This is a genomic window from Gordonibacter massiliensis (ex Traore et al. 2017) (genome assembly GCF_019731765.1).
Classification (GTDB): domain Bacteria; phylum Actinomycetota; class Coriobacteriia; order Coriobacteriales; family Eggerthellaceae; genus Gordonibacter; species Gordonibacter massiliensis.
Genome location: NZ_JAASIO010000015.1, coordinates 1 through 81,942, shown reverse-complemented (window position 1 = coordinate 81,942; position 81,942 = coordinate 1). Strand labels below are relative to the sequence as shown.

Below are 81,942 nucleotides of genomic sequence, written 5' to 3'. Positions count from 1 at the left end.
CTGAAGACGGCCTACGTGCCCGCCGGCTCCTACGCCGCCTACGCCGCCGCCCTCCAGTCCTCGCTGCCGGCGGGGGCGGAGATCAAGACCGACTTGATGGAAATGGCGGTTCCCAATCTGAAGGTTGCAAAGCGCTACAGCAAATCCGTTGTGCTTTCTTGGTCCGCCCATCCGGGCAGCGATATCGTGGGATACGAGATCAGCCGCGATGGCGTCCTGCTCGGAACCACCGAAGACACCGCTTTCACCGAGAGGGGCTTGGCTGTCGATTCGAAGTACGAGTACTCGGTGTGCGGATACACCTCTGATGGGAGGAGGACGACTGCGTCCACGGTGGCCGTCATCCTTGCGGCTCCCCGGATAATAAGCGTTACAACTCAGAACGATTTCGATAAAGTCGGCTTGGAGTCCAACAAGCTTTGCGCGCGCGTCATCGACGACGGCAATTTGGAGCCTTTGGGGGGCGATGAGGTAGTGGGCTCGTTCTACTACCTTGATGGGGGCGAGCGCATCCTGATCGGCCGAGCGAAACGGGGCCCTTCTGTCGCGGGGGAGGCGATCTACACTGCTTCGTGGGACGTGAATGCTGTACCCGACGGCAATTACGACGTTGTGTTTTGCCTGACCGACGTGGACGGCTCGACGGCGGAGCGCACCAAGATGGTAACGGTGGACAGTACGCGTCCTGCGCAGATCATCAACGTGACGGCGCTTGGCGATTCGAAGGCGATTTATGTTTCGTGGTCCATCTCCCAAGAAGTCGACACCACGGTGTATCGCGTATATCGAAAAACCGAAGGGCAAGCCACATATGCGCGCATTGCGCAGCTGAACGATCGTAATACCCTGTCGTACATCGACACGGACGTGCAAGAGGGCGTTCGGTATTCCTATTACGTGGTGGGCGTCGATGTGCTGGATCAGGAGAGCGTTCCTTCCGTGGAGGCCCATGCCTTCCTGCTGGGAGACGTTGTTGCCCCGGTTGTGACAAAGCTCACCCCCGAGGACGCAAGCTATTTGAGCGGTCAGGTGCTTTTTGGGGTCGAGGCTCAAGATGACGTGGGGGTATCGAGCATCCAGCTTTTCTACTCTCTCGACGATGGTGTGTCTTGGACGCTAATGGCCCAAGGCGATTCGGGCAAATTGCACGTCCCCTTCAATTCCTTCATCGTTCCTGACGGTGTGCTCAAGCTCAAGGGAATAGCTTACGACGCGGCGGGAAATCAAAGCGATCCTTTGATCTACAGCTACAAGGTGGACAATACGGGCCCGTCGCAAGTGCGGGGGCTGACGTATTTCGCAACCTCGGTGAGCGTTACGCTTGCGTGGGAGGACGTGGAAGACAACGACATCTCCTTTTATCGCGTGGAGCAGCTTGCTTCGGACGGAACGTACACGACTGTCGTGGATGCAAGCACCACGCTCGGTGCGAATATCTACGGCTTGATCCCACAAAGGCAATACACCTATCGCGTCGTAGGCTACGACCGTTTGGGAAATAGGGGAATTGCCTCCGAGGACATCAATGTAACGACTGCGAGCGACACAACGGCCCCTGTCGTTACGAGGCTGCGACCAACTTCGGGCTACTATTCGAACAGCATTAGCCTGTCTGCCACGGGGACCGACGAATACTGCGTTGAGAAAATGATCATGCAGACGTCCCAAGATGGAAAAACGTGGAAGGATGTGTACGAAGAGACTTTCGGAGGGGTCGACGCGCAGAGAACTGTGCAGTACGATTTGTCGCTTGCGGAGTATGCCGAAGGACCCCTGTACGTGCGAGCTCTTGCTTTTGACGCGGCGGGCAACCAAAGCGATTCGAGTAAAAGCGCCCCCTTCGTGCAGTATTTTGTCGATCGGACGGCTCCTGCTGCGCCAAGCGGCGTGTCGGCATCTGGTCGTAACGGGTACATCGAGATAGCGTGGTCGCAAGGCGGTGAAACGGACCTTGGCACTTACGAGGTTTATCGATCCTCGTCGGAAAATGGCCTTTACGAGCGCATAGCGCAAGATCTTGCCTCCCTCAATTACTACGATCGTGCAGTGGAGGAAGGTGGGACGTACTTCTATAAAGTTGCCGTGAGCGATGCGGCGGGTAATCTGAGTGATTATTCGTCCGCTGTTTCGGCTTCTGTCTTGGCGGATACTGAAAAACCGAAGATCGTGAGCGCGTATCCAGCTGACGGGCAAAGTGTTGGTGTTGGGCGCGGGAACGTGAGCGTTTTGGCGGCGGACAACCAGGCGCTTGACAAAGTGACGCTGGAATACAGCGTAGATGGCGAAACCTTCGCCTTGCTTTGCGAGGAGACGCGAATTGATGCCTCGAGCAAAGTCGTCTCCGCAGCTATTCCTTTGGAGCAGCTCGATCATGGCGCATCGATATTCATTCGCGCGACCGCTGTTGATAAAGCGGGGAATGTGAGCGACAGCGCAACAATTTGCTACCTCGTTGATTCGGTTGCGCCACAGGTGGCGGAGGCATCTGCCGTTTTTGATGGGACCGGCGTGTGCTTGGAGTGGACCGGTTGCCAGGAAAGCGATTTGATAGGGTATCGCATTTATCGCAAGACGAGCGATTCTGAAAGCGAGTACTCGTTGATAGCCCAACGGCAGGTCGTCCCCGATCAGTCCGTTTACTCATGTTTTGATTCCGATATACCCGTTGTGGCTGCTTCGTATCGCTACAAGGTGGAGGCCGTTGATGTTTGCGGCAATGTGTCATCGGTCGAGACGCCTGTTGTGACTATTCCCGATAGAAGCTCTCCAGTGGCTGTGCTCGATTGCGGCTCTGTTTTGGAAGTGGGTGTCGAATACGTTTTCGACGCCTCTCGCAGCAACGACAACTCCCTTATTGCCTCGTATTCGATCGATTTTGGAGATGGGACTTCGAGCTCAAGCAGAAAGTCCGTGCATAGCTATGCCCAAACGGGAGAGTACACCGTTTCTCTTACGGTCGTCGATGATATGGGCAACGCCACCAGTTGCTCCAAGCAGATTATCGTTAAGGATAGAACCCTTATTGGAACGGTAACTGTATGCGTCGTTGACGAAAATGGAGCACCGGTGCCCAACGCTCCTGTTTATTTCAATTTGGGCGAAGAGGACCAAGAGATCAAATCTACGGACAGCGGCGGATCCGTTGTGTTTACCGGCGAGGTCGGAAGGCACACGGTCGGCTGCGTCATTGCGGATAACAAATGGCTTCCTGTAAAAAAGGATATCATCGTTACGGCTGGCGAGCAGACGAAGGCGTCATTAACTTTGATTCGCCGCGTGATGATCGAGGGGCAGTTTGAGATAACGCGCATGACGTTCGAGGAGATCGTTGCAGCGGGCATCGATGTTTCAAAGCCGGAGAACCAGTATTTCGTGCAAGTGAACATGCATCTGGTTTACGGCGACCGGTATGTCGAAACATCGTTCATTTATAACGAGCTAACCGGTGTAGGCTTTGGCGAGCCAACGATCGTTTCCACGGGAGGCAACGGGCACGAAGAGAAGCGGCAAATCATTCCGGTCATACTGGACTCTACTCCGGGCGACTACGAATTTTCGAAAGAATCGCCTATAGCCATCTTGGATATCCCGGTGGGGGTTTCCTGCCTCAAGGAATTCTTCGACGTCAACCTCCACATCATCAATAATGCATCGAACGATTTCAGTATGATCGACAACGTCGTTTCCCTTGATGTGCCCGAAGGCCTGACTCTTGTGGAATCGTACGAATCCGAAAGTAATGCCACGGTTGCAATTCCGGAAATACCCGGGCAAACAACGAAGACGATCTCGTGGATACTGCGTGGCGATCAAGTGGGAGAATATTACCTTAACGCTGATTATTCCGGTGTTCTCTCCGAGTTCGGCGCGCCCATTCATGCAGCGTTCGAGGCTTCCGAGCCGATCAAGGTGTACGGCTTGTCCGATTTGAAACTGAAAGTGGAAATCCCCGAAGAACTCGACCATGGAACGTTTTATTACAATACGTCGCTGATAAACGAGGGCAAGCTCGATATGTATCGCCCGGGCATAGAGACGGGTGATGTGCTCATCGAGACCCAGCTGTTTAACGAGTTCGGCGCGAACCTCGCGGACAAGTTTGACCTGACGGCCGAAGAGATCGATTCTATCGAGCTTGCTACGAGCATCACGGGAAAGCTAGATATTCTGCCACCGGGATACATGCTGACCAAGCATTACATGAGCGTGGACCAAACGCTGTACACGGAAATGGAGCAGAAGCTTTCTGATTTTACACACACCATGCAAAACACCTATGGCCTGCAGGTTGAATTCGTCAAGAAACCCGTGAGTTATTTCAAGTCGGCGTTGAATTCTACGGTGAACGCTACGGAGAAAGCCGATCTGACCCTTGTTGGGAAGGGGAATGCGGGTGCGTACGACTATCTCATGTCCAATGAGCAATACATCTATTGGAACCTGTACGCATCGACCGGGCGGGTTTCTAGCAAGCTGCCCTCGAATGCAGGACAGGCTTTTTGGAATTTCTGCAAGATTCTGGGCGATAACGGAGATTTCTCCACCCTGTTCGGCGAGGGCGATGACGAACGCGTGAGAACCATTATCTTGGACGCAATGGAGCTGAGCGCCGATTCGACCGATTACGAGGCTTTCCAAAAAGCTAAAACTTGGCTAGAGGGAGTGAACAAGTTCCTTGCCGTTCCGGGCGTGAAAGAGGCTTTTTCGAAAGGCTGGGGTTTTCTCGGCGAGGTGCTTCCGTCCACGTTCGAGCTTATCTACGAGTCGTACCAATGGGAATTCTATCAAGCGGTGTTCAAGGGCAATCTCTACGATATGGAGGGCTTCATTATCGGGAAGTGGAAGTACGTGTTCCAAGAAGAGCGCTTTGAGTCCACGCAGGTTTTCGAAGAAACCAAGGCATCCAGGGCGTTGCATAGCTTTTTCTCGACCGACGGATTCGAGGAAGTGTGGAAGGGGATAGGGGTTTCGCGCGATATAGCTTCAAGATTCACGGAAGCGGCAATATATGCGGGATCCGATGTGAGCCTATTCCTGGCCGCGCAAGACAGTTTGGACACATGCAACCTGTTCGTCGATTCTATTATTAACCACACGCCCGCCACGACGGAAGATGCCAGAAAGGTTATCGATTGCGCCAAGTCGATAAAAAAGGTGATCAATGAGGCAAATCCGCTTGAGAGCTTCGTTTCGAAAATCGCGACAGACGCATTCTGGGATAGCCTGAACACTCTCGGAGGAGCCGCGGTTGACAAGGCGACGGCCCTTGCCCGTTCAGGTGCGAACGTGAGCGGCGTTGTGACCATAGTCAAGGGCGCGTTAAAGATAATCACCGTTGTCGGCGATTCGATTTTCAATGTTACCGAACGGTATGGGATTGCAGACAATATTCGCTTCGTTTCTGTTTTATCCGCGGGGATGGGGTCGGCAATTGAGGCTGCTCGATCAAAATATACCTCCGACAAAAGCGAAGCGCACGCGAGAGACTACATGCAGCTTATCAGCTACATGCTAAATCTCCGTGCGATAGGTGAATCGCAGACTGCTTCGCTTGGCATGACTTACGAGGTGATCCCCGGGGTCTTCGATAGCCGAGACTTCTTCATTTCCGTGAGGGATCTAACAGGAGCTGCGGAAACGAAGTCGTGGATTCAATGGAGAGACTTCGTGGAGGATAAGATCTCCCTTACGCGCGTTCAATTGCTGAAAAATCCTCTTTCCGTCGATGCGTCAAGTTTTACGGCACCCATCGTAAGCTTCGACTATTTGAAAGAGGAGACCATTCAAAGCTTCAGCAGTGATTACGAGTATTCGCTCGACAATGGAAAGACGTGGACCGTGTGCAGCGGTTCGCCTATAGGGGTAACCCTCCAATTCTATCCTGTTACCTTGCAGGTGAGACGGGTTGACTTCTCGAACACAACGGAGCGCATGGTGGGCTCGGTAATTGTCTGGCCTCCTTTTTCGCTTGGCGATTCCGGCATCAGGGTCCGGCAAACGGCGCATGGGTACAGATTGGAGGGCTTGAACGCGGAAAAGCAATACGAACTGGCGCTCACGGCGGAGCCGTCGGCATACGAGTACGGCGAGGTCTTGCCGATAGCCGTTCCCAAGGGCGTGACTTCGTATGAGTATGCGACTTCTTCGACATTTGGTTTCGCATACCTCAGATCGGTTACCGATACCCAAGGCCGGGCTTCGTATACAGAGGCCGTCCCTCTGCACAAGATGGTAAACGTGGCGGTTGATTCCGATAACGGGGGGACCATTGTCGGCGCCGGCGCTTACGAGTACGGCTCCGAGGTTGTGCTGTCTGCCGTAAGAGCCGAAGGGTACGCATTCGAGGGCTGGTACGAAGAAGGCCGGTTGGTGAGCGCGGATGAGACGATTTCGTTTTTGGCCGACAAGGACCGTAAGCTGCATGCCGTGTTCAAGCTTGATGAAAGCTGGTCGCTCGATCCTGTTAAAGGTTTCGTCACCGGCATTGCCGAGAACACTTCGGTTGATCAGGTGATCGCGCACTACGAAAAACTCGGACAGACAGTTGAAGTGCTTGGGAGCGATGGCGGGAGGCCTGTTGGGGCCCTTGGCACGGGGTGCGTGCTCTTGGTCGACGGCACGAGCTACCAAGTGGTCATTTCCGGTGATGTTGATGGAGATGGGGCGGTCAGCATCTTCGACATGTTCCTCTTGATGGGGCATGTGAATTCAGACAAAGCGCTATCAGGTGTTTTCTTTGAAGCCGGTCGAATGTGCGGTGGCGAGGATATCACGATTTTTGACGTGTACCAATCACGGGATCGCGTCAATTCGGATAGCTTGGAGGGGTAAAGGTGTCGATTATTGCGCGATGCGCCCATATGATTGCGAAATGCCTGCTTGCTTGTGGGATGGTGGTTTCTTTTCCGGCAATGGCGCTTGCAGCGCAGGCTGCAGGTTACGAGGTTTCGGTTTCCCCTGAAGTCGCAACTTTCGGAGAGCGAGTTGTCGTGACGGTTTCATTGAAGGGGTACGATTCGATTGAGTCGGTCGAATCCATACGGGGCTTGCAGGTTGATATCACCAATATCGATGAGAATATCCTGACGGTCGATTCCTACAAAACCCTTATCGATGATACGGCGGTTTTCTCCAACAAAGCCTCATATAACAAAGAGCAGAAGCGGGTTCGCTTGGCTTATGTGAATTTTGACGGCACCCTTCCCAGATCATACGGAGCCGTTCTCGAGATGGTCTGCACCGTCAACGCCTCTTTGAAAGATGGCGGCAGCATAACGCTCCCTGTAAAAGTTCTAATGCAGACAGAAACCGATCAGCAAGTTGTGCAAAATTCGGAATGCGTTATTACTTATGGATCGGCTCCCCCTGTTGAGAGCTTTGATGTTGAATGGGGTGGATTCGAGTATGTTTATTCGCATGGTGAATGGAATCCGCAAACTCATAGCTACGATCGCGCTGGATGGTCTGACTCGGGCACCGGTTATGCGAAGGTGACGAACAATACCGGCGAATCGGCTTCGGTCGAGTTTTCATTCTTGTCGACCCGGGATGAAATCAGTGGAAGGTTCACCGATGGTCTTGCTCCGATGGAGGGGCCGAAAATGCTGCGGAGTTCCGAAAGCGTAACCGCGTATCTCGAACTGCAAGGAAAGCCGTTGGCAGCCATGAATGCGGCGAGCATTGGCGGCGTGACGGTTTCGATAGTAAAGGGGTAATTGTGGGCGGATTCGATGGCAAGGCGAAGTGGCCGTTTGCTGTCATGGCCTTCGTGATGCTAATTGCGATTTGCGTGACGGTATGGGCGGTTTTCTTTAGGAGTGCAGGGGCGGAGCTTGCTCCCGATTATGCACCGCAACAGGAAGAGGGGCGTGCCGAGCCGATCGCTGGTGATACTGGAGGAAAACTTGAAGAGCCCGAGGGCGGAGGTGCGGTGAGTCTTGCCTATTCGAAGGAAGTCACTGTAAGGCTTTCCGCCGAAGAGGCTACGCTGCTCTTCGCAAACCCTTCGAAATCGAATCGGGATATGATCTTGCAGATTGTGGTTAAGGACGAGGTTATAGTTCAATCGGGTCTTATAAAGCCAGGGAATCAGGTCACGTCCCTTTCGTTGCTGGAGGGTGCTGGGCAGGCGCTTCAGCTCGGTGGTTACGATGGGAAATTTAAAGTGCTTTACTACAGTCAGTCTACGAGCGAAAAGGAGTTCGTGAGTACGGAGATACCGGTTTCTATAACCGTGGAAGAATAGATGTCGAGCAATGGAGTAAGAAAAAGGGGTTGATGGGCATGAAGAAAATTGCAGCGGTGTCGACGGCTTTTATGTTGGCTCTCTGTATGAGCTCGGTCGCTTTTGCGGACGGCGGCAGTATTTCTGGGAGCGGGGAAAGTCAAAGCATCGACGTGACGGCCAAATACGATGACACCACGACGACGCCGACAGTGTACAGCGTCGACGTTTCGTGGGAGAGCATGCAATTCGTGTATAGCGAAAGCGGCTCTAAAATATGGAACCCTCTGACTCATGCTTATGAGGACAACGTGGTGTCTAGATGGCTTAAGGACAAAGCGGCAATTACGGTTACCAATCATTCGAACGTGGATGTTGAGACCGCTTTTTCCTATGTTCCGGAACGTGGCGTTGGGGTATCCGGATCGTTTGACGTGACGGGTGAGAGGCTTGCCGCCGGTGTCGTGGGCGAGTACGGCTCCGCGCCGTCCGTTGTTTCAACGTTGACGATTTCCGGGAAGCCGTCTGACGTGGTGACGGCAAACGGAACAAAAGTGGGAGCAGTTACGGTATCCATACTTTAGCAATCGGTTCTCGAAGGGGAATGCAATGAAGAAAATTGTTGTAGCGGGATTGTCCATAGCCCTCGTTTTGTTCACGGCGACAACGGCTTTTGCTGATGCGATTGGCCAAGAAGGAGGCTCTGCGACGAAGGAGGTGACGGCGACCTATACGGGAGAAGCCGAAAAAGTTGTTTACAGCGTCGATATTACATGGGCGAACATGGATTTCACCTACACTGCGGCTTCGAAGGGAATATGGCAGCCGGAGAGCCATAGCTATGTTGGCGGCAACGATGCGTCATGGACGAGCGGGAAGATCAGCCTTACTAACCATTCGAACACCGCTATCGAAGCTGTCCCCTCCTATACGCCCGTGAGCGGATACGAAGGCATCTCCATGGTCTTCGGTGGCAGCGGCTTTGCGAACGGAGCACTTCACGTGGATAGTGCAGATAATGGTGTAGCTGGAAATGCCGGGTCGGCGCAACTTGGCGAAATAAACGTCACTCCTCAAGGAGACTTGGCTGAAGGTGCTAAGAACGTGAAGATTGGCTCCCTTGTCGTAACGATCAACTAGGAATCGAGGGGCTGCATCGCCATAGAGGCTCTGGACGTGCATGAAGTTTCAATGAGAGGCTGCGAAGAAGGCGTGCGAGCTGTGATTGATACCAGCAATGATACAAAGCGAAAAAGGCTTCTCGCGGTTACAGCGTTGTTATGCGTGCTGTCTATAGGCGTAATGGCGATTGCCTTGGTTCAACCCGTCGATTCGGTTGACGGGGGCTTCGTTGCGCCTCCCTTTGATAGTGGGGCGATCGAGGGTGTGCCTGTGGTTGGAGACGGCTTGGGCTGGTCGGAGATCGAAACTCCGGAATACAAATTATCCGTCTGCGGGGTATTGGTTTTGCCGGAAACCACAAAGGGCAACGGAGTGAAGGCTGACGTGTGGTTTACCAATCCGGACGCGAATGAAGTATGGCTCAAGCTCCGCGTCTTGGATTCCGATGGCGGTGTTTTAGGGGAGACAGGGTTGTTGAAACCGGGCGAGTTTGTACAGTCGATCGAACTCTGGAGCTTGCCTGCAGAAGGGGATGCGGTGGTTTTTAAAGTGATGGCATATCAACCCGAGACTTACTACTCCGAGGGCAGTGTGGGTTTGAAGGCGGCGGTATTGAAGGAGCGAGGGCAATGAAAAAGACGCTCATATTGTTGCTCACTGCAATCTTGGCCTTGCTTCCCGGCGTTGCCTGTGCAGCCGAGGGTCCGATTACGATCGACGTCATAGCCCAGTGCCAACGGCCGGGAGACGGCGTGCTCACCTCGGCATTGGAGGCGGGCCGTGCGGCTGTTGTCGATTCCGAGGGCAGGATGATCGTTGCGAGCGGCGCTCCTGAAGAGGCGGTCGAATTGGTGGTGATTCCTGCGTGCTCCGATGCTAGATCGTGGCTTGAAGGAGTTTTGGGAGGGTTCGGCACCAGTTTGATTCCGTACAGCATTTATTTCCTTACGCCAACGGGAGAGAAAATAGCGGTCGACGGTGTTCGAATAACCGTGTTCTGTCAAGATACCCTATCCAACCCCTTCGTATGCTCGGTTTCGCCAAGTGGCGAAGTGTCGTTTTTGGATATGCTGGATGCAGGGCGCGCGCTGGCTCGCTCGAAGACCTCAAGCATAACCTTTACCGCAGATGGGAGAGAGGTATTTGTCATTGGGGAGCGCATGAATCCTCCGGTTGGAGGGGGGAGCGACGAAAATGCGACTGCGGGAGGCGAAGGATTGGACCTCCCGCCAACCTCGATACCCGACACGGCTGATCCGGAGCGCTTTCTAAGTCGGACAGGGGAGTCTTGGTTTGCCTCTGCGGCCGGCGTCTGCCTTGTTGTTGGGATTGTTGCTGGGTGCGTGCTGGGCTCGATGTGTTTCCTGAAAAAAAGAAGGCTGCGCGAATAGATCGCGAGGTCGTGGTTTCGCCCGCTTCGCCTTTTCGCAGGGTAATGGCCGGCTTGGATCACGCGGCATTCAAGCTGATGGCAACAGGTCGGATCCTTCGCGTTGATTGATGCTACTATGGTTGCATGAACCTTTTTCGTGCCGAGCATATCTCCCTTTCCTACCCGCGCGACGGTCGGACCGTGCCGCTTCTGCGCGACGTTTCGTTCGAGCTCGAAGCCGGGGCCGTCTACGATCTCGTGGGGCCGTCGGGAGCGGGCAAGTCCACGCTTCTGCGCGCGTGCGCGCTCATGCTGGCCCGCGACGCGGGCGAGCTGCACCTGGACGGTGCGCCCGCTTCGTCGTTCAGGCCCTCGGAGTGGAGGCGCCGCGTGTGCCTCGTGCCGCAGCAGGCCTCGCTCGTGGCGGGAACGGTGCGCGACAACCTGCGCCTGCCGTGGACGCTCAAGGTGAACGCGGGCGGTCGACCGCCCGCCGACGAGGTGCTCGCCCGCCTGCTCGAGCTCGCCGAGCTGTCCGACGTGGGCTTGGACCGCGACGTGTCGCAGCTCTCCGGCGGGCAGGCGGCCCGCGTCGCGCTTCTGCGCTCCTTCGCCACGCGGCCCGCGGTCATGCTGCTCGACGAGGTGGACGCCGCGCTCGACGACGAGTCGGCCTGCGCCATCGGCCGCCTGACGAGGGCGCTCGTCGACGAGCGCACCACGTGCCTGCGCATCCGCCATCGCGCCGCCGACGGCTTCGCGTCCGGCTCCTTCGCGCTGCGCGACGGGCGGCTTTCCTACGCCGACAACCCGGGCGTTTCGGGCGACGCGGGCTGCGCGCGGGGCTTCGACCCGGCGGACTACGCCGCTTTGAGGGATCTCGAGGCCGAGAGGCCGCGGGCGGTGGGAGAGGGGGCGCGGCCGTGAGCGACGGCGTCGTGGGCATCGGCTACGTGGAGCTGTTCGCGGCCAGCGCGCTCATGCTGGTGGCGGGCCTCGTGTCGTGGAAGCTGGAACTGGGGCAGACGCGGCGCATCGCCGTGTCGTCGGTGCGCTGCTTCGTGCAGCTTCTGGCCGCGGGCTTTCTGCTCACGTACCTGTTCGAGTACCAAACATGGTGGCTTGTGGGGCTCGTGCTGGCGGCCATGGTGGTGGCCGCCACCCAGATCGCCACGTCGCGCGTCAAGAACCGCATCCCGGGGCTCGCCCTCTCCGTGTTCTTGTCGCTGCTGGTGTCGTCCACGGCCATCGGCTTCATCGTGGTGGAGGGCGTCATCCACGCCGATCCGTGGTACAACGCTCGGCAGGTGATCCCCATCGTGGGCATGATCATGGGCAACGCCATGTCGTCGGTGGCCGTGGCCGTCGACCGCCTCTTCTCCGATCTGGACGCGCGCGCCGACGAGATGTTCTCGCTCGTGGCGCTGGGCGCGACGCCGGGGGAGGCCGCCGCGCCGTCGCTCAAGGCCGCCATCGGGGCGGGCATGACGCCGGTGCTGGCGAACATGTCGGCCGCGGGCATCGTGACGTTCCCCGGCATGATGACCGGCCAGCTGCTGGCGGGCGCCGATCCCGTGGCCGCCGCGAAGTACCAGATCGTGGTCATGCTCATGCTGTCCGCGGCGAACACCGTGGCCATCGTCATGGCAAGCTACCTCACGTACCGCAAGCGCTTCGCCCCCGATGGATATTATTTGGACAAGGGCCTGCGCGGATAGACCGTACCTTATAATCGGCAGGACATGAAAGGACTGCACCGTGGCTGACGAGAAGGCGTTTTCCCATATCACCGTTTCGGACGATGACGAGGACGATCTCGTCATCGAAGCCGGAGTCCGAACGGCTTCGGAGCCGTCGGCTTCCGAGCCTCCGGAGGCCGTGGTCGAGGCGGAAGCGGCCGAGCAGGACGAACCGCCTGCGGAAGACCCCGCGCCCGAACCGGAACCCGAGGCCGACGCGGGCGACGACGAGGCGGAGCCCGAGGACGATTATCGCGAGCAGCGGCTCGACGACCTGGCCGACACGTCCATGCCCGTGGTGCAGAAGGTCATCCTGGCGGTTGCTCTGGCGCTCATCGTCGTGGCCGTCGTGTACTACTTCGTCTTCATGCGCTAACGCGCGCTCGTCTTTCTGGTAGGAAGGTTAACCGATGCCCAAACACGCTGCAAACGAACCATCCGGCACCCCCTCGAACCCCGCCGACCGCGCTTTCGACGCCGAAACGCCCGCGCCGGTCGACGACCGCGACGAGCGCATCGGCCTGACCGAGGCGTTCACGCCCGTGAGCGTCGACCCCGTCGCGGGCGAGCCCGAGGCTCCCGCCGACGGACGCGACAACGCCATCGGGCTCACCCAGGCGTTCGCGCCGGTGGGCGGCGCCCCCGCCGCTGCCGGAGGTCCGGCCCATGCCGGCGGCTTCAGCTACAAGGGCGACACGGACGACGAGTACCCCGACGCCTTCGACAGCCTGGAGCCGCGCGACGCGCCTCCGCTGCTGTTCGACGAGGAGCCGCCTTTGGAGCCCGAGCAGCCGAAGGGCCGCCACGGCAAGAAGGACAAGCCGGACGTTCCGCCCCATATGCGCAAGTCGCGCCGCATGCGGCGCGTGCTCATCGTGGTCATCGTGCTTTTGGTGGTGCTCATAGCCACGCTGGGCTATCTCACGTTCCGCCTGGTCAACGAGAGCCAGACGCTGGCTGCCCAGCAAACGCAACAGCAGCAGGACGCGCAGGAGGTCACCGCCATCCAGCAGGAGGAGACGAAGGACGCCACCACCGAGACGGCGAAGAAGACCGAGGCCCCCAACCTGGCCTCCGTGCTCGGCCTCACCCAGGACGAGGCCGTGGCCGCGCTCAAGCACGGCGCCGAGGTGACCAGCTCCAAGGACGTGAACGAGGAGGGCAACCCCGTCAAGAAGAACGTGACGGTGGCGCTCACCGACGAGCCGGCTGACACGCGCACGGGCACCCCCACGGTGTACCTGGGCCTGAACGAGGAGGGCAAGGTCGTGCAGGCGGGCTACTCGGCTTCCACGGCCGCGCTCGGCTACGGGTCGCTCAGCTTCGCCGACGCGGTGAAGAACGAGCACGTGGTGGAGAAGACGCTGCAGGAGGCCGGCATCCCCGTGGCCGAGGGGGCGGCGACGCTGCCCGAGGACAAGACCGTGTACTCCACCTACGACACCGACGGCACGACGCTCGTGAAGGAGAACTGCTCGTTCTCCGGCACGGTGGACCTGAACGGAGCCGCCCACGAATGGTCGGCCGTGCTGTCCTACAACTACACCACGGCCAACATGTCGGGCAACCTGGCCGACACCGTCCGCATCATCTACGTGTACATCAACGCTTAGGGTTCCGGCGGCCGGCAGGCCGCCGGAACCTGCCGACGCTGCGCCCGCCCTCGCTGACTTACTACGCCAATCGGAGCGGTTGTTTTCGCGCTGGCGCGCGAAGCGCGGGTCGCTTCGCTCCCACCCGACAACCTGGGCGGCCGTTTTCGCGCCTTCCGGCGCGAAGCGTCGACGTCCTTGCGCTCCCTACGCCTCGTGCGGGCGGAAGCCGAAGTACCGCTCGCAGGCGTCGGCGAAGGCGGCTTCGTCGGGCAGCGCGGTGCGGACCTTCTCGCCATTCTCGCGGACGGTGAGCGTGTCGTCCCAGATGCCGTAGTAGCCGGTTTTGGTGCGCAGGTTGGCGATGCGGTGCTCGTAGAACTCAATGCCCGGTTGCGAGCAGGCCAGGTTGAGCGCGGCGAAGTCCTTGTCGGTCACGGTGGCCAGGCACAACTCCAGCTCGGTCTGCGTGCGCGATGGCCCCTCGATGCCGTAGAGGTCCTTCTTCGCCCCGGTCACGCGGTCGACGGCCCACCAGTAATCGTCGATGCGGCGAGCGGTGAACGACTCGCCGTGGATGATCTGCTCCTGTCCGTCGACCAGCGAGAGCGAGGCCGAGGGCAGCGGACCGCCGAAACCCACGTCAACGAGCACCTCTTCGCCGTCGAGGTTCACGAGCACGGCGCGGTGGTTGATGGGGTCCTTCACCTTGGCGCCGCACACGGCGCGACACAGGCACGGGCGAACCTCGTAACCCAGGCTGGCGAGCAGCGCTTCGAACAGGGCGTTCAGCTCGAAGCAGTAGCCTCCGCGGTGCTGGGTGACCAGCTTGTCGAACACGTGGTCGAGCGCGAGGTCGGGCGGTTCGGTGCAACGGTACATGTCGATGGTCTCGAACGGAATGGAGCATTGGTGCGCGTAGACGAGGCCGTCAAGCGCTTCCCGCGTGGGCTGCTCGGGCCAATCGAGCTCGATGCGTTCGAGGTAGGCGCGCGCGTCTCGCGCGCCGAGGGCGAATTCGTTTCCCATAGATATCCCCTGTTCTATCCACGGCGCCCGGGCTTCCCCTGTGCCCGCAGCGTCACGCTGCCCATGATAGCGCAAACACCGCGGGAAAGAGAGCCCGTCTTCGCGCGTCTATCGCAGGAGCGCGAGGAGAGCGCGCCTCACCCGCGTCCCTCGCGGGCTTTCGTCGCATCGTTCGGCTTCGTCATTGACCAAGCCGAACGATGCGGGTAGAGTTGAACGCAGGCGATTACCGACGGGAAAGGGGTTCCCATGATCGACCGCGAAACGTTCGGGCGCATGCTCTCGGCCAGCGCCCGGCTCATGCTGGACAACGCCGACGCCTTGAGCGACATCGACTCGAAGTTCGGCGACGGCGACCACGGCATCACCATCACCAAGATCGCGAAGCTCGTGAACGAACGCGTCGACGCGTGGGAAGACGAATCCATCAAGGACTTCCTCGACGACCTCGGCATGGCCGCCATGGCCGTGCGCGGAGGGTCCGCCGGCCCGCTCTACGGCACGATGATAAGCGGCCTGGGCGCCGATCTGGGCGACGACGAGAACGAGCTTTCCGCCGATTCCGCGCGGCGCATGTTCGCGGGCTGTCTGGTCGAGATGCAGGACATTACGAACGCGCAGGTGGGCGACAAGACCATGATGGACGCGCTCATACCCGCCGTAGCCGCCGCGCAGGCCGTCGAGGCGTCGCCGGGCGGCGCCGAGGCCGTGTTCGCGGCGGCGGCCGAGGCGGCCGCGAACGGCGCGAAGGCGTCCGAAGGCTTCGCCTCGAAGTTCGGCCGCGCGCGCAGCTACGGCGACGCCACCATCGGCACGCCCGACGCGGGGGCCGTGTCCACCTCGCTGTTCTTCCGCGGGCTCGCGGAGGGCTGCTCGGCCTGATTCTCGAGGCGGGCCTTTTCCCCGCTTGCGGATGTTGCACGTTGAATGGAGGGGCGATCTTCCGATCGCCCGCTCCGGCGAAGCCGGAGAACGAGACGAAGGAGCGCACCATGCAGATGAAGAAGTTCATCAACGATCCCGAGAACCTCACCGCCGAGCTGTTGGAGGGTCTGGCCCTGGCCAACCCCGACATCATCGAGCTGGGCGAGGACAACATGGTGATCAACAAGAAGCTGGCCGAGGCGGACCGCGTGACCATCGTGACGCAGGGCGGCAGCGGCCACGAGCCGGCCATCGAGGGCTTCGTGGGCGAGGGCATGGTGGACATCGACGTGGTGGGCGACATCTTCGCCGCGCCCGGACCGCAAGCCTGCGTCGACGCCATCAAGCTGGCCGACAAGGGCAAGGGCGTGCTCTACATCGTGCTCAACCACGCCGGCGACATGCTCACGGGCAACATGACCATGAAGCAGTGCAAGAAGCAGGGCCTCAACGTGGCGCGCGTGGTCACGCAGGAGGACGTGTCGAATGCCACGCGCGAGAACGCCGACGACCGCCGCGGCCTGGTGGGCTGCATTCCCACGTACAAGATCGCCGGCGCCGCGGCCGCCGAGGGCAGGAGCCTGGAGGAGGTCGCCGGCGTCGCGCAGCGCTTCGCCGACAACATGGCCACCCTGGCCGTGGCCGTGCGCGGCGCCACGCACCCGCAGACGGGCACGCTTCTGGCCGAGCTCGGCGACGACGAGATGGAAATCGGCATGGGGCAGCACGGCGAGGAGGGCGGCGGCCGCCAGCCCATGAAGTCCGCCGACGAGACGGCCGCCATCATGGTGAATGCGCTGGTGAAGGATATCGGCATCGCTCCGGGCGAGAAGGTCATGCTCATCATCAACGGCTCGGGCGCCACCACGCTCATGGAGCAGCTCATCGTGTACCGCGCCGCGGTCAAGGAGCTGGCGAAGCAGGATATCGAGGTGGTAGCGAACTTCGTGGGCGAGATGCTGACCGTGCAGGAGCAGGCCGGCTTCCAGATGTTCATGGCGCGCATGGACGACGAGCTGCTGCGCCTGTGGAACGCGCCCTGCACCACGCCGTACCTGAAGAAGTAACCCGCCCCCCGTCGCGCGGCGCGAGCGATCGCCGCATCGCCGCCGCGCGACGGGGCGGCCTCTCTCGACCCGAAAGGAGCCTCCCTTGCTGGTTTCCCTGAGATCCGTCCTCGCCTGGGCCGAGGAGCGCGGCTGCGCGGCGGCCGCCTTCGACACGCCGAACTTGGAGCTTCTGCTGGCGGCCATCGGCGCGGCCGAGGCGCGCGACGAGCCCGTCATCATCCAGCACGCCCAGCTGCACGAGGAGGAGGCGTCCATCGACGTGATCGGCCCCATCATGGTCATGCGCGCCGAGGCGGCGCGCGTTCCCGTGTGCGTGATGCTCGATCACGGCGAGGACATGGACTACGTGCGCCGCGCACTCGACCTGGGGTTCTCGGCCGTCATGATCGACGGCTCGCAGCTGCCCTACGAGGAGAACGTGGCGCTGACGCTGGGCGCCGTGGAGCTGGCGCGCGAGTACGGCGCCGACGTGGAGGCGGAGATCGGCTTCACGACGGGCCACGAGGGGCTGGAGAATGCCGACGACGATCGGGACAACGTCTACACCGACCCCGACGAGGCGGCGCGCTTCGTGGCCGACACGGGCATCGACGCGCTCGCGGCGTCCGTGGGCACGGTGCACGGCTTCTACAAAGCCGAGCCCAAGCTCGACTTCAAGCTGATCGAGGAGCTGCGCGCGCGGTGCGGCGTGCCGCTGGCCATGCACGGCGGCAGCGGGCTCACGTGCGAGGACACGCGCGCGGCCATCCGCGCCGGCATCCGCAAGATCAACTACTTCAGCTACATGAGCAACGCGGGCGTGCGCGCCGTCGAGGCGCTCATCGCCGATGCGCACCCGAAGTACTTCCACGCCCTGGCCAACGCCGCGACCGCCGCCATGCAAGCCGACGCGGAAGCGGCCATGGACATGTTCAGTATGTCATCCTGAGCGGAGGCGGCGCGAGCCGCCGAAGTCGAAGGATCCCGTGCGGCGCCAGCAGGCCTCGCACGAGAAGTCGAGAGGAGCGCGTATGACCGCAACCTATATGCACATTGGCATCCCCATCACGGAGAAGAAGCCGAACATGACCTACAACGAGGCCATGAAGTTCTGGGTGTCGAACGTCGACGACTACGACTACAAGGTCGAGTACCTCAAGTTCGAGGAGGGAACGCCCTTCCCCGAGGAGCTGCACCGCCGCTGGCACGTGGCGTATGCCGTGAACGACCTCGACCGGTACGTCGACGACGCCGACCGTATCATCTGCGGCCCCATGGACGCAGGTCCCGGCGTGCGCCTGGCCTTCGTGGAGAAGGACGGCGCCGTGATCGAGCTGTACGAGGACAAGAACTAGCCTGACGCTTCGGCCGTCCGTTGCCGCTGCGCTCGCGGTCCCGGACGGCCATGCGTTCCCCGTGCGCATGGGAGGGCTGGTTTTGAGCAAAATCGCCCCGAGGGCACCGCTTTTCAGGTGCGTGAGCCCATTCGGGCCAGACCTTGCGTCCATCTTGCCGAACGCGGAAAGTCGCGATCAGGGAAAACGCCACTTCGATCGACGATCGCCAAGCCGAGGCGGTGCCCTCGGCCCGATTCTGCTCAGAAACGGGCCCTGCTTTTGCATTGGGCCGCCCTCGAGGCTTTCTGAGTCGAAGTGAGAGGGCGAGCCTTTCTCGCCAGCATGTCGCGTCGGCCTACGACGTTCGCGGTGGCCTCATGGGCTGCTCCGCTAATCCGCTTCTTTAGCGTCTCGGGCCGCGCGCACGTTTTCCAGCGAGATGGTGGGTATGCGCACGCACATGAGGTAGATCAGGAACAGGGCCACGCAGCCCAAGATGATCCAGACGACGGGCTTCTGGACGATGAGGGCGCTCGCCCCCATGAGCACGAACGACACGGTGAGGATGCGCACCTTCGTCGCGGCGGGGATGCCGCCCGCCTCCTTGAACGCGGCCACATAGGTGCGGTACACCTTCGTGGAGACGATCCACGCATGGCAACGCGGCGAGGATTTCGCGAACAGGAACGTGGCCAGCAGGATCAGCGGGGTGGTGGGCAGCACCGGCACGAACACGCCCACGCATCCCAGGATGCAGGCGGTCCAGGCTCCGGCAAGCATGAACATGCGGGTCAGGCGCTTCATAGGTGTCCTTCCGTCGCGAAAGGCGGGCTCCGACGCAGGGCCGAAGCGGGGGCATCTGATGCCGCGAGTATACCAAACCGCGTGGAGCCCGCGACCCGCGATGGGAGAAGCGGCGGGTTTCTCCCGCGAGCCGAAGGGCGGCGCCTTCCAGCGCGGTCGAGCCGGGCGGGATCGTGCGAAGGCTTGGAGAGGGTTGGGGGCCGAAGAACCCCGAGAACGGATTCGAAAAGGGTGTCGAAAAATGTTTCGAAAAAGGCGCGAAAACGATTGCGCCGAAAACCAGCTGTGTTAGAATAAGCAAGTTGTTTACTCAAGCGAGGGGAAACCCTCCACCTGATTCGGCGCTTCGGCTGCTGATGGGTCGCCCGAATACGGGGCCGTACGCGGCCCGGTCATCTGAACGCGGACCCGTCGCCTGCCAAGGCGGCGGGTTTTTCATTGAAGCGCGCAAGCGCGAAAGATTGGGAGGTGAGCGCGATAGCTGCTCAAGAGCCTCGGCTCAACGAAGAAATTACCGTCCGCGAATGCCGTTTGATCGGCTTCGACGGCGAGCAGATGGGCATTTACGTGACGTCGGAGGCCCAGCGGGTCGCCGACAACCAAGGCCTCGATCTCGTGGAGATCGCGCCGAACGCCGAACCGCCCGTGTGCCGCATCATGGACTACGGCAAGTTCAAGTACGACCAGGCCATCAAGGCCAAGCAGGCCCGCAAGAACCAGAGCAAGGTCGAGACGAAGGAAATGAAGTTCCGGCCGAAGATCGACGTGGGCGACTACACGACGAAGAAGAAGCACGTCATGCGCTTCCTCGACGGCGGCAACAAAGTGAAGATCACCATCATGTTCCGCGGCCGCGAAATGGCGCACCCGGAACTGGGCCTGACCATCCTCGAGCGTTTGGCCGACGACTTGAAGGACAGCGCGGTCATCGAGAACCAGCCCAAGATGGAAGGCCGCAACATGCACATGCTCATCGCCCCCCTGCCTTCGGCGGTGGCGGCGAAGAAGAAAAAGGAAAACGAGAAGAAGGAAGCTGAAGGGAAGGACGAGAGCAATGCCTAAGATGAAGACCCATCGCGGCACCGCGAAGCGTTTCCGCGTCACCGGTTCCGGCAAGATCATGCGCTCCAAGGCGTTCAAGAGCCACATCATGACGAAGAAGAGCCAGAAGCGCAAGCGCAATTTCCGCCACGAGACCGAAGTGGCCAAGGCCGACCAGAAGGTCATCGCCCGTAACCTCGGGCTTCGCTAATCGATAAGGAGTGATCAGATATGCCTCGTGTCAAGCGTGCGGTCAACGCCCATAAGAAGCGTCGCACCGTCCTCAACCGCGCCAAGGGCTACTACGGCGCGAAGTCCCGCTCCTATCGTGCCGCGAAGGAGCAGGTGCAGCATTCGCTGCAGTACATGTACCGTGACCGCCGCAACAAGAAGCGCGAGATCCGCCGCCTGTGGATCACCCGCATCAACGCGGCCGCCCGCATCAACGGCCTGAGCTACTCCGTGCTGATGAACGGCCTGAAGAAGGCCGGCGTGCAGCTGGACCGCAAGGTGCTCTCCGACATGGCCGTCAACGACCCCGCGGCGTTCAGCGCCGTGGTGGAAGTGGCGAAGAAGGCCCTGTAGGCTTACTGCGAAATCTTTACTTTGCTGAATTGGAGGCCCCGCGAATCCCGCGGGGCTTTTTTTCTACCTGCGGGGCGGGCCGAGGGGGCCGTGCGGCACTCCTCACACACTTCGCGAAAGTTCGTCGCACCGCACGGCCCCCTCGGCCCTGGGCGGAGCGGAAGTCGACACGGGGATGGGCTTCATGCAGGGAGCTGAACGAAGACCCTGCGGGGGCAGGGCCTTCGTTCGATGGGGTGAGGGGTGCGTCGTAGGGTGTTTGCCTGTGCGCGAGAAGGTCAATGTCCTAAAAGGGGCCTAGGCACCTTTTAGGACATTAAGGGTGTTCGGCGAGGGTGCTCTCGCGTTGTTCCCGTAGGGGCGCTCTCCAGAGCGCCCGCTCGCGCGGAGCGCGAGAACGCGGGTTCCGGTTGCTTTTCCGGCTCCGCCGGAACGGGCGCTCTGGAGATCGCCCCTACGATGATCAGCGATGGGGGAATCGCACCCGCATGGTTTCCCGAATGCCTTAAAAGAGGCCGCCCCCTTTTAAGGCATTCTTGTGCAGAGTTACCAACCGTAGGCGAATGTGGGGTAGTCGACGCTGGAGCGCTGGTAGCCTCGAATGCCCGAACCATCTTGAAAGAGGTTGACGAACAGGTAGCTTCCGTCGTCCAAGGAGACTTCGACATAGAACATTGTTTCATGACCCGGATCGGCATCTCCCATCATGACACGGCCAGTCGTGGCGACCGCGCCGTTGCCCAGATCCACGTCGTTTACGAGTGCGACAGCATCGGAGCCGTAGGAGGTGCTTGCCATGCTGTCGACGTACTCCATCATCTTAGCGCGCTTCATCGCATGTATCTCGGCCAATTGGTCTTCGGGGATGGGGGTGAGGACTTGTCCGTCGCCATCCGAGGGGTTTTCCTGTCTCTCGCGAACCTCGGCTTCGTATTCTAGGCGTTGCTGCTCGGCTACGTCCTCGTTCCATTCGTCAAAGTAAGTCCAGTCCACGGGTCCGATTTGCCTGTCTGCTTGGAAATCCATGCCAGTGGCGGTGTCTACGCAGACGTTGATCGAGCCGTCGCTGGTTTCTGCATTGACCATCCAGACGTAGTTCGCAAGGCCGTATGAATCGGCGAAGCACTTCTCGTTGTCGAGCAACGTGACGAAGACGCGCCCTGCCAACTGCGTGCCGAATGTGTGCTCTGCGATGTCCGAGGCGACTGCAGTGGCGTACTGAGCGGAAACGGCACCCTCCGGTACGGTAAGTCCTTGCGTGTAGGCGATGACGGTCAGACCCTCCGGGACGGTCACCTCGTCGGTGAGGGCCAGGTCGGCGGTGGGCAGGGCCTCGTCGTGGACGGTGTCGGCCTCGGCTCCTTCGGCGTGGGCCAGAAACGAGCCGAGGCCGGCGACGCAGATGGCTATGAGGGCCGCGGCTACGCCGATGACGATGAACGATTCGCCTTTCGCTATCTTCGATCTCATGGTGCGCTCCTTGTCTTTCGAGTCGAGGCGCCGTACGCGCTTCGGTGCTTCGAAGTATCGCGGGCGGCGGTCACGGCGCGGGCACCGAGTTGTCACGAACCGGTAAAAAGTACGGTGGCCGCAGTTCCCCGTCCCGGCTCCGAGGCGAAGGAGAGCTCGGCGGCATGGACGCGGGCTATCTCATAGCTTAGCGCCACGCCGAGGCCCGCTCCGCCCGCCTCGCGGCTACGCGCCTTGTCGGGACGGTAGAACGGCTCTCCCAGGCGCGCGAGCTCGTCGGGGGCGAGCCCGCGTCCGTCGTCGGTCACCCGCACGGCGACCGATGTTCCGCGCGCCTCGATCGCCACGTCCACGCGCCCGCCCGGCTCGCAGGCCCGCACGGCGTTCTCCACGAGGTTCGTGAACAGGCTCTCGAGCAGGATCGCGTCGCCCGGTACGCTGACCGGGGAAAAGGGCTCCACGCTCACCTCCACGCCTCGCTGCCCGGCAAGGGGCCGCACGGATCCGGCCACCTGGTCGACAACCCCTCCCAGCTCGACGGGTTCGAACTCCACGTCGTCGTGCTCGAGGGAGGAGAGCTGCAGGATGCGCTGCGCGATGCCCTGCAGGCGTGTGCTCTGCTCCGTCAGGTAGCGCAGGGCCGACTCGCGCTCGTCGTCCGTCGCCTCGGCGATGCGCAGGTACTCGGCGTACCCTCTGATGGCCGTGAGGGGGGTGCGTATCTCGTGCGAGAGGTTCGCCGCCATGCGGGCGTTCTGCTCGGCCACGCGGCGTATCTCGACGATGTCGCGCTCGGCGGCGTCGGCCATGGCGTTGAGGCTCGCCGCCAACATGCCCACCTCGTCGTCGCTGCGCTTCTCGGCGCGCACGGCGTAGTTGCCGGCGGCGAACTCGTCGGCGACTCCCGCCAGGCTCTCGAGCGGCTTCGCCAAGCGCCGGAGAACGAGGAAGAGGCCCGCCGCCAGCACGACGGACACGATGGTGCTGCTGACCACGAGCGTCGTGCGCATGCGCGCCCAGGTGGCGTGCAGCTGCTCCATCGAGCGGCCGCAAACGAGGGTGTAGTCGTCCAGCCCGCCCGGCAAAGCGGATGCGACCAGCAGGTAGGGCGCGTTGTCGAGCGTGCGCAGAGACCAGCTTTGCCGGCCCGCTTCGGCCGCGAGCGCCACGTCGTCCCCTTCGCCGACGGGCAGGTTGGAGAAGAGCTCCTCGCCGTTTTGCGAAACCGCCAGCAGGATGCCGTTTTGCGCGTAGTAGGTGCCGTACGAGCGGGCGAGCGACGCTTTCTGCAAGCGCGTATTGCCGCCTTCGACGGCGGCCAGGTCCTGGGCGAGCGCCTGCGCGACGAAGCTCTGCTCGCCGCGCGCCTTCTCCACCTCGCTGGCCATGGTCTGCTGCTGGTTTTGCCAGCCGATGAACGCCACGCCCCCGTAGAGCGCCGCCAGGAACAGGGCCAGGGTGAGCAGGTAGGCCTTCTGCCAGAAGCGCAGCGACCTCATGCGCGCCGCCTCGTGCTCAGGCGGTAGCCCACCTTGTACACCGTTTGGATGACGTCCTCCCAACCCAGCTTCTTGCGCAGGCGCAGCACGTGCATGTCCACGGTGCGGCTCTCGCCCTCGAAGTCGTAGCCCCACACCAGCCGCAGCAGCTGCTCGCGCGACAGGGCGAGGTTGCGGTTCACCACGAGCGTTTCCAGAAGGTCGAACTCCTTGGGTGCGAGCGCCACCTCCACGCCGTCTTTGAACGCCTGGCGCGTGGCCAGATCCACGCGCACGCCTTGGTGCTCGAACGTGCGCTGGTGCTGGTCGGTGCGTCGCAGCACCGCTTCCACGCGGGCCAGCAGCTCCAGTATCTCGAACGGTTTGACCACGTAGTCGTCGGCTCCCATGCCCAGCCCGTCCAGGCGGCTTGCCAGGTCGTCTTTCGCGGTCACGAATATCACGGGGACGTTCGCGTCCACGCGCCGTTTCACCTCGAAGCCCGTCGGCCCCGGCATCATGACGTCCAGGAGCGCGAGGTCGAAGCGCTCTTGGCGGGCGAGCCGCAGGGCCTCGTCGCCGTCGAAGCACGGCACGGCCTCGTGGCCCACGAGCGCCAGGTTGCGGCAGACGAGGTCGTTGATGGGGCGTTCGTCCTCGGCAACGAGTATGCGCGCCACGGTCGGCCCTCCTTTCCGCTGTTGTGCGTCGGGGCATATTGTCTCACGAACGTGTCACGAAGTTGTATCGAGGGAAGGGCTCGTTTCGCGGGCGCGGCAAACGAAGATCCTGCGGGGCGGGGCTTTTGTTCGGATGGGGAAGAAGCGCGCGTTGGGCGAAATCCCCCAAGGGGGCGGTCCCCCTTGGGGGGCGCGAGGGGTTTGCGGATCGCCGGCGGGCACCGGGTTCCGGACGGTTTCGTCTCCGACGGACGAAGCGGGGGCGCGTGCGAGACGCGGGCGAAAAAAAGGCCGCCAGCGGCGGCCTTGCGAGGCTCTATGCCTCGGCGAGATCGTGGTCGAGGTCGTCGTCGTGCTCCCAGTCGCCCAGATGGCACAGCTCGTCGACGCCGGTGAGCGTGCGGGTGAGGTAGGCTTGCGCCACCTCGCGCGCGCTGCCGTGCGCGCTGGCTATCACCTCGATGCCCGCGTGGCAGAACACGTTCGCCACGTCGTAGTCGATGGCGTCCACGATGATAGTGTCCACGCCCATCTCGGAGAACAACGTGACGAGCTTGGCCGTCGACATGCCGGGGTTCGGCATGTTCTGGCATTCCACGATGACGCCCCGGTCGACCGTGTAACACATGTAGCTCGAGCATTGACTGAAACGGGGCGCGACCCCCAAGCCTTCGCTCGCCACTGCGATCCTCATGAGCACCCTTTCGCTGAATCCGTCTGCCATACGATAACGTGTTCGAGCGATTTTGCATCCGCTCTTTCGCCCAACGGGGAAAAATAGTAAGCTGAACGACATGGATACCTTGAACGCACCTCTTTGCGACGTCGTCGTCATCGGCGCGGGCGTCGCCGGCGCGGCTTGCGCGCGCGAGCTTTCCCGCTATCGGCTGGACGTCGTCGTGCTCGAGGCGGGCAACGACGTGGCCTGCGGAGCAACCCGCGCCAACTCCGGCATCGTGCACGCCGGATACGACCCCGCACCCGGCATGCTTAAAGCGCGCTACAACGTGGAGGGTTCGCGCCGGTACGCGCGGTGGGCCGACGAGCTGGGGTTCGCGTACCGGCGCAACGGCTCGCTCGTGCTGGCGTTTTCCGACGAGGAGCTGGCGAGCGTGCGGGCGCTCGTGGCCCGCGGCGCCGAGAACGGCGTGGAGGGGGTGCGCGAGCTGAGCGCGGCCGAGGTGCGTGCGCTGGAGCCGCAGGTCGATGCGGGCGTGAAGGGCGCGCTGCTCGCCGAGACCGGCGCCATCTGCGACCCGTACGAGGTGGCCTTCGCCTGTATCGAGCAGGCGGTCGTCCACGGCGCGCGGCTGCGTTTCAACGAGCGCGTCAGCTCCGTGGCGCGGGTGCCGCGGGACGGCGATCGCGCAGCGTCGGGGGCGCGCTATCTGGTGACCTCCGCATCGGGCGCGCGCTGGGCCGCCCGGGCCGTGGTGAACGCGGCCGGGGTGCACGCCGACGAGATCAACAACCAGGTGAGCGAGCGGCGCTTGCGCATCGTTCCGCGCCGCGGGGAGTACTGCCTGTACGACACCGACCTTGGCCGCACGTTCTCGCACACGATGTTCCAGGCGCCGTCGCGGGCGGGCAAGGGCGTGCTGGTGACGCCCACCGTGCACGGAAACCTGCTGGTGGGGCCCAACGCCGTGGAGCAGGGGAGCAAGGACGACGTGTCCACGAGCGCCGAGGGCCTCGCGTTCGTGCTCCAAGCGGCCCGGCGTACCTGGCCCGGCGCCGGCACGCGCGGCGTGATCGCGAACTTCGCGGGCCTGCGCGCCTCCGAGGCGGACGGCGACTTCGTCATCGGCCAGCCTGACGACGCGCCCGGCTTCTTCAACGTGGCCTGCTTCGACTCGCCCGGCCTCACGTCGGCGCCCGCCGTGGCCGCGGACGTCGCCCGCGACGTGGCGGCGCTGCTGGATGCGCCCGAGCGCGCGGGCTTCGACCCCCGCCGGCGTCGCGCCGTGCCGTTCTCGGAGATGGGCGAGGAGGAGCGGGCGCGGGCCATCGCGGCCGATCCGCGCGCGGGCCGCGTGGTGTGCCGCTGCTGCGAGGTGACGGAGGCCGAGATCGTGAAGGCGCTGCACGGCCCGGTGCCCGTGCTGTCGCTCGACGCGCTGAAATGGCGCACGCGCGCCACGATGGGCCGGTGCCACGGCGGGTTCTGCTCGCCGGAGATTGCGAAGATCGTCGCGCGCGAGACGGGCACGCCGCCCGACGTTTTGGACAAGCGTCTGCCGGGGTCGTACCTGGTCGCCACCGCACGGGAGGACTACGCGGAGCTGGCGCGGCTCGAGGAGGAGCGCGCCGGGCAGGGGGCCGATTCCGGCCGCCTATCCGCCTGCGGCGGAACGGGAGCTTTGGGGAGCGCTCCCGCGGGGGCCGCGAGCGAGGGGGCTGTTGCGGGCTCGATGGATCCGGGCGTTGGGGCGGGAGCGACGCAGCGGGGCGCTGCCGCGGATTCGGTGGCTGAGGATGCCGCTTGCGCGCGGCGGGCGGCGTCACCTGCGGATTCTTCGGACGCCCTCTACGACGTGGTCGTGGTGGGAGGCGGCGCGGCGGGCATGGCCGCGGCGCGCGCGGCCGCGGACGGCGGCGCTTCCCGGGCGCTGCTGGTCGATCGCGAGGCGAAGCTCGGCGGCATTCTGAAGCAGTGCGTGCACAACGGCTTCGGCCTGCACCGCTTCGGCGAGGAGCTCACCGGGCCCGAGTACGCGGCGCGCGAGGCCGCCTCGCTCGGGGGGTGCGCGTCCGGGGCCGGCGGTGCGGGAACCGGACGCGTGGAGGTGCTGCGCGGCGCCTCGGTGCTGTCGGTGGACACCGCGCGTGCCGGCGAGGGCGAGCTTGCGGTGCACGCGGTGAGCGGCGCGGGCGCCCACGTGCTGCGGGCCCGCGCCGTCGTGCTGGCCACCGGCTCGCGCGAACGGGGCGCGGGCGCGCTCAACATGGCCGGCAGCCGGCCGTCGGGCGTGTTCTCGGCCGGCAGCGCCCAGAACTTCATGAACCTGCAGGGGTGCCTGCCGGGCCGGCGCGCCGTCATCCTGGGATCGGGCGACATCGGCCTCATCATGGCGCGCCGCCTGGCGTCGCAGGGCGCCGAGGTGGAGGGCGTCTACGAGCTCATGCCGCACCCGTCGGGCCTGCGCCGCAACATCGTGCAGTGCCTGGACGATTTCGGCATCCCGCTGCACCTGAGCCGCACGGTCACGCGTTTGGAGGGGGAGGGGCGCCTGGAGGCCGTGCACGTCTCGGACGTCGATCCCGTCACGCTCGCGCCCGTGCCGGGCACCGAGCGGCGCGTGCCGTGCGACACGCTGCTTTTGTCGGTGGGACTCATCCCCGAGAACGAGGTGGCCAAGACGGCGGGCGCGGAGCTCGATGCGACGACGGGCGGCGCGCGCGTGGACAACCGCCTGGCCACGAGCGTGCCCGGGCTGTTCGCCTGCGGAAACGCGCTGCACGTGCACGACTTGGTGGACCATGCGTCGGCGGAGGGCGAGGTTGCCGGCGCGGCGGCCGCCGCCTACGCGCGCCGCGTCGCGCACGGGGCCGGCGGCGCGGGCGAGGGGGATGCCGACGGCTTGCGGGAGGCGAGGGCCGCACAGGTTGCGCCGGAAGCGCAGGATGCCGGCTCGCGGGCTGTGGGAGAGGATCGGACGGTGCACGGCGCGGCGGATTCTGCGGGGCGCCTTTCGCCTTCTTCCGTCGCTTCCGTTCCGGTGCTTCCCGACGAGGGCGTGCGCTACGTGGTGCCCCAGCGCATCGACCGGGCGACGGGCGCGGACGAGCGCCTCACGCTGTCGCTGCGCGTCTCGCGTGCCCTGCGCGAGCCGCGCTTCTACGTGGAGGGCGTCGCCGCGGACGGCTCGACGCGCACGGTGAAGAAGGCCAAGACCATGGTGGCGGTGCCGGCCGAGATGGTGCAGATCAAGCTCTCCGGTGCCGACGTGGCGGGGCTCTCCTCGCTGCACGTGCGCGTCGAGGGCCGCGCCGAGGACGTCGTCGACGCGGCGGCGCCCGTCCGCTCGGCGGCTGAGAGCCGCACGCACGTGGCGGGAGGGGGAGCCGAATAATGCAACTGGCCACCGAGATAGCCACGTTCACCTGCATCTGCTGCCCGCTTGGCTGCCAGCTGGAAGTGGCCTTGGACGAGCAGGGCGGCGTGGCCGAGGTGACGGGCAACACGTGCAAGCGCGGGGCCGATTACGCGGCGCGCGAGGCCACGGCGCCCGAGCGCATGGTGACGGCCGTGCTGCCCGTTAAGGGCTGCTTGGAGCCGGTGAGCGTGAAGACGTCCGCTCCCGTGCCGAAGGACCGCGTGGCCGACGTGCTGGCCGCATGCGCTGCCGCGCGCCTCGCGGTGCCGGTCGCGGCGGGCGACGTCGTCGTCGCCGACGTGTGCGGAACCGGCGTGGCCGTGGTGGCCACGAAAAGCGTACCATAGCGTTCACGAATCGAGCGAAGGGCAAGGTGGCCGCCATGGCGGACGATGAACTGAAGGAACGCGAGGAGGGGCGCGGCGCGCGCGTGGCGGGAACGGCCATCGTCGCCGTGGGCGTGGTCGCGCTCATATTCGTCGCGGCCGCCTCGGCGTTCATCCTGCTGGGAGAGCTGCTGCAGGGAGCATGGCTGTTGGCCGGCAGCGCCCTGGTGGTGCTGGTGGGAGCGGTGTGGCTGGCCAACCGCCTTGTGCGCGTCGCCGCCAACCAGAACAAGGACCCTATGGGATAGGGTCGCTTTCACCGGACGGTCGATAGTGTGCGAAACCGCGACCGTTCAGGTATCCATCCGTTTGCCGGCGGCTTTTTGCCCCTGGTCGTGCCACGCGTCTACGCGCGGACGAGGGGGGCGGAGCGGCAAGGCCTTTGGCCCACGCGCTGTATGCGACAGCGGTGGGCAAGTCCGCTGCTAAACCAGCATTGACATTCCGCAAGCCGACGAGTTGTCATTCTGAGCGAGCGAAGCATTCGACAGTTCTGTCATCCTGAGCGGAGGCGGCGTGAGCCGCCGGAGTCGAAGGATCCCGTGCGGCGGCAGCCGAGGCGCCTCCCTGCGCCCGCTCCGCGTGCTCGGGAGTTCGACAGTCGACCACCTGGCCGGGTGCGTGTCGATGCTGGTTTAACAGCAGACGCGCTTCGGTTTGTACAAAAATCACCGATGCCCCCATGTTTTCCGGGTTGAAAGGCCGTAGAAAGCCCTTCGCGGTTTGCCGCTGTCTGGTTTTGCGAGGCGTTTGCCCAGATCGCAAACTTTGGGACTGTTCGCTAGGGATGCATGTATGGGGGCGTCGGTGATTTTTGTGCTTTGCGAGGTCTTCTCTACGTTAAAACGCCGTTGACATTACGCGAGCCAGCGCGTTGACATCCTGAGCGAGCGATTCGAGCCGAAGGATCCCGCGCGGCGGCTAGCGGGGCGGTTCTGACCGAAGGACCCCTCCGCGCAGGCTTCGTGCGGAGGGGTTGCGCGTGTGCTGCGTGCCGGTCGCGTTACCGCTGCTTGCCGCGGCGTTTGGCCACGTCGGCGCGGTGGGCGCGGCCGGGGCGCAGGTCTGCGCCGCCGCGCGCGGGTTTGGACGCGGACGGTGCCATCGACGCCTGCTGCTTCGGCTGCGCCGGCCGGCCCGCCGCGTTCGCGGCGCCCTTGCCGGCGGGCTTCTTCGGGCCCTTCTGCGCGGGGCGCTGGCGGGTTGGGCTCGCGCCCGCCACGCCGGCTGGCTTCTTCGCCGCGCGCTTCTTGGCGCCGCCCTTCGCACCCGCGCCGCCCTGTCCGCGCGCGCCTGCAGCCTGCGCGTCCTCGGCCGTCGCTTCGCGGGCGCGTTCCTTGCGACGCTCGCGCTTCGCCAGCTCGCGCGCCGCTTGGGCGATCTCGGGGTCGGTGCGCGCCGCCTTGCGCGTGGCGTGGGCGGCGGACTCGGCCAGCGCCGCCTCCTCGTCGAACGTGGTTATCTCCATCTCGGGGATCTCGCGCTTGATGAGCTTCTGGATGTCGCGCAGGGCGTCTTCCGTCTCGGGGCTCACGAACGAGATGGCCCAGCCCTCCTCGCCGGCGCGGCCCGTGCGGCCGATGCGGTGCACGTAGTCCTCGGGCACGGTGGGCAGGTCGTAGTTGATGACGTGGTCGACGCTCTCCACGTCGATGCCGCGCGCCAGCACGTCGGTGGCCACGAGTACGTCGGTGGCGCCGTTCATGAAGTTGTCGAGCGCGCGGCGGCGCTGGTTCTGGCTGCGGTCGGAGTGGATGGCCTCGGCCGTGTAGCCCGCCTTCTTCAGGCGGCGGCACGTGGCGTCGGCGCGGCTGCGGGTGCGCGTGAACACGATGACGCGCTCGTGGCCCTTCTCGGCGAGGACCGCTTTCAGCAGCGCCGGCTTGAGCGTCTGCGGCGCGCGCACGACGAATTGCTCCACCGTGTCGGCCGTCTCGCCCTTGTGCGCGATCTCCACCATGGCCGGATCGTGCAAAAGCTTGCCCACGCTGCCCATGATGGAGCGGTCGATGGTGGCCGAGAACAGAAGCGTCTGCCGCGAGGCGGGCGTCGCGCCGATGATCTTCTTCATGGAGGGCAGAAAGCCCATGTCCAGCATGCGGTCGGCCTCGTCCAGCACGAGCACCTCCACGTCGCCCAGGCGCGCCGCGCCCTGCTCCATGAGGTCCACGAGGCGCCCCGGCGTGGCGATGAGCACGTCGACGCCGTGCTTGAGCTTCTGGATCTGCGGCTCGTAAGAAAGCCCGCCCACCACGGTGGCTATACGGTGGTGCGTGGACACGGCCACGGCGGCGCACACCTCGCCGATCTGCTGCGCCAGCTCGCGCGTGGGCGTGACCACCAGCATGAGCGGCCCTTGCCCGCCCTTGGCGTGGCCGAGGCCGTCCAGCGCGGGCAGCGAGAACGCGGCCGTCTTGCCCGTGCCGGTCTTGGCTGCCGCAATGAGGTCGCGGCCTTCCAGCACCAACGGGATGGCCTGCTCCTGCACGGGGGTGGGGGATTCGTAGCCCAGACGGGCCACGGCTTCGAGCGTTTCCGGGGAAAGGCCCAGTTCGTTGAATTCGGTCATGGGTATCGCTTGCGTTCCTTTCGATTGGTCGGCGCGCGGCGCGGTGCCGCGCGCTAGCGCGCGTGCGCGGGCTTCCCGCCCCAGTAGAAGCCGAAAAAGTGCCTCTTGCGCAGCGGGTCGTCGGGTTTCTTGGGGTGTGCGGCCAGCTCCAGCGCGGCCCGCGCGACGTCGCGCGCGGCGGACTCGTGGCGCAGGAACCGTCCGTTGACGAGCATGGAGCGGATGCTCTCCGGGTTCTTCTCGATGTGGCGCAGGGCGTCCAGAAGCTCGCGCGACGTGGTCACGTGCATGGCGGCGCCCACGGCGGTGAGCATGAGCACGTTCACCTTCTCCTGGCCGTAGGCGCGGCCGAGCAAGATCATGGGCACCTGCGCGCACAGGCACTCGGTGACCACGAGACCGCCGGACTTGCAGATCACGAGGTCGCTCGCCGCCATGAGCGCCGCCATGCCCTCCACGTAGTCGAGCACGGTGACGTTCGCAAGGCCCAGCTCTCCGCATTCGTGCCGCAGGTGGCGCGCGTAGTCGGCGTCGCTGCCCGCCACGAGCACGAAGTGCATGTCGGAGAGCGCGTGCACGTAGGGCAGCAGCTTGTCGAGCGCCTCGCGGAAGTGCACGTAGGGGCGGGGGAGCTGCGCGCCGGCCAGTGCCAGAACCACGGTCTTGTCGAGCGGCAGGCCCAGGCGCTCGCGCGTGGCGCGCTGGTCGTAGGTGCGGCGGAAGTCCTCGCGCGTGGGGATACCCGTGATGAGGATGCGCTCGTCGCCCACCTTGCGCGGGCGCAGCGTCTCGGCCATGGACTCGTTCGCCACGCAGAACAGGTCGGCGCCCCTGTGCGGCCACAGGCCCTCGGTCTCGTAGTCGGTGGGCACGCAGACGATGGGGAACTCCACGCCCGAGAGCATGCGCGCGCCCACGGCCACGTTCGCCGCCGTGATGTGCGTGCACACCACGGCCAGCGGGCGCACCTCGCGCACGTGGTCGGTGAACGAGGGGTACATGACGCGCGACCACACGGTGCCGCCGCCCCACAGGAGGCGGCCGGTGAGCGTGAAGCGCCAGGTGAGGTCGTAGATAGGGCGCGTGGCCCCCGTGAAGAGCGACGCGGCGTGGTCGCCGTCGAACACGATGCGCCCCCATTCCAAGATGTCGACGACCTCGACCTCCAGGTCCTCGGGGACGAACGGCTCCTCGTCGGCGCCGTCGGGGGCTTCCCGCCGCCGCGCCGCCGCCTCGTCGCGCAGCAGCTCGAGGGCTTGGGCCACGGCCATAGCGGCGCTGCGGTGCCCCGAGCCCACCGAGGCGTGCATGACGATGACGCGCGGCTTGGGCGGCTCCGGCGCGGGTTCGGGCTCTGCCACGACGAGGCTGACGGGTTCTTCGCCGCACGCGTCGCCGCCTGCGGGGGCGGCTTGGAGATCCTCGCCGGTTCCGGGGCGCGCTTCGACGCCGTCCGAAGAAGCGGGCGCGGTTCTGCCGGAAGGCGCGGCGGGCGCGTCGGCGTTCTTGTATGCGGGTTGCGGCGCTGCCGCCTCGTCGATGTCCATACCCTCCATCATACCGCAACGTCCCCGCTTGCGGGCGGTTTCGCCACCAAGCGCCCCTCGGCTTCACGGAACGAGTGGAACCTGCGGGTCTCGCTGGGCGCTTGCCTGGGCGTCGGAACACGCGAGGGCGGAACCGCGAACAGCGCTGGTTCTATTCGCGTAGCTTTGGGAATGCTTCACGCAACAGGTCCCTACCGTATTGATTACGATTAGACTCAAAGTACACGTTTTGGCCTATAACCCGAATGCTTCCGCACAGTGCGGTCGATACGAAAATACCCGGCTCCCTTGCGGGTGGCCGGGTATCGAGTTTTGGTGCCCCCAACGAGAATCGAACTCGTGTCTCAGCCTTGAAAGGGCCGCGTCCTGACCTCTAGACTATGGGGACGATGCGCGTTTCCGCTTGCGGAGAACAGCCTGAACATTATTGCAAAGCAAGCGCGCCATTGCAAGAGCGAATTTTCCACGCTTCCGCTGCGCTCTGCGTCGCCCTCGCCCGTCCCTTGCTGTTGCTTTCGCACCGCTTTCGCCTCACTCGCTGTCTGCATTCGTCAAAACTCTGCGCGTTATGGGCTTGTAAGGCGAAACGTGCATCCTGGAACCCAATATCCTGGAACCCAATCCGCATCGCTTCGCTCATGGGCGCTCGTATGCCGGTCGCTTCGGACGACCGGCAAGAGCGTTGCGCCGAAAACCAGTGGACAAAATCGGGACCTGTGGTCGATTTCATGCGCGTAAGGAGTGGGGTATTGGGGCAAAAAGCCTGGTGGCGGGAAGCGGTCCGCATATTTCCCGTGGCTGAATCAACCACAGCTATGATTTTTGTCCATGACTATAATAGTTATAATTTAAAACTTGCTTGCGAAAGGCTCGCCGATCTCGCATCCGATGGCGTTGCAGAGGGCCTCGAGGGTGGTGGTCTTGCGTCTGCGGCGCGTTGCCCTTAACCGTTCTTCGCGGCATCCTTGGCGGGCAGCAGGTTCGGCAGCTGCGACACCACCACGCCTGCGAGGATGACGACGATGCCGGCCGCTTGGAACGCGTCGACCGCCTCGCCGAGGACGATCACCGATATGACGATGCCGCAGGGGAGCTCGGCCGAGGCCATGATGGTGGAGATGCCCGGCGGCAGGTGCGGCGTGCCGATGCCGAAAGCGATGACGGGGATGAACAGCGCGAACATGCCCAGTATGATGCCGTACTTCCAAATGCCGGCTTGGAGCGCGCCGCTTGCGAGGTAGTCGGGGCAGACGACGAGCCCCAGCAGGCAGGCGCCCACGCAGACGAACAGGCCGCGCTCGATGGGGGGCAGGTCGCAGCCGATGCGGCTCGACAGGTACATGAACGCCGCCGTGCTCACCGCCGACAGCGCCCCGCACGCGACGCCCAGCGGATCGAGGCCGGAGAGGTCCTCTGACAGAAGGCCGCTGGCCAGCACGGTGCCGCCCAGGATGACGGCCACGGCGGCCAGCTCGGCGGCGTGCGGGCGCCTTCGGGTGGTGGCCACCTGCACCACCACGCCGATCCAGGTGAACTGGAACAGCAGCGTGATGGCCACCGGCACGGGAAGCTTCGTGAGGGCGTAGTTGTACAGCACGCAGGTCGTGCACGTGGTCAGGCCCAGGCCCAAGAGCGCGGCGATGCGCTTGGGGGAGAGCGGGACGGGGCGCTTTCCCACGAGGGCCAGCACCAGCAGGGCGACGGCGAAGATGAGGGTTCCGAAGAGCCCTTGGCTCAATACGGTCTGCCGCCAGGTGAAGCCGTCGGCGTAGGCCAGCTTCAGGGCCGTTGCCATGACGCCGTAGCTGGCTCCGCCCACGAAAACGAAGGCCGCGTATTTCAAGGTGTTCTTTTGCATGGCCGTCATTCTAGCGCATCGCGTGCGTCGCGCACGGGTACAATAGCCGCATGCCCTATCGAATGGAAACAGCCGACAACGCCGACGCGGCCCTGCGCGCCGTTTCGAGCATCACGGCAAAGCTCGTGCGCGAAGGCGCCGTGCCCGTGGTGCTGGTGCCTGCGCCCGCTGCCGCGGCGCGCGTGCGGCGCGCCCTCGCGCGCTCTTCGGCCGCGCTCGGCGTGCGCGTGGAGACGTTCTCCGCGTGGGTGGCGGATCGCTGGGAGCTGTTCGGCGACGGGCGGCGCATCGTGGAGTCCGCCGAGCGGACGCTGCTCGTGCGGCGCGCCCTTGAAGCCGCCGGCGAAGGCGGCCTGCACGCCACGCCCGGCACGGTCGATCTGGTGGCCGCCCTCGCGCGCGACGCCCTTCCGCAGCTCGTCCGCGGGTGCGATGAGCAGGAGACCGACCTGAGCGCGGGGGAGCGCGCGACGCTCGCCGCGCTCGCCCGCTACGCCGAAGAGCTGCGTGCGCGCGGACGCTGCGAGCTGTCCGAGGCGGCCGACGCGCTGTCGCGGGCGCTTCCCGCGCCGCCGCCCTTGGTGGCGCTCGGCTTCGACGAGCTCGGCTGCGCCGAGGAGCACCTGCTCCAGGCGCTTTCCGAGCGCGCGCCCGTGGTGCGCGTCGACGACGGGTGCCTCGCTCCGGACGGCGACCCGGCGCGCGCCCCTGAGCTGCAAGCCCTCCTGAATCGGTTGTTCAAGCCCGCCGACGGCAACGCCCTCGCGCCGACGGGCGCCGTGCGCTTCCTGCTGCCGGCGGGCCGCTACGCCGCGCCCGCGCTCGTGGCGCGCGCGGCGGCCGACGCGGCCCTTGCCGAGCGGGCGGTCGCTGACGCGCAGGGACGGGATCCGCTGCCGGTGTGCGTGGCCTGCCGCGAACCGGCGTCGGCGTTCGAGGATGCGGCCGACTGCCTGGCGCAGCACGGCGTTTCCTCGGCCGTCGCGGTGCGCGCGACGTTCGCGCAGACCGGGTTCGGCCGTGCGTTCCTGGCGCTGGTCGGATTCGCCTGCGGTGGGGAGTGGCGGGTGTCCCAGGCCTCCGACTTCGCGCTCAGCCCGTTCTCGGGCGTGCCGCAGCACGCGGCCTACGCCCTCGACGCCGCCTGGCGCGGCGACCGCACGGTCGACCGCGCGCGCATCGTGGCCGACCTGCGCGCCGCGAGCGAGGTCGCCTCCGACGCGCTCGTCGCGCTCGGCGGCGGCGACGTGGGCGGGGCGCTCGACGCGCTCGAGGGCCACCTGCTCCGACGGGCGGATCTCGACGCGGCGTATCGCGCGGAGCAGCTTGCCGCGTGTGGGTGCGCCCGCCGCTTCGCGTCCGCCTGCGCGCGCACGGCCACGCCCCTCGTCGACGCGCTGCCGCTGCTCGAGCGCGCCTCGCTGACGGCGGGGGCGCAGAAGGACGCCTGCGTGCCCGGCGCCTCCGGCGCGGCCGGCCGCGAGCCCGCCGTGCTGTTCATGGGCTTGGACGACGCGGCCGAGCGGCCGCCGTGCTCGTGCGCCGTCCTGTTCGCGTGCGACCTCGTGGCCACCGCGTACCCGGTGCGCCCCGTGGAGAACGGCGGCACGCTGCTCATGGAGAAGCTGGGCCTGTGCGCGCCCGCCGACGCGCTCGCCGCCTCGCGGCGCCGGTTCTTCCGCGCGCTTTCGAGCGCGCGCGACGCGGTGGTGTGCGAGCGCCCGCTCAACACGGTGGACGCCGACGACGCCTATCCGGCCGTCGCGTTCGAGGAGCTGCTCGACTGCTATCGGGCCGATCCCACGCGCACCGACGATCTGGACCGGGCCACGGGCCTGCCCGTCGCGCTCGCGCCCTTCGCCGAGACCGCCGGCGAGGACGCCCTGCACGAGAACCTCGCGCCGGGATGCGACCCCTCCGACGCCGAGGCGTGGGACGTGCCCGCGAGCGGGGAGGTGTCGCCTGCGGCCCGCAGTCTCGTCGTGCTGCCGGGTGCGGGCGCCGCGAACGCAACGGGCGCCGCGCTGCCCGCCCTGTCGCCTTCGGCCATCGAGAGTTACCTCGAGTGCCCGTGCAAGTGGTTCTCGCTCAGGCGCCTGCGCCTGTCCGAGCCCGACGCGGGCTTCGGCCCGCTGGAGATGGGCAGTTTCTCGCACGGCGTGCTCAAGAGCTTCTACGAGCACTTCATCGAGGCCGGGCATGCGAAGGTGGCGCCGGAAAACCTGCCCGACGCGCAAGAGCTTCTGCGCGAGACGTTCGCCCGCCATCTGGCGTTCCAGCCCGAGCTCAAGCGCAACCGCAACCCGCTCGTGCCCCGCACGGCCTTCGAGCGGGCCGAGACGCACGACCTCGAGCGCAGGCTTGCGGCCTACCTCGAGCGCGAAAGCGCGCTGTTGCCCGGATTCGCGCCCGCGCGCTTCGAGCTCGACTTCGGCGGCGCGGAGCCGTTCGAGTACGCGGGTTGCGCGTTGCGCGGCAGCGTGGACCGCGTCGACGTGAACGAGCGCGGGCAAGCCGTCGTCATCGACTACAAGGGGTCGCTCTCGCCCGACTATGCGCTGTCCTCGGCGTCGCCCGCACCGTCGGCGGGCGGCGTCGTGCTGCCGCACAAGGTGCAGACGCTCGTGTACGCCCAGGCGGTCCGCCGTCTGCTGGGCCTGGAGGTCGTGGGCGCGCTCTACGTGTCCTACGGGCGCGACGGGCGCGTGGCCGGGGCCTTCGACCGCACCGTCGTGGGCGAGGGGGACGTTCCGGGCATCGACGCGGATGCCTGCGGCGTGCCGGGGCCGGCCTGCGAGGAGATCGGGGCCGCGTCGTTCGCCGAGCTGGTGGATCGTGTGGAAGAGGGCATCGCCGCCGCGGCGCGCAGCATGGGAGCGGGGCTCGTGGCCCCCGATCCGCGCGGCGGGGATCCGTGCGGATTCTGCCCGGTCCTCGCGTGCGAAAGGAGGCGCTAGCCGGTGAACCTCGAAACCTGCACGCCGGGCCAGCGCGCCAGCGTCGAGCGCGTGGACGGGCCGCTGCTCGTGTCGGCCGGCGCCGGCTCGGGCAAGACGTTCACGCTCACGCAGCGCATCGCCTACGCGCTTCTGCTCGAGAGCGGCCCGGCCGCCGGCGGCGTCGACGAGGTGCTGGCCATCACGTTCACGGAGAAGGCCGCCGCCGAGATCAAGGCGCGCGTCAAGCGCACGCTGCGCGCCGAGGGCATGGCCGAGGAGGCCCTGAAGGTGGACGCCGCCTGGATATCCACCATCCACGGCATGTGCTCGCGCATCCTGCGCACCCATGCCCTGGAGCTGGGGCTGGACCCGGCGTTCGGCATCGTGGGCGACGCGGAGCGGGCCGACCTCGTGGCCGAGAGCATCGACGAGGCCCTGGGCGCCGACAACGACATCATCGAGCGCGGCTCGTACGCGGCGCTGTTCGACGAGTTCCCCGCGCGCTCGGCGCTGCCCACGGCTCCCTCGGTGGCTTCGATGCTGCAGGCGCTGCTCGACAAGGCCGTGGGCCTGCGCGGCGGTTTGGACGCCGTCGACCTGGGGCCCGAGCCGCCGCGCCCCGCCGCGCTCGCCCGCGAGCTGCTGGTGGCCTACGAGGACGTGGCGGCCGCGCTCGAGCAGGGCGGCACGAGCGCGGCCGCCGAGCGGGCGCGCGGCCAGGCGGCCGAGGCCGTAGACGCGCTCTCGGCGTTTCTGGCGGAAGGCGCGGACGCCGGCCCGCGCGACTTGGCGGCCGTGGTGGACGCGTGCGCGTTTTTGCCGAAGACGTTCGGCGGCGCCGAGGTGAAGGAGCGGGTCGCGGCCTACCAGGACGTGCACGCCCACGTGTGCCGCAGCGTCGCCTTGGCGCTGGCCTGGCCGCGCGCTCACGAGCTGCTGGCGCTCGCGCGCGAGGTGGCGCGACGCTACGAGGGCAAGAAGCGCGCCGCATGCAAGCTCGACAACGACGATTTGCTGGTGAAGACGCTCACCGCCTTCGAGGAGCATCCGTGCGTGGCGCGCCGTTACGCCGACCGCTTCAAGCTGGTCATGGTGGACGAGTTCCAGGACACGAGCCAGCTGCAGATCGACCTTATCGCGCATCTCGCCGGGCCCGGCCTCGGCCGCCTGTGCACCGTGGGCGACGCCCAGCAGTCCATCTACCGCTTCCGCGGGGCCGACGTGAACGTGTACGAGGCGCACAAGCGCACCATGCGCTCCGAAGAGGTGGGCGCCCTCTACGTGGAGCTGACGAAGAACTTCCGCAGCCACGCCGACGTGCTGTCGTTCGTCGACCGCGTGTTCGAGCAGTCCCATGTGTTCGGCGACGACTTCATGTCGCTCGCCCCCTGCGACGGGCGGAGGTCGACGTATCGCGGCGACGGACCGCGCATCGACCTCGTGCTGGCCATGCGCCCCTCCGGGCGCGGCACCGGCGTGGGCGTCGACGACGCGAAGGCCGCTTGCGCCCGCGCCGTCGCCCGCCGCTTCGCCGCGCTGCGCGCGAGCGGCCACGCCCCGGGCGACATGGTGGTGCTGCTGGGCAAGATGTCGCGGGCCGAGACGTACGCCCAGGCACTGCGCGACGAGGGCTTCGAGTGCGCCGTGACGGGAGGGTCGCTGTTCGCCGCCGCGCCCGAGGTGCGCGTGGTGGCGCGGTTCGCGGAGGCGCTGGCGAACCCGGCCAACACGGCGGCGCTGTTCGAGGTGCTCACGAGCGACATGGTGCGCCTCTCGGCCGACGACCTGCTGGAACTGGCCACCGAACGGGACGCCGAGACGGGCGAGCTGCGCCGCCGCGACCTGGACAAGGGCTTCGCCCGCCTGGCGGAGCGGGAGGGCGGGCTTCCCCCGCGCCTGTCGCACGCCGTGGGCCTGATCGCGCGCGCCCAGCGCGACGCGCGCACGCGCCCGCTTTCCCGCGTGGTGCAAGACGCCGTCGTTCGCTCGGGTTGGATGGCGCGGCTCGAGGACGGGGGAGCGGCGGGGCTCGCGTGCGCCGCCAACGTGCTCAAGGCCGTGCGCCTCATCGAGCAGTTGGAGGGCGAGCGGCACCTGGGCCCGGCCAGCGCGGCGCGCGCATTCGCCGACGAGCTCGCGGCGGGGATGAAGGAGGCGCCCGGCGCGCTTTCGGGCAGCGGGGGCGACGTCGTGAAGATCATGACGATACACGCGTCGAAGGGCCTCGAGTTCCCCATCGTCGCCCTGGCCGATTTCGCGGGGCCCGCCGCGCCGCAGGGCAGGCTCGTGGTGGAGACGTGCGGAGCGGCCGCGCGCGCGTCGTTGCTCGCCGGGGGCTCGCTGTACGGGTTCCCGAACGTCGCGAAGCGCGCCGTAGGCGGTTTCGCGGACGAGGAGGACGCCGACCTCGCCGCCGCGCGGCGCGTGCTGGAGGAGGGCGTCCCCGTCTGCGACGGGCGGGGCGTCCCGGCGTGCACCCAGGACGCCTACCGCGCCGCGCTGCGCGACCGGGCGGCGGCCGAGGAGCTGGCCGAGGCGCGCCGCAAGCTCTACGTGGGCCTTACGCGGGCGAGCGAGGCGCTGGTGGTGTGCATGGACGCGAAGGCCCCCGCGGCGGGCAAGCCGCCCTCGTACCCCGCGCTCGTGGACGACGTGCGCGGCGCGCTCTGCGGCGCGGCCGACTTCCCGGAGGGCACGGCGGAGCTCGAGTACGGCGGCAGCGCGCCGGCGCGGTTCGAGCGCATCGTCGTGCAAGCAGCGCCCGCGACCGACGGGGCGCCCGCGCCCTCCGCCGCGCCCGCGTTCTTCGTCGTGCCCCGCATGGCCGACGCCGACCCCGTGCCGCGCCGCCCGTGGAACCCGCTGCGCGAGCACGCGTTCTCCTACACGTCCATCGCGCCCGCGCACGACGCCGCGAAGGCCGCCGGCGCCGCGACGCCTTCCGACGCCGCGGGCCTCGACGGCGGCGACGCGCCCTTCGACGACGCCGGGAGGGGCGTCCGTCCTTCCGCCGATGCGGACAAGGCCACCAGCCTGGGCAGCGCGTTCCACCGCGCCGCCCAGTTCGAGGCGGAGGCGGGCGCCGTGCCGGACGCCGCGCGCCTCGCGGCGATAGCGGACGCCCTCGCGCTCTCGCCGGCGCAGCGCGCGCGCCTCGCGGCCGCTTGCGGGCGCTGGTTCGCCAGCGCGACGTTCGCCGAGACGCTCGCCTGGGAGCTGCGGCGCGCCGAGGTTCCCTTCGCCGTGGAGGTGGGCGGCGAGCTCATGGAGGGCGAGATCGACCTCTTGTGCACGCACGGCGCCGACCCGCGCGGGAGGGCGCTCGTCGTGGACTACAAGACCGGCGGCGCGGACGACGAGGACCCCGAGCGCGTGCGCGAGAAGCACGCGCTGCAGGCCCGTTGCTACGCCTACGCGCTGCTGTCGCAGGGCTTCGACGAGGTGGAGCTGCGCTTCGTGCGCGTCGAGCACGCGCAGGAGGGCGGCAGCGAGCCCCAGGTTGCCGTCTATCGGTTTTCCGCCGCGGATGCGCCCGCTCTGTGCGAGCTCATCGCCCGGGCGCGCGCCGCCTCTCTGGCTTAAAGGGGCTGTATCAAAAGCGTCGTTTTCGCTCGTCGCGTAGGGCAAGGGCTCTGCCCTTATCGTCTACCCGGGGAACGTTGCCCGTCGGGCGGCAAGGGCAGAGCCCTTGCCCTACGGAAGGGTCATCGCCAACGAGCGTTTCGGGAACTTTTGATACAGCCCCGAACGCGCCGACCCTGCGTGCGCATGGCCCTGATCGCGCGCCGCCTTCCGGACCTCGGGCATGCGCTTGGAGCGGCCGGCTTTCCGCCGTCCGACGAGGCCTTCGCTGCCGCCCCCGGCTCGTCGCCCGCTTTCGATCGTCGAAGGCGCTTTGAAACCCTGAAACGTAACGCACGCATTACGTTCAAAACCGGCATGCGGGCCGATGGGCGGGTCGCGCCAAACTTTTTATTATGCGGGGGTTCGCGCAATTATTCACGTCTGCAAATGTTAGACCTGATCGGGTAACATGCGATCCGCAAGGAGGGGCGGCATGGTGCGAGGCGGCGCACCGGCCCACAGCGGGCTTCGGCCATCCGCCCCGGCCGTTTTTCCGGTTGTGCGCGGCACCGCGGGCGCGGCGGCGGACGGTGCGCAGTGCGGCGCGGGCGCCCTAGCGCCTCCCGTGCTCCCGGTACGCCTCGGTCACCTGCAGCTCGTACTGCTTGCGGGTGCCCTTCACCACGGTGTCCAGGATGAGCCCGCACGAGAACGATATCACGCCGACGAACACGAGCGCCACGGCCAAGAGCGCCGAGGGGAGGCGCGGCACGAGGCCCGTCGACGCGAACTCAACGATGACGGGGATGCCCGCCACGAGCCCCAGCACGCAGAACAGGAGCGCCAGCCAGGAGAACAGGGCGAGCGGCCGGTAGTCCTTGAACAGCGACAGTATCATGAGCAGCACCTTCACGCCGTCGGAGAAGGTGTCGAGCTTGCTCTCCGAGCCCTCGGGACGGTCGCGGTAGTCGATGGGCACCTCGGCGATGCGCCAGCGCTTGTCCACCGCGTGGATGGACAGCTCCGTCTCTATCTCGAAGCCCGGCGAGAGCACGGGCATGGTCTTGGCGAACACGGCGTTGTAGGCGCGGTAGCCGGTCATGACGTCGGAGAACTCGAAGCCGTAGATCCACTTGATGAGCGCGCGCACCAGGTCGTTGCCGAAGCCGTGGAAGGCGCGGTCGTTCTCCTGGCCGTAGGTGCCGTTGGACAGCCGGTCGCCCACCACCATGTCGGCCTCGTCGGCGACGAGCGGGGCCAGCAGCTCCGGCGCGGCCTCGGCGGGGTAGGTGTCGTCGCCGTCCACCATGAGGTAGTAGTCCGCGTCGATGTCGCGCATCATCTGCCGCACGACGTTGCCCTTGCCCTGGCGGCGCTCGACGCGCACGACGGCCCCGTGCTCGCGGGCGATGTCCCCCGTGCCGTCCGAGGAGTTGTTGTCGTAGACGTACACCGTGGCCCCCGGCAGCGCGCGGCGGAAGTCGTCGACGACCTTGCCGATGGTCACGGCCTCGTTGTAGCAGGGGATGAGCACGGCCACGCTGCCGGCCTGCGCGGCGCTCTCCGTGCGCGGCCCTTCGGCCTGCGCGTCCTTCTTCTCTTGCACGATTGCTCCTCGATTCTCGAATGCAACCATCCTAACCGATTGGACGGGCGCACGCCAGCCGTTGCGCCCGCGTTTCTCGTCATTCCCCGCACCGCCTCCCGCGTGCCGTCGCTTCGCTTGGAAACTTCCCGTAGACGACCCGTTGCCAAGCGGTAGGCCGACGGAGAGCGGGCGGCCGAACGGCGGTGATAGAATGCCGTGATTCCAACGAAGACGACGGGTGGTGGCTTTCGGCATGAACGTGCATTTCGGCGCGCGCGAACGCAGGCGCGCGATCGCGGCGGTTGCGGCTGTGGCCGTGGCGGTGGCGGTCCTGCTGACGTACACCGTGGTGTCCACGCGCAAGGCCACCGACGACGTCGTGGCGAACGTGAGCAGCGTGTATCTGGGCGAGCTAAGCAAACAGGTGGCGTTTCGGTTCGACGCCAGCGTGGAGGGCAAGTTCGGTCAGATGGAGGCCGTGGCGACGGGGCTGGCCGCCGTCGCGCCGCAGAGCCGCGGCGAGGCGGCGGCTTACCTGACCGCGCAGGCGCGCAGGGACAACTACGCCTTCCTCGCCCTCAAGACGGACGACGGCGGCTACATCGTGGCGGACGGGGCGACGGGCTTCTGCGGCGAAGGCGACCACGTCCCGTCCGCGTACGCGGACGGGCGCACGGTCTCGCTGTGCGACGGCCTCATCGTGCTCGAGGAGCGCATGGAGCCGGTGAGCCTGGGAGGCGGGCAAGTCGTAGCGGTCGTCTGCGGGCTCAGCGCCAAGGGCGTGGGCGATTGCCTCGACCTCACGCTGTTCGACGGCTTCTCGCGCACGGTCGTGATCGATCGGAGCGGCGTGTGCGTGGTGAGCGACCGGGACAGCGAGCTCGAGCCGGGGGACAACCTGTTCGACTGCCTTTCCGAGCGGGTGGCCTACTCGGATGGCGGCGAGGCGCACGTCCGCGAGGTGCTCGCGCGCGGCGACACCGCCCTCGTGCCGATCGCCGTGAACGGCCTCGACGAATACCTGTACTTCCGCCCGCTCGATCAGACGGACTGGTACCTGTGCTCGGTCATGCCCTGCAGCGCCGTCGAGGGCGACATCGGGGATTTGAGCGGCACCATAACCGTGAACGCCGCCATCGTGGGCGGGGCCGTGCTGCTGTTCGTGCTCGCGGCCTTCCTCGTGTACTACCGCCTGGCCAAGAAGAGCACGCGCCTTCTGGCCGAGGAGAAGGACCGCGCCGAGCGCGCCTTCGCCGAGGCGCAGCAGGCGAGCCTGGCCAAGACCGACTTCCTGTCGCGCATGTCGCACGAGATACGCACGCCCATGAACGGCATCATGGGCATGACGGCCATCGCGCTGGAGAGCATCGGCGATGACGCCAAGGTGCGGGAGTGCCTGGAGAAGGTGACGCTGTCCTCGGAGCACCTGCTGTCGCTCATCAACGACATACTGGACATGAGCAAGATCGAAAGCGGCAAGATCGAGATCAAGTACGAGGCGTTCGACCTGGCCACGTTCATCGGCTCGCTCGCGGCGGTGTTCCGCACCCAGGCCGCGGAGCGGGGCGTCGCCTTCGACACGGTGGTGGAGGGCAGCGTGCCCGAGAGCGTGGTGGGCGATCCTTTGCGGTTGAACCAGGTGGTGTACAACCTCATGGGCAACGCGTTCAAGTTCACGCCGGAGGGCGGCCGCGTGACGCTGCTCATCGAGCGGCTGGACGACGGCGAGGACGGGCGGCTGTGGCTGCGGTTCGCGGTCGAGGACACGGGGTGCGGCATCGAGCCGGAGTATTTGGACAAGATATTCGGCTCGTTCGAGCAGGGCGACGCGTCGATCGCCCGCCGCCACGGCGGCACGGGGCTGGGGCTGGCCATCACGAAGCGCTTCGTCGAGCTCATGGGCGGGCGCATCCGCGTGGCGAGCGTGGCGGGCTGCGGCTCGTCGTTCGCCGTCGACGTGCCGTTCGAGGAGGCGGGGGACGATCGGCTGGTCGCCTGCGATCCGGTCGAGCCGAAGGCCGCCGCGCCCGTGACCTGCCAGGCCGGCTCCTACGACTTCTCCGGCGCGCACGTCCTCGTGGTCGAGGACAACCCCCTGAACCAGGAGATCGTCGTCGAGCTCATGCGCATGGCGGGCGCGGACGTGGAGACGGCCTCCACGGGGCGCGAGGCGGCAGACGCGTTCGCCGCCTCGGAAGAAGGCTGGTTCGACCTCGTGCTCATGGACGTGCAGATGCCCGACATGGACGGCTACGAGGCGGCCCGCGCCATCCGGGCCATGGACCGGGCGGACGCGCGCACCGTGGTTGTCCTGGCCATGACGGCGAACGCCTTCACCGAGGACGAGGAGCGCAGCCTGGCAAGTGGAATGGACGGGCATCTGAGCAAACCCCTTGATATTCGCAGCGTTTATGCCACAATAGACGGGTTTTTGGAAAAGCGGCGCCGCGAAGGGCGCTGAGGCCCGGCCGCGGCGTGCGGCGAAGGCGGGGAAGGCGCGAACGTGAAGAAGCTCATCGCTCAGATCATGAAGTTCGGCGTGGTGGGCGTCATCGCGTTCGCCATCGACTACGGGCTGCTCGCGCTGCTCACCGAGGCGTTCGGCGTGAACTACCTGGTGAGCGCCACCATCTCGTTCACCGTGTCCGTGGTGTTCAACTACGTGGCGTCCATGCGCTACGTGTTCAAGCACAAGGAGGGCATGAGCCGTCGGCGCGAGTTCGTCATCTTCGTGGTGCTGTCGATCATCGGCCTCGTCATCAACAACGCCTGCATGTGGGCCGGCGTGGAGCTTCTGGGCGTGCACTACCTCATCGTGAAGATCGGCGCCACGTTCATCGTCATGGTGTGGAACTTCGTCACCCGCAAGATATTCCTCGACGCCGGCGACGAGCCCGGCGAGATCCTCTCCGACATCGAGTAGGGGCAGCCACAGAAAAGGCCGGGCATGCGCCCGGCCTCGGTGTTCTCGCTGGTGCCCTTGACAGGATTCGAACCTGCGGCTGGCACGTCACACGGGGGACGGGGAGAAACGGGAAACGCTGTTTTACCAGATCAACCGCATTTGTCCGGAACCGCGCGGTACTATGCGGAAGGATCGGATGTACCACTTGATGTACCAGCCGATGTACCACCCTTCACGCCTCCATCGCATCGTCTATGCGGCCTATCTCGACCTTGATCACGTTGTCCAGGCGGCGCACCGCTTCCTCGTTCGCACGGGTGTCCTCGTGGACGTAGGTGTCGGCCATTTCGAGCGACGCCCACCCGGCAAGGCTCTTGATGACGATGCCCGGCGATCCCGTCGCCCCTAGGAGCGTGAGGTAGGTGTGGCGCAGCTCGTGGAGCTTCACGTCGTCCAGGCCGAACTCGGCCCGGGTGTTGCGCCACCAGCGATCGAGGTTCTGAGGGTGCATGTACCCGCCGATGGCGGAGCAGCAAATAGGAGTCTCGTCGGTCTGCTCGAGGCCGAGCGAGCGGAGCATGGCGGCTTGGACGGGCTTCCACCGGGCGAGAACGTCCGCCGTGTACTCCGCGAGGGGCACGTCGCGCACGCCGCTCGCCGACTTCGGCTTGCCCTTCGGTCTGCCGGTGCATTCGCTCACCGCGTCTCGCACGTGGAGGTACGTGTCGTCGACGTCCCCCCACGGCGTGTACACCAGCTCGCCGCGCCTGAGCCCCTGCAGCACCGCAAGGCGGGCGGCGACGGTGTGGGAGTCGAGCGGAAGCGAATCCATGGCGCAGACGAAGCGAGCGAGCGTCTCGCGGCTAAGCGCGCGCCTCTTCTCGGTGTCCAGCTTCGGCGCCTTGACCTTATGCAGTGGATTGCGGGGTATCAGGTTGTCGTCCGCGGCGCTCTCCATGATGGCCTTCATGCGCGCGTGCGCCTGGTTCATGTACGTCCCCGAGAGCACCCTGCCGGACGGGTTGTTGCCGTTCTTGATCGCCAGCAGCCCGTCCTCGGCGCGGGGCTTGTCAATGTCGCGGAGCAGAACGTCGCCGAACTCGCGGTTAAGGAGCTTTATCTGCTGGCGCTCCTTCTCGATGGTGTCCGCCTCGTAGTCGCCGGAGAGCACCCTGCGCTTGCGCCACCTTTCCGCGTACTGCGCGAACGTGAGCTCAGATACCGGCGTCTCCAGCTCGGCGATGAACTCTTTGAGCGCCTCTTTCGCTTGCGAGTGGGTTCCGCTGAATCGCCTCGGCTTCTCCCCCTGGTCTGTCTGCACGCGCAGCCGCCATTTCCGGCACTTCGAAGGCGGCTTCTTCTCCAGCCGCGTGACCGATCCCTCGCCGATGACTTTCATGCTACAATGCACCTGCCTTCCGTTTATTCGGTTGGTACTTGTAGAAGCTCCGCGCTAGGGTTGCCGCCCTGTGATGCGCGGGGCTTTCCCTTTCTATCCCTCTTCCTTCTCTTCTGCTTCGACCAGGGCCGTCAGCAGCATGTCGAGCATGTCCTGCGACTCCTGCAGCGCCTCTACGGCGCGCTCCTCGTCCTCGGTCATGGCCTTCCTCTCCTTCGCAGGGCTGCGTTGCTTCACATTTCGAAAGTCTCGAACGTTCCCGGGGTGTCGGTCCTCTCCAGCCGGAAGATCCGCATCCCCCCTTTCTTGACGACCTTTGCCAGAAGGTTCGGTAATTGCTCGAAACTCCCCGTTCCGCACAGGTTCGACAGCCTCGCCCCGGCATCGGAAAGAAGGCCGTTCTCGAAAACGATCTCCTTTTTACCGTCGGTCTCGTTCATGATTTGGTAGGGAACGTTGTTGACTCCCACCAATGCGATTGTTTCGACGGTATACGTCCTGTGAAGCCCGGTGAAGAGCACGCCAGCCGCCTCGAGCTCGTGAATGTCTAGTAACGACAAGAGGCCCCCGTTGAACACGGATGTCGAGCCCTCGTCGTAAACAAGAAGGGGGAGCGGCTCTCTGACGATCGAGGCGATGCCGTCGGCCCTCCCGACGCATGTCGAACAAAGCTTCTTGAACAGCCCAATCATCCTTGCGTCCATCCCACGCAGGACATCCATCGTGCCTTTTGGGTACGAGCCTTTCCTTTCGAGCTCTCCTGCAATGATTCGCGCCCAAAGTTCACGCGCTTCGTCGTCGTAGGCCCCGGCCGCGCCTTTCACGCTCGCGTCCTGGAATTCTGCGCTCGTGTCGCTCGGGTCTATCCCCTCGGGGAGCTGCGCGCTCGCCTCCTCGAACACTTCGAACACGTTGTCGGCTTCTGCTGGGGTGACAGGATGTCCCGTGACGTGGAGGTAGGCTTGCTTCTCCGTCATCCACGGTTGCGTTTGCAGGCATATCCTGCACGCCTCAGCTATGGCCGTCTGGCGCGATGCCAGCGCCTCCGCTTCCGCATCCGCCCGAATGGCCAAGGCTTCAGCCTGTTCCTGAGCGTATTCGACAGGGTTCAAGGCCTTCTTCGTGCCAGAGAGAAAACGTTGGATGAACGGTTCCCTGTACGGCTTGGTTCCGCCAGCTCCCAGGTTAAGGTTCACGGTCGGGGCCACGTTCAACGTGGGGTCACCTATTTTTACTATATTCGCTTCTGCCGATGCGGACGCGTTAAAGTCGATATCCCCAGTCATTCCATCTCCTTGCTCGCCTGGAACCAAACCACGACGCCTTCGAACTCGACGGTGTGCCCGTCTCCTTCGCTCACCACTATATCGTCGTAGCCGTCCTCCCAGCTATCGGGGGAGAGCATCATCTTGTTCGCTCCCATGAAAAGCCTTCGCATAACGTAGTCCTCGCCGTCGATGCTCACGACCGCGATTGATCCGTTTTTTGGCTGCATGCGCCGGTCGACGAATATGTAACAGCCCTCGGGGTACACCTTGCTCATGCAGTTGCCTTCGACCTGTAGAAAGTAACCTTCGCGGTGCCTGTCCCACACCTCGTAGGGTAGGGCCACGTTATCCTCTATGATCTCTGGCGCTTGGGCGTCGCCGGCGTGTACCCGTCCGAGCAGTGGAGCGTATGCCTTGCGAGGAGGTGTGGGGATGATTGCGTCTTTGGGAAGGGCATCGCCCTCGGAAACTATTTCGGAAATGGTGACCCCAAATGCTTTAGAAAGTTTTTCGACTGCGCCCATTCTTGGCTGAGACCAGCCTGTTTCCCATTGCGTAACCGTTGACCTCGTGACGCCAACTTTGTCAGCAAGCTGTTCTTGCGTCCAGTCTTTTGACGTTCGAAGTCTTTTTATGTTGGCCGAAATAGCCATATGATCACTCCTTGCTCAAATTATTTGACATATTAGGAAAATTTTCTTGACATGTCTAGGTTTGTTTAGTTAACATTTGATATGCGGGAAGGAGGTATATGAATACGTTGAAAGAGTATCGCGAGAGTAAGGGCGTAAAACAGTTAGCCGTTGCTGAACATATAGGCGTCTCAAGGGCTACATACGCCAAGTACGAGGACAATCAGGAATCAATGAGTATAGGTCAAGCCAAGGCTGTTTGTGAGTTCTTGGGGTGCTCCATGAACGATATTTTTTTACTTCGTAATGTTAATTAAACAAACATTACAGACATGGATACTGGTCTAATTAACGGCCTTCTAGCGTAAAGGCAACGCACGGGACCCTTAATTATGGGCACAACGGAGGAGGAAAGGTCGATATGTGCGATCAATGTACAGTTGGGCTTCCGAAAAAGACCATCGACGAGTTCTCGACTTGCGAGTTGGTGGACGAACTTAAATGCCGCATGGACTCGGTCGAACACTCGCGCATATCGGAGAACGTTAAGGCGGTTGTTGATATTGATGGCCCTGCCGACGTGCTCGTGGTGCGCGCATGACACATCCGAGCGACATATTCGATCCGCTGGCGATCCTGCTCGTCGATGCTGCCGAAAGCGCTGACGAAGCGCTCTATCGCTGGAAGGCCGCGGGCCGTTACGGCCCGATGGATCAGAACGGTCCGGTGCTCGCCGACATTCGGTACGTGGACCTTTGGGCAAGCTTGCTCGGTATAGCGGCCAAATCATCGGACGGGAGCGAAGAATCGCTCAAGCAGCTGATGCACGACAGCCTGGCGGTTGCGTTCTTCGCGACACGGCTGTACGAACGCGTGCGCGTCGAGTTGAGCGTCGGCGAGCGCAAGGCGGGGTAGGGAGGTGGCAGACGTGAAGGGCGGCCGCAAAGGCGAAGAAGCGGAGTTTTCCGAATGGTTGGTAGAGCAGGCGAAGCTTGCAGTGCTGTCTATAAAACCGATCTTCGAGGCTAATTCGGATTTCGAGTTCTACCAGTCGGTCATGGCGGTTGAGCGTTCTGAAGCTTTCTCTGAAGCGCTCAGGAGGTTCGACGTCGAGGCGTATGCCGACTTCGCGGTTTGGCGGATGAAAAGGCATTGCGCCGAACCGGACGAAGCTTCGATGAGGGAAGCGATTATCGAGGAATTGCGCGCTCATGACGAGCGCAAGGCGGGGTAGGGAGGGAGGAACAATGATCGATCCGGCAATTTTCCTCATGCTCGAGCGCATGACGACCGACGAGCTCCAGGCGGTGGCCCTTTCGTGCGAAAGGGCCGTGAGAGAGAGGTTCGACTGCGCTTACAACGAGTTCAAGCAGGCAAACGCCGATCAGCTCAACTCCCACGGCAAGTCCGCCGAATGGTTCAGCGATGCTGTGACCAGTTGTGGTAGCGGCTCAAAACCTCTGTAACCACGTCCGTGATGAGCGCGATCTCTGCTTTCAGCTCTGGTGATGGATCCGTCGACATTGGCCTGTCGCTGCGCTTCATCCACACTGCGCTTGCTATTGATTCGGCGTTTGCGAACCGCTTGAAATCTTGGAAGTCGTCCATAGGTATCGCCTCCCTTCGCGGGGAGATTGTACCACCGGCCTCCTGGCGCAACGGATAGCGCGCCGGCCTCCTAAGCCGGGCGTCCGGGTTCGATTCCCGGGGAGGCCGCCAGCTCTTTGAAAACCGAATACCTGCATTCATGGCGGCTGGAAAGGGGTAGCCCGTGAAAATCACTATCGATATTCCCGACGATGAATTGTATAGAGCGGTTTCGCGAAATCTCAAGTCAGACCTCATCGAAGCATTGGCTTTCAGGCAATTGAAAAAAGGAGGCATTGCCGACGAGTTTCGCGAAACCGCGTTCGACGATGAATCCGCTCTCGAATGGCTTAATCGACGCGACGCATTGAAAGGTCAGTCGGAAGCTGTCCTTTAGTCATCCATTCGTGGTAGGCGCGAAGCTTGTCTTCGGTTGATTCGTCGATGTAATCCAAGAACAGCGTGAACAGCTGGAACCCGTCGTCACTGTCGTCTATTGCATCAAGCCTCCTCCTGAACTCGCGGTCAAACGGCTCGGAAGGGGAAAGCTCTCGGTACGCGCGTACGAAATCGTCAAAATCCTTATCCATGTCACTCACCTCCTTTCGCAGAGATTCTACCAAAGCCGCCATGCATGCAGGTACTCGGTCAGCGCGAACGCACCTTGAGAGCCGGATAGGCACTGAAATGGCAGCACATGGCGACGGCAATCGCCAGCCGGACGGCTTCTCCTTTCACGTCCGGAACGTGCTGCCGCCTCCGTGCCTATCCGGTGCAAGCACCTTGACAACTTAGGGCGCAGCCCAATACCCGCTCCCAAGAGGGCGAAGTGGGGAACACCTGCGCCAGCAAACGGATCGAAAAAGACTGAAAGGAGGTGGATGATTGGTGCAGTTGCTTATCGATTTGGGAATATGCGCAGCCTTTGTGCTGACGGCCGTCATCCAACGATCGATTCTAAAGCAATTGAAGGAGCTGGAGGGCTATTTGCGCGACGGTCGCGATGAAGGACAGCGAACCTAGAACGAGCGCGAATGCGTTCATCGCCGAGTTCCGGCGTTCCCTTTCGATGTCCTGCGACCTGCGTATGTCCACATGCTTTCCACGCATGGTCAGATAGTAGCAGGCGTGTGAGACGGACGGTTTCCGTCGGGTTCGATGCGGTTCGGTGCGGGGGCGCCATGCGGCGCGGATCGGCCGGCAAAGATAGTTTTTTCAGTCCCTGCGGTTCCTTGCGGTTCCGCGTTGTGAATTTTCTAAAAGGAGGACGTTGTGGAGAAGAAATGCGAGCACGGGCGCATCACGCTGGCGGATCTGCCCGAGATCATCACGCCCGCGCAGCTCGCCGCCGCCACGGGAAAGAGCGCGAAGGGGGTCCAGAGGATGTGCGCTGAAGGCGTTATCCCGGCGCGGCGCATCGGGGAGCACTGGTACATGAACCGCGACGTCGTGCTCGGCGACCTGATCCCGAAGAAAGCGGTGCTGGACGAGCGCGCGGCGCGGAAGATCGTCGACGCCATCAAGGACATGCTGGCCGAAGGGAAGTCCCTGACGCTGGAGATAAAGGAGGCCGAGGTTGCCTGAGACAAAAGAAGCGCGCCGGATGTGGAAGTCAGGGCGCGCAACCGTCTGTGAAGACAAGCGAATCATACCACAAAGCGAGTGGGAGCGGGGATGCCGGGTGGTTCCGGCGGCCTTCGGGCTGCTGCTCGCGCTGTACGCGATATGGGAGGCGGTCGCATGAGGTCGATCGGCGAGTCACGATGCCGCTCGTAGGCGCCCGCGGCGGGCTCGGGAGGGGCCTCTCCGCCATAATGCCCGAAGATCCGGCAGACCAAGTCGTGGCGGAGCTCGCGCGCCGAGTGGATGAGCTGGAACGCGAGCTCGCGCGGCACGAGCAGCGCACCGAGGCTATGACGGCCGAGCAGACCTACCTGGCGGCCGCGAGCTTCGTGCGCTGCAACCCCGACGCGTACGCGCTCGTCGTGGAGCACGCCAAGGAGGCCGTCGCCGCAGGGGAGAGGTTCTCGGTCAAGCGTGAGTTCGAGGACATGAGGGGCAAGGTGCCGGCCGTTGGGTCGCTCGCCTACAGGTACTGCAACGCCATCACGCCGGCGATCGCCCGCATGGTGGTGGTTGACGTCCCAGAGGTCGACCCGTACCTCAGGCGCGGCAAATCGAAGGTCGACAAGTACTTCGACGGCACGGTCGAGCCGCCGGAGCCGTGGAGGGGCGGGGCGGATGGCTAGGCCGCGCAAGGACAGCCTCGACTATTTCCCGCTCGACGTCGGCCTGCTGTCGAACCCCAAGATGATGATGGCCGTGAACGACGTCGGCTCTGACGCCGTCTCCGTATACGTGGCCCTGCTCGGCGCGGTCTACTCGCGCTCGTACTGGATGCCCAAGGACGACGAGCGCCTGCAGGTGCTGCCGGCGAAGCTGCACCTTCCGGTCGAGCGGTTCAACAGGGCGTACGACGCGCTTTTGCGATGGCGGCTCGTGGACGAGGTGTCCGCGAAAAGCGAAGTGGAAAAGCGGGAGTGCCCCTGCGGCGTGGCGGTGACGTCCATGGGCATGCAGGAGCAGTATTTCGCGATCAAAACCAGGGTTATCTCGGAAAAACTACCGTTTCTGTTGGTGGAACCGGCGTTAGAGGAGAGGTTTTGACGCGGAAGCGGGCGAAAACCCCCCTAAAGAAAAGAAAAGAAAAGAAAAGGAAACGAAAGAAAACAAAACCAAGCGGCGACGGGAGACTCGCTTGGTTGGAGAGGCGGACCGATGAGAGCAGAGACCATGGCCGGCGACGGCGACCTCGCCGCACGGACCGAGCGCGAGCGCGCCAGGCAGCGGAGGATCCGCGCGTCCGGCATCCCGAGGCGCTACCTCGCCGCATCGATCGACCGCTGCCCGGAGGCGGTGCAGCGCTACGCGTCGGAGTTCAACGAGCGGACGCGCGATGGGCTCGTGCTGCACGGAGGCGTCGGCACGGGCAAGACCTACGCGGCCTGCGCCGTTCTCGCAGCCGTCGCCGACAGAGCCACGGTGCGCTTCGCGACGGGCTCGCGGATGCTGCGCGACATACGCTCGTCGTACCGCTCTGGGTCGGAGGGGGAGGCCGAGGTCGTGGCGCGCTACACCGGGCCGCGCCTTCTCGTGATCGACGACCTCGGGCAGGAGCAGGCGACCGACTGGGCGCTATCGCAGCTTCTGAGCGTGATCGACGAGCGCCAGGCGGCGCTCAAACCGACGGTGTTCACGACCCAGACCGACGGCGACGGCATAGCGCGCAGACTGTCGGTCCACGGCGACTCGAGCGCGGCCGAGGCCATCGTGTCGAGGATGCGCGAGTGCCGCGCGGTGGCGTTCCGCGGGCCGGACAGGAGGGCGAGATGACGCGCGCCGCCGACGCGACGGGCGCCGTGGCCGACGAGCCGCGCGCCGTGGTCGTGGTCATCGACCAGCCGATGACCTGCCAAGCGTCGCGGGAACTCGGGAAGGTGCTCGGCGCGAGCGGGTTCACCGGACGGTTCGTCTCGGGGACGATCGCCGAGCTCGCCGCGCTCGGGGCTAAGGCCAAGGGAGGGAAGCGCGACGATGGCTAGCGTCACGCCCGACAAGCGAACCGGCAACCTCGTCGTGCGGGCCTACGCGGGCGTCAACCCGGACACGGGGAGGCCCCGCCAGGTGTCCGAGACCATCGGCGCCGGATCCACGGACGATGAGGTGGAAGCCGCGAAGGCCCGCGTCGACGCCCGCGCCGCCATCACCAAGGGCAACTCGGCCGTCATGACCGTCGGCACGGCGGTCGACTACTACCTGGACGGATGCGCGCTCGGGGAGATGTCGCCGACTACGCTCGCGGCCTACAGGTCCTACACGCGCCGCCACGTCAAGCCCCGCATCGGGGGTGTGGCGTTCGACAAGGCGACCGCCGCCGTGTTCTCGCGGTTCTTCCGCGACCTTCGGCGCCCGAAGGACGACGGAGGGGCCGGGCTGTCGTCGTCAACCGTTGCGAAGGTGCATGCGTTCCTCTCGGGATGCTTCAGCACCCTCGTTGGCGACGGGGTCATAAGCGCGAACCCCATGTCCGGGGTGAAGGTTGACAGGGCCGTTTCGCCCGAAGCTGCTCCGTTGATGCCCGCGGACTTCACGAGGCTGCGCGCCTACCTCGAAAGCGTGCTCTCGTCGCCCGTGGAGGATGAGGAGGGGTTCGAGCGGTACATGTTCGCGTGCGCTTACTGGACGGCGCTGCACAAGGGCGTGAGGCGCGGCGAGCTGTCGGGCTTCCAAGACGATAACTGGGAGTTCCGCATCAACATCGACCCGGACAGCGGAGAGCACGTGCGGGTGTACGGCCTGCGCGTGGTGACCGTGCTGGCCTACGACAAGGATGCGGGCTTCATGGGCAAAGCGGGCAACATCGCGAGGAAAGGCCCGAAAAGCGCAAAGAGCAAGCGGTTCGTGTCGTCTGACGAGGAGACGAGGGCGTGCTTGGAGGCTTACAGGATGCTGCGCGACGCGGTGCTTGCCGAGCACGGTGTGACGGTCGATGGGCAGACGCCGTTCTTCTGTCATGCGGACGGATCGCCGGTCGAGCCGTCCGAGTTCACGGGCACGTTCAAGCTGCTCGTTGGAGAGCTGGGCCTTGCCAAAACGGCGCATCTGCACACGCTTCGGCACACTCACGCAACCTACCTCATCCAGAACGGCGCGAACCTCAAGGACGTGCAGGAGCGGCTGGGCCACGCGTCGTTCAAAACGACGATGGACACTTACGGCCACCTGCTGCCGGGCCGCGACATGGCAGCTGCCAAGACGTTCGCCAGAGCGTCGAAATCAATGATGCAGCGGGCATGCAACGCGCCGCAGACCCTCTACGCGCCGAAGTGCCCGCTGTCTGGGAAAACGTGCGCGAGGTTTGTCGAACCTCGCTTGGAAAAGTAATGCAAGAAAAGAAGGAGGAGAGACGATGCCAGACGGCAACGAGATAGAGCACCCGAGCCACTACACGTCGGGGGGCGTTGAGTGCATAGACGGCATACGCGCCGCCCTCGGCGAGGAGGGGTTCGAGGCGTACTGCGCCGGGAACGTCGTCAAGTACGTGTGGCGCTACCGCCACAAGGGCGGGCTCGCCGACGTCCTCAAGGCGCGGCGCTACCTGGATTGGCTCGCCGATTCGATGGACGACGGCGCCGACGAAAAAGGCGGCGCTCCCGCGTCGAAGCTTGTGTACGGATCCGGCGGGCATGACGGCCAGGACGCGATCGCCGGCCCATGGGTGGCGATGTGACGATGGGCGGCTCTGCTATGAGGTCGGTGTCATGCCTCGTGATCGCCTTGCTGCTCGCGGCGGCCGTGCTGAGGATGTCGCGCAGATGAGGGCGTACGGGCAGGTTAAAGGACGCCGATACGACGGGAGGCAGAAGATGCCCGAGGCCGTTGCGGAGAAACCTCCATCGCGGCGAGATTCGAGATCGCAGCCCGTGCTCGTCGACGGCTCGCTGTTCCCGTCGATAGCCGCGGCGTCCGCCCATATCGGGTGCACACCCGGCGCGTTGAAGCACGCGCTGGGCAAGGGCGGCCGGTACTGCGGGCACGAGGTGGCCCGCGCCTAGCGCGCGGACGGGGCGCCCGGAAGGGCGCGTGGGCCGGCAACGGTACGCCGCCCGGCACCCGGGAGCATGGACGCATGCGCAACGCGGTCGGAGGGGGCCGCGCGTGAAAACTGAAAAGAAGGGAGACCCGACATGGGCGATATGGATACATTCTGGATCGGAGACATTGTAGGCGCTGAGCTGGACTCGCTCAAATACGCCAATCCACTGTTCGGCGATGTTAGGGCATGCCTTGCCCGTCGTCAGGCGCGCATGTGCCCGAGCGTAAAGCGCGTCATCGTGAACAAGCCCGCTGTGATCGTCTACTGGAACGACGGCACTAAGACGGTCGTGAAGAAGCAGAAGGGCGACAAGTGGGACCCCGAGAAGGGCGTCGCCATGGCGATCTGCAAGCGCCTCTACGGCAACACCGGCCGCTACAACGACGTGATAAAGCGCGCGCTGGAAGGAGGCGAAGATGGACGGTAAGGATACGAGCGGCATCGAGAAGCTGAGAGGGCTAGCGGAAGACGTTGTCGGTATAACGCTGTGGAGCGCGCTGGGAACGCGGGCTGAAAAGTGGGACGCGAAGATGGGCGGCGTAACTCTCAGAGAAGCTCTGCGCGCCATCGCCGACCAGATCGAGCGCGAGCACGCCGATGAGCTTGCGGCCAAGCGCGACCTGACCGACGAGGCGTGCGAGGTCGTGGAGCGACTGCGGGCTATCGATCCTGGAGACTGTTACAGCGGCGAGGGTTGCTGGGACGCCTTGATTGACGCGCTCGGTACTAACAGCAAGAGTCGCAGCGATACAAAAACGTCGTGGAAGACCGACATGGCCCTCACACGCGACCGCCTGTGCGACCTGATAGAGCACGGAGGCGGGCAGGACGTCGACGTGGCGGCTCTGCTGGGGCTGGCGGACGGGCTTGAACGGATCGGGGAGGGCGAGAAGTATGTCGTTGGGCAGCTGTGCGACGTTGCCGGAACGCCGTCATCCCTCTTAGGGCCGTCGATGTCAATAGCAAACTCCGCACACGCCATCGCCGAGCGCATCCGCAAGGCCGTGGACGCCGCCCCGGAGCCGGACGCCGGGCGCGAGGCGGCGGCCGACTGGGCGGAGGCCCAGGGCGGGTTGGACGTCGTGAAGGCCATTTCTGACGTGTTGCGCGAATGCGTCGAACGCCGCGACGAATTGCTTGCGAAGCTCGGCATCGAGGCCGACGACGAAGACTCGGAATCGACGCACGACGCGATCATGAAAGAGCTGGACAAACGCCTGATGCCTTACGATCTGACGTGGCCTTGCTGGGACGACGGTTCGCCGGTCACGCGCGACGACGCGCCGGAGCACGTGACGGCCGTCGCTCTGCACCTAGACGGCAGCGGCTACGGCTTGCTCGATGCGATCCTCGAAAACGCAGCAGGAGAGCGCGTCAAGCGCCCCGAGACCGAGGTGCTGGGAGCGGACGGGCTGCCAGTTGAGCCGGGGCAGACGGTGTACGGCGAGTACGACGAGCGTCTGGAAGTGCTGTCGCTCGATGGCAGCGTGGCGAAGTGCCGCTGCCTCGACCTTGATACCGTCGCGACGACGATGCGTCGAGCCGCCCAGCTCACCCACACCATGCCCGATTCGCAAGAGCGCATGGACGAGGAGATAGACGAATTCTCGCTAGACGACTGGTTCGACCGGCACCCGACGGACACGGTTGCCGACGTGATCAGGGCGTTCGCAGCCCGCCAGCGCGCACTGGACGCCAAGACGACGGGAGGGGCGGAATGAGCGGGGCCGCCGACCTCTCGTGCGTCGTCGACCGGATAGAGCGGCGCGACTCGCTCTCCGCGCTGCGGGACCTTCCCGACGAGTCCGTCGACTGCCTGCTCACCGACCCCCCGTACTCGTCGGGCGGCATGCACCGCTCCGACCGCAACGCGAGGACGTCCGTCAAGTACCAGAGGTCCGTCGCTGACGTGAAGCCCGACTTCTTCGGCGACAACCGCGACCAGCGCAGCTACACGCAGTGGTGCGCCCTTTGGCTCTCGGAGTGCCACCGCGTGCTCAAGGACGGGGCCGCCGCCATGGTGTTCACGGACTGGAGGCAGATAGCCGCGACGGTCGACGCCGTGCAGATGGGCGGCTTCGTCTATCGGGGGATAGTCCCCTGGATCAAGCCGGCGGCGCGCCCGCAGAAAGGCAAGTTCACGGCGAGCGCCGAGTACTGCGTGTGGTCGTCCAAGGGGGGCATGCGCAACGACGGGCCGTGCCTGCGAGGGTATTTCGAGAAGGCCCCCGAGCCGACGCGGGACCGCATCCACTCTACCCAGAAGCCCGTCCCGCTCATAGAGCACATGCTCGGCATCTGCCCCGAGGGAGGCACGGTGCTCGACCCGTTCATGGGCTCGGGATCGACGGCGATAGCGGCCGTGAGGACGGGACGCCATTTCGTCGGCTTCGAGGTGTCGGAGGAGTACTGCCGGCTCGCGAACGAACGGGTTGCCGCCGAGCTCTCTCAGATGACGATATTCGACAAGACGATGGGAGGCGAGTAGCCATGGGCGGAATATTCTGCTCCGAATGCGGGCGCGACATCGACGAGATATTCCAGGACAACATGAGCTATACGACGGATCCCCTTTGCGAGGACTGCTGGTGCGACCTCAAAGCGTCTGAGCCCAATGATGCGCGAGCCGGCGGGGATGATGACGGTACTATGGGGGGCGATGCGGCATGAGCGAAACGATTACGTTCGAGGTCGTATCCGGCTGCGAAGGCCCGAGCCTCTATGTTGACGATGTTCGGATCGCCGGGCCGAAGCCGTGGGGCGGAGGAACCGTCTCATACCGCTTCGACGTGCGCGTCGACAGGCTTCTGGGCGGTATCGAGGATTTCAAGCGCATGCAGCGGAGCAAGACGGGAGGCGATACGGCATGAAGTGCCCTATGACCTTCGGCGGCGACCGCCGCTCGGTGAGCACCGACGAGTGCCGTTCGGACTGCGCGTGGTTGATCTTCAACTTCGAAGCGCCGGGGACCGAGCTTGCATGCGCGGTGGCCGTTATGGCGTCATCAGAAACGGATTCGATGTCGTTGTGTCCTGCGAACTACATGAAGGGAGGCGATGAGGCATGAGCGTCGAAGCTGCTTTGACTTTGATCCTGGTCTCTCTGATGATCGCATGGGTCTCCATCATGATCGTTTCAGCCAGGCGCGACCTTGAGACGAGCCGCATCAACCTGGACAACGCTAGAAAGTACGCGGTCCTCATGCGTGTTTGGGCCGAGAAGCACGACCTTGACATAGGGGGCGATGCGGCATGATCGAGATACGCCTGTGGAAACCCTGCCTCAACTGCCCGCACGCGGACGTGACGGTCGACGTCGAGGACGTGCGCATGTGCGGACACAGCGAGACGGCGTACACGAGCTCCGTCGTCTCCTGCTCGCACGCCCCCGTGTGCGCACGCGTCGACGGCGCCAAGCCGCTGATCGGGGGTGCGGAATGAGCGTGAGCGAAAACGAAATAGCGAACATCCTCGACGCCATAGTAGGCACGACTTCCCCGCAAGCTGATACGACGCTTGACGAGATATCGCAAGGCAACGTCCCGCGATTCGAGGCCGTGTGCAAGTGGGTGTGGGACCGACTGTGCTCGGCGGACGGGCACTTCGACAGCCAGTACGCGTCGGCGAGGCGGACGGCGCGCATGGTCGAGCTCGCCGCCGGCGATCTCGCCCTGGTGTTCATCGAGGAAAGAGAGGGCGATGCGCCATGCTGATCAACGCTGCTCAGGACTACGCCCTGCGCATGTGCTGCCACCTCGCCAGGCACGGCGGCACCGCGTCCTCGAAGGAGATATCGAAGGCGACCGGTGCCCCTAGGGACTACCTGATCCAGCTCGCGCAGCATCTCCGGGAGGCCGGGATAGTCGAGGGGATGGCCGGAAAGCACGGCGGCTACCGGCTGGCGAAGGCCCCATGGGAGGTGAGCGTGCTCGCGGTTATGGAGGCCGTCTACGAGACGGGGGAGGCGCGCAAGCTGGGGGCCGAGGCCGGCTACGCCGAGCGGCAGGCGCTCGACGTGCTGGACGGGATAACGCTTTTGGAGGCGATGTAGAATGACCGATTTCGCATACACGTTCCCGCCGACGAAGTGGGCGCGCGATTGCAGCGTGAACCAGCTGCTCCAGATCGTGGCCGTCGCGCAGGAGGTGGACGAGGCGTTCTCGGCGGCTTGCGATTGCGTTTCCGGCAGGTCGCCCGTTGCTGCCGTCGCCGTCGAGGTGGTCGACGTCATCCAGGCGTGCGAGACCATGCTGCGCATCCTCGAAAGGGATCACGGCCTCGACGCGGGCGACGCCGTGCGAGCCGTGTACGAGAAGAACGACGCCAGGGGCTACTACGACGTCCAGGGCGCGAAGGATGCGGAGCGATGATCGGTGAAAAGGTGACGATGAACGATCGCTATTACGCGTCCGACAAGAACAAGGGCAGGGTGTGGATCGTCCGCTCCGAGCCTTGGGACGTATGCGGGACAGAATGCGTGCTGCTCGAAGGGTACTCGGGAGGGTGCGCGTTGGACGGCCTCACGAAAGTGGAGAAGGAGCAGGCATGAACGAATGGATGAACAACAGATCGCCCGACGGCACTTGGTACGGGGACACGTTCGCGACGCGCGAAGAAGCCGTCGAGGACGGCATGAGGCAGCACGCCGACGCGTTGCAGGGCTTGGGAACCGACCTGTTCGACGATGACTTCCCAGGGCCTCCGACGAACGTGTTCTACGTGGGGCGGGTCGTCAAATTCCGCCCGTCAGTCGACGGGTGCGACCTGATCGAGCGCGCTCAACAGGACGCGTGGGATGCGAGCGAATACGGGGAAGGCTACCTCGACGACGTGACCAAGGAGCAGGCGGACGAGCTGGACGGGCTGGTGAGCGCACCGAGGGACTTCTACGAGGCGGCCGAGAAAGCCCGCCAATACGCGCGCGACGGGATGAGGAAGAACGACGTGCTCGCGCTGATCGACCTGCTCGAAATGCACCACAAGAGCGATATGTCCGCCAGGCGAAAGAACGACACCGGTAAATAAAACAAGGCCGAAGCTGCCGCCCCGGCCCGAACCCAAGGCGAATGATACCACGGCATAGGAGGCAGCTTGGCGGAGGAAACGGAGATTGAGCGGTACAGGTACGATCAGGCGCGGGCGTATCTGGAACATGTGCGCGCATTGTCGTGCAGGACAAGCGCGCTTCGCGCCGAAGTAGACGCCCAGCGCGAGCTCGCCGACGGCCTAAAAGCCATCAGGTACGGTGAATGCGGAGCAAGGAGAGCGCAGACCGACCAGATGGTCGAGACTGTTGCAAGGCTGCAAGAGCTCGTTAAGGACTACTGCGCGGAGCTCGCTGCCTACGTCGCAGAGCAAGAGACGGCGCACGGATGCGTGAGGCTGATGGAGCGACCGGAGCACGTGCAGGCGATCACGAGCCACTACCTTCTGGGCCGGACATGGGAGCGCGTGTGCGTTGACATGGGGTACACGTGGGACGGGATGATGAAGATGCGTCGCCGAGCTATAACGGAGTTCTACGACGTGATGCCAACCGAGTGGCGCGACCCGAGGCATCCGGCAATATAATCGGGCACCCAAAGGCACCCAGATCTTTGATATCGTGTAAACAGAAGTTTTCAGGCAAAGCCGTCATCCGAGAGGAGGCCGCTTTTTCTATGCCCGGAAGGGGGCGCCATGGTCACCGTCGAGTACATGGTCCGAGCGGCCCTGCGCCGCGACACAGCCCTGAGCCGCGCCATGCTGAGGGCGTGCGGGGTGCCGGTTCCTCGCTCAAAGCCGCATATTGGGGCCATAGTAGAAGCTTCTACATACGATGACATATTCACCTGTTTCTCGAACTGCGAAAGCCCTATGGATGGGCGCTATATAACCGCATATTAGGGGTGTATATGGGCAATCCAAGGTACAGCAACGGAGCTAAGCGCAGGAGTTTGAGGAACTGGCTAAAGAGCAGGGGGGATCCGTGCGGTATATGTCGCAAGCCAATAGACTATTCGCTACCAGCCGGGCATCCTATGAGCTTCGAGGTTGATGAGATAGTGCCAGTATCATTGGGTGGATCACCTTTCTCAAGGGACAACCTGCAAGCAGCACACAGAATATGCAACCAGAGAAAAAGCAATCATATTTTGCAGAAGGGGCCATTGTGTTCTCCTTTGCCCAGGTCAAGAGACTGGTAATGCAAATCATTCACATAACCTAAAAAGAGGGTGGGGGCTATCCCCTCCCCCTATACCGAGGCGACCCCGGAGGCATAGCGCCCGTATCCCCCCGAGGTTGGTTTTTATCACGAGAGGCGGTGATCTGCCGTGAGAATCGACGACATAAGGCCGTACGAGCGCAATGCGCGCCACAACGACAAGGCCGTGCCAGTGGTGGCCGAGTCCATCAAGGAATTCGGCCTGCGCGGCCAGATCGTGCTCGAAGGCCGTGACAATCCCGTGATCGTCGCAGGGCATACGCGTTGGGAGGCTTGCAAATCGCTTGGGTGGGAAGAAATCCCAGACGACAAGATCGACTTTTGCGATGGGCTCACGCCGGAGCAGATAAAGGCGTTCCGGCTCGCCGACAACAAGACCGGCGAGGTGGCTACATGGAACGTCGCTCTGTTGAAGACGGAGGCCGCGCAGCTTGGCGACAAGATCGACATGTCGCGCTTCGCCTTCGACTTCAAGAGCGACCTCAAGCCGTACGGTGCAGAGCGGCTGCGCACCGATGACGCATACAACCTCCGGCTTGTGAACGCTTCGCACTGCGGAAAAACTGGGATGCCGATCATGAAGGGCTGCATGGCGAGGCCCAAGAAGCTGCTCGGCTTCAACTACGCAAAGACCGCCAAGGACTGCGCTTGCGCCGTCCACTTCTTCATAGACGACTACCAGTTCGAGCGCGTCTGGAACAGTCCGGAGAAGTACCTTGAGCTGCTCAAGCGGTTCGATTGCGTGCTGACCCCCGACTTCTCGTGCTACATGGACATGCCGCTTCCCATGCAGCGGTGGAACGAGTACCGACGCCGAGCGCTGGGCAATTGGTGGCAGCGAAACGGCGTCAAGGTTGTGCCGACCATCTCGTGGAGCGACCAGAGAAGCTACGCGTTCTGCTTCGACGGCCTGCCGAAGCGAGCGACGGTCGCCATTTCCACCGTAGGCGTGAAAACCGATGAGGCTGCTCTTGCTGCGTGGTGCGACGGCATGGCGGCCGCAATGTCGGCGTTGCACCCAAAGCGCGTGCTGCTCTACGGAGGGGACATCGGATTAGATTTCGGCGATGCGGAAGTCGTGGAGTATGCGGCGAACACCGCGTTCGAGGGTCGGGGAGGACATGGGCGGTAGAGGATCGTGGTCGCAGACGGCAAAAGGAGAGCGGTTATTATCGACCAGAAGCAACTTAGATCAAACGCCGTCGGAGAAACTTCTAACAGCGCGATACCAGACCATTACGGGCAACAAAGTATCCCAGGAAGCCACCTTTTCCCGTGTTGAAAAGGATATGGCAAGGCATACTTACGAAACGGGGCTGATCGTTGATGGAGACGGCTTTGTCTTGGCGGCTCGCAAGGGAGGGAAAAATTCGGTGAACTTCGGCAATGACAGCGTCCTCGTCAAGGGGAATACCGTAACCCATAACCACCCGAGCGGTGCTGCGGCGTTCTCCGTCGCCGACATCAAGGTGACGGGGGAGCTTGGCGGGGTGGCAATACGGGCGACAACGAAAACCAACGGAACCGCCGTGCTGAAGAAGTCGTCTAACAACCCGCAGTGGGGTAAAATGGCATCAGCGTACAGTAGGTTTCTCGGCAGTGGGAAAACCGTCAAGCAGGCGCAGGAATGGCTAGAGTCAAACGCATCGAAATATGGACTGAGATTCGCATTGGAGAAACAACATGGATGACATCGAAAAGCTCCCCGACGGATTCTATTGGGACGATGATGAAATGCTCCGTGATGCGGAAGGGAACCTCATGCCGGATGGAGTCTATAGCGACAAAGACGGAAACGTAATCATGTACGAGGGTAATTTCCTCAATATGCCGCTTGAGTGAGCATAGCCGGATCGACAAAACGGAACTTGCAACAGCCGCCCACGGGCGGCTTTTTCATGCCCCGGCGCGGGCTGTTCATGTTTGGAGGCTTGTATGGGCGGCAGGGGAGCGGCTAGCGCGTCGCGCAACGTCGAAATGCCGGGAAGCCGTGGCTACGGAGTCGCCTCAGCAGACGGGCGCATGAAGAAGGCCGTGGCGTACCACGGATCGTTCGCCGAATTCGACGCGTTCGATGCATCGTTTTCCAACGAGCGCCATCAGGCATGGGGAGGAGGATTCTACCTTGCCTCGTCGCCGGAAACGGCGAAGCTGTACGGCGATAACGTTTACGAGGTCGAAATCTCCTACAGCACCGACCTGAGGACGGCAAAGCGCCATGGTCGCGAGACGGATTTTCACTACAACCCCGATACGGGCTACTGGGTCATCCCCCACGCGAAGGCGGGCAACCTGAGGATTTTGAGGAAAACGAGGGCGTGACATGGGATTAGACAAGCCAGTTTCGATCTTCGCGAGTGAATTCAAGTCGCGCAAGTGGGACGAACTCACCGAAGGGCGCGATTTCGCCCAATCCGACAGCCCCACGCTAGAGCTCCTGTGCCAATGGCACGCCATCGTCGCGCGGTGCATGGACGACATGGATGCCAGCGGAGACGTGCGCGTCGCGTACATGAACGACATGGGCGACCTCAAGGCCATGCCGCAGGTCGGCATGCTCAAGCAGGCGAGCGCGGAGATACGAGCACTGAACAAACAACTCGGAATAAACGACGAGCCGGAGAAGAAGCCAAGTGGAGCGCGGAAGGAGACGGCCCTTTATGTCATCCAGGCGAACCGCGAGAAGAGGGTCGCAAGAGCCTCGCGTCCGGCTTGAGCCGAAGCGGAAGTACACGGACGGAGGCGACGCGGCCGAGTTGGCGTCGGCCTACGGGCTGTCACCAGACCCGTGGCAGGAAGCCGTCCTCGACGCATGGCTCGGACGCGATGCTGCAGACCGGTACACCGCGACCACGTGCGGACTTTCCGTTCCGCGGCAGAACGGCAAGAACGGCATTCTGGAAATGCGCGAGCTGTACGGCATGTGCGCGAACGGAGAGAAGATACTGCACACGGCCCACGAAGTAAAAACGGCCCGTAAAGCGTTTATCCGTCTCTGCTCGTTCTTCGACAACGCGCGCCAGTACCCCGAGCTTGCCGCCATGGTGGTTCAGATCAGGCGCACGAACGGGCAAGAGGCGATCGTCCTCGCCAACGGCGGCTCTATCGAGTTCTCTGCGCGCTCTCGGGGGACGGCGCGAGGGTTCACCGTGGACGTGGTGGTGTTCGACGAGGCGCAGGAGCTGACCGACGAGCAGCTGGAGGCGATGCTCCCGACGCTCTCCGCCGCACCTTCGGGGAATCGGCAGTTCATCTACACCGGCACGCCTCCCGGGCCTAACTCGCCCGGGGAGGTGTTCGGCCGCACGAGGAAAGCCGCGATTGAGGGATCCGACAAGCGCCTCGCATGGCACGAGTGGAGCGTCGAGTCGATCGGCGACGTGGCCGACCGCGACCGCTGGTACGCGACCAATCCGGCCATGGGCATCCGCATCAGCGAGGAGTTCACCGAAAGCGAGCTCACCTCGATGAGCGAGGACGGGTTCGCCCGCGAACGCCTGGGCTGGTGGTCTTCGGCAAGCGCGAACGCGGTCATCGGCGCCGCCGAATGGGGCGCTTTGGCGACCGACGCACCGCCTTCGGGCGGGAAGAGGGCGTTCGGCGTGAAGTTCTCTCCCGATGGTGCGAATATGGCGCTTTCGGTAGCTTTGAAACCCCGCGACGGGACGCCTTACGTTGAGCTGATAGAGCACCGTTCGATGCGCGACGGGGTTACCTGGATAGCCGATTGGCTCATCGAGCGCAAGGCGGACACGGCGGCGGTCGTCGTGGACGGAAGATCGCAGGCCGACACGCTCGTGACGCTCCTGCGCGAAGGCGGCATGCCGAAGAAGGCCGTCGTGGTCGCGGGTACTGGCGGGGCGATAGCCTCGTCGTCGCGTTTCCTCAACGCCGTTCGGGAGAAAAAGATATCTCATTACGGGCAACCCGCCCTCGACGAATCCGTGACGAGCGCCACGAAGCGCCCGATAGGCCGCGAGGGCGGGTGGGGTTGGGGCGGGGACGACTCGACCCCCGTCGAATCGGCCACGCTCGCCTATTGGGGCGTGATGACGACCAAGCGCAATCCGGGAAGGAAGGTGAGGCTGCTGTGAGCCTCTGCGATATTCCGCACGCAATGGCGGTAACGGGCCTGACGGACGGAGAGCTGGCCGACCTCAACGCGTTGCTGTCGGTGTGGTGGCGCAAGCGCGAGCGGAATGTCGTCCGCGAACGCTACTACAACGCCCACAACCGTCTGAAGGACTTGGGGATTTCCATCCCGCCTCCGCTGAAGCGGATCGAGACGGTGGTCGAGTGGCCCGAGAAAGCGGTCGACTACATCGCCGACAGGGCCGTTCTCGAAGGCTTCACGTTTCGCGGGATGGAGGAAAACGACGAGCTCAACGAGGTGATGGACGAGAACGACTTTCTGGCGACGTATTCCCAGGCGGTCACGGATGCGTTGATATCGTCATGTGCTTTTCTTACTGTCACCAAGGGTGTCAAGGGTGAGCCATCCGTCATCGTGTCCGCCCATTCGGCCAGGGATGCCGCAGCTATATGGGATGATCGAAAAAAACGCATCAAGTGCGGGCTCGCGGTCGCAGAATTCGACTTGGACAGGGACGGGCGCATAAAAGGCGCCTTGAGGATGAACATGTTCACCGATTCATGCGTCCTGAGCCTTCGCAAGGCGCGCAACGGTCGATACGTACTCGAGCGTCGTGCGGAGCACTCTCAAGGAGCGCCGCTCATGGAGGCCATCCGATGCAAGCCGAGGCTTGGAAGGCCGTTCGGCAAGTCGCGCATCTCTCGCGCCGTCATGTCGATATCGGATTCGGCGGTGCGCGAGGCGCTGCGATCCGAAGTGTCCGCCGAGTTCTTCACGGCGCCGCAGAAGTACATCCTCGGTGCCGAGGACAGCATCTTCGACGACAAGGGCAAGTGGGAGCAGTACGTTGGCAACTGGCTCGCGCTCACGAAAGACGAGGAGGGGGACGTTCCGCAGGTCGGCCAGTTCTCCCAGGGCAACATGCAGTCGCACTCGGACTACATGAGGCTCCTCGCCGCTAGGTTCTCGGGGGCGACGGGTATCCCCGTCAGCAGCCTCGGGGTGATCCACGACAACCCGTCCTCGGCGGAGGCGATCTACGCCTCGAAGGAGGACGCGGTCGTTGAGGCGGCGAACTTCAACCGCGCCAACAGGTCGTCCTTGGTGAGGGTTGCCAAGCTGATGCTGGCCGTTTCTCGCGGAAAAAGCGTCGCCGATCTGAGCGACGACGAGAAAACCGTCCGGCCGAGGTTCATGAACCCGTCCATGCCGTCAATCGTGAGCCAGTCCGACGCGATGGTGAAGCAGATCGACGCGATCCCGTGGATCGGCGAGTCGAGGGTTGCATTGGAACAGCTCGGCTACGACGAGACGCAGATCATGACGCTTCTGTCTGACAAACGGAAAGCCGAATCGCGCGCGCTTTTGCAAACCCAGCAGCAGCAACCTGACAACAGCGCGACCATGTACGAGATCGCGTCGATATTGAAGAGCTTCAAATCAGGCAAGGTCACGCGAAAAAACGCCGTCGCGCTGTTTGCCAGAATCGGGATAGACGCCGACGAGGCCGAACAAATGCTCGACGATGCCGACGACGCGAGCGAGACCGTGGACGCCGTGGCAGGCGCGGTGGGGGGTGCTGGCGATGATATTGCAGGCGCAGGCGTATGAAGCATACGCGGATGCCGTGTCTCGGCAGGCCGAGGAGGCGGTGAGGGACCTCGAAGCGTTCGTGAAGGGCTTGGACTTCTCGGGAGGCTACGACGAGAAGAAGGCGGCCCGCGATGCGGTCGTCGAGCGGATTCAGATGCTCGCCGCCCGCTACGGGGACGCCGCCGCGACGCTGGCGGCGGACTTCTACAACGAGATCGCCGATGGCGCGGGCGCCTCCGTCGCCGATGCCGTGCTTGCGGACACTGCCACGGACGCGTCCGTGGCCGGGAGCGTCCGATACAGCGCGAAGCTGCTGTTCGGGCAAGAGCCGGACGCCGACGCGTTCCGCAGGGCATGCGCCGCCTCGCTCGCGCGGTTCGTCAAAAAGGCGGCGAACGACACCGTGTCGAAGAACGCCGTCCGCGACGGACGAAGGGGCGCGAAGTTCGCGCGCGTTCCGTCCGGGTCGGAGACGTGCATGTTCTGCGTCATGCTGGCCTCGCGCGGGTTCGTGTACGCGAACAGGGAAACCGCAGGGGAGTTCGACCACTTCCACGACCACTGCGACTGCAGGGTGGTCGTCGGGTTCGGAGACGACGCCGGAGTCGAAGGGTACGACCCCGACGCGCTGTACGAAAAATGGGCCGAGTCCGACCACTACGACTACATGCGGCTCCGCGCCGAGCGCGACAAGGGCAACAACTACCAGAAATACCTGGAGAAGCTGAGCAGAAGAAGCGACGCGATCAACGCGGGCCGCGGCTGACGGCTGATCGGCAAGCTAGGCCAAAACGGAATCAAGCGCCTGCGGGCGCTTTTTTCATGCCCGGAACCGGGCGCACGCGGCGACTGCGGGGAAAGTCGCTCAGACGACCGCCAAGGGCGGGGAAAGGGGCATTCGATGCCTGAGGCAGGACCCACTCCGAAACCGGAGGACCAGGACGGGACGGCTCCCAAGGAGTTCTCTCCCATCACCACGCAAGAGGAGTTCGACAAGCGCATCAAAGCGCGAATCGACCGCCTAGAGAAGCAGCACGAGCGGAAAACGCAGCAGCTTCAGAGCGAGCTCGACGCGGAGAAGGCACGCGCGGACACGGCCGAGGGCGAGTTGGCGGAGAAGAACGCCGCCGAGGAAGTGACCGCGTGGAAGAAGGAGGCAAGCGCCGCGAGCGGGGTTCCCGCCAACGTGCTTCGAGGCTCCACGAAGGAAGAGATAGAAGCCCACGCGGAATCGCTGAAAGAGCACTTCGCGAAGGACGCGGCACCCGTCGTCGATGCGGGCAGCCCCTCCACCGACGAAGGACAGGCCGGCGATCCTCTGCGCGAGGCGATCATGCAAGGACTATAGGAAGGAACCACCATGCCAGAATACAGCACCATCAACGGACGAGCCGACTTGACCGACGTGCTCCTGCCCGACCAGATCATCAACGACATCATCCAGGAGACGCCGAAGAACTCCGTCGTGCTATCCCGAGCTAAGAACGTGCGGTTGTCGGCGAAGAAGGCGAAGCAACCCGTGCTGGCGACGCTTCCGGAGGCGTACTGGGTCAACGGTGACACGGGGATGAAGCAGACCACGAAGGCCGCGTGGAAGAACATCAACATCACCGCCGAGGAGCTGGCCGTCATCGTGCCCATCCCCGACGCGCTGATCGACGACGCCAACGTCCCGCTTTGGGACACCGTCAAACCGCTTCTCAACGAGGCCATCGGCAAGAAGGTCGACGAGGCCGCGCTATTCGGCGTCGACAAGCCCGATTCATGGCCCGAGGCTATAGTTCCCGCAGCGATCACGGCGGGGAACACGGTTGCGCGCGGAACAGGGGCCGATCTCGGCGTCGACGTCGCCGAGATCGGCAAGATGCTCGCCGGGCAGGGCTTCGGCATCAACGGCTTCGCGTCGAAGCCCGGCATGCAGTGGGAGCTCGTCGGCCTTCGCAACGCCAACGGCGATCCGATCTACACGCAGTCGCTTGCGGGCGCTCCCGTGTCCGGGCTGTACGGGTACCCGCTGAACGAGGTCACCACCGGAGTGTGGGACGGCTCGAAGGCCGACCTTCTCGCCGCCGATTGGGGGAAGTTCGTCATCGGCATCCGCCAGGACATCACCTACGACCTGTTCAAGGAGGGGGTTATCTCCGATGCCGACGGCAAGGTTATCTTGAACCTCATGCAGCAGGACACGAAGGCGCTGCGCGTCGTGTTCCGCGTGGGCTTCCAGGTCGCCGTGCCGCTCACGCGCCTTGGCGGGAAGTACCCGGCAGGCGTCATCGTGCCCGCTTCGACGTCGGAGAAGGCCCTCGAAGACATGACGGTGGAAGAACTCAAGGCGTACGCCGCCGAGCACGGCATCGACCTTGGCTCCGCCACGCTCAAGGCGGACATCCTGGCCGCTATCAAGGCTGCGGAGTAGGGCGTGGAACCGTTTGCGACGACTGCCGACCTTGAGGCGCGTTGGCGCAAGCTGTCGAACGACGAGAAGGGCCGCGCCTCATCGTTGCTGGACGACGGTGCGGCCTTGCTCATGTCGATGCTCAAACGCGCCGGCGTTGAAGTCGATCCCGACGACGAGCTGCAGGCTGCGAATTTGAGGTCGATCAACTGCTCCATGGTGCAGCGTTCGATGAGCGCCGCTGGCGATATGTACGGAGTCACGCAGCAGACCATGACCGCAGGGCCGTTCTCGGGCAGCGCGACGTACGCCAACGCCACCGGGGACATGTACGTCACCAAGGCCGAGCGCATGCGGCTCGGAATAGGCCGCATGCGCATCGGTTCGATCCGCCCGGAGATAGGGGTGGCGGATGATACGTGGTGAGACGGTCGAGGTCTTGGAGGTTTCCAAAACGGGAGTCGACGGCTTCAACAAGGCGGTGCGCGAGGAGGTTCCCGTACCGGTTGACGACGTGCTGGTCGCACCGTGTCCGGCAGTATCCGCATCGGAGGCGAACCGCCCGGACGGCGCCGTGGCGGCCTGCACGCTGTACTTTCCGAAAACGTACCAGAGCGACCTGTACGGTAAAAGCGTCGTCGTGCGGGGGAAGTCCTTCAAAGTCATCGGCAATCCCCAGAGGTACGGCGATGAGAACGTCCCGGGCAGGTGGAACCTCGTTGTTGAAGTGGAGACCGTTGATGGCTAGGAACGTCAAAGTCGTGATGAGCCCTTCCGGCTCGCGCGAGCTCTTGAACTCCGTCGAGGTGCAGGTGGACTTGCTGGACAGGGCGCAGGCCATCAAAAAAAGGGCCGAATCCGTAGGCAGCGGCGAATACGACGCCGACGTACGTGCCGGCGCGAACAGAGCCCACGCGATGGTCAAGACGCCGCCGGGCAAGTCGAGGCGGGCGGCGCTGGCAAGGGCCTCGAACGCGAAGCACAACACCCTACTCAAGTCCATCGACGCCGGGAGGTGAGCACCTTGAACGTCGAGAAGCTGGTCGTTTCATGGCTCGGCGAGCATTGCGGCGTTCCCGTGTACGGGGAGGTGCCGTCGGAGGACGAAAAGCCGCATGGTGTGTTCGTCACTGTGGAGAGGACGGGCGGCGCGTTCGGGAAAGATGGTATCGACCGATCCATGATCGCCGTCCAATGCTGGGCGCGAAGCATGGTGGACGCGTCGGAACTCGCCGGGAAGGTTGCCTCGCTGGCCGGTTCGATCGAGGACGAGCCGGATGTCGCCGAATGCTCCGTGAACAGCCTGCACCGCCACCCGACGGCAAAAAAGGAACCGCGCTACCAAGTCGTGCTCGACATGGCCGTCTACGTTTAGTCGCGCACGCAACATGAGGAAATCAAACGCCCGCCTTCCGCGGGCTTTTTCGTTTCAGGAGGAGAGATGGCAAAGACCAACAACAAGGCAAACGTCAGCGTAGGCAAGCCGAAGGCGGGAGGCGCGGTTTTCGTGGCTCCTGCGGGGACGGAGCTGCCGACGGACGCGAAGACGGCGCTGCCCGACGATTTCAAGTGCCTGGGGTGCATCAGCGAGGACGGTGTGGTGCAGTCCCAGGAGATCGATTCCGAGGACATTCCCGACTGGGAGGGCAACATCGTCGATTCCCCTCAGACCTCGTTCGCCGAGACCTACCAGATGACCTACATCGAGCACATGAACGCGGACGTGCTCGGCTTCGTCTACGGAGCGGACAACGTGGTCATTCCCGCCGAAGGTGACGCCGCGATCAAGGTGATGCACTCAGGAGACGACCGCGACGAGGTGGTCATGGTCGTCGACACCGTGCTCAAGGGCAAGAAGCTCGACCGCCTGGTAATCCCGCGCGCGAAGTGCGGCGAGATCGGCGACGTGCCGCGCAAGCGCAACGAGCTGATCGCCTACGAGGCGACCGTCAAGGCGCTCTCCGACGACGCCGGCAAGACCACCTACGAGTACATCGAGGCGGTGGCCTGATGAAGAGCCTTGAGGAAATGACGATCACCCAGATCGAAGGTTACGCAAAGGCCCACGGCATCGACCTTGGCGGCGCCAAGACGAAGCAGGAGAAGATCGAGGCGGTGAAGGAGGCCGAGGCCGGCGTGGAGCGAGTTTCGGTTATGGGCATCGACGTGGACGTGGACATGCGCGTGTTCGACGACATCGACTTGCTCGACATGCTCGACGACTTCCAGAACGGCGACGCTCTCAAGTTCAAGAAGATACTCAATCGAATCTTCCGCGAACAGAGCGAAGAGGTGTTCGACAAGCTCAAAGACGCGCGCGGGCTCGTCACCGTGTCGCGCGCCTCGGAGTTTTTCGTCGCCGTCATGGAGGCGGTGGATGCAAAAAACTGATGAGGTTCGCCGGGTGGAGGAGAGCCTACCCGGCGCAGCTCCGCGCCGACTTCCAGCAGTACTACGGGCTGAACCTGGACGGGATGGGGCGGGGCTACACGGCGATGCACGCGGCCGACCTGGCCGTCATGCTCCCGTCCGACTCGCGCACCTACCTTGCGATAGACCCCGAGAACTCCTGGACGCTCGAAGCGCAGCTGTCGGCCGCCATGGTGAACGCCGCGCGCGACCTCGTGTGGCTCGAAGCGGACGCCAAGAGGAGGCGCAGCAACCGCCCCAAACCCATCGGGCCGAAGGTCAGCGCGCCTAATCCCGACGCAGAGGCGATCGACGCCGACGACTACCTGGAAACGCTCGAAAGGCTGAGAGAGGAGGCCGCCAGTGGCGACCGAGCTGGCTAGCGCCTACGTGACGCTCATCCCGTCGCTCAAGGGCGCGCAGAAGCAGATCGAATCCCAGTTGTCGGGTGTTGATGTGTCGAAATCCGGCAAGGCGATGGGATCGTCGATCTCGTCCGGCATCGGGTCGGCTCTCAAGGGCGTGGCGAAGGTCGGCGTCGGGGCTGTCGCCGCGATAGGAACGGCCGTCGGCGGATTGGCCCTCGGAGGCGGTATCTCTCGCGCCCTCAAACTCGACCAGGCAACGTTCAAGTTCAAGGCGCTCGGCATGGACGTGGAGAGCGCGATGGCATCGTGCAACGAGGCCGTCGCCGGCTCGGCGTTCGGGCTCGACGCGGCGGCCACCGTCGCGACCCAGCTCGGCGCCGCCGGCGTGGCGTCGGGCGACGCGATGACGGGAGCCCTGAAGTCGGTCGCGGGCGTGGCGGCCATGTCTGGATCGTCCATGGAGGACGTAGGGGCGATCTTCTCGAAGGTCGCCGCGAAGGGCAAGGTAGGAGGAGACGAGCTGCTGCAGCTCACGGAGCGAGGTATCAACGCTACCGCCGCCCTGGGCAAGTACCTGGGGAAGTCGGCCGACGAGGTTTCCAAGATGGTCTCGTCCGGCCAGATCGACTTCGCCACGTTCTCGGCCGCCATGGAGGCGACCTTCGGAGAGGCGGCGAGCGGTGCGAACGCCACGTTCCAGGGGGCCATGTCAAACGTCATGGCGGCGCTGTCGCGTGTCGGCGCGAAGTTTGCAAGCCCGGCTCTCGATGGGCTTCGCCGAGTGTTCGTTGCCCTCATCCCGGCCATCGACGCGGTGTCGAAAGTGCTCGACCCTGCCGTTGAGGCGTTCACGCGGTTCGTTGAGGCCGTGTCTGGTCGTGCTGTTTCTGGAATCGAGGCGTTCACGGAAGCCCTCGGAAACACCGGGAGCTTCCTTTCCGCGTTCAAGGTCGGACTTGAGGCGACGTTCGAGGGCACGGCGCTCGGCGCGCTCATAAGCAAGGTCAACGGGTTCGTAGGCGCGGTGCGCGCCGGAACCTCTCCGGTGGCGCTGCTGAAGGCGTACTGGGGCGAATTCCTCGACATGCTCGGCTCGAGAGTGGAACCTATCATTGAATCGGTCAAGGGGAAGATCGGCAGCCTTCCGCAACCGATTCAGAACCTTATCGGCTTCTTGCAGGAAGGAGGAGCCCAAGCAATCGCCTTCGGGGGGCTGTTCGCCGCCGCCTTCGCGAAGCTCCACGCCCCCATCGCAGCAGCCGCATCGACGGTCGGCGGTTTCGCCGCGAAGGTCGGAGGATTGTCGGACATCGCATCGACGGTCGGCGGCGTTGTGGCATCAATCGGGACGAAGCTCAATACGTTCGGCTCCGCCGTGACGCTTTGCGGCGGCGGCGTGAAGGGGCTCGTGACGGTGCTCGGAGGCATGCTCAACCCCGTCACGCTCGTCGTCGCGGCCGTTGCGGCCCTCGCGGCAGGGTTCGTCTACCTCATGAGCACCAACGAGGGGTTCAGGAACACGGTGATTGCCCTCGTGGAGCAGATTGGGGCCGGTCTCGCGCCGATGCTCGACGTTGTGGGGAACGCGCTGCAAGGGCTCGCCGCAACGGTTCTTCCGATGGTTACGAACATCGTATCGACCATGCTGCCGGTTATCGGTCAGGTTATCACCGTCATACTGCAGATCGTCTCGGCGCTCGCCCCGGTCATTTCCACTATCGTGTCGGTGCTGGTTCCCGTGCTGAAGACGATCATCGAGGTCGTGGTGGCGATAGTGAGCGCCATCGTGTCGCTCGTGATGCCGGTCATATCGGCCATAGTCAGCGCGATATCGACGGCCATGCCGATCATCCAGTCGGTGATCGAGTCGGCCATGGGGGCTATACAGGCTGTTTTCGACGCGGTGTGGCCTGTAGTCGAGGACGTTGTGGACGTTGCGATGACCGCGATCCAGAACGTCATAAGCATCGTCACGTCCGCGATAAACGGCGACTGGGAAGGCGTCTGGAACGGCATCAAGCAGTTCTTCTCCGACATCTGGAACGGACTCAAGAGAGCGGCGCAGGACGGCGTGGACGCCGTGTACGACGTCGTCACGGGCATCAAGGACAAGATCACGGGATTCTTCGCCGGATGCGGAAAGTGGCTCAGCGATTCGGGCAGGGCCATCGTGGAAGGGCTTGCAGACGGAATCAAAGGTGCCATCGACTTCGCAACAGGTGCGATATCCGACGTGCTGGGGGCTGTTCGCTCGTTCCTGCCGTTCTCCCCAGCGAAGACCGGCCCTTTCTCCGGCAAGGGCTGGTCGCTCTACTCCGGGCGCGCCATCACGGAGGCGCTCGCCGAGGGCATCTCGGGGCGCGCGTCGATGGCAGTTGCCGCGATGTCGGGAGTTATGTCTGGCGTGTCTGACTCCATGGCCGCGCGTTTCGAGGTCGATTCGGCTCCCTGCGCATACGATGCCGCAATATCACCGCTTTCGAACGTCGATCCCGTTTCCGATGTGCGGATAGACCCTTCAAGGTCGAACGACGGCGAGAGCGTGCTCGAAATGCTGTCGAATCTCGTTCGGTTGATCGAATCCGGGGCGATAAAGGTCGTGACGGACACCGGAGCTCTTGTTGGGGAGCTCGCACCCGCCATGGACGGTGCCATGGGAGAGCTGAGAGTAAGGAGGAGCCGATGAGGGACGACATCGAAATCGACGGGGTTTGGCTCGTGGAGTACGGCGTGGTCCTCTCGTCCGTCATGATTTCCGAACCTGAGCCGAAGACGTACATGGTCGACATCCCTGGAGGGGACGGATCGATAGACCTAACCGATTCCGTTTCCGGCGGAGCCGTCTACAAGAACCGAAAGCTCGAATTCGGCTTGGCTGTACGCGGCAACGACTGGCAAGGCACGGCACTGCGTTTGCGCAACGCCTACCACGGTCGCCGCGTCGCGTTGCGGTGCTCTTGGGACAAGGACCACACGTACTTCGGGCGTGTTGCGCTCGACACGTCCAAATCTTCCAAGCGCAGGGGATCCGTGAAGCTGACAGTAGACGCCGACCCCTACAAGCTGCGCGAGACCCGCACCTACCGCGTCAACTCCGCCGGCGGTGTGGCGGTGACGTTGGAGAGCGGCAGGAAGCCCGTGCGCCCGACCGTGGAGGTCGAGAGGCGCGCGCTCGTGTCCCAGGGCGGCAGGACGTGGGAGGTGGGGCCGGGCTCGTGGGAGCTCGACGGCCTCGTCCTGCGCCAGGGCGCGAACCGCGTCACCATCAACACCTACCCCGAGTACTCCCACGAGACGTGGGCGGCCTACCGGGGGGAGGCTTGGGCGTCGCTCGCCGGCAAGCTGCTCTCGCACGTCGCGGCCGGCGGGAAGCCCCTGCAGGACCCCGACCCGCTCTCCAACTACGCGGGCAGGCCGTGGGAGGCCATGCGCGGGCGCACGTGGCTCTCCATGAGCCACCCCGCGAGCCCCGGCGACGAGTTCGGGGCCTACGTCCAGTACAAGTGGTACGACCTTTAGGAGGCAGCATGGAAGTAACGGCGACGATGGGGCTCGCCAAGCCCAACGTCAACGACGAGGTGACCGAGACGGTCGAGGCCATCGCGGAGAGCTTCGACAAATTGGACAAGGCTGCGAGCTGGGTCGGCATGATCGTCCAGTCCAGCGTCGAGGTTGACCTCGAGGCGATCTACGGCGGCACGTGGAGCCGGATAGAGGGAGTGTTCTTGGTGGGCGCGGGCGACGCCTTCGGGGCCGGCTCCACGGGCGGCTCGAAGGCCCACAAGCACCTCATGCCGATCGGCTTCGATTCCGGCACCATGTACGGCTACTACAGCCCCGCCGGCGACACCCCGGCGTACGGCAGCATCGTGCAGAAGGCCAACACCAAGAAGTGGGCCATCACCGCCTCGGCCGCCGAAGAGAACCAGCGCATCGGCTACACGCAGGACGCCGAGGCCCTGCCGCCCTACAAGGCGGTGTACATGTACGAGCGGGTGGCGTAGGTGCGCCGCGTCCTCTACGACGGCGAGGTCGTCCACGACCCCATGTTCGGGCCGCAAGCGGTCTCGGCGACGCTGAGGCTCGAGGACGGCTCGGCGGGGACGCTCTCCTTCGCGCTGCCCCCGACGCACCCGCTCGCCGGCAGCATGGCCGCGATGGACGCGACCCGCGAGGTGACGGTGGAGGTCGACGGCGAGGAGGTCTTCCGGGGACGTTTGCTCTCGGACGGCATGGACGGGCTCGCGTGCGTCTCCTACGAGGCGGCCGGGCAGCTCTCCTACCTCTCGGACTCGGTGGTGCGCCCCTACGGCACCTACGAGTCCGACGAGTGGGCGCAGGTGGCCCCGAGGGGCGCGGGAGACCTGTTCCGCTGGTACGTCGAGCGGCACAACGAGCAGGTGGGGCCGGAGAAGCGGTTCGCGGTCGGCCGCTGCGAGGCCACGGGCGCCGTCACCCGCTCGTCAACCCAGCGGCCCAAGACCCGCGACGAGGTGCGCGACAAGCTGGTCGAGCCCCTGGGGCTGTCCCTGCGCGCCCGGTGGGAGAACGGCGTGCGGGTGCTCGACCTCCTGTCCGACGGCGACGCCGACAAGGGCCGCGAGGCGTGCTTCGGGGAGAACATCGTGGACTTCGCCGTCGAGCGCGACGCCTCCGACGTGGTGACCGAGATCGTGCCGACCGCCACCGGCGGGGACGAGAGGTTCGGGCTGGAGACGGTCACCGACGGCACGTACCACGGCTATTGGGTGCACGGAGACGCCATGCGCGACACCGAGGCCGCGAGGAGGTACGGCGTCGTGCAGGAGGCGCGGGACTACGACGTGTCCACCCCCGACGGGCTGCTTTCGGCGTGCGCGCGCGACCTCGCCTCGTCCTCCGAGGCGCTGGAGTCGGTGGAGTGCTCGGCGGCGGACTTCGACCTTCGCGGCCCCTCCGGCCCCGTCGGCCTCCACGAGCAGGTGCTGGTGACGAGCGAGCCCCACGGCGTCCGCCAGCGCATGACGTGCTCGGCGGTCGCGCTCGGCCTGCTCGACCCCTCGAACGACCGCTACTCGTTCGGGGCTCTCATGCCGACCCTCACGCGCGCCCAGGCCAAGGCGGCCTCGAAGTCCCGCGTCGCGGCCGACGAGTCGGCCCGCAGCGTGGCGGCGATATCGCAGGAGGCCAAGGACGCGGCGATCAGGGCGGACGCCGCCGTGGTGGCGTCGTGGGACGAGTACGCCATATCGGACAGCAACAGCGACCCCCCGGCGGACGGCTGGTCGGACGAGACTCCATCTTGGGAAGATGGCGTCTACGTGTGGCGGCGGGCGGTGACGGCCTACGGGGACGGCACGACGGTGGAGGGCTCACCGGCCGTCATGACGGGCAACACCGGCAGGGACGGCGAGGACGCCACCGTGCTCTACGTCGATTCTTCGCGAGGCTATGTGTTCAAGAATAATCTGATAAGCACGCAGCTTCGCGTAATCATCACCAAGGGAGGCGAGCGCGTGGCCGACGCGGCGAGGATGCGCGAGGTGTACGGGCCGGCCGCGCGCATCGAGTGGAGGTGGCAGCGGGTGGACGACCCCGGCTTCGGAACCATCTCGGCCGGCGACCCCCGCGTCTCTGAGGACGGGTTCGCCTTGACGGTCTCGCCCGACGACGTGGACGTCAAGACGGTGTTCACGGCGACTCTTATCATTTGAAAAGGAGCTGGTTAGCTTATGGCCGAGAAGGCAACAGGACAGGTAACAATCGTGGACATCACCGACGGCGTGTCGATCATGCTCACGTCGGAATCGTACACCTTCCCCGGCACGACGACCGGGGCCGTGGCGGGCAGCTGCACCACTCAGGTCGTCGCCATCGTCGGAACAGATCCCGCCACGGCCACCGTGACCGCGTCGGAGTGCACGTGCCCGGCCGGCATCACGGTGTCGGTCAACGCCAACAGCGGCTCTCCCGTCATCACCGTGTCGGCAGCGGCGTCGTTTCGGACGGCGGGCGTGGTGAAGATACCCGTGCACTGCGGGGAGGTCACCATAACCAAGGAGTTCAGCGTGGCGGTCGCCCTCAGGGGCACCGACGGCACGTCGGTCACGGTAAGCTCCACGTCGGTGACCTACCAGCAGGGCGACAGCGGCACAGCCGCCCCGACCGGCTCGTGGGCGGCGTCCGTGCCGGCGACGACGCCCGGCAAGTACCTGTGGACCAAGACGGTGGTGTCGTACTCGGACGGCAAGTCCACCACGTCCTACAGTGTGTCCCGCAACCCCGTCAACGGCAGCGACGGAGCGTCCGTCACGGTGACCTCCACGGCGGTTACGTACCAGGTTTCCGGCAGCGGCACCGCGACCCCGACCGGGACGTGGGCGACGTCGATTCCTGCCACCTCGGCCGGGCAGTACCTGTGGACGCGCACCGTGGTGACCTACTCCGACGGCAAGTCCACGACATCGTACAGCGTCTCGCGCAACGGCTCCAACGGGGCGGCGGGTGCCGACGCGCTGACGCTCGCCATCACGTCGAGCAACGGCCTGATATTTAAAAACTCCGACATATCCACGGTGCTCACGGCGCACGTCTACAAGGCGGGCACCGAGGTGACCGGCGCGGCCCTGACGGCGCTCGGCTCGATCAAATGGTACAAGGACGGCGGCACCACGGCGGTGGCCACGGGTGCCACGCTCACCATCTCCGCCGGCGACGTCGACAGCAAGGCGTCCTACGTCGCCAAGCTGGAGGGCTAGGTGGCCGTCAAGGCGCAGGCGCAGGTGACGCTCAGCAGGACCGTCGACGTCGCAAGCGTCGCGCGCTACTACAAGCTGCAGTCGTCCACGCTCGCCAAGCCCGCCAAGCCCGCGTCCAACCCGCCCGCCGGCTGGACGGCGACGGAGCCGGCGTACACCGCAGGCGCCACCAACAGCCTCTACACGTGCGAGCTGACGGTGCTGTCGGATAACACGTGGTCGTACTCGGACGTGTCCCTGTCCAGCTCCTACGAGGCCGCGAAGCAGGCGTACAACGCCGCGCAAGCAGCCCAGGACGCCGCCGGGGACGCGCTCAACAAGACGCTCTACGCGGCGTGCAACACGGCATCGGCCACCGCCGCCAAGGTTCCCTCGTCCACGGTGGCCGGGTTCTCGCTCGTCGCCGGGGCGTCGCTGAGAGTGAAGTTCACGTACGCCAACACGGCCGCGAGCCCCACGCTCAACGTCAACTCGACCGGGGCCAAGCAGATCAGGCTCAACGGCGCGAACTCCGCCTACTGGACGGCCGGGGCCACGGTCGACATGGTCTACGACGGGGCGTACTGGCAGGTGTGCAACACGCCGCTCTACGGCATCACGGCGACCGTCGGCAACCCCGCCGGGGGCAACGTCTACGTGGACGGCGAGGGCGTGTCGGTGCGCTCGGGGTCGACGGTGCTAGCGCGCCTCAAGGCCGGGGTTCTGGAGCTGGCCGCGAACTCCGTCGACGCCATCATCAGGCTCTGCGGCGGAAAGGGGATGATCGGCTACTACGCCGACACCGACCAGCTCGCCGTCATGGCCCCGACCTCCATCGCGCTCACCACCTGCACGACGCTGCCGGACGGCACGGTACAGCCCAACGACGCCGGGGTCGCCTGCAACAGCCACGGGGTGCTCGCCAAGGGCGACGTGCAGGTGTGGGGATCGCTCGCGCTCAACGGCGCCGCCGTCAAAAAGGAATGGTCGGGCTCGGCGGTCGTCAACTTCGCCGGCGGGGAGACCGTGGCCGTCTGGGACAACGCGACGATCAGGCAGATGTTTCCCGGATGCGGCGATTACCCGTGCGTCACGTTCTCGAACGGCGACAACAGCAACGGGTCGTGGACGATCTACGGCGCTCTGCAGCACGGCGGAGCGATCTCTGCCGGCGGGGCCGTCCTCGCGCAGGCGAGCCGCCCCGTCACTGGATACGCAAGGCTCAACTACAAGGTGACGGAGGCGGGCTAAGGAGGTGATGCGATGGATTCGTGCGCCGAGCACTCGGCCCACGAGAGGGCCATCGAGCAGCACGACCGGCGGCTGGACGCCCACGGAGGCGAGATAGACGAGCTGCGCGAGTGCGTGGTGCGGCTCACGGCCCTGCAGGAGGCGCACAGCGCCTGGCAGGCCGACGCCGACGACAGGATAGCGGCCCTGGAGGCCGCGCCGGGCAAACGCTGGGAGAGCGCGATCAACTACGTGCTGACATCGGTGATAGGCATCGTGATCGGCATAGCGGCCGGTCATATTGGATTGTGAACAAGAGAGAGGACCAACGGATGGATACGAGCAATTGGACAACCGAGCGCGTCATCGCGATCGCGCGCCTCGCGTGCAGCCTGGCGGCGTCGGTCGCGGCGGGCTGCGGCCTGGCGCTGGACGCGGACGCGCTGTACATCGGCGTTACCTGCGTGCTGGCCACGGCGTGCTACGCGTGGAG

92 protein-coding genes and 2 tRNA genes are annotated in these 81,942 nt (G+C 64.5%); 79 read left to right on the top strand and 15 right to left on the bottom strand.

Annotated features, from left to right (window positions below):
- Positions 1–15: 15 nt before the first annotated feature.
- From HCH03_RS14320 to HCH03_RS14270, 11 genes are all read left to right on the top strand, one after another.
- Complete coding sequence (locus tag HCH03_RS14320) at positions 16–6,831, top strand: PKD domain-containing protein (protein WP_221690039.1); 6,816 nt, start codon at positions 16–18, stop codon at positions 6,829–6,831.
- A 2-nt stretch (positions 6,832–6,833) separates the two neighbouring features.
- Positions 6,834–7,715, top strand: coding sequence for a hypothetical protein (locus tag HCH03_RS14315; protein WP_221690038.1), 882 nt, complete (start codon positions 6,834–6,836; stop codon positions 7,713–7,715).
- 2 nt (positions 7,716–7,717) lie between these two features.
- Positions 7,718–8,245 carry a hypothetical protein gene (locus HCH03_RS14310; protein ID WP_221690037.1) on the top strand — a complete coding sequence of 176 codons (528 nt, stop codon included), beginning with the start codon at positions 7,718–7,720 and terminating at the stop codon, positions 8,243–8,245.
- 38 nt (positions 8,246–8,283) lie between these two features.
- Positions 8,284–8,808, top strand: a complete 525-nt coding sequence (locus HCH03_RS14305) for a hypothetical protein (RefSeq protein ID WP_221690036.1) — start codon at positions 8,284–8,286, stop codon at positions 8,806–8,808.
- Positions 8,809–8,833: 25 nt separating this feature from the next.
- Entirely contained in the window at positions 8,834–9,364 is a 531-nt protein-coding gene (locus HCH03_RS14300; protein WP_221690035.1) for a hypothetical protein, read from the top strand.
- Positions 9,365–9,445: 81 nt separating this feature from the next.
- Positions 9,446–9,979 (top strand): hypothetical protein, encoded by a 534-nt coding sequence (locus tag HCH03_RS14295; protein ID WP_221690034.1) that lies wholly within the window; start codon positions 9,446–9,448, stop codon positions 9,977–9,979.
- Positions 9,976–10,737 carry a hypothetical protein gene (locus tag HCH03_RS14290; protein ID WP_221690033.1) on the top strand — a complete coding sequence of 254 codons (762 nt, stop codon included), beginning with the start codon at positions 9,976–9,978 and terminating at the stop codon, positions 10,735–10,737. The genes HCH03_RS14295 and HCH03_RS14290 overlap by 4 nt, the downstream gene beginning before the upstream one ends.
- A 125-nt stretch (positions 10,738–10,862) precedes the next feature.
- Positions 10,863–11,645, top strand: coding sequence for an ABC transporter ATP-binding protein (locus tag HCH03_RS14285; protein WP_221690032.1), 783 nt, complete (start codon positions 10,863–10,865; stop codon positions 11,643–11,645).
- Positions 11,642–12,436 carry an ABC transporter permease gene (locus HCH03_RS14280; RefSeq protein WP_221690031.1) on the top strand — a complete coding sequence of 265 codons (795 nt, stop codon included), beginning with the start codon at positions 11,642–11,644 and terminating at the stop codon, positions 12,434–12,436. The genes HCH03_RS14285 and HCH03_RS14280 overlap by 4 nt, the downstream gene beginning before the upstream one ends.
- A 40-nt stretch (positions 12,437–12,476) precedes the next feature.
- Positions 12,477–12,833, top strand: coding sequence for an SURF2 Surfeit locus protein 2 (locus tag HCH03_RS14275; RefSeq protein WP_221690030.1), 357 nt, complete (start codon positions 12,477–12,479; stop codon positions 12,831–12,833).
- A 34-nt stretch (positions 12,834–12,867) separates the two neighbouring features.
- Complete coding sequence (locus HCH03_RS14270; RefSeq protein ID WP_185906257.1) at positions 12,868–14,070, top strand: histone-lysine N-methyltransferase; 1,203 nt, start codon at positions 12,868–12,870, stop codon at positions 14,068–14,070.
- 186 nt (positions 14,071–14,256) lie between these two features.
- Here the strand turns inward: HCH03_RS14270 and HCH03_RS14265 are convergent, their stop codons facing one another.
- Positions 14,257–15,078: an arylamine N-acetyltransferase family protein gene (locus tag HCH03_RS14265; RefSeq protein ID WP_221690029.1), complete on the bottom strand. Its 822-nt coding sequence runs from the start codon at positions 15,076–15,078 to the stop codon at positions 14,257–14,259.
- Positions 15,079–15,327: 249 nt separating this feature from the next.
- Between HCH03_RS14265 and HCH03_RS14260 the strand changes: the two genes are divergently transcribed.
- The 4 genes from HCH03_RS14260 (at position 15,328) to HCH03_RS14245 (ending at position 18,406) form a co-directional block, all read left to right on the top strand.
- Entirely contained in the window at positions 15,328–15,960 is a 633-nt protein-coding gene (locus HCH03_RS14260) for a DAK2 domain-containing protein (protein WP_221690028.1), read from the top strand.
- 110 nt (positions 15,961–16,070) lie between these two features.
- Positions 16,071–17,069, top strand: coding sequence for a dihydroxyacetone kinase subunit DhaK (locus HCH03_RS14255; protein ID WP_221690027.1), 999 nt, complete (start codon positions 16,071–16,073; stop codon positions 17,067–17,069).
- A gap of 85 nt (positions 17,070–17,154) precedes the next feature.
- Positions 17,155–18,000, top strand: coding sequence for a class II fructose-bisphosphate aldolase (locus HCH03_RS14250; protein WP_221690026.1), 846 nt, complete (start codon positions 17,155–17,157; stop codon positions 17,998–18,000).
- Positions 18,001–18,082: 82 nt separating this feature from the next.
- Complete coding sequence (locus HCH03_RS14245) at positions 18,083–18,406, top strand: VOC family protein (RefSeq protein ID WP_221690025.1); 324 nt, start codon at positions 18,083–18,085, stop codon at positions 18,404–18,406.
- A 372-nt stretch (positions 18,407–18,778) separates the two neighbouring features.
- Here HCH03_RS14245 and HCH03_RS14240 read toward each other — a convergent pair whose 3' ends face one another.
- Complete coding sequence (locus HCH03_RS14240) at positions 18,779–19,192, bottom strand: YbaN family protein (RefSeq protein ID WP_221690024.1); 414 nt, start codon at positions 19,190–19,192, stop codon at positions 18,779–18,781.
- 468 nt (positions 19,193–19,660) lie between these two features.
- Here HCH03_RS14240 and infC point away from each other — a divergent pair, with 468 nt between their 5' ends.
- Genes infC through rplT form a run of 3 tightly spaced genes read left to right on the top strand, consistent with a single transcriptional unit; the run spans position 19,661 to position 20,818 of the window.
- On the top strand, positions 19,661–20,254 hold the full coding sequence (infC, locus tag HCH03_RS14235) for a translation initiation factor IF-3 (RefSeq protein ID WP_185906264.1): 594 nt from the start codon (positions 19,661–19,663) through the stop codon (positions 20,252–20,254).
- Positions 20,247–20,444 carry a 50S ribosomal protein L35 gene (gene rpmI, locus HCH03_RS14230; protein ID WP_080142656.1) on the top strand — a complete coding sequence of 66 codons (198 nt, stop codon included), beginning with the start codon at positions 20,247–20,249 and terminating at the stop codon, positions 20,442–20,444. The genes infC and rpmI overlap by 8 nt, the downstream gene beginning before the upstream one ends.
- Positions 20,445–20,464: 20 nt before the next feature.
- Positions 20,465–20,818 carry a 50S ribosomal protein L20 gene (gene rplT, locus HCH03_RS14225; RefSeq protein WP_080142657.1) on the top strand — a complete coding sequence of 118 codons (354 nt, stop codon included), beginning with the start codon at positions 20,465–20,467 and terminating at the stop codon, positions 20,816–20,818.
- Between the two features lie 546 nt (positions 20,819–21,364).
- On the opposite strand, the gene HCH03_RS14220 is transcribed toward rplT, so the two are convergent.
- The 4 genes from HCH03_RS14220 to HCH03_RS14205 all read right to left on the bottom strand — a co-directional run bounded on the left by HCH03_RS14220 (position 21,365) and on the right by HCH03_RS14205 (position 25,140).
- On the bottom strand, positions 21,365–22,288 hold the full coding sequence (locus tag HCH03_RS14220; protein ID WP_221690023.1) for a hypothetical protein: 924 nt from the start codon (positions 22,286–22,288) through the stop codon (positions 21,365–21,367).
- 92 nt (positions 22,289–22,380) lie between these two features.
- Complete coding sequence (locus tag HCH03_RS14215; protein ID WP_221690022.1) at positions 22,381–23,787, bottom strand: sensor histidine kinase; 1,407 nt, start codon at positions 23,785–23,787, stop codon at positions 22,381–22,383.
- Positions 23,784–24,446: a response regulator transcription factor gene (locus tag HCH03_RS16880; protein WP_221690021.1), complete on the bottom strand. Its 663-nt coding sequence runs from the start codon at positions 24,444–24,446 to the stop codon at positions 23,784–23,786. The genes HCH03_RS14215 and HCH03_RS16880 overlap by 4 nt, the downstream gene beginning before the upstream one ends.
- A gap of 316 nt (positions 24,447–24,762) precedes the next feature.
- Entirely contained in the window at positions 24,763–25,140 is a 378-nt protein-coding gene (locus HCH03_RS14205; RefSeq protein WP_080145121.1) for a NifB/NifX family molybdenum-iron cluster-binding protein, read from the bottom strand.
- Positions 25,141–25,240: 100 nt separating this feature from the next.
- Here HCH03_RS14205 and HCH03_RS16495 point away from each other — a divergent pair, with 100 nt between their 5' ends.
- The 3 genes from HCH03_RS16495 to HCH03_RS14185 are packed head-to-tail and all read left to right on the top strand — an operon-like array spanning position 25,241 to position 29,177.
- Positions 25,241–28,519 carry an FAD-dependent oxidoreductase gene (locus tag HCH03_RS16495; RefSeq protein ID WP_246600049.1) on the top strand — a complete coding sequence of 1,093 codons (3,279 nt, stop codon included), beginning with the start codon at positions 25,241–25,243 and terminating at the stop codon, positions 28,517–28,519.
- Positions 28,519–28,890 (top strand): DUF1667 domain-containing protein, encoded by a 372-nt coding sequence (locus HCH03_RS14190; RefSeq protein WP_185906266.1) that lies wholly within the window; start codon positions 28,519–28,521, stop codon positions 28,888–28,890. Before HCH03_RS16495 ends, HCH03_RS14190 begins: the two co-directional genes overlap by 1 nt.
- 35 nt (positions 28,891–28,925) lie before the next feature.
- Positions 28,926–29,177: a hypothetical protein gene (locus HCH03_RS14185; RefSeq protein ID WP_080145122.1), complete on the top strand. Its 252-nt coding sequence runs from the start codon at positions 28,926–28,928 to the stop codon at positions 29,175–29,177.
- Positions 29,178–29,932: 755 nt separating this feature from the next.
- Here HCH03_RS14185 and HCH03_RS14180 read toward each other — a convergent pair.
- The 4 genes from HCH03_RS14180 to HCH03_RS14165 form a co-directional block, all read right to left on the bottom strand.
- Positions 29,933–31,498, bottom strand: a complete 1,566-nt coding sequence (locus tag HCH03_RS14180) for a DEAD/DEAH box helicase (RefSeq protein WP_221690020.1) — start codon at positions 31,496–31,498, stop codon at positions 29,933–29,935.
- A 53-nt stretch (positions 31,499–31,551) separates the two neighbouring features.
- Entirely contained in the window at positions 31,552–33,045 is a 1,494-nt protein-coding gene (locus HCH03_RS14175) for a glycosyltransferase (RefSeq protein WP_221690019.1), read from the bottom strand.
- A gap of 313 nt (positions 33,046–33,358) precedes the next feature.
- Positions 33,359–33,433: transfer RNA gene (locus HCH03_RS14170), tRNA-Glu, on the bottom strand.
- Positions 33,434–33,988: 555 nt separating this feature from the next.
- A complete protein-coding gene (locus HCH03_RS14165; RefSeq protein WP_246600048.1) occupies positions 33,989–34,903 on the bottom strand; it encodes an EamA family transporter in 915 nt (304 codons plus the stop codon).
- Positions 34,904–34,953: 50 nt separating this feature from the next.
- On the opposite strand from HCH03_RS14165, the gene HCH03_RS14160 reads away from it, so the two are divergent.
- Both HCH03_RS14160 and HCH03_RS16875 read left to right on the top strand, forming a co-directional pair.
- Positions 34,954–37,860: a PD-(D/E)XK nuclease family protein gene (locus tag HCH03_RS14160; RefSeq protein WP_221690017.1), complete on the top strand. Its 2,907-nt coding sequence runs from the start codon at positions 34,954–34,956 to the stop codon at positions 37,858–37,860.
- A gap of 3 nt (positions 37,861–37,863) precedes the next feature.
- Positions 37,864–41,424 (top strand): UvrD-helicase domain-containing protein, encoded by a 3,561-nt coding sequence (locus HCH03_RS16875; RefSeq protein ID WP_221690016.1) that lies wholly within the window; start codon positions 37,864–37,866, stop codon positions 41,422–41,424.
- A 595-nt stretch (positions 41,425–42,019) separates the two neighbouring features.
- Here the strand turns inward: HCH03_RS16875 and HCH03_RS14150 are convergent.
- Positions 42,020–43,012, bottom strand: a complete 993-nt coding sequence (locus HCH03_RS14150; protein WP_368042457.1) for a glycosyltransferase family 2 protein — start codon at positions 43,010–43,012, stop codon at positions 42,020–42,022.
- Positions 43,013–43,247: 235 nt separating this feature from the next.
- Here HCH03_RS14150 and HCH03_RS14145 point away from each other — a divergent pair, with 235 nt between their 5' ends.
- Both HCH03_RS14145 and HCH03_RS14140 read left to right on the top strand, forming a co-directional pair.
- Positions 43,248–45,455, top strand: a complete 2,208-nt coding sequence (locus HCH03_RS14145) for an ATP-binding protein (protein ID WP_221690014.1) — start codon at positions 43,248–43,250, stop codon at positions 45,453–45,455.
- A gap of 42 nt (positions 45,456–45,497) precedes the next feature.
- Positions 45,498–45,917, top strand: a complete 420-nt coding sequence (locus HCH03_RS14140; protein ID WP_080142671.1) for a GtrA family protein — start codon at positions 45,498–45,500, stop codon at positions 45,915–45,917.
- Between the two features lie 214 nt (positions 45,918–46,131).
- Here HCH03_RS14140 and HCH03_RS14135 read toward each other — a convergent pair whose 3' ends face one another.
- The 3 genes from HCH03_RS14135 to HCH03_RS14125 form a co-directional block, all read right to left on the bottom strand.
- Complete coding sequence (locus HCH03_RS14135; RefSeq protein ID WP_221690013.1) at positions 46,132–47,298, bottom strand: tyrosine-type recombinase/integrase; 1,167 nt, start codon at positions 47,296–47,298, stop codon at positions 46,132–46,134.
- Positions 47,299–47,531: 233 nt separating this feature from the next.
- Positions 47,532–48,584, bottom strand: coding sequence for a DUF2806 domain-containing protein (locus tag HCH03_RS14130; RefSeq protein WP_221690012.1), 1,053 nt, complete (start codon positions 48,582–48,584; stop codon positions 47,532–47,534).
- Positions 48,581–49,219, bottom strand: a complete 639-nt coding sequence (locus tag HCH03_RS14125) for a LexA family protein (RefSeq protein ID WP_221690011.1) — start codon at positions 49,217–49,219, stop codon at positions 48,581–48,583. Before HCH03_RS14125 ends, HCH03_RS14130 begins: the two co-directional genes overlap by 4 nt.
- 98 nt (positions 49,220–49,317) lie before the next feature.
- Between HCH03_RS14125 and HCH03_RS16870 the strand changes: the two genes are divergently transcribed.
- From HCH03_RS16870 to HCH03_RS14090, 7 genes are all read left to right on the top strand, one after another.
- Positions 49,318–49,515, top strand: coding sequence for a helix-turn-helix transcriptional regulator (locus tag HCH03_RS16870; protein ID WP_221690010.1), 198 nt, complete (start codon positions 49,318–49,320; stop codon positions 49,513–49,515).
- 104 nt (positions 49,516–49,619) lie between these two features.
- The gene (locus HCH03_RS14115; protein ID WP_221690009.1) at positions 49,620–49,799 is read left to right on the top strand and encodes a hypothetical protein; all 180 of its coding nucleotides are present in this window, start codon (positions 49,620–49,622) and stop codon (positions 49,797–49,799) included.
- On the top strand, positions 49,796–50,113 hold the full coding sequence (locus HCH03_RS14110; RefSeq protein ID WP_221690008.1) for a hypothetical protein: 318 nt from the start codon (positions 49,796–49,798) through the stop codon (positions 50,111–50,113). The genes HCH03_RS14115 and HCH03_RS14110 overlap by 4 nt, the downstream gene beginning before the upstream one ends.
- Before the next feature lie 4 nt (positions 50,114–50,117).
- The gene (locus tag HCH03_RS14105; protein ID WP_221690007.1) at positions 50,118–50,432 is read left to right on the top strand and encodes a hypothetical protein; all 315 of its coding nucleotides are present in this window, start codon (positions 50,118–50,120) and stop codon (positions 50,430–50,432) included.
- 13 nt (positions 50,433–50,445) lie between these two features.
- The gene (locus HCH03_RS14100; RefSeq protein WP_221690006.1) at positions 50,446–50,664 is read left to right on the top strand and encodes a hypothetical protein; all 219 of its coding nucleotides are present in this window, start codon (positions 50,446–50,448) and stop codon (positions 50,662–50,664) included.
- 178 nt (positions 50,665–50,842) lie between these two features.
- Positions 50,843–50,917 (top strand) — tRNA-Arg (locus tag HCH03_RS14095).
- Positions 50,918–50,969: 52 nt separating this feature from the next.
- The gene (locus HCH03_RS14090; RefSeq protein WP_221690005.1) at positions 50,970–51,182 is read left to right on the top strand and encodes a hypothetical protein; all 213 of its coding nucleotides are present in this window, start codon (positions 50,970–50,972) and stop codon (positions 51,180–51,182) included.
- Here the strand turns inward: HCH03_RS14090 and HCH03_RS14085 are convergent.
- Positions 51,136–51,375 carry a hypothetical protein gene (locus HCH03_RS14085; RefSeq protein WP_221690004.1) on the bottom strand — a complete coding sequence of 80 codons (240 nt, stop codon included), beginning with the start codon at positions 51,373–51,375 and terminating at the stop codon, positions 51,136–51,138. The two genes, HCH03_RS14090 and HCH03_RS14085, sit on opposite strands and share 47 nt — an antisense overlap.
- Positions 51,376–51,670: 295 nt before the next feature.
- On the opposite strand from HCH03_RS14085, the gene HCH03_RS14080 reads away from it, so the two are divergent.
- The 47 genes from HCH03_RS14080 to HCH03_RS13850 all read left to right on the top strand — a co-directional run bounded on the left by HCH03_RS14080 (position 51,671) and on the right by HCH03_RS13850 (position 81,761).
- Positions 51,671–51,808, top strand: coding sequence for a hypothetical protein (locus HCH03_RS14080; protein ID WP_221690003.1), 138 nt, complete (start codon positions 51,671–51,673; stop codon positions 51,806–51,808).
- A gap of 249 nt (positions 51,809–52,057) precedes the next feature.
- Positions 52,058–52,369 carry a helix-turn-helix domain-containing protein gene (locus HCH03_RS14075; RefSeq protein ID WP_221690002.1) on the top strand — a complete coding sequence of 104 codons (312 nt, stop codon included), beginning with the start codon at positions 52,058–52,060 and terminating at the stop codon, positions 52,367–52,369.
- 230 nt (positions 52,370–52,599) lie between these two features.
- Entirely contained in the window at positions 52,600–53,034 is a 435-nt protein-coding gene (locus HCH03_RS14070) for a hypothetical protein (RefSeq protein ID WP_221690001.1), read from the top strand.
- A complete protein-coding gene (locus HCH03_RS14065; RefSeq protein ID WP_221690000.1) occupies positions 53,027–53,452 on the top strand; it encodes a Lin1244/Lin1753 domain-containing protein in 426 nt (141 codons plus the stop codon). The genes HCH03_RS14070 and HCH03_RS14065 overlap by 8 nt, the downstream gene beginning before the upstream one ends.
- Before the next feature lie 111 nt (positions 53,453–53,563).
- On the top strand, positions 53,564–54,178 hold the full coding sequence (locus tag HCH03_RS14060; RefSeq protein WP_221689999.1) for an ATP-binding protein: 615 nt from the start codon (positions 53,564–53,566) through the stop codon (positions 54,176–54,178).
- Positions 54,175–54,387, top strand: coding sequence for a hypothetical protein (locus HCH03_RS14055; protein WP_221689998.1), 213 nt, complete (start codon positions 54,175–54,177; stop codon positions 54,385–54,387). Before HCH03_RS14060 ends, HCH03_RS14055 begins: the two co-directional genes overlap by 4 nt.
- On the top strand, positions 54,380–55,729 hold the full coding sequence (locus HCH03_RS14050; RefSeq protein ID WP_221689997.1) for a tyrosine-type recombinase/integrase: 1,350 nt from the start codon (positions 54,380–54,382) through the stop codon (positions 55,727–55,729). The genes HCH03_RS14055 and HCH03_RS14050 overlap by 8 nt, the downstream gene beginning before the upstream one ends.
- A 25-nt stretch (positions 55,730–55,754) precedes the next feature.
- Entirely contained in the window at positions 55,755–56,075 is a 321-nt protein-coding gene (locus tag HCH03_RS14045) for a DUF3310 domain-containing protein (RefSeq protein ID WP_221689996.1), read from the top strand.
- Positions 56,076–56,160: 85 nt separating this feature from the next.
- On the top strand, positions 56,161–56,400 hold the full coding sequence (locus tag HCH03_RS14040) for a hypothetical protein (protein ID WP_221689995.1): 240 nt from the start codon (positions 56,161–56,163) through the stop codon (positions 56,398–56,400).
- Positions 56,401–56,532: 132 nt separating this feature from the next.
- Positions 56,533–56,868: a hypothetical protein gene (locus HCH03_RS14035; RefSeq protein ID WP_221689994.1), complete on the top strand. Its 336-nt coding sequence runs from the start codon at positions 56,533–56,535 to the stop codon at positions 56,866–56,868.
- On the top strand, positions 56,858–58,162 hold the full coding sequence (locus HCH03_RS14030; RefSeq protein ID WP_221689993.1) for a hypothetical protein: 1,305 nt from the start codon (positions 56,858–56,860) through the stop codon (positions 58,160–58,162). The genes HCH03_RS14035 and HCH03_RS14030 overlap by 11 nt, the downstream gene beginning before the upstream one ends.
- On the top strand, positions 58,159–58,929 hold the full coding sequence (locus tag HCH03_RS14025; protein ID WP_221689992.1) for a DNA-methyltransferase: 771 nt from the start codon (positions 58,159–58,161) through the stop codon (positions 58,927–58,929). Before HCH03_RS14030 ends, HCH03_RS14025 begins: the two co-directional genes overlap by 4 nt.
- Before the next feature lie 2 nt (positions 58,930–58,931).
- Positions 58,932–59,111: a hypothetical protein gene (locus HCH03_RS14020; RefSeq protein WP_221689991.1), complete on the top strand. Its 180-nt coding sequence runs from the start codon at positions 58,932–58,934 to the stop codon at positions 59,109–59,111.
- Positions 59,108–59,311 carry a hypothetical protein gene (locus HCH03_RS14015; protein WP_221689990.1) on the top strand — a complete coding sequence of 68 codons (204 nt, stop codon included), beginning with the start codon at positions 59,108–59,110 and terminating at the stop codon, positions 59,309–59,311. Before HCH03_RS14020 ends, HCH03_RS14015 begins: the two co-directional genes overlap by 4 nt.
- A gap of 193 nt (positions 59,312–59,504) precedes the next feature.
- Entirely contained in the window at positions 59,505–59,696 is a 192-nt protein-coding gene (locus HCH03_RS14010) for a hypothetical protein (protein WP_221689989.1), read from the top strand.
- Positions 59,693–59,881, top strand: a complete 189-nt coding sequence (locus HCH03_RS14005) for a hypothetical protein (protein WP_221689988.1) — start codon at positions 59,693–59,695, stop codon at positions 59,879–59,881. Before HCH03_RS14010 ends, HCH03_RS14005 begins: the two co-directional genes overlap by 4 nt.
- Before the next feature lie 2 nt (positions 59,882–59,883).
- Positions 59,884–60,153, top strand: coding sequence for a hypothetical protein (locus HCH03_RS14000; protein ID WP_221689987.1), 270 nt, complete (start codon positions 59,884–59,886; stop codon positions 60,151–60,153).
- Complete coding sequence (locus HCH03_RS13995) at positions 60,147–60,491, top strand: RrF2 family transcriptional regulator (protein WP_221689986.1); 345 nt, start codon at positions 60,147–60,149, stop codon at positions 60,489–60,491. The genes HCH03_RS14000 and HCH03_RS13995 overlap by 7 nt, the downstream gene beginning before the upstream one ends.
- A gap of 1 nt (position 60,492) precedes the next feature.
- Positions 60,493–60,810: a hypothetical protein gene (locus HCH03_RS13990; RefSeq protein WP_221689985.1), complete on the top strand. Its 318-nt coding sequence runs from the start codon at positions 60,493–60,495 to the stop codon at positions 60,808–60,810.
- On the top strand, positions 60,807–60,989 hold the full coding sequence (locus HCH03_RS13985; RefSeq protein WP_221689984.1) for a hypothetical protein: 183 nt from the start codon (positions 60,807–60,809) through the stop codon (positions 60,987–60,989). The genes HCH03_RS13990 and HCH03_RS13985 overlap by 4 nt, the downstream gene beginning before the upstream one ends.
- Positions 60,986–61,465, top strand: coding sequence for a hypothetical protein (locus HCH03_RS13980; RefSeq protein ID WP_221689983.1), 480 nt, complete (start codon positions 60,986–60,988; stop codon positions 61,463–61,465). The genes HCH03_RS13985 and HCH03_RS13980 overlap by 4 nt, the downstream gene beginning before the upstream one ends.
- Before the next feature lie 66 nt (positions 61,466–61,531).
- Positions 61,532–62,011, top strand: coding sequence for a hypothetical protein (locus HCH03_RS13975; protein WP_221689982.1), 480 nt, complete (start codon positions 61,532–61,534; stop codon positions 62,009–62,011).
- A 323-nt stretch (positions 62,012–62,334) separates the two neighbouring features.
- Positions 62,335–62,625: an HNH endonuclease gene (locus HCH03_RS16865; RefSeq protein WP_221689981.1), complete on the top strand. Its 291-nt coding sequence runs from the start codon at positions 62,335–62,337 to the stop codon at positions 62,623–62,625.
- 129 nt (positions 62,626–62,754) lie between these two features.
- Positions 62,755–63,777, top strand: coding sequence for a DUF4417 domain-containing protein (locus HCH03_RS16860; protein ID WP_221689980.1), 1,023 nt, complete (start codon positions 62,755–62,757; stop codon positions 63,775–63,777).
- Entirely contained in the window at positions 63,767–64,336 is a 570-nt protein-coding gene (locus HCH03_RS13960; protein WP_221689979.1) for a hypothetical protein, read from the top strand. The genes HCH03_RS16860 and HCH03_RS13960 overlap by 11 nt, the downstream gene beginning before the upstream one ends.
- A complete protein-coding gene (locus HCH03_RS13955) occupies positions 64,329–64,487 on the top strand; it encodes a hypothetical protein (RefSeq protein WP_221689978.1) in 159 nt (52 codons plus the stop codon). Before HCH03_RS13960 ends, HCH03_RS13955 begins: the two co-directional genes overlap by 8 nt.
- Positions 64,488–64,667: 180 nt before the next feature.
- On the top strand, positions 64,668–64,967 hold the full coding sequence (locus HCH03_RS13950) for a hypothetical protein (RefSeq protein ID WP_221689977.1): 300 nt from the start codon (positions 64,668–64,670) through the stop codon (positions 64,965–64,967).
- 1 nt (position 64,968) lies between these two features.
- Positions 64,969–65,361 (top strand): P27 family phage terminase small subunit, encoded by a 393-nt coding sequence (locus tag HCH03_RS13945; protein WP_221689976.1) that lies wholly within the window; start codon positions 64,969–64,971, stop codon positions 65,359–65,361.
- Positions 65,306–66,739, top strand: coding sequence for a hypothetical protein (locus HCH03_RS13940; RefSeq protein WP_221689975.1), 1,434 nt, complete (start codon positions 65,306–65,308; stop codon positions 66,737–66,739). The genes HCH03_RS13945 and HCH03_RS13940 overlap by 56 nt, the downstream gene beginning before the upstream one ends.
- On the top strand, positions 66,736–68,349 hold the full coding sequence (locus HCH03_RS13935) for a phage portal protein (protein WP_221689974.1): 1,614 nt from the start codon (positions 66,736–66,738) through the stop codon (positions 68,347–68,349). The genes HCH03_RS13940 and HCH03_RS13935 overlap by 4 nt, the downstream gene beginning before the upstream one ends.
- 40 nt (positions 68,350–68,389) lie before the next feature.
- Positions 68,390–69,097, top strand: coding sequence for a hypothetical protein (locus HCH03_RS13930; protein ID WP_221689973.1), 708 nt, complete (start codon positions 68,390–68,392; stop codon positions 69,095–69,097).
- A 135-nt stretch (positions 69,098–69,232) separates the two neighbouring features.
- Positions 69,233–69,679, top strand: a complete 447-nt coding sequence (locus HCH03_RS13925; RefSeq protein WP_221689972.1) for a hypothetical protein — start codon at positions 69,233–69,235, stop codon at positions 69,677–69,679.
- A gap of 12 nt (positions 69,680–69,691) precedes the next feature.
- On the top strand, positions 69,692–70,747 hold the full coding sequence (locus HCH03_RS13920) for a phage major capsid protein (protein WP_221689971.1): 1,056 nt from the start codon (positions 69,692–69,694) through the stop codon (positions 70,745–70,747).
- Positions 70,748–70,750: 3 nt separating this feature from the next.
- Positions 70,751–71,152 carry a Gp19/Gp15/Gp42 family protein gene (locus HCH03_RS13915; protein WP_221689970.1) on the top strand — a complete coding sequence of 134 codons (402 nt, stop codon included), beginning with the start codon at positions 70,751–70,753 and terminating at the stop codon, positions 71,150–71,152.
- Positions 71,139–71,474 carry a hypothetical protein gene (locus HCH03_RS13910; protein ID WP_221689969.1) on the top strand — a complete coding sequence of 112 codons (336 nt, stop codon included), beginning with the start codon at positions 71,139–71,141 and terminating at the stop codon, positions 71,472–71,474. The genes HCH03_RS13915 and HCH03_RS13910 overlap by 14 nt, the downstream gene beginning before the upstream one ends.
- Positions 71,467–71,745 carry a hypothetical protein gene (locus tag HCH03_RS13905; RefSeq protein WP_221689968.1) on the top strand — a complete coding sequence of 93 codons (279 nt, stop codon included), beginning with the start codon at positions 71,467–71,469 and terminating at the stop codon, positions 71,743–71,745. Before HCH03_RS13910 ends, HCH03_RS13905 begins: the two co-directional genes overlap by 8 nt.
- Before the next feature lie 5 nt (positions 71,746–71,750).
- On the top strand, positions 71,751–72,101 hold the full coding sequence (locus HCH03_RS13900) for a hypothetical protein (RefSeq protein WP_221689967.1): 351 nt from the start codon (positions 71,751–71,753) through the stop codon (positions 72,099–72,101).
- Between the two features lie 66 nt (positions 72,102–72,167).
- Positions 72,168–72,737, top strand: coding sequence for a hypothetical protein (locus tag HCH03_RS13895; RefSeq protein ID WP_221689966.1), 570 nt, complete (start codon positions 72,168–72,170; stop codon positions 72,735–72,737).
- A 17-nt stretch (positions 72,738–72,754) separates the two neighbouring features.
- Complete coding sequence (locus HCH03_RS13890; protein ID WP_221689965.1) at positions 72,755–73,117, top strand: hypothetical protein; 363 nt, start codon at positions 72,755–72,757, stop codon at positions 73,115–73,117.
- Positions 73,117–73,518 (top strand): DUF5361 domain-containing protein, encoded by a 402-nt coding sequence (locus HCH03_RS13885; protein ID WP_221689964.1) that lies wholly within the window; start codon positions 73,117–73,119, stop codon positions 73,516–73,518. The genes HCH03_RS13890 and HCH03_RS13885 overlap by 1 nt, the downstream gene beginning before the upstream one ends.
- Positions 73,499–76,189, top strand: coding sequence for a phage tail protein (locus HCH03_RS13880; RefSeq protein ID WP_221689963.1), 2,691 nt, complete (start codon positions 73,499–73,501; stop codon positions 76,187–76,189). Before HCH03_RS13885 ends, HCH03_RS13880 begins: the two co-directional genes overlap by 20 nt.
- Positions 76,186–77,022, top strand: coding sequence for a hypothetical protein (locus HCH03_RS13875; protein WP_221689962.1), 837 nt, complete (start codon positions 76,186–76,188; stop codon positions 77,020–77,022). The genes HCH03_RS13880 and HCH03_RS13875 overlap by 4 nt, the downstream gene beginning before the upstream one ends.
- Before the next feature lie 8 nt (positions 77,023–77,030).
- The gene (locus tag HCH03_RS13870) at positions 77,031–77,507 is read left to right on the top strand and encodes a hypothetical protein (protein WP_221689961.1); all 477 of its coding nucleotides are present in this window, start codon (positions 77,031–77,033) and stop codon (positions 77,505–77,507) included.
- Positions 77,508–79,196: a hypothetical protein gene (locus tag HCH03_RS13865; protein WP_221689960.1), complete on the top strand. Its 1,689-nt coding sequence runs from the start codon at positions 77,508–77,510 to the stop codon at positions 79,194–79,196.
- An 18-nt stretch (positions 79,197–79,214) separates the two neighbouring features.
- The gene (locus HCH03_RS13860; RefSeq protein WP_221689959.1) at positions 79,215–80,240 is read left to right on the top strand and encodes a hypothetical protein; all 1,026 of its coding nucleotides are present in this window, start codon (positions 79,215–79,217) and stop codon (positions 80,238–80,240) included.
- A 24-nt stretch (positions 80,241–80,264) separates the two neighbouring features.
- Positions 80,265–81,470: a hypothetical protein gene (locus HCH03_RS13855; RefSeq protein ID WP_221689958.1), complete on the top strand. Its 1,206-nt coding sequence runs from the start codon at positions 80,265–80,267 to the stop codon at positions 81,468–81,470.
- 12 nt (positions 81,471–81,482) lie between these two features.
- A complete protein-coding gene (locus tag HCH03_RS13850) occupies positions 81,483–81,761 on the top strand; it encodes a hypothetical protein (protein ID WP_221689957.1) in 279 nt (92 codons plus the stop codon).
- Positions 81,762–81,942: the final 181 nt, after the last annotated feature.

Coding starts and splice junctions, on each gene's coding strand:
- HCH03_RS16865 (WP_221689981.1), top strand. CDS start 62,335: ATGGGCAATCCAAGGTACAGCAACGGAGCTAAGCGCAGGAGTTTGAGG.
- HCH03_RS14130 (WP_221690012.1), bottom strand. CDS start 48,584: ATGACTGGGGATATCGACTTTAACGCGTCCGCATCGGCAGAAGCGAAT.
- HCH03_RS13940 (WP_221689975.1), top strand. CDS start 65,306: ATGTCATCCAGGCGAACCGCGAGAAGAGGGTCGCAAGAGCCTCGCGTC.
- HCH03_RS13955 (WP_221689978.1), top strand. CDS start 64,329: ATGGATGACATCGAAAAGCTCCCCGACGGATTCTATTGGGACGATGAT.
- HCH03_RS14035 (WP_221689994.1), top strand. CDS start 56,533: ATGGGCGATATGGATACATTCTGGATCGGAGACATTGTAGGCGCTGAG.
- HCH03_RS14020 (WP_221689991.1), top strand. CDS start 58,932: ATGGGCGGAATATTCTGCTCCGAATGCGGGCGCGACATCGACGAGATA.
- HCH03_RS16870 (WP_221690010.1), top strand. CDS start 49,318: ATGAATACGTTGAAAGAGTATCGCGAGAGTAAGGGCGTAAAACAGTTA.
- HCH03_RS13875 (WP_221689962.1), top strand. CDS start 76,186: ATGAGGGACGACATCGAAATCGACGGGGTTTGGCTCGTGGAGTACGGC.
- HCH03_RS13895 (WP_221689966.1), top strand. CDS start 72,168: ATGGCAAAGACCAACAACAAGGCAAACGTCAGCGTAGGCAAGCCGAAG.
- HCH03_RS14115 (WP_221690009.1), top strand. CDS start 49,620: ATGTGCGATCAATGTACAGTTGGGCTTCCGAAAAAGACCATCGACGAG.
- HCH03_RS14220 (WP_221690023.1), bottom strand. CDS start 22,288: ATGAGATCGAAGATAGCGAAAGGCGAATCGTTCATCGTCATCGGCGTA.
- HCH03_RS13925 (WP_221689972.1), top strand. CDS start 69,233: ATGCCTGAGGCAGGACCCACTCCGAAACCGGAGGACCAGGACGGGACG.
- HCH03_RS14165 (WP_246600048.1), bottom strand. CDS start 34,903: ATGCAAAAGAACACCTTGAAATACGCGGCCTTCGTTTTCGTGGGCGGA.
- HCH03_RS14030 (WP_221689993.1), top strand. CDS start 56,858: ATGGACGGTAAGGATACGAGCGGCATCGAGAAGCTGAGAGGGCTAGCG.
- HCH03_RS14085 (WP_221690004.1), bottom strand. CDS start 51,375: ATGGATAAGGATTTTGACGATTTCGTACGCGCGTACCGAGAGCTTTCC.
- HCH03_RS14070 (WP_221690001.1), top strand. CDS start 52,600: ATGCCCGAAGATCCGGCAGACCAAGTCGTGGCGGAGCTCGCGCGCCGA.
- HCH03_RS14265 (WP_221690029.1), bottom strand. CDS start 15,078: ATGGGAAACGAATTCGCCCTCGGCGCGCGAGACGCGCGCGCCTACCTC.
- HCH03_RS13990 (WP_221689985.1), top strand. CDS start 60,493: ATGACCGATTTCGCATACACGTTCCCGCCGACGAAGTGGGCGCGCGAT.
- HCH03_RS13945 (WP_221689976.1), top strand. CDS start 64,969: ATGGGATTAGACAAGCCAGTTTCGATCTTCGCGAGTGAATTCAAGTCG.
- HCH03_RS14010 (WP_221689989.1), top strand. CDS start 59,505: ATGAGCGTCGAAGCTGCTTTGACTTTGATCCTGGTCTCTCTGATGATC.
- HCH03_RS14100 (WP_221690006.1), top strand. CDS start 50,446: ATGATCGATCCGGCAATTTTCCTCATGCTCGAGCGCATGACGACCGAC.
- HCH03_RS14205 (WP_080145121.1), bottom strand. CDS start 25,140: ATGAGGATCGCAGTGGCGAGCGAAGGCTTGGGGGTCGCGCCCCGTTTC.
- rplT (WP_080142657.1), top strand. CDS start 20,465: ATGCCTCGTGTCAAGCGTGCGGTCAACGCCCATAAGAAGCGTCGCACC.
- HCH03_RS14145 (WP_221690014.1), top strand. CDS start 43,248: ATGAACGTGCATTTCGGCGCGCGCGAACGCAGGCGCGCGATCGCGGCG.
- HCH03_RS14300 (WP_221690035.1), top strand. CDS start 8,834: ATGAAGAAAATTGTTGTAGCGGGATTGTCCATAGCCCTCGTTTTGTTC.
- HCH03_RS13860 (WP_221689959.1), top strand. CDS start 79,215: ATGGCCGAGAAGGCAACAGGACAGGTAACAATCGTGGACATCACCGAC.
- HCH03_RS13870 (WP_221689961.1), top strand. CDS start 77,031: ATGGAAGTAACGGCGACGATGGGGCTCGCCAAGCCCAACGTCAACGAC.
- HCH03_RS14290 (WP_221690033.1), top strand. CDS start 9,976: ATGAAAAAGACGCTCATATTGTTGCTCACTGCAATCTTGGCCTTGCTT.
- HCH03_RS13905 (WP_221689968.1), top strand. CDS start 71,467: ATGGCTAGGAACGTCAAAGTCGTGATGAGCCCTTCCGGCTCGCGCGAG.
- HCH03_RS13960 (WP_221689979.1), top strand. CDS start 63,767: ATGGGCGGTAGAGGATCGTGGTCGCAGACGGCAAAAGGAGAGCGGTTA.
- HCH03_RS14045 (WP_221689996.1), top strand. CDS start 55,755: ATGCCAGACGGCAACGAGATAGAGCACCCGAGCCACTACACGTCGGGG.
- HCH03_RS14160 (WP_221690017.1), top strand. CDS start 34,954: ATGCCCTATCGAATGGAAACAGCCGACAACGCCGACGCGGCCCTGCGC.
- HCH03_RS13980 (WP_221689983.1), top strand. CDS start 60,986: ATGAACGAATGGATGAACAACAGATCGCCCGACGGCACTTGGTACGGG.
- HCH03_RS14245 (WP_221690025.1), top strand. CDS start 18,083: ATGACCGCAACCTATATGCACATTGGCATCCCCATCACGGAGAAGAAG.
- HCH03_RS13850 (WP_221689957.1), top strand. CDS start 81,483: ATGGATTCGTGCGCCGAGCACTCGGCCCACGAGAGGGCCATCGAGCAG.
- HCH03_RS14005 (WP_221689988.1), top strand. CDS start 59,693: ATGATCGAGATACGCCTGTGGAAACCCTGCCTCAACTGCCCGCACGCG.
- HCH03_RS13885 (WP_221689964.1), top strand. CDS start 73,117: ATGAGGTTCGCCGGGTGGAGGAGAGCCTACCCGGCGCAGCTCCGCGCC.
- HCH03_RS14025 (WP_221689992.1), top strand. CDS start 58,159: ATGAGCGGGGCCGCCGACCTCTCGTGCGTCGTCGACCGGATAGAGCGG.
- HCH03_RS14060 (WP_221689999.1), top strand. CDS start 53,564: ATGAGAGCAGAGACCATGGCCGGCGACGGCGACCTCGCCGCACGGACC.
- HCH03_RS14270 (WP_185906257.1), top strand. CDS start 12,868: ATGCCCAAACACGCTGCAAACGAACCATCCGGCACCCCCTCGAACCCC.
- HCH03_RS14215 (WP_221690022.1), bottom strand. CDS start 23,787: ATGAGGTCGCTGCGCTTCTGGCAGAAGGCCTACCTGCTCACCCTGGCC.
- rpmI (WP_080142656.1), top strand. CDS start 20,247: ATGCCTAAGATGAAGACCCATCGCGGCACCGCGAAGCGTTTCCGCGTC.
- HCH03_RS14240 (WP_221690024.1), bottom strand. CDS start 19,192: ATGAAGCGCCTGACCCGCATGTTCATGCTTGCCGGAGCCTGGACCGCC.
- HCH03_RS13985 (WP_221689984.1), top strand. CDS start 60,807: ATGATCGGTGAAAAGGTGACGATGAACGATCGCTATTACGCGTCCGAC.
- HCH03_RS14015 (WP_221689990.1), top strand. CDS start 59,108: ATGAGCGAAACGATTACGTTCGAGGTCGTATCCGGCTGCGAAGGCCCG.
- HCH03_RS14305 (WP_221690036.1), top strand. CDS start 8,284: ATGAAGAAAATTGCAGCGGTGTCGACGGCTTTTATGTTGGCTCTCTGT.
- HCH03_RS14180 (WP_221690020.1), bottom strand. CDS start 31,498: ATGACCGAATTCAACGAACTGGGCCTTTCCCCGGAAACGCTCGAAGCC.
- HCH03_RS14040 (WP_221689995.1), top strand. CDS start 56,161: ATGAGGGCGTACGGGCAGGTTAAAGGACGCCGATACGACGGGAGGCAG.
- HCH03_RS14110 (WP_221690008.1), top strand. CDS start 49,796: ATGACACATCCGAGCGACATATTCGATCCGCTGGCGATCCTGCTCGTC.
- HCH03_RS14175 (WP_221690019.1), bottom strand. CDS start 33,045: ATGGACATCGACGAGGCGGCAGCGCCGCAACCCGCATACAAGAACGCC.
- HCH03_RS14050 (WP_221689997.1), top strand. CDS start 54,380: ATGGCTAGCGTCACGCCCGACAAGCGAACCGGCAACCTCGTCGTGCGG.
- HCH03_RS13920 (WP_221689971.1), top strand. CDS start 69,692: ATGCCAGAATACAGCACCATCAACGGACGAGCCGACTTGACCGACGTG.
- HCH03_RS13910 (WP_221689969.1), top strand. CDS start 71,139: ATGATACGTGGTGAGACGGTCGAGGTCTTGGAGGTTTCCAAAACGGGA.
- HCH03_RS16495 (WP_246600049.1), top strand. CDS start 25,241: ATGGATACCTTGAACGCACCTCTTTGCGACGTCGTCGTCATCGGCGCG.
- HCH03_RS13950 (WP_221689977.1), top strand. CDS start 64,668: ATGAAGAAGGCCGTGGCGTACCACGGATCGTTCGCCGAATTCGACGCG.
- HCH03_RS14285 (WP_221690032.1), top strand. CDS start 10,863: ATGAACCTTTTTCGTGCCGAGCATATCTCCCTTTCCTACCCGCGCGAC.
- HCH03_RS14260 (WP_221690028.1), top strand. CDS start 15,328: ATGATCGACCGCGAAACGTTCGGGCGCATGCTCTCGGCCAGCGCCCGG.
- HCH03_RS13890 (WP_221689965.1), top strand. CDS start 72,755: ATGACGATCACCCAGATCGAAGGTTACGCAAAGGCCCACGGCATCGAC.
- HCH03_RS14255 (WP_221690027.1), top strand. CDS start 16,071: ATGCAGATGAAGAAGTTCATCAACGATCCCGAGAACCTCACCGCCGAG.
- HCH03_RS14055 (WP_221689998.1), top strand. CDS start 54,175: ATGACGCGCGCCGCCGACGCGACGGGCGCCGTGGCCGACGAGCCGCGC.
- HCH03_RS14185 (WP_080145122.1), top strand. CDS start 28,926: ATGGCGGACGATGAACTGAAGGAACGCGAGGAGGGGCGCGGCGCGCGC.
- HCH03_RS14065 (WP_221690000.1), top strand. CDS start 53,027: ATGGCTAGGCCGCGCAAGGACAGCCTCGACTATTTCCCGCTCGACGTC.
- HCH03_RS14190 (WP_185906266.1), top strand. CDS start 28,519: ATGCAACTGGCCACCGAGATAGCCACGTTCACCTGCATCTGCTGCCCG.
- HCH03_RS13995 (WP_221689986.1), top strand. CDS start 60,147: ATGCTGATCAACGCTGCTCAGGACTACGCCCTGCGCATGTGCTGCCAC.
- HCH03_RS14135 (WP_221690013.1), bottom strand. CDS start 47,298: ATGAAAGTCATCGGCGAGGGATCGGTCACGCGGCTGGAGAAGAAGCCG.
- HCH03_RS14125 (WP_221690011.1), bottom strand. CDS start 49,219: ATGGCTATTTCGGCCAACATAAAAAGACTTCGAACGTCAAAAGACTGG.